The organism is Pseudomonas sp. NFACC56-3 (genome assembly GCF_900100025.1).
Lineage (GTDB): Bacteria > Pseudomonadota > Gammaproteobacteria > Pseudomonadales > Pseudomonadaceae > Aquipseudomonas > Aquipseudomonas fluorescens_AA.
On record NZ_FMTK01000022.1, the window covers coordinates 1 to 115,343 of the forward strand.

A 115,343-nucleotide genomic window follows, 5' to 3' on the forward strand; every position below is an offset into this window, starting at 1 on the left:
ACTTAACTCGTTGAATCTCAAGGAGTTTTCCGTTTCTACTGCGCCGGAAGTGGGGCGAATTATAGACGTCCAGAATCTGCCGTCAACCCTTAATTTCGCTTTATTCAGATTTCAGCGTAATACGTGCGAAAGCCTTCTTGCCGGCCTGACACACATGAGTAGAACCCAGCTCATATATATAGGTGCGATCCACAACCTCACCATCTATACGCACACCACCTGAACCCAGGAGATCTCGCGCCACCGCCGCATTCTTGACCAGGCCAGCCTTATTAAGGACCGCTGCAATTGGCATATTCTCGATAGCAGTCAACTCGATCTCTGGCAGATCATCCGGCAGCTCGCCATCCTTCATACGATTACCCGCCGCACGATGAGCATTGGCCGCAGCCTCCTCACCATGGAAACGCGCAACGATCTCTTCAGCCAGCTTGATCTTGATGTCCCGCGGATTGGCCCCGGCCTCTACATCGGCACGGAACGCATTGATCTCATCCATGGACCGGAAGCTCAGCAGCTCGAAGTAACGCCACATCAGCACATCAGGAATGGAGACCAGCTTGCTGTACATGACGCCTGGTGCTTCCTGGATCCCCACGTAGTTGCCCAACGACTTGGACATCTTCTTCACGCCATCCAAGCCTTCCAGCAATGGCATGGTCAGGATGCACTGCGCCTCTTGACCATAACCACGCTGCAACTCACGCCCCATCAACAGGTTGAACTTCTGGTCGGTACCGCCCAGCTCAACGTCCGCGCGCAACGCGACCGAGTCATAACCCTGAACAAGCGGGTAGAGAAACTCATGGATGGCGATTGGCTGATTGGTTGTGTAGCGCTTGTCGAAATCATCGCGCTCGAGCATGCGAGCCACGGTGTATTGGGACGTCAGGCGAATGAAATCCGCCGGCCCCATCTGATCCATCCAAGTGGAGTTGAATGCCACTTCGGTCTTGGCCGGATCAAGAATCTTGAAAACCTGAGTCTTGTAGGTCTCGGCGTTATCGAGAACCTGCTCGCGAGTCAATGGCGGGCGCGTAGCACTCTTCCCGCTTGGATCACCGATCATGCCGGTGAAGTCCCCGATAAGGAAGATGACCTGGTGCCCCAGATCCTGGAACTGGCGCAGCTTATTAATAAGCACGGTATGTCCCAGGTGCAGATCGGGCGCCGTCGGATCGAAACCAGCCTTGATGCGCAGCGGCTGCCCGCGCTTGAGCTTTTCGATCAGCTCGGACTCGACCAACAGTTCTTCCGCACCACGTTTGATCAGCGCTAGCTGCTCTTCAACCGACTTCATAACAGACCCGTAAGGCTCAGATTCAAAGGGCCCCAACCATACAAGATCGCGCACCAAATACAAGGTTTGCCCGGCGCACGGACGCCGATCCACAGAACAGAGCATTCGCGGGCTTGCTTCGCAGGGGTTTTGGTTATATTTTATACAGTTATTTCATCTTCATCATGTCATTCATCTTTTCCAATTCATCTTTTCAAAAGTCAAAATTACTTATGACCACAGAACCGTCTAAAGCGCCGCCGCTTTACCCAAAGACCCACCTGCTTGCCGCCAGCGGCATCGCAGCCCTTCTAAGCCTGGCGCTCCTGGTGTTCCCCTCCAGCGATGTTGAAGCCAAAAAGACGACTCTGAGTCTTGAACTGGAAAGCCCTGCTGAACAACTGACACAAGAACAAGACGCCGCCGAAGCCGTTCAAGCCACAAACGAACCGGCCGCCTCTCCTTTTGCGCAGATTGAAAACAGCCCGGAAGACACTGCCCAGGCCGCCGCTCCGGTAGAAGCGCCTGTCGTGGAAGAAAAGAAAGGACCGGAACATCGCGAAGTGATTGTTGCCAAGGGCGATACGCTTTCCACCCTCTTCGAAAAGGTTGGCCTGCCCTCCACATCGGTCCATGAAATCCTGGCCAGCGACAAGCAAGCCAAGCAATTCACTCAACTGCAACGCGGCCAGAAACTCGAATTCGAACTCAATCCAGACGGACAGCTGAACAATCTGCACACCAAGCTCAGCGACCTGGAAAGCATCACCCTGACCAAAAATGACAAGGGTTACGTATTCAACCGCATCACCGCCAAGCCTACCGTTCGCTCGGCCTACGTCCATGGCGTCATCAACAGTTCATTGTCCCAGTCCGCTGCCCGCGCAGGCCTTTCCCATAGCCTGACCATGGACATGGCCAGCGTCTTCGGCTACGACATCGACTTCGCCCAGGACATTCGCCAAGGTGACGAATTCGACGTCATCTATGAGCAGAAAGTGGTCAATGGCAAGAGCGTCGGCAACGGCCCGATCCTTTCCGCGCGTTTCACCAACCGCGGCAAGACATACACCGCGGTGCGCTACACCAACAAGCAAGGCAACAGCAGCTACTACACCGCCGACGGCAACAGCATGCGCAAGGCATTCATCCGCACACCGGTTGATTTCGCCCGCATCAGCTCGAAGTTCTCCGCCGGCCGCAAGCATCCGATCCTGAACAAGATCCGCGCCCATAAAGGTGTCGACTACGCCGCCCCCCGTGGTACGCCTATCAAGGCGGCCGGCGACGGCAAGGTATTACTGGCCGGACGTCGCGGCGGTTACGGCAATACCGTGATCATCCAGCACGGCAATACCTATCGCACGCTGTACGGCCACATGCAGGGCTTCGCCAAAGGCGTGAAGACTGGCGGCACCGTCAAGCAAGGCCAGGTGATCGGATACATCGGTACCACCGGGCTGTCCACCGGACCGCACTTGCACTATGAGTTCCAGGTCAACGGCGTCCATGTCGATCCGCTTGGCCAGAAGTTGCCGATGGCCGATCCGATCGCCAAGAGTGAGCGCGCGCGCTTCCTGGCACAAAGCCAACCCTTGATGGCTCGCATGGATCAAGAGAAAGCCACCCTGCTGGCCTCGAGCAAGCGCTAAGCCATGGCGCTCTATATCGGTGTGATGTCCGGGACCAGCCTGGATGGCTTGGATATCGCACTGATCGAACTGGCTCCGGCGATCAAATTGATTGCCACGCACTACATCCCCATGCCCGCCGCCCTGCGCGCCGAATTACTCGGACTGTGCAGCAGCGGGCCCGATGAAATCGCTCGCTCCGCCATTGCCCAGCAAAGCTGGGTAAAGCTGGCCGCCCAGGGTATCCATACCCTACTCGACGAACAGAAACTCAGGCCTCAAGACATCAGGGCGATTGGCAGCCACGGCCAGACCATCCGCCATGAACCAGCCCGTGGGTTTACCGTGCAAATCGGCAATCCGGCCCTGTTGAGCGAATTGACCGGCATCGCCGTCGTCAGCGATTTCCGCAGCCGTGATGTCGCTGCGGGCGGACAAGGCGCCCCACTGGTACCGGCGTTTCACGAAGCACTCTTCGAAGAACGCGCTGGTAATCGTGCCGTGTTGAATATCGGCGGCTTCAGCAATCTCAGTCTGATAGAGCCCGCAAAACCTGTAGCCGGTTTCGACTGTGGTCCAGGCAACGTATTGCTCGATGCCTGGATACATCAGCAACGAGGCGACCATTTCGACCGTGACGGCCAATGGGCTGCCAGCGGGAAAGTCGAGCCAGCCCTGCTCAAGGCACTGCTCAGAGATCCTTTCTTCGTCACCAAGGGGCCGAAAAGTACTGGCCGCGAGGTATTCAACCTGCCTTGGCTGAGCCAGCATTTGTCGCAGTTGCCAACCTTCGCCCCGCAAGACGTACAGGCAACGTTGCTCGAACTGACCGCTCTGACCATCGTCGAATCACTGCAGCATGCCCAAACGAATACCCAGGAGTTGCTGATTTGCGGCGGCGGCGCGCACAACCAGGCGCTCATGAAGCGCCTGGCCGAGTTGCTGCCGGATACCCGGGTCAGCAGTACGGCGGTGTATGGCGTGGACCCGGACTGGGTCGAAGCCATGGCTTTCGCCTGGCTCGCCCATTGCTGCCTTGAAGGCATTCCGGGCAATCGTCCGAGTGTCACTGGCGCCCGTGGCTTGCGCGTACTCGGCGCCATCTACCCGGCCTGAGATCAAGATCACGGACAAAAAAACGCCGCAGGGCCGTGAGGCACTGCGGCGTTTTTATTGGAGCTGTCTCAGATCGAGAACGAAGAACCGCACCCACAGGTCGTGGTGGCGTTAGGGTTCTTGATCACGAAGCGCGACCCTTCCAGACCTTCCTGATAATCCACCTCAGCACCTGCCAGGTACTGGAAGCTCATCGGATCGACCACCAGGCTGACCCCTTCGCGCTCGACGATGGTGTCGTCTTCGGCCACTTCCTCATCGAAAGTGAAGCCGTACTGGAAACCGGAACAACCGCCACCCGTAACAAATACGCGCAGCTTCAAACGATCATTGCCCTCTTCATCGACCAGGCTCTTCACCTTGTGCGCGGCACCGTGGGTGAATTGCAAAGCCGTGGGGGTGAAGGTTTCGACGCTCATGCTGAATATCTCCCGGCGCTTACGCCGCCATAATGCGTGATGGCGGGCATTATCCGCTTCTCCTACAAAATCGGTCAACTATTTGCGGAGCTGCGGCCAACTGCTTTCAAGGCAACATCCCCGCATGGGACAGCCCCAGGCGCTCATCCAGGCTGAACAGAATGTTCAGGTTCTGCACCGCCTGGCCCGACGCGCCCTTGACCAGGTTATCGATGACCGACAATACCACCACCAGGTCACCGTCCTGCGGGCGATGCACGGCGATCCGGCAAACGTTCGCACCGCGCACGCTGCGGGTCTCCGGATGGCTGCCAGCTGGCATTACGTCGACGAACGGTTCGTTGGCATAACGCTTTTCAAACAAGGCCTGCAGGTCCACCGAACGATCGACGACGGTCGCATAAAGGGTGGAATGGATGCCACGAATCATCGGCGTCAAGTGCGGCACGAAGGTCAGGCCGACGTCCTTGCCCGCTGCCCGGCGCAACCCCTGGCGAATTTCCGGCAGGTGGCGATGCCCCTTGACCGCGTACGCCTTCATGCTTTCCGACGTTTCGGAATACAGCGACCCGACACTGGCGCCACGCCCGGCGCCGCTGACCCCGGATTTGCAGTCGGCAATCAGACGCGAAGTATCGGCAAGACCGGCCTCAAGCAACGGCAAGAAGCCCAACTGTGTAGCGGTCGGATAGCAACCCGGTACGGCGATCAGTCGAGCCTGCTTGATTTTCTCGCGATTGACCTCCGGCAAGCCGTAGACCGCCTCCTCGAGCAACTCCGGCGCGCCGTGGGGCTGGCCGTACCATTTGGCCCACTCATCGGCGTCCTGCAGACGGAAGTCCGCCGACAGGTCGATCACCTTGGTTCCAGCGGCCAGCAGTTCACCGGCCAGGGCGTGGGCGACACCGTGGGGCGTGGCGAAGAACACCACATCGCAGGCACCAAGGGTCTTGACGTCCGGAACGCTGAACGCCAGGCCGTCGTAATGGCCTCGCAGGTTCGGATACATGTCGGCGACGGCCAGGCCGGCCTCGGATCGGGAAGTGATGACCACCACCTCAGCCTGCGGATGCTGTGCCAGAAGACGCAGCAGTTCGACACCGGTGTAACCCGTGCCGCCGACGATACCGACCTTGACCATAAACCTGCCCTCAACGAACCCACTGGAAAGCCGTCGATGATAGGGGCCGCGGGGCGTGGCGACAACCGTCAAGGTGACGTGTGACCGCTCCAACCTCTACTATCGGGCTACCGTGAATCGAGGAATAACTAAAAATGCTCTATCTGTGGCTCAAAGCACTTCACATTGTCAGCATGGTCTGCTGGTTCGCCGGCCTGTTCTACCTGCCCCGCCTGTTTGTCTATCACGCCCAAAGCGAAGACAGTGTCAGCAAAGAGCGCTTCAGCGTCATGGAGCGCAAGCTGTACCGCGGCATCATGGGCCCGGCGATGATTGCCACCTTGGTATTCGGCATCGGGTTGCTCAGCCTCAATGCCGGCGCCTACTTCACCCAGGGAGGCTGGATGCACGCCAAGTTGGCCCTGGTCGTGCTGCTGATCGGTTACCACCATATGTGCGGCGCCCAGGTAAAGCGCTTCGCCCGTGGCGAAAACACCCGCAGCCATGTCTTTTATCGCTGGTTCAATGAAGTGCCGGTTCTGATATTGCTGGCTATCGTAATTCTGGTCGTCGTTCGACCGTTCTAACCTCCAATCAGCATCCATTTCCGGGGTACTTCCAATGTCGTTGCCCGCTCTGCTTGAACAACGCTTGCGACTGCCCGTCGTGGCGGCGCCAATGTTCCTGATTTCCAATCCACAACTGGTGCTGGCCTGCTGCCGCAATGGCATTGTCGGCAGCTTTCCGGCGTTGAACCAGCGCGAAAGCAGCGGCTTCAAGGCCTGGCTGGAAGAAATCGAAGCCGGCTTGGCAACCCTGGAAAACCCGGCGCCCTACGCGGTAAACCTGATTGTTCATCACAGCAATCCGCGACTTCAGGCCGACCTGGCCATCTGCATCGAACACAAGGTGCCGATCGTCATCACCAGCCTGGGTGCGGTGAAAGAGCTGGTGGACGCGGTTCACGGCTACGGCGGCCTGGTGTTCCATGACGTGACGACCCGACGGCATGCCGAGAAAGCCGCCGAAGCCGGTGTCGATGGCTTGATCGCCGTAGCCGCTGGTGCAGGTGGGCACGCCGGGACCTGGAGCCCGTTTTCACTGATTGCCGAGATCCGGCAGTTTTTCGATAAGACCCTGCTGCTGGCAGGGTGCCTGAACCACGGCCATCAGATCTTGGCCGCACAATTGCTCGGTGCGGATCTGGCCTACTTCGGTACGCGCTTTATCGGTACGAGCGAAAGCCACGCACCTGACGCTTATAAAGAGATGTTGCTCACATCCAGAGCCGCAGACATCGTGCATACTCCCGCTGTATCCGGGGTGCCGGCCAGTTTCATGCGCCAGAGCCTGGAGAACGCCGGTTTCGATCTGGCCGCCCTGCAGAACAAAGGCGCGGTGGATTTTGGCTCGAAACTCAAACCGCTGAACGATGAAGCCAAGGCCTGGAAAACCGTATGGTCCGCTGGCCAGGGCGTGGGTGAAATCGATGATTTGCCCAGCGTCGATCAGTTGGTGGCACGCCTGGATGAAGAATACCGTCAGGCACAAGCCCGGGCGGCGCAGCTTGGCGGGCAATGGCCCCGCTGAATCAGCCTGAACACAACAACTCATCAACTTATTAGAGACAAGGATGCCGGGCATGAGCGAAACCCGTTTCAACATCGTATTCGACGGCGGCCTGATGCCGGGCGTCGATACCACCACCGCCAAACTCAACCTCGCCGAGCTGTTCAAAAGCGATGTCAGCGCCATTGAACGACTGTTCACCGGTCGCAAGGTAGCCCTCAAAAGCAACCTGTCCCAGAGCGAGGCGCAGCAGTACCTGGAAGCGCTCAACAAGAGCGGAATCGATGCCAGGATCGAAGCCGAACCCGTCGTCCAACTGAACCTTGACGAGGTACAGGAGGCACAGCAACCGAGCGGACGCCATCCCGATTCGATCGTCGAGCCCGTCTCGCCATACGCGCCTCCCCGCGCCCAAGTCGGTGAAGCGCTTGCCGAGTACGGCACACTCAAGCCCTTCAGCTTCGACGGGCGTATCGGCCGTCTACGCTACCTGGCCTGGACCATGGTATTGACCCTGGCCCTACTGCCCTTGGTCGGCATAGGCTTCTGGTTGGCCACGGCCTGGCTGCTGGCATCCGACTCGGTCGCGGGACTCATCGTCGGCGGCCTGCTCGCCGCAGTCGTCGTGCTAGCCTTTGCCTTCGTGAGTATCCAGTTCAACGTCCAGCGCCTGCATGATCTCGGCTGGTCGGGGTGGTTGTGGCTGATCAACCTGGTTCCGTTCGTGGGCAGCATCTTCCCCTTCATCCTCATCATCGCTCCGGGCAATACCGGCGCAAACCAGTATGGCCCCCCGCCGCCGCGCAATACCACAGCGGTCAAATTGCTGGCCTCGCTCTGGCTGGTGATGATCGTCTTGATTTTCATGGCCACCTTTGCCGGCATCTTCGGGGCCCTTCAGCAGGACTACGACAGCAGCCTGAGCAGCTATGAAAGCAGCGAGTCCAGCAACGAAACCTCTGAAGAGCCCGCCGTCGAGGCAGCCGAGCCCGCTGCGCCTTCTGTAGACTATGAAGAAGAAGAGGAACAATAAGCGCGCTTCATGCCGGTGACAGCCCAGTCAACTGGCGGCGGGCTATTGCGATGGAGAACTGCATGACCCGTTACGCACTGATCACTGGCGCTTCCAGCGGTATCGGCCTGGCCATGGCCGAAGCGCTGGCCCGGCGCGGCCGCAACCTGATACTGGTGGCTCGACAGCGTGATCGGCTGGAAAGTATTGCAATCGAACTGACTCAGCGGTTTGGCGTGGAAGTATTGTTCCGGGCCTGTGACCTGGGCGAACCGCTGAGGCTTTCAGGCTTTCTGCTGGAACTGGAGGAAGGCGAGCGGCAGATCGATCTGCTGGTCAATTGTGCTGGCATCGGCACCAGCGGACCGTTCCTGGGCCAGGACTGGATGACCGAGCAGGACCTGATCGAAGTCAACATTCTCGCCCTGACACGGCTTTGTCACGCCATCGGTAATAGCATGGCGCTGCTCGGCGGCGGCCAGATCCTCAACGTTGCCTCGATCGCCGCATTCCAACCCGGCCCCTGGATGAGTACTTACTACGCCAGCAAGGCCTATGTACTGCATTTCTCCGAAGCCCTGCGAGTTGAACTGAAGAAATGCGCGATCAAGGTCTCGGTGCTTTGCCCGGGACCGACCCGGACCGGCTTTTTCGCCAGGGCGCAAATGGACGAACAGAAACTCATCGACAGCAAGTGGCTGATGAGCCCGGAGGAAGTTGCCCTGTACGCCGTCCGCGCACTGGACAAGAACCGCGCCATCATCATTCCTGGACGCCGCAATCGCTGGCTGGCCGCATTGCCGCGACTGGGATCGCGATGGTTGGTGCGGAGCATCGCCGGCATGATCAACAAGGCTTATTGCCCGCGCTGATCCCTTCACGTTGAACAACCAGGCGCCTCAACCGGAGCCTTCATGACATCGGACCTTGACGAACCCAACGGAGAAAACAGCTGTGGATACCCTGTTTACCAAGATCATCAACCGGGAAATCCCGGCAAAGATCATCTACGAGGATGACCAGGTACTGGCCTTCCACGACATCGCCCCGCAGGCACCCGTGCATTTTTTGGTCATTCCGAAAAAACCGATCCGTACGCTCAATGAGCTCACCGAAGAAGACAAGGGCCTGGCCGGGCACATTCTGTTCACTGCCCAGCGCCTGGCGCTGGAGTTGGGCTGTGAAGAAGGTTTTCGCGTGGTGATGAATTGCAATGAACTGGGTGGGCAGACGGTCTATCACATTCATATGCATGTGCTGGGTCAGCGCCAGATGCACTGGCCGCCGGGCTGATACCCCTGACCCAGTGCAAATCTTCGGCGGCCGATTGGGTTAAACTGGCCGCTGTGATTTTTCCCGGAGGTAAGCATGACTACCCAACGTCACTACTCGCCGATTGACCGTCTGTTGCTGCAAGCCGATACCGCGATGCGCACCCTGCTGCCCTTCAGTGGCCAGCCGTACCGCCCATCACCGGCTATCGTGCAGCCGGACGCGCAACTGAGTGACGAGCAAACCCGCCACGTCGCCGGACTGATGCGTATCAACCACACCGGCGAAGTCTGTGCTCAGGCGCTGTATCAGGGCCAAGCGCTGACAGCGAAGCTGCCCCAGGTGCGTGAGGCAATGGAACACGCCGCCGAGGAAGAAATCGACCATCTGGTCTGGTGCGAGCAACGCATTCGCCAACTGGGCAGCCACACCAGCGTCCTGAACCCGCTGTTCTACGGGATGTCGTTCGGAATCGGCGCCGTCGCCGGCCTGATCAGCGATAAAGTCAGCCTCGGCTTCGTTGCCGCGACCGAGCATCAGGTGTGCAAGCACTTGAACGAACATCTGGAGCAACTGCCGGCCGAGGATGAAAAGTCCCGGGCGATCCTCGAGCAGATGCGCGTGGATGAAGAACACCATGCCGAAAGTGCGCTTGACGCCGGCGGTTTCCGTTTTCCGGCCCCGGTGAAGTTCGGCATGAGCCTGCTGGCCAAGGTCATGACCAAGAGCACCTATCGGATTTGACGGAAATGGGGGACTGGATAACCCATCCCCATTGCAACGCCAATGAAAAAGGCGACTTCCAGCGGGAGTCGCCTTTTTCTTCAGCTCAGGATTTCAATGCGGCGAGTTGCGGGCTTCGCCATCGAGATCGACTCAACCCAATTCGATGATTTCATAATCGTGGGTGATTTCGACTCCAGCGGCACCGAGCATGATCGAAGCCGAGCAGTATTTCTCGGCGGACAGCTCGATGGCCCGCTTGACCTGGGCTTCCTTCAAGGCTCGCCCCTTCACCACGAAGTGCATGTGGATCTTGGTAAATACCTTTGGATCTTCGGTGGCACGCTCCGCTTCCAGGAACGCTTCGCAGCTTTCGACGGCCTGGCGGGACTTTTTAAGAATGCTGACCACGTCGAAATTGCTGCAACCGCCGACGCCCAGCAGGAGCATTTCCATCGGCCGAACACCCAGGTTCCGACCACCGGCCTCTGGCGGGCCGTCCATGACGACCACATGACCACTGCCTGACTCACCGAGGAACATGGCTTCGCCAGCCCATTGGATGCGTGCCTTCATCGCCAAGACTCCACTGTTAAAAAAGGGTCGCCAGCTTAGCACAGCGCTTCGCCATGACCGCTCTTCGTCTTAGGAGCACCGTCCTGTCAGCCTGTAGGTAAATTCTCAAATCTATTAAGGACGCCTCTGTTAAGCTGGCGCCAACTCACTGGCGTATGGCCATCTTTTAGCGATAGCTATTCGCCTTCATACAAAAAACAAACCACCACACCGCGCAGTCTTTCGGGATACAACCATGGTTGCCATTACTCCCACGTTCAAGATCAAGAATCTCGACAAGCTCTTGATGCATTGTCAGCGCCGCCGCTACCCAGCCAAACACAACATCATTTGTGCGGGAGATCGTTCCGAGACGCTGTTTTTCATCATCAAGGGCTCGGTCACTATCCTGATAGAAGATGATGACGGTCGGGAAATGATCATCGCCTACCTCAATTCCGGAGATTTTTTCGGTGAGCTGGGGTTGTTCGAACAGGCGGGCAAGGAACAGGAACGCAGTGCCTGGGTGCGGACCAAGATCGAATGTGAAGTTGCGGAAATCAGCTACACCAAATTTCGAGAACTGTCCCTGCAAGACCCAGACATTCTTTACGTCCTCAGCGGACAAATCGCACAGCGCCTGCGCAATACCACCCGCAAGGTCGGCGATCTCGCATTTTTCGACGTCACCGGACGTGTCGCACGTTGCCTGTTGGAACTGTGCAAGCAGCCCGATGCCATGACCCACCCGGACGGCATGCAGATCAAGGTGACCCGCCAGGAGATTGGCCGGATTGTCGGTTGCTCGCGTGAAATGGTCGGTCGCGTACTCAAGGACCTGGAAGAGCGCAACCTGGTCAACGTCAAAGGCAAGACCATGGTGGTGTTCGGAACGCGTTAAGCACCCAGCAGCTGGGTCTGCAGTTCCCGGTACAGCACCTCGAGTCGCTCCAGTGCGTGAGGTGCCGGGAATTTTTCACGCAAGGCAATGTGACTCTCGGCACGCACTCGCTGCTCCAGGCCACAGGCCTCATTGAAGCGATTGACTGCCGCGACCATGGCTTCGCGCTCGTTCTCCAGCAAAAGCGCGCCATGCACCAGCCCCACCGGACGTTGACCGCCCTTGCTCTGGCGCCAGCGCTGAGCGGTGCCGACCATTTTCCGACCGTCGAGGTTGACGTTGAAGCGCCCGTCGCAAAAGGCCCCTTCCACTTCTCCCAGCGAAGCCACCCCGCCCAATTCATCCAACAACTGGCAGATGGGGTCGCACAACCGGCGATACCCGGTTTCGATGCGGCCGTGGTCGCCTTCGCTGCGCGGTGGCGCGTAGACCAAGGCGATATTGACGGTAGCGGCCGATTGCGGCACTGGCTCACCACCGGTTTCACGCAACAGGACTGGCCAACCTTGGGCGGCCGATACTTCACTGGCGTGTTCGAACCCCGGCAGCCGACTCAAGCGACGCGGCATGACCAGCGCGCGGTCATTGGGCTGCCAGAACAGCAGGCCGAACTCGGCGTCGCCCGCGCAGATGCTGGCCAACAGGTCCTGTTCGGCTTGCAGGCCAGCTTCGACGCCGAGGGCAATCACAGGCGACATGGCTCAGTCCAGCGTCGAGCCGCTCACCGGCAGGCCTCGTTCAGGAAAGAACAGTCGCTGCAATTCAGTACCCGGGTTCTCGGCTCGCATGAACGCCTCGCCCACCAGGAACGAGTACACATCGCTGACTTCCATCAACTCGACATCGGCCCGGTTGAGGATGCCGCTTTCAGTGATGACCAAACGATCACGCGGGATGCGTGGCAACAGGTCCAGGGTGGTTTCCAGGCTGACTTCAAACGTGTGCAGGTTGCGGTTGTTCACGCCGACCAGTTTGGTATCGAGGGTTTTCAGGGCTCGCTCCAACTCGTCGCCGTCATGGACTTCCACCAGGACATCCAGCCCGACGCTCTTGGCCACGGCCGCCAGCTCGGCCATTTTCACGTCATCCAGGGCAGAGACGATCAACAGCACGCAATCGGCGCCCAGCGCACGCGCCTCGACGATCTGGTACGGGTCGATCATGAAGTCCTTGCGGATCACCGGCAACTTGCACGCCGCCCGCGCCTGCTTCAGGTAGTCATCGGCCCCTTGGAAAAAGTCGACGTCGGTCAGCACCGAGAGGCAAGTCGCACCGCCTTTCTCGTAGCTTCGTGCGATGTCGGCCGGGACGAAGTGCTCACGAATCACGCCCTTGCTGGGAGAAGCCTTCTTGATTTCGGCAATCACCGCCGGCTGTTTTTTCTTGGCCTGATCCACCAGCGCCTTGGCAAAACCGCGCGGCGCATCCGCTGAACGCGCCAGGTTTTCCAGCTCGGCCAGACTGACGCGAGCACTGCGCTCAGCCACTTCCTGGGCCTTGCGAGCCAGAATTTTTTCCAGAACCGTTGGCACGCTCATCCTTCGTTCTCCACTTTGAATACGGCGGTAAATGCACCCAACTCTTCGAGTTTTTCCCTGGCCAGGCCAGTGTGCAGTGCGTCATGGGCCAGTTCCACGCCTTGCTTGAGGTTGCTGGCGTGGTCGGCGGCATACAGCGCAGCACCGGCATTGAGCACGATCATCTCGGCGGCTTTCTGTCCATTCTCGGTCTTGCGGCGCCCCAGGGCATCGCGGATCAGCTCCAGCGACTGGGCCGGGCCATCGACCGCCAGGCCATGCAAGCTCTGGCTTTTCATGCCGAGGTCTTCAGGTTCGACCCAATACTCGCTGATCTGATCATTTTTTAGTTCGGCCACGAATGTGGGGGCCGCCAGGCTGAATTCATCCAGGCCATCCTTCGAATGAACCACCAGCACGTGCTTGCTGCCAAGGCGTTGCAGGACTTCGGCCAATGGCCGGCACAACGCCTGGCTGAACACCCCAACCACTTGATGCTTCACGCCGGCCGGATTCGTAAGCGGGCCGAGCATGTTGAACAGCGTACGCAGGCCCAGGTCACGGCGCGGCGCGGCGGCGTGTTTCATGGCACGGTGATGGGTCTGGGCAAACATGAAACCAATGCCGACATTGTCGATGCAGCGTGCCACTTGAATCGGCGTCAGGTTCAGGTAGATGCCGGCGGCCTCCAGCAAATCGGCACTGCCGCTCTTGCCTGAGACCGCGCGGTTACCGTGCTTGGCAACGGTGCAACCGGCCGCCGCGACCACAAACGACGAGGCGGTGGAAACGTTGAAGATATTGGCGCCATCACCACCGGTGCCGACCACGTCGACCACGCCGTCCAGCGTCTTGAGTTCGACCTTGTCCGCCAGTTCACGCATCACCGACACGGCGCCGACGATTTCATCGATGCTCTCGCTCTTCATGCGCATGGCCATCATGAACGCGCCGATCTGCGCATCCGTGCATTGGCCGGTCATGATTTCGCGCATCACGTCGCGCATCTCGTCGGTGCTCAGGTCGAGATGGCCGACGATACGGCTCAGGGCTGTCTTGATATCCATGAAAAGTCCTTAGCGCGTGCCGCCGGTTTGTTTGAGGAAGTTGGCGAACAACTCGTGGCCCTGCTCGGTGAGAATAGACTCGGGATGAAATTGCACCCCTTCTATATTCAGTGTCTTGTGGCGCAGCCCCATGATTTCATCGACCGAGCCGTCTTCAAGCTGGGTCCAGGCCGTTAACTCCAGGCAGTCAGGCAGCGTTTCGCGCTTGACGATCAAGGAGTGGTAGCGGGTTACGGTGAGCGGACGATTCAGTCCCTCGAATACACCCTTGTCCTCGTGGAATACCGGGCTAGTCTTACCGTGCATGACTTGTCGGGCGCGCACGACATCGCCACCGAACGCTTGGCCGATCGACTGATGCCCCAGGCAGACGCCCAGGATCGGCAGCTTGCCGGCGAAATACTTGATGGCATCGATGGAAATGCCCGCCTCGGTCGGCGTGCAAGGGCCGGGAGAAACCACGATGCGCTCAGGCTTGAGGGCTTCGATTTCGGCGATGGTCAGTTCGTCGTTGCGCACGACCTTGACCTCGGAGCCCAGCTCGCCAAGGTATTGCACAACGTTGTAGGTAAAAGAGTCGTAGTTATCGATCATCAGCAACATGGCGTAAGCAACCTATTGAATTCACTGACTTTAAATACAGCCTTCAGAGAGTGACCCGCACACTGCTGCGCTTGGCGAAGCGATTGACGCCCCAGCGAAGCGGCTCTACAAGCGGGTAAAGAAGGCAAATCGGTACAGGTCCGGCAAGGCCGGCGGAGAATGTTCAGGCGCGCCAACGCCAACGGGCGTGTGCCTTGATCATTTGATCCAGAAGTTTGCTGGCAATCGACACAGGGGAAGTCTCGTTCATACGTTCCGGCACAGTAGCTTAGCTGGGCGGAGCACGCAATATGACCGTTCCCGAAGGGCTTTGAAACAATCGCGACGTTCCGGATAGATGGCAAAACGCCGGAAGTTTTTGGTACTGTCGTTTCGTTTTCTAACAACAAAAAGATAAAAACGGACTTTCCCATGATCAAAAAGACGTTGTTCGTACCGATTGCCGGTTGCCTGCTGGCGATGGCTTGCGCCCACGCGAGCGCCGCTCCCAACCCGTACTCCAAATTCATTGTGTTCGGCGACAGCCTCAATGATGCAGGCCAGTTCGCCGACCCGAATGGCCCGCCCGGCTCGACCGAGCGCTATACCAACCGAACCGGTCCGATCTATACGGACGGCAGCGGTGAAGCCTATTCGGCCAACTCCACCCAACTGCTCGGTGGGCGCCTGGGTTATTCCGCCGACGAGACCGCCGCCTCCACCTCGGCGGTCCGCGCCGACCAAGGGCTGGCAGACGGCAATAACTGGGCGGTGGGCGGTTATCGTACCGACCAGATCCTCGAATCGATTACCGGTGTATCCGACACCGGCGAACGCAGCCGTCCCGGCTATCTGCAATCCAATGGCCTGCGGGCCGATCCGAATGCGCTGTATTACCTTTCCGGTGGCGGTAACGACTTCCTTCAAGGCCGGGTACTGAACACCGCGCAAGCGAACGCCGCCGCGGACCGCCTGGCCGACAGCGTCCAGGTGCTGCAGACGGCCGGTGCCCGCTATGTGATGGTCTGGCTGTTGCCCGACCTGGGCCTGACGCCGGCCCTCAACGGCGGCCCCTTGCAGGACACCTTTTCGCAACTGGGCAATCAGTTCAACCAACAGTTGATCTCGCGCCTGCAAGGCATCGACGCCGAAATCATTCCCTTGAACATCCCGCTCTTGCTCAAGGAAAGCTTCGCCGACCCGGCGAGATTCGGCCTCGCCACCGGGGAGAACCTGACCGCCACCTGCTTCAGCGGCAACGGCTGCACGGAAAACGCCACCTATGGCATCAACAGTGCTACGCCAGATCCCAGCAAGCTGATCTACAACGACGCGGTCCATCCAACCGAAACCGGGCAAAAGCTGATCGCCGACTACGCCTATTCGCTGCTCGCGGCGCCCTGGGAACTGACGTTGCTGCCGGAAATGGCCCACTCGACCCTGCGTGCCCATCAGGATGAGTTGCGCAGCCAGTGGCAATCGGACTGGGAGGACTGGCAGGCGGTCGGCCAGTGGCGAGCCATCGTGGCGGGTGGCGGCCAACATTTGGACATGGACAGCCAGGGCAGTGGCGCCAGCGCCGACGGCAGCGGCTACAGCCTCAACGTCGGCGGCAGCTATCGCCTCAACGAGGCTTGGCGCGTAGGTGTCGCCGCCGGTCTCTACCGCCAGGACATGGAAGCAGGCCACAACGACTCGAAGTACAAGCTCAACAGCTACCTGGCCACCGCCTTCGCCCAGTTCCAGCAAAACCGCTGGTGGGCCGATGCGGCACTGACTGGCGGCAAGCTCGACTACGACAGCCTGGAGCGCAAGTTCGACCTGGGCGTCAACGAAGCGCAAGAGAAGGGCGACACCGACGGCCATCTCTGGGCATTCAGCACGCGGGTGGGCTACGACATTGCCCAGCCGGGCAGCGAATGGCACCTCTCGCCGTTTATCAGCGCTGACTATGCGAAGGTGGAAGTCGATGGCTACTCGGAAAAGAGCAACCGCTCCACGGCCCTGACCTTCGATGACCAGACCCGCGACTCGAAACGCCTGGGCATTGGCTTGCAGGGCAAATACAACATCACCCGGCAGACCCAGGTGTTTGGCGAATATGCCCATGAGCGCGAGTACGAAGACGACACGCAAAAGGTCAACATCGCCCTCAACAGCCTGCCCGCCAACGACTTCACGCTGGAAGGCTACACACCACAGAGCCACCTGAACCGCCTGAGCCTGGGGGTCAGCCACAAGTTGACCAACGACCTGGCGCTGCGGGGCGGTTATACGTTGCGCAAGGATGATGACCTGACCCAGCAGGGGGTGAGCCTGGGCGTCAGCCTGGACTTCTGATCGAAGAGAGCCTGTGGGAGCGAGCTTGCTCGCGATAGCGGAGTATCAGTCGACCTATGGGTTGAATGTGACGGCCTCATCGCGAGCAAGCTCGCTCCCACATTTTTGATCGAGTCGCTGAAGGGACTGTGGCGAGGGAGCGTGCTTCCTCGCCACAGTTATTGGAGGCTTCAATCGTTCGAGGTCTGCTCGGCCAGCGCCACGGCGCGGAACATCGCCCGGCGTTTGTTCAGGGTTTCTTCCCATTCCAATGCCGGCACCGAGTCGGCGACGATGCCGCCGCCGGCCTGCACGTGCAGTTCGCCGTTCTTGATGACCGCGGTGCGGATGGCAATCGCGGTGTCCATGTTGCCGTTCCAGGCGAAATAACCCACGGCCCCGCCGTACACCCCCCGCTTGACCGGCTCCAGTTCGTCGATGATTTCCATTGCGCGGATTTTCGGCGCGCCGGACAAGGTGCCCGCCGGCAGGATTGCCCGCAAGGCATCCATGGCCGTCAGCCCGGCCTTCAATTGGCCGGTGACGTTGGAGACGATGTGCATCACGTTGGAATAGCGCTCGATGACCATCTTCTCGGTGAGTTTCACCGAACCGATTTCCGAGACCCGCCCGGTATCGTTGCGCCCCAGGTCGATCAGCATCAGGTGCTCGGCGATTTCCTTGTCGTCCGACAGCAGGTCTTCTTCCAGCGCCCGGTCGGCCTCCTCCGTGGCACCACGGGGGCGAGTGCCGGCGATCGGGCGCACGGTGATCAGGTTGTCTTCGACCCGCACCAGCACTTCCGGTGAACTGCCCACGACATGGAAGTCGCCGAAGTTGAAGAAGTACATGTAGGGCGTCGGGTTGAAGCAGCGCAGCGCCCGGTAGAGATCGATGGGCGCGGCTTTGAAGTCGATGGACATCCGTTGCGACGGCACCACCTGCATGCAGTCGCCCGCCAGGATGTATTCCTTGATGGTGTCGACGGCTCGTTCGTAATCGTCCTGGGTGAAACTGGAACGGAACACCGGGTCGGCCGCCGACTGCTTGCTGAAATCCAGGCCCGGACGCGGCGTGATCGGCTGACGGAGTTTTTCCAACAGCGCCTGCAGGCTTTTCTGACCTTGTTCGTAGGCATCTTCCCGGGACGGGTCGGCCAGGACGATGGCGTGCATCTTGCCGGCGAGGTTATCGAAGACCACGACGGCGTCGGAGACCATCAGCAAGATATCCGGCACGCCCAGGGGATCGGGGTTCGGGCAGGTGCCCAGGCGTTTTTCCACGTAGCGCACGCAGTCGTAGCCGAAATACCCCACCAGGCCACCGTTGAAGCGCGGCAGGCCGGGAATGGTCGGCACGTTGTAGCGGGCCTTGAAGGTTTCGACGAATGCCAGCGGGTCTTCGACGTCGAGGCTTTCGATTTCGACGCCGTCGTGGGTCACGCTGATGCGATGGTCATGGACCCGCAGCACCGTACGGCACGGCAGGCCGATGATGGAATAACGGCCCCACTTTTCCCCGCCCTGTACCGATTCGAGCAGGTAGGAGTTGGGCTGGTCGGCCAGCTTGAGGTAGATCGACAGCGGCGTGTCGAAGTCGGCCAGGGTTTCGCAGGCAAGGGGGATGCGGTTGTAGCCGGCAGCGGCTAGACGCAGGAATTCTTCACGGATCATGGGGTGCCTCGTGGCAAGAGGAGCTGACAGTCAGGTATGCAAACGCGCCGGATAACCGGCCAGGATCACGTCAGGCGCGCCAACGCCAACGGGCCAGGGCCTTCATGACTTTCATCCAGAGTTTGCGAGTGACCACCACGATGGCGTTTCCAGAAGAGGATTGAACAGCGTCGGGCAACGTTATCTCAGCGGCCGGGTCCAGGCAACCGGGAATTAACAGGCGCAAATCGTCGATGACTAGAGCAGGACACTCTTCGGCGATGGGCCGTCCAGGGTTGTATCCATAGCTCAACCCTACGCATTTTACGCCCGCTGCTTTTGCCGCTTGCACATCGATGACCGAGTCACCGACAAACAACGATTGAGAAGCTGGGATATTCGCCATTTTCATGACAAAAAACAGCGCCGCCGGATCGGGTTTTCGCTGCGGCAAGGTATCGCCACCGATGATCCAGCGAAAATAGCGACCAATCTTCATCTGATCCAGCAAAGGCGCGACAAAGCGTTCCGGCTTATTGGTAATCAGCGCCATTTCCACGCCTTGCTTCTGTAACCACTTGAGGGTGGAACGCACGCCGGGATAGACCACGGTCAATTCGTGGCTGCCTTCGTAGGCCTCGTTGAACAATGCCAACGCCCGCTCGGCCTCGGCGTCATCGACACCTTGGGCATCGATGTGATTGGCCAGGGCTCGGCGCACCAGTGTGGGAGTGCCATTGCCAACCCACTGGCGCACCGCGTCAAGGCCAGCGGGTGGACGTCCGAGCGCGAGCAGCATGTGGTCCACGGCAGCCGCGAGATCTGGAAGCGAATCGATCAATGTGCCATCGAGGTCGAACATCACCAGGCGCGGCAAAGTGCCGGGGAACAGCTGCTCGAAGCCGCTCATGGGCGCGCCAGGGCCAGTTCGGCGCGCATTTTTGCAATCACCTCGTTGTAGTCGGGGGCGTTGAAGATCGCCGAGCCCGCGACGAACGTGTCGGCGCCGGCCGCGGCGATTTCACGGATATTGTTCACGTTCACGCCACCGTCGATTTCCAGGCGGATGTCACGTCCCGAGGCATCGATCAGCGCCCGGGCTTCGCGCAACTTGTCGAGGGTGCCCGGGATGAACTTCTGGCCGCCGAAGCCAGGGTTGACGCTCATCAGCAGGATCATGTCGACCTTGTCCATCACGTACTTGAGCACGTCCAGGGGCGTCGCCGGATTGAACACCAGGCCGGCCTTGCAACCGCCCTCGCGGATCAACTGCAGGGAACGGTCGATGTGCAGCGTGGCTTCTGGGTGGAAGGTGATGTAGGTGGCACCGGCTTCGATGAAGTCACCGACGATGCGGTCCACCGGGCTGACCATCAGGTGCGCGTCGATCGGCGCGGTGATGCCGTACTTGCGCAGCGCCGCGCAGACCATCGGGCCGATGGTCAGGTTGGGTACGTAGTGGTTGTCCATGACATCGAAGTGCACGATGTCGGCCCCGGCGGCCAGAACGTTGTCCACTTCCTCGCCCAGACGGGCGAAGTCGGCGGAGAGAATCGACGGAGCAATAGCGAAGGGCTGCATGATGCACCTTTTTTGAGCGAAATCACGATGGCGCGCATTGTATACCTCAAGATTTGGCGCGCCCACCGTGACCGTCGATCAATACGCCGCGCGGTAGATCTTCTCGATGTCGCTGGCGGTCAGCTTGCGTGGGTTGTTGCGCATCAGCCGCTCGATCCCCACGGCCTCCAGGGCCATGGACGGAATCACGTCCTCGGTCACGCCCAGGGTACTCAGGCCCCTGGGGATTTCCACGGCGGCGCACAAGGCGACCATGGCTTCCACGGCTTCGTCGGCGGCCTCTATATCGCTCAGATGGCCAGTCCTGATACCCATGGCTTCGGCGATGTCACGCATGCGCTCGACGCACGCCATTTTGTTCCACGCCATGACATACGGCAGCAACAATGCATTGGCGACGCCGTGAGAGACGTGAAAGCGCCCACCTAACGGATAGGCCAGCGCGTGCACCGCGCCAACCCCGGCATTGCCGAAGGCCATGCCGGCCATCAGGCTGGCGGTGGCCATGTCCTCACGGGCTTGCAGATGGGCGGGATTGGCGTAGGCCTTGGGCAAGGCCTTGCTGATCAGCTTGACCGCGCCGATAGCCAGGGCATCGGTGATCGGCGAAGCATTGAGCGACAGGTAGGCCTCGATGGCATGGACCAGCGCGTCAACACCACTGGAAGCCGTTACGCCACGGGGGCACGTGAGGGTCATCTGTGGGCTGACCAGCGCCACGTCCGGCAACAGAAAATCGCTGACGATGCCTTTTTTCAGCTGCGCGGCCTTGTCGGAAAGGATCGCCACGTTGGTGACTTCCGAACCGGTACCGGCGGTGGTGGGGATGGCAATCATGGGCGGGCCTTTGCGCGGCACCTGATCGACGCCGAACATATCTTGCAACTCGCCATGGTACCCGGCATAGACGCCCACGCACTTGGCAATGTCGATGGCACTGCCACCGCCCAGGCCGATCAGGCCATCATGACCACCGTCGCGGTAGGCTTGCATGCAATCCTCGACGATGGCGATTTCCGGGTCCGGCATAACCCGGTCGAAAATCTCGTAGTCGCGTCCGCCCAGATGTTGCAGGGCCAGCTCCACGGTGCCTGACTGGACCAACGCCGCATCGGTCACGATCAGCGGGTTGTCGACGTCCAGGCGCGTCAACTCGGCGGCCAGTTGCTCGATGGCAGCGGCACCGGTGATCAGTTTATGGGCGATCTTGAATGAGGAAAGACTCATGTGCGCGGCCTCTTGTTCGAGTGTGGGCTGGCACAAGAATAGCTCGGTATTGAGGGTTGTCTGCTATTCAGCTTATGAATGCAATGAGAAACCCTGTGGGAACGAGATTGCTCGCGAAAGCGGTGGAACATTCAACATTGACGCTGAATGTCAGTGCGCTATCGCGAGCAAGCTCGCTCCCACATTTGGACGACGCTGACCTTCAGACCTGGGCCGTGCGCAACTTCTCGCTACGCCCACGCAACCACTCCAGGGTCAGCAGCAGGATCACCGAGAAGGCAATCAGCAGCGTCGCCGCCGCCGCGATGGTGGGGCTGAGGTTTTCGCGGATGCCGCTGAACATCTGCCGGGGCAACGTTGCCTGCTCGGGACCGGCCAGGAACAGGGTCACCACCACTTCATCGAACGACGTGGCGAAGGCGAACAGGGCCCCGGAGATCACGCCCGGGGCGATCAACGGCAGGGTCACCCGACGAAACGCCGTCAGGGGCGAAGCCCCGAGGCTGGCGGCGGCGCGGACCAGGTTGTGATTGAACCCCTGCAAGGTCGCCGACACCGTGATGATGACGAACGGTACACCCAGCACGGCGTGGACCACGATCAGCGAGAGGAAACTGTTGCCCATCCCCAGCGGTGCGAAGAACAGGTAGCTGGCCACGCCGATGATCACCACCGGCACCACCATGGGCGAAATCACCAGGGCCATCACCAGCGCCTTGCCCGGGAAGTCACCCCGGGTCAGGCCGATGGCCGCCAGCGTACCAAAAATCATCGCCAGCAACGTCGCCGCCGGGGCCACGATGATGCTGTTTTTCAGCGCCCGCATCCATTCGGCCGAGGCGAAGAAATCGTGGTACCACTGCAGCGAGAAACCTTGCAGCGGGTATACCAGGAAACTGCCGGAGTTGAACGACAGCGGAATGATCACCAGCACCGGCAGGATCAGGAACAACAGGATCAGCCCGCAGAGTGTGCGCAAGGTGTAGTACCACACCCGTTCGATGGGAGACATGTAAGGACTCAGCATTTTCGATCTCCCCTTAGCTCAGGCGCAGGCGGCTGGCGCCCACCAACCGGTTGTAAATCAGGTAAAGCACGACGGTCGCCAGCAACAGCAGCCCGCCGAGCGCCGTGGCCATGCCCCAGTTGATACTGGTGTTGGTGTAGAACGCGACGAAATAGCTGACCATCTGGTCGTTCGGGCTGCCCAGCAGCGCCGGCGTGATGTAGTAGCCGATGGCGAGGATGAACACCAACAGGCAACCGGCGCCGACACCGGCATAGGTCTGCGGGAAATACACCCGCCAGAAACTGGCGAACGGATGGCAGCCCAGGGAAATCGCCGCCCGCATGTAGGTGGGCGAGATGCCCTTCATCACGCTGTAGATCGGCAGGATCATGAACGGCAGCAGGATATGGACCATGGAGATGTAGACACCGGTGCGGTTGAACACCAGCTCCAGGGGCTTATCGATGATGCCCATGGCCATCAGGCCACTGTTGATCAGGCCGCCCGACTGCAGCAACACGATCCACGCGGCGACGCGCACCAGGATCGAGGTCCAGAACGGTAGCAACACCAGGATCATCAACAGGTTGCTTTGGCGCGACGGCAGGTTCGCCAGCAGGTAGGCCAGCGGATAGGCCAGCACCAGGCAGATCGCGGTGATAACCAGGCCCATCCAGAACGTACGGGTGAAAATATCCAGGTAAATCGCCTGGTCGGGAGTCGCCGGGGCCAGTTCCCCCAGGTCATCGATGCGGTGGTCGACGGCCGCCAGCAGGTAGTACGGGGTGACGTTACTGGTGTTACGGCGGACCACCTGCCAGTACGCCGGATCGCCCCAACGCTCATCGAGGTTTTCCATGGCTTCTTTATAGGAAGCCGGCTCGGTGGCAAACGGCAACGCCCGAGCGGTCTTGGTCAGCAGGCTGCGATAGCCGGCCAGTTCCATGTTCAGGCGCTTGGACAAGTCGCCCAGGGTCTGATTCTTGCGGGCTTCGGCCAGGTCTTCACTGGCGGCCTTGTACACTGGCTCGCCCGGCAAACCGCGTCCGTCCCAGGCCGCGACGGCAGCGACCGTGCGTGGCATGGCGCCCACCACTTCCGGGTTGTTGACGCTTTTGAACAGCAGCGCCACGATCGGCACCAGGAACACCAGCAACAGAAACAGCACCAGCGGCGCAATCAAGGCCTGGGCCTTCCAGCGGTTGACCCGCTCGGCGCGCTTGAGCCGTTGCTTGAGGGTGGGGCTGGTGCCCGCGTTCAGTGGAACGGCGATGGCCATGGCGAACTCCGCAAATCTTTTTATCGTTACAGGGGCAGGGGGCCGCCTCTGTTCTTTTGAAACATCCGATTGAAGCAAGCACCTGTGGGAGCGAGCTTGCTCGCGATGGCTACGGCACATTCAACATTGATGTGTCTGACAAACCGCTATCGCGAGCAAGCTCGCTCCCACAGGGATCTCATCCAGCTTCAGACCGTCGGGTTATTTGGCCGCCCAGGAGTTGAAGCGCTGCTCCAGTTGCTCACCGTTGTCAGCCCAGAAGCTGACGTCGATCTGCACCTGGTTGGCGATGTTTTCCGGGGTGGTCGGCATGTCTTTCAGGACATCCTTGGCCAGCAACGGCACAGCCTGGGTATTGGCCGGGCCGTAGGCGATGTTTTCCGAGTAGGTCTTCTGTTGCTGCGGTGCAACCGAGAAGGCGATGAATTTCTTCGCCGCTTCGGCGCGGGTCTTGTCCAGGCCGCGCGGGATGGCCCAAGCGTCGAAGTCGTAGATACCGCCGTTCCACACCACTTTCAGGTTGCTTTCTTTCTGTACCGCGGCGATCCGGCCGTTGTAGGCCGAGCTCATGACCACGTCACCGGAAGCCAGGTATTGCGGCGGCTGGGCGCCGGCTTCCCACCACTGGATATTCGGCTTGAGCTCGTCGAGCTTTTTGAACGCACGGTCCTGGCCATCCTTGCCGGCCAGCACTTTGTAAACGTCTTTCGGCGCTACGCCGTCGGCCATCAAGGCGAATTCCAGGGTGTATTTGGCACCTTTGCGCAGGCCGCGCTTGCCCGGGAATTGCTTGGTGTCCCAGAAGTCTGCCCAACTGGTCGGCGCGGTCTTGAGTTTGTCGGCGTTGTAGGCCAGCACGGTCGACCACACGAAGAAACCTACGCCGCAAGGCTGGATGGCGCCCTTGACGTAGTCTTCGGTCTTGCCGAACAGGGCCGGGTCCAGTTGCTCGAACATGTCTTCGTCGCAACCACGGGACAATTCCGGAGATTCGACTTCCACCAGGTCCCAGGAAACGCTCTTGGTGTCGACCATGGCCTTGACCTTGGCCATTTCGCCGTTGTACTCGCCAGCCACGATCTTGCCGTTGCCGGCCGCTTCCCACGGTGCGTAGAAGGCTTTGACCTGAGCCGCCTTGTTCGCCCCGCCGAAAGACACCACGGTCAGGTCCGGGCCCGCCGCCATCGCGCTTGCCGCACCCATCATGCCCAGTGTCAGGGCTGTGAACTTCAGGGATCTCAACATTTATTGTTCTCTCCACGTGCAGGGTTGGTGTTGGTACAGCAGGGGGCGATCAATTCGCCTCTAGAAGGGGATCGAGCGCACGCACATGCTCGACTTGCCAGCCAAGCGGAACCACGTCGCCGACAGCGAGCGCGGGATCGAGCTCGGCAATCGGTTGCTTCACGAAGAAGTCGTTCTTGCCACAGACTTCCAGGCGAACCCGGACGTGGTCGCCCAGATAGATGAATTCCGCCACCCTCCCTGAGAAGCGGTTGACACATTGTTCGCTGACACCGTTGAGGCTCACCCGCTCCGGACGGATCGACAGGGTCACCGGCTCGCCGGGCTGACCGACGTTCACCGCCAGGGCCTCGACTTTCTCGCCGCGCGCCAACTCCACCAGGCAACGATCGCCGGTGTGGCTGTGCAGGCGACCGTTGAGACGGTTGTTTTCGCCGATGAAGTTGGCGACGAAAGTATTTTTCGGCTCTTCGTACAGGGTGCGCGGCGGGGCGATCTGTTGGATCTCACCCTGGTGGAACACCGCTACGCGGTCGGACATGGTCAAGGCTTCGCCCTGGTCGTGGGTCACGTAGACCACGGTCACGCCAAGGCGCTGGTGCAGGTGCTTGATTTCCATCTGCATGTGTTCGCGCAATTGCTTGTCCAGCGCACCCAGGGGTTCGTCCATCAGCACCAACTGCGGCTCGAACACCAGCGCCCGGGCCAGGGCCACCCGCTGTTGCTGGCCGCCGGACAATTGCGCCGGGTAGCGTTGTGCGAAGCTGTCCAGCTGGACCATGCTCAGGACACGCTTGACCCGATCGCTCACATCGCTCTTGTTCAGGCCTCGCACGGTCAGCGGGAACGCAAGGTTCTCGGCGACGGTCATGTGCGGGAACAAGGCGTAGTTCTGGAACACCATGCCGATGTCGCGCTTGTGCGGCGGCACATTGTTGATCGAGCGCCCGGCCAGCAGGATCTCGCCGGCGGTTGGGGTTTCAAACCCGGCGAGCATCATCAGGCTGGTGGTCTTGCCGGAGCCGGAAGGCCCGAGCAGGGTCAGGAATTCGCCTTTGCGAATGTCCAGGTTGAGGTCTTTGACGATCAGGTTCTCGCCGTCGTAGCTCTTCTGCACACCACGAAAGCTGACCAGCACATCGCTGGCCCCCGCGCTTGAATCGACCTGGCTCATACCCGCACCTTTTGTTTTGATGACTGCTTGTGAATCAAGCCTAGTGGACCCTGGGGTCCGCGCAAATCGGGGCGCAGGAGAGAATCGCCTCAGCCGGATGGAAGAGTCGGGGTAGGGATTGCCCTACAAGGATGGCGGGATTGGATAAATGCAGCGGTGCGTTTTAAGCGCCAAGCTGCAAGCAGGGGCAAAAGGCGCTGTCGGGGTGTGTCGCAAATGGATATGCCGAGACAAAACCCTGTGGGAGCGAGCTTGCTCGCGATAGCGGAGTGTCAGCCAACATCAATATTGAATGTGCCGCCGCCATCGCGAGCAAGCTCGCTCCCACAGAGGGCGTGCTGAAGCTCAGAGCAACTTGTGCTCCATCGCATACTTCACCAACTCGGCCAATGAGGTGATGTTGAGTTTCTGCATCAGCCGCGCCTTGTGGGTGCTGATGGTCTTGCTGCTCAGGGCCAGTTGCTGGGCGATGTCGTTGACGTTGGCGCCCTGGGCCAGGCGTTCGAAAACCGAGAATTCACGCTCGGACAGCAGCGAGTGCAGCGGGCGGGTGTCGGTCAGGCCGACTTCGAAGACCATGCGGTCGGCCAGGTCCGGGTCGATGTAGCGCCCGCCGGCCGCGACCTTGCGAATCGCCATGAGCAGCAGGGCCGGGTCGCTGTCCTTGGTTGCGTAGCCCGCGGCGCCGACCTTCAGGGCACGGGCGGCCATTTGCGCCTCGTCATGCATCGACAGCACCAGGATGGCTGGCGGATTGTTCAACGCACGGATCCGCGGGATCGCCTCCAGGCCGTTGACGCCCGGCATGGAGATATCCAGCAGCACCACTTCGCAGGGCACGTGGCGCAGGGTCTCGAGCAACTGTTCGCCATTGCTCGCCTCCCCCACCACCAGCAGATCCTTGGCCAGGCCGATCAACTGCTTGATGCCTTCGCGGACGATGGTGTGGTCTTCGGCTACCAGTACACGGATCACATGCTTCTCCAGATTCAGGATCTCATCGCGAGCAAGCTCGCTCCCACACGGTTTGTGTACACCTCGATCGATGTGGGAGCGAGCTTGCTCGCGATAGCGTCAGCCCAGGCAACCCAAACCATCAGGCCTCATTCAACGGCACCCGCACCGACAGGGTGGTGCCCTCCCCGGGCTCACTGTCCAGGGTCAACTGTCCCCCCATGATCAGCACCCGCTCACGCATGCCGACCAGGCCAAAGGACGTTGGCCGGCTCGTATCGGCAATAAATCCTACACCGTCGTCGCTGACGGTCAGACATAAATCAGCGCCTTGCTGAACCAGCGTCAACTCCACGGTATGCGCCTGGGCATGGCGCATCACGTTGGTCAGCGCCTCCTGGAGAATCCGGAACAGGCCGATGGCCTTGGCGTCGCTCAGGGGCGGCAGGTTGTCCGGCACCTGCACCAGGCAAGGGATCTGCGTTCGCGCCTCGAAGCGCCGGGCCTGCCATTCGATGGCCGAGGCGATGCCGGCATCCAGGATTGGCGGGCGCAACGCCGTCGCCACATCCCGCACCAGCTGGAACAACTGAGCAATCAGGCGCTTCATGCTGTTAAGCCGCTCATGCAGGCCCGGGTCGAGTTGCGCGTAGGCCAATTCACACATGGAAGTTTCAAGCTTCAACACCGTCAGCATCTGGCCCAGCTCATCGTGGACTTCCCGGGCAATGCGCGCTTTTTCCTCTTCCCGCACGCTTTCCAGGTGCGCCGACAACTCGCGCAACTGCTCCCGGGAACGAGCCAATTCCAGTTCGATGCGCTTGCTGTCGGTGATGTCCCAGACGATACCGTCCCAGACATAGGCGCCATCTTCGAGACGCCGAGTGATCGCCTTGATCTCGGCCCAACGCTCCTGGCCTTCGCGGGTCAGGATGCGGCCCTGCCATGACCAGTCACTGTCGGTATCCAGCGCCTGGTCCTGGGTGCGGTGATAATCGGCCTTGTCCTGCGGATGCACCAGGCTACGCAGCCCGGTGTCGCTGCGGGCCAGGGTCGCAGGGGAATAGCCCACCAGGCTTTCGCTGCCTTCGCTGATGTAGGCATAGTCGATCTGGCCGGTCACCGGCGCCCGCTCCAGGCGAAAGACCAGGCCCGGCACATTGGCGGCGATGCCTTGCAGCCGCGCCTCGCTTTCGCGCAACGCCGCCAGCGCACGTCGGCGCTCGGTCACATCATTGAGGTAGACCACCAGGTATTCGGCGTCGCGAAAACGCAGAAAGCTCAGGGAAACGTCGGTCGGCAGGATGCTGCCATCGGCTCGCACGCACTCGGTTTCGAAGCTCTGCGGCCCCTCTTCACTGGCCCGGGCGCGCTTCCACAGGTTCAACCAACGGTCCATGTGCAAGCCCGGCTCGAAGTCGATCAGGGGCCGGTCGATGATGGCGCCCGAGGCGTAGCCGAGCATGGTTTCGGCCGCTCGGTTGGCATACCGCACGTGGCTGTCCCAATTGACCCACAGGATGCCGACCGTGCTTTGATCGATGGAGAACTGGGTCAGGCGCAAGGCTTCTTCGCTGGCCGCACGCTGGGCGATGTCCTCCCTCGCGGCACGCAGGCGGCGCTCCAGTGCGCGTTGCTGGCGGCGCTGCCAGAACACGATGGCGACACTGCTGAGCAGCAGGGCCAGGATCAACAGGGTCAGGTTCTGCCAGAAACCCGGGGTCTCGGTCAGGCGCGGGTATTTTGGCTTGAGCCAACGACTGTGCAACTGCTCCAGCTCCTTGGCCGGGATTGCCTGCAAACCTCTGTCGATGATTTCTGCCAGCTCCGGCCAGTCCCGGCGTGTGGCAACCCGTAGCAACTGCGGCAAGCCAATGTCGCCCACCACCGCCAGCTCGGCGAATTCGGGTTCGACCATCAACCTACCCAGTTGCGCCTCGTCGACCACCGCGTACCGGGCCTGCTGGGTCAGCAGCAATTGCAGGGCCTCGCGCTCCATCGGCACGCCTTGCAGGTTCAGCGTCGGGTAGTTGCTGCGCAGGTAATCGGCCGTGGCACTGGGCATGCGCACCGCGACGCGGGCCTGGGCGTCGAGCTTTTCCAACTCCACCCCCTCGGCGCCTTTCTGCGCGCCGACGATCAATTGCGGCACGCGCATGTAGGGATCGGAAAACTGCCAGAGCTTGAGCCCGCCCGGGGATTGGGTCAGGCCCGGAGCGATGTCCACCTCGCCGGCACGCACCGCGGCTTCCAGTTGCGCCACGTCCTGGAAGTTGCGCCAGGTCAGCTCGACGTTCAACGCCTTGCCCAGCCACTGCATCAACTCGACATTGGTGCCGGACAAACGCTGCAAGCGCCGGTCGTATTGCGCATAGGGCGCCTGCAAGACCAGGCCGACCCGCCACTGCGGATGTTGCACCAGCCATTGGCGCTGTTCTGCATTCAATTGCACCCCTGGCGCCGACGGCGCGGGCGCGGCCCACGCCATCAAGGGAAGCCATAAACAGCCGATAACCCACAGGCAGCAAAAACGCATCATTGAAGTCTCATGCACTGACAAATACAGACCAACCCATTAGGCTGCCGGAAATACTTCTGGTCATGGAATATCCGATGCCCTCTGTTTATCGCCTGGCGTTGCCAGCATTGTGCCTATCGCTGATCCTGCCAAGTGCCTTTTCTGTCCAGGCCAGCGAAACGGCCCCCGCCACCGAGCAACCCGCCGGGGAAAAACCTGTCGAGCGCCAGCCTTTGCTCGAGCGTAGCCAGGAAGAAGCGGCCGCACTGGGGCGAAAACTCCCGCCCCAGGAACAGCAACAGTTGCAGACCGGCAGCGACACTTTCCTGGCACTGTGGAAACCGGCGAATACCAGTGACCCCAGAGGCGCGGTCATCATCATCCCCGGTGCCGGCGAAACCGCTGACTGGCCTCAAGTCGTCGGCCCATTACGCAAAAAGTTGCCCGATGTTGAATGGAGCAGCCTGAGTATCACCCTGCCGGACCTGCAAAGCGACGTCATTGCTCCTCGCGTGGAGGAAGCCGCGCCCGAGACCAAGCCGGCCGACACGGCTGCCGCGGCACCGGACGCGACCACTTCGGCGCCGATCGAACAGGTCGCCGGCGGCGAAGCCGATGCGGTGGATCCGGTCGTTGCGCAAACCGATGAAGAACATGCCAAGGCCGACGCCGAGCGCATCTTCGCCCGCATCGATGCGGCGCTGGCCTACGCCGAACAGCAAAGCGCACGCCGTATCGTGCTACTGGGCCATGGCACCGGCGCCTATTGGGCCGCGCGTTACTTGAGTGAAAAGCAACCCTCGCAAGTCGAACGCTTCGTGATGGTGGCTGCGCAGACGCCGGTCACTGCCAAGCCCGGCCTGGCCGAACTGACCCCGACCTTGAAACTGGCGACCGCCGATATTTTCTACATGGACAAACCGCTGGATCGCAACGCGGCGCTGGAGCGCCTGCAGGCGAGCAAACGCTTGAAAGGTTCGACCTTCAGCCAGGTATCCCTCAAGGCCCTGCCGAACCCGTCAGCGGAGCAGGAGCAGTTGTTTCGTCGGGTCCGGGGTTGGTTGAATCCGCAGAAGCCGGGGGAGTGAGGCTTACTGCTGGCCAAGCCGAAGACTGACTTTGTGGCGAGGGGATTTATCCCCGCTGGGTTGCGCAGCAACCCTAAAACCCGCGCAACAACACAATCTGATGGCGAGCGCTGCGCACTCGAGCGGGGATAAATCCCCTCGCCACAGTTGTTCCCCTCCTTATCTACTGTTATCCCTTCTAGCGAAAATCCCGCCGCTCGCGAATCAACCGGTAGGCGTTATGCAGCTCTCGGGTTTTGTCGGTGGCTTCACGCACCTGCAAGGGCGTCGCCCCGCTGCCGGCAATCTTGTCCGGGTGATGACGGCTGAGCAGTCGCCGGTAGGCACGCTTGATCTGCGACGGTTCGCTGGTGGCCGAAACCCCCAGCAAGCGCAAGGCCTCCTGATAGGTCACGCCGGCGTTGGGCCGCGACAGTTTCTGCGGTTCGTAATCAGCCGCCAGCGCCTGGACCTGTTGCGGCGTCCAGCCCAACCAGCGGCCCCATTGGGCCACCAGCTCCCGCTCGGCGACACCGGCACGCCCATCGGCCCAGACCATCCGCCAACAGGCGCGCAATACCCCTTCAGCCGCATGGGGCTGGACGGCCAGGCGACGCATGTAACCGCGCAACCGATCGTTTCCGGACTTGCCCCGGTTGAACGCCGCGATCGCCCGGCGCTGCGCCGATTCACTCAAGTCCAACGCCCGCATCTCCTGGCGAGCTTGCTGGATGTGGCCGTCGACCACGCGCCCATCGCATTTGGCCAGGCGCCCGAGCAATACGAACAACAATTCATCGTTGCGCAACGCCGGGCGGCCGCCCAGGCGCTCGCGTACTTGCGCCCAGCCCTGCAGGTTCAGGCGCCGGTCCAGCGCCTGTCCCAACAACGCGCCAAGCATGGCCCCCGGAATGCTGGCGATGGCAAAGCCCGCCCCGGCTCCAATCAGAGTCCCTGGCCACCACATATCAACCGCTCGCTTCTATCAAGGTTTCGACCTGCGCCAAACGCTCATGGGTGCCGACATCGACCCAATGCCCTTTCAGGTGCTCGCCACTGACGCCCCCCTCGGCCATGGCCGTGCGCAACAGCGGTGCGAGCTTGAAGGCACCGCCAGTGCAACCGTCGAACAACCGCGGGTGCAGGACGGCGATGCCGCTATAGGTCAGGTTGTCGGCAGGCGTTCGCCCATCGTGAACCTTTCCGTCGGCCAGGATGAAATCGCCGTCCGGGTGATGCTCCGGATTATCGACAAGCACCAGGTGCGCCAGCCCTTTGAGCGGCCTGCGCAACGCGCTGAAATCGTAGTCGGTCCAGATATCGCCATTGACCACCACAAACGCGTCATCGCCCAGCAACGGCAAGGCCCGGAAAATCCCTCCCCCGGTCTCCAGCGGCTCGCCTTCGGGTGAAAACCGAATGCTCACGCCAAAACCCGAACCGTCCCCCAGGTGATCTTCGATCTGCTGGCCGAGCCAGGCGTGATTGATCACGATCTCGCTGAACCCGGCCTTGGCGAGCGCTCGCAAGTGGTATTCGATCAAGGGAACGCCACCCACGCGAATCAACGGCTTTGGCGTGGTGAGGGTCAAGGGGCGCATGCGCTCGCCCCTGCCCGCCGCCAGGATCATCGCCTTCATGCCGTTGCTCCGGCCGACCGCCGCAGGCTGCCAAGCAGCTCATCGAGCGGTGCCAGTTCAGGACGCCGGGCAATGACCGCTTCTATATAGGCAAAGAAACGCGGCACATCGCCGAGGTAACGTGGTTTGCCATCACGGTGGCAAATGCGCGCGAAGATCCCGATGACCTTGAGGTGACGCTGCACGCCCATCAAGTCGCTGGCCCGCAGGAAATCCTCGAGATCCGGCTGTACGGGAATGCCAAGGGCGCCAGCCTGCTGCCAGTAACGCTCGAGCCAACCGCGCACACGCGCCTCGGGCCAACTGAGGAAGGCATCCTTGAACAGGCAGGTCACGTCGTAGGTCACCGGGCCATAGACCGCATCCTGAAAGTCCAGCACACCGGGGTTCGGTACGCTGAGCATCAGGTTGCGCGGCATGTAGTCGCGGTGCACCAGCACTTTGGGCTGGGCCAGGGCGCTGTCGATCAACAGCTCGCTGGCCTGTTGCCAGAGCTGCTGCTGGGCCGGATCGAATTCGATGCCCAGCTCGCGCTTGACGTACCACTCGGGAAACAATTCCAGCTCCCGACGCAGCAACGCGACATCGTAGCTCGGCAACGGCGCGACCATCGGCAGTTGCTGGAAAGCCAACAAGGCTTGCAAGGCATCGCCGAATAAATCGTCGGCATTTTCGCCGTCGATCACGTCCAGGTAGGTCTGATTGCCCAGGTCATTGAGCAAAAGAAAGCCGCGTTCAAGGTCTTCGGCATAAATTTTTGGCACGTTGATGCCGGATTTCGCCAGTAAAAAAGCAATATCCACGAAAGGTTTGCAGTTTTCCTGGGGCGGTGGCGCGTCCATTACGATCAAACTGCGGCCCTCGCCTTCCCAGCGGAAATACCGCCGGAAACTCGCGTCACTGCTGGCGGCGGTCAACGTGGCCGGGGGTACGGTGCCCCAACCCTGTTGAGTGAAAAGGATCGGCAGTTGTTCATCGAGCCAAACTTTCAGGTGTTGCAAGCGTACATCTTGGTCGGGCATTGCAAGGGTCTCCGACGGCGCTAGCCGTCAAGCGGGTCATGCTTTATTATCCAGCATCTTTTTCAGACCATCGAGAGGCGTGCGGCCCACACCGCGGGCAGATGGCACGCAGGAAGCCCGGACTAATAAGATGGCATTGAAATCCCCCGCGTTTCGTAAAAAATTTCCGTTGCTGGTCACCGGCAGTCTGCTGGCCCTGCAACCCCTGGCCTCTTCATTCGTCGTCGCGGCGCAGCAGTATGACTGCTCCGTCTCCGCTTCGGGTGCCTGGGACTGTGCACCCAAGACACCGGCCGCCGCGTTGCCGCCGCGCCCCGTGCATGACGGCAGTGCGGTTTCCGACAGCGGCGCGGCGCCAGCCGACAGCGGCTCGGTCGAGGAAGCCGGCGAAAAGCCGATGCTCGTTACCGAAGCCAAGGGCCGCGGCCTGAAGTCGCGCAGTGCAGACTACAGCCACCTGGATTGGGTTCCACGAGAGAACCTCACCCCGGCGCAACTGGCTGAAACCGGTCCTTACTGCGCGGGTGCCTATATCGAGCCCTCTCGCCCCGGCATGAATGACAAGACGGCCAAGAGCGACGCCCCGACCTTCCTCGGCGCCAAGGCTTCCCGCTATGAGCAGGAACAGCAAGTGGCAACCCTGGCCGGCGATGTGGTCATGCGTCAGGGCAGCATGCAGGTCGAGGCCGACGAGGCCAGCCTGTACCAGGCCGAGAACCGTGGCGAGCTGAACGGCAACGTGCGGGTTCGCGACAACGGCGCACTGATCGTCGGCGACCACGCCGAGGTACAGCTGGACACTGGCGAAGCCAAGGTCGACAACGCCGAATACGTGATGCACAAGTCGCGCATCCGCGGTAACGCGCTGTACGCCAAGCGTGCCGAGAACGCGATCATCCGCCTCAAGGACGGTACCTACACCACGTGCGAACCGGGCAGCAACGCCTGGACGCTCAAGGGCAACAACATCACCCTGAACCCGGCCACCGGCTTCGGCACCGCGACCAACGTGACGCTGCGGGTCAAGGACTTTCCGGTCCTGTACACGCCGTACATCTACTTCCCGATCGACGACCGTCGCCAGTCCGGCTTCCTGCCGCCGACCATCGGCAGCGGCAGCGATACCGGGTTCCTGTTGGTCACTCCGTACTACTTCAACCTGGCGCCGAACTACGACGCCACGTTGTACCCGCGCTACATGGCCAAGCGCGGCCTGTTGATGGAAGGCGAGTTCCGCTACCTGACCAAGTCCAGCGAAGGTCAGTTCGGTGCTGCGTACCTCAACGACGAAGAAGATGAACGCGCCCAGCAGACCGACTACAGCAAGACTCGCTACATGTACAACTGGCAGCACAAGGGCGGGCTCGATTCCCGCGTGCTGACGGAAGTCGACTACACCAAGATCAGCGACCCTTACTACTTCCAGGACCTGCAGACCGACCAGATCGGTGTCGAGTCCAGGGACTTCGTGAATCAGCAGGGCGCGGTCAGCTATCGCGGCGATACGTACGCGGCGCGGTTGAACGTCCAGGCCTATCAAATGGCCACGATCTCGAACATCACGCCGTACGATCGCTTGCCGCAGATCACCTTCAACGGTGCGCTGCCGCAGCATCCGGGTGGCTTGGATTTCGCCTATAACACTGAGTTCGTGCGGTTTGATCGTGATCTGCGGACCGGGGATTACACCAATGAGGACGGCACCACCGAGCCTTTCCTTGACAGAAACGTAACTGGCCTGGCCCGTGCCACCGGCGACCGGATGAATCTGGCCCCCGTGATGAGCTTGCCGATGAATGCGAGCTATGGATACATCAAACCCTCGCTCAAATACCAATACACCCAGTACGATCTGGACCTGGATAATCGTGGCAAGGCAGATATCGCCGCTCAAGATGCGGAAGGCGACCGTCTGAATGGTACCTACAGCCGCAACCAAAGCCGTGGAGTGCCGATCGCAAGCATCGACAGCGGTCTCTACTTCGACCGGGATACCCAGTGGTTTGGCAAGAATTACCGCCAGACCTTGGAACCGCGCTTGTACTATCTCTATGTGCCTGAGAAAGACCAGAGCGACATTCCGGTTTTCGACACCAGCGAAAGCACCTTCAACTACTCGTCGCTGTTCCGGGACAACCGCTTCACTGGTTCCGACCGTGTTGGCGACGAAAACAAGTTGTCCTTGGGCGTGACCAACCGCTGGATTCAGGAAGATGGCTTCGAACGCCAGCGCATCAGCGTCGGCCAGGCCTTCTACTTCAAGGATCGCGAAGTTCAACTGCCGGGTATCGACTACAAGACGCGTGAAGATGCGCATTCCAGCGTTTCTCCTTACGCACTGGAGTACGAATACCGCTGGAACCGCGACTGGCGCACCACGGCCGACTACAACTGGGACCCGGACAGCCACAGCCCCCGCTCGGGCAGTGCGATGTTCCATTATCAGCCGGAAGACAACCCGAACAAGGTTATCAACGCCGGATACCGGTATCGCAACGACCAGGTCCGTTACGACCAGACGACTGGACGATGGCAAGTGGGCGGTGGCGACTACGGCACGCCTGGCCAGCCTGGCTACGTGAAGGACTACTACAAGATCAAGCAGCACGATTTCTCGGTCATCTGGCCGATCGTGCCGCAGTGGAACGCCATCAGCCGTTGGCAGTATGACTACAACCGCAATCGTACCCTGGAAGCCTTCGGTGGTTTCGAATACGACAACTGCTGCTGGAAACTGCGCCTGATCAACCGCTACTGGGTCGACTATGAGGAATTCAGTCAAGCCGCCCCGGAAAACGAAAAAGGCGACCACGGCGTCTTCCTCCAAATTGTTCTGAAGGGACTCGGCGGCCTCACCGGCGCCAAGGTAGAGAGCTTCCTCGACAAAGGCATCCAAGGTTATCGTGAACGTGAAGAACAAGCTTTCTGATTGTCTGCGCCCGCTGATGCTGGGCGCGCTGTTCCTGGGTACCGCGGCCAACGCCGCGGTACAGTCCATCGACAAGGTCGTGGCCATCGTCGACAACGACGTGGTCATGCAGAGCCAGCTGGACCAGCGCGTCCATGAAGTGCAGCAAACCATCGCCAAGCGCGGCGGGGGCCTGCCGCCACCGGGGGTACTGGACCAGCAAGTGCTCGAGCGCCTGATCGTCGAAAACCTGCAACTGCAGATCGGCGAGCGTTCCGGCATTCGCATTACCGATGAAGAACTGAACCAGGCTGTCGGCACCATTGCCCAGCGCAATAACATGAGCATCGACCAGTTCCGCGCCGCCCTGGCTCGCGACGGCCTCTCCTATGAGGACGCCCGCGATCAGATCCGTCGCGAAATGGTCATCAGCCGTGTGCGCCAGCGCCGTGTCGCCGAACGCATCCAGGTGTCGGAGCAGGAAGTGAAGAATTTCCTCGCCTCCGACCTGGGCAAGATGCAGCTTTCCGAAGAGCTGCACTTGGCGAATATCCTGATTCCTACCCCGGAAAGCGCCAACTCCGAAGCCATCCAGAGCGCTTATCGCCAGGCAATGGATGTCTACCAGCAGCTCAAGCAAGGCGCTGATTTCAGCCAGATGGCTATTGCCAAGTCGGGCAGCGACAACGCCCTGGAAGGCGGTGACATGGGCTGGCGCAAGCCCGCTCAACTGCCGCCTCCGTTCGACCGTGAGCTGAGCGCCATGGCCGTGGGCGACATCACCCAGCCAGCACGCACCCCAGGCGGCTTCATTATCCTGAAAGTGCTGGAAAAGCGCGGTGGCGGAACCCAGGTTCGTGACGAAGTGCATGTTCGCCACATCCTGATCAAGCCAAGCGAGATTCGCAGCGAAGCCGAGACCAAGCGCCTGGCGGAAAAACTCTACGACCGCATCGAAGCGGGCGAGGACTTCGCCGAGCTGGCGAAGAGTTTCTCCGAGGACCCGGGGTCGGCCCTCAACGGCGGCGATCTGAACTGGGTTGACCCGAATGCACTGGTTCCCGAGTTCCGCCAGGTCATGGCCAGTACCCCGCAAGGGCAACTGTCCAAGCCATTCAAGAGCCCGTATGGCTGGCACGTACTGGAAGTCCTTGGCCGTCGCGCCACCGACAGCACCACCCAGGCACGCGAACAGCAAGCGATGACCGTATTGCGCAACCGCAAATATGACGAAGAGCTGCAAACCTGGCTGCGTCAGATTCGCGACGAAGCCTACGTTGAAATCAAACTTCCTGGTGCAGACCAGGCAGCGCAGTGAAACCCAAGCGTTTCGCGCTGACACCCGGCGAACCAGCCGGCATCGGTCCCGACCTGTGCCTGCTGCTCGCCTCGCACCCCCAGCCGCATCCTCTGATTGCCATCACCAGTCGCGACCTGCTCCTTGAACGGGCCGCGCAACTGGGGGTGGTCGTCGACCTGTTGCCAGTGACACCGCAGGCCTGGCCGGATACCCCGGCGCCCGCCAACAGCCTGTATGTCTGGGATACGCCCTTGGGCGCCCCGGTTGTCACCGGGCAGCTGGACAAGGCCAACGCCGCGTTCGTCCTGCAAACCCTGACCCGCGCCGGCCAAGGCTGCCTGGACGGGACATTCGCCGGCATGATCACCGCACCGGTACACAAGGGCGTGATCAACGAATCCGGGATTGCCTTTTCCGGACATACCGAATTCCTGGCGGACCTGACCCACACCGCGCAAGTGGTGATGATGCTCGCCACCCGCGGCCTGCGTGTGGCGCTGGTGACCACTCACTTGCCCTTGCGGGACATCGCCGACGCCATCACCCCGGAACGCCTGGAGCGGGTCACGCGCATCCTGCACGCCGACCTCCAGGAAAAATTCGGCATCGCCCGGCCACGCATCCTGGTCTGTGGGCTCAATCCCCATGCCGGCGAAGGCGGGCACCTGGGCCGTGAAGAAATCGACATCATCGAACCCACTTTGGAGCGCTTGCGCAGCGAGGGCATGGACCTGCGTGGCCCGCTGCCTGCCGACACTCTGTTTACCCCCAAATATCTGGAGCACTGCGATGCGGTGCTGGCGATGTACCACGACCAGGGCCTGCCCGTGCTGAAGTACAAAGGCTTCGGCGCGGCAGTCAACGTGACGTTGGGCCTGCCGATCATCCGTACCTCCGTGGACCATGGCACCGCCCTGGACCTGGCCGGCAGCGGCAAGATCGATACCGGCAGCCTGCAAGTCGCCCTGGAAACCGCCTACCAGATGGCCGAGACCCATTTATGACCGAGCAATACCAACACCGCGCGCGCAAGCGCTTCGGCCAGAACTTCCTGCACGACGCCGGCGTGATCGATCGCATCCTGCGCTCCATCCGGGCCAAGCCCGACGACCGCCTGCTGGAAATCGGGCCGGGCCAGGGCGCCCTGACCGAGGGCCTGCTCGACAGCGGCGCGCAACTGGACGTGGTGGAACTGGACAAGGACCTGGTCCCGATCCTCAACCAGCAGTTCGCCGGCAAGAGCAATTTCAACCTGCACCAGGGGGACGCGCTGAAGTTCGACTTCAATAGCCTGAACGCCGCGCCGAACAGCCTGCGGGTGGTGGGAAACCTGCCGTACAACATCTCCACGCCGCTGATCTTCCATCTGCTGAGCAACGCCAGCCTGATCCGCGACATGCACTTCATGCTGCAGAAAGAAGTGGTCGAGCGCCTCGCCGCCGGCCCTGGCGGTGGCGATTGGGGTCGCCTGTCGATCATGGTCCAGTACCATTGCCGGGTCGAACACCTGTTCAATGTCGGTCCGGGTGCATTCAACCCGCCGCCGAAAGTCGATTCGGCCATCGTCCGCCTGGTGCCTCATGCCGTCCTGCCGCACCCGGCCAAGGATCATCGCCTGCTGGAACGGGTGGTGCGCGAAGCGTTCAACCAACGCCGCAAAACCTTACGCAACACCTTGAAACTGTTGCTCAGCAGCGCCGAAATCGAAGCCGCCGGCGTCGACGGCAGCCTGCGCCCCGAGCAGCTGGACCTGGCGGCTTTCGTACGCCTGGCCGACAAGCTCAGCGAACAGGCCGCCCCGCAAGCCGACGCCAGCTGAACGGGCGACAAGCGCTATCGGGCAGTACGCCAGTCTGGTCTACTACCCGATACTTGGCCTAGACTGATCTCCTGAGTCGCGCCCGCGTCCCGCTTCGTTTTTAAGGCCTTATTTGCATGTCTGATCCTCGTTACCAGGTCGACGTCAGCGTCACCACCCGTTTTCTGGCAGAACAGTCGCAACCCGAGCATGACCGCTTCGCCTTCGCCTACAGCATTACCGTGCGCAACAACGGCTCCTTGCCGGCCAGGCTGCTGTCGCGGCACTGGGTCATCACCGATGGCGACGGCCATGTCGAAGAAGTGCGTGGTGAAGGCGTTGTCGGACAGCAGCCGCTGATCGACGCCGGTAAAAGCCACAGCTATAGCAGCGGGACCGTGATGACCACCAAGGTCGGCACCATGCAGGGTACCTACCAGATGCTGGCCGAGGACGGCACGCGCTTCGACGCTGTCATCAAGCCCTTTCGCCTGGCCGTGCCCGGAGCGCTGCACTAATGGCCACGTATGCGGTCGGCGACCTGCAAGGCTGCCTCGATCCGCTCAAGTGCCTATTGGAACGCGTCGCCTTCGATCCCCAGGAAGACACGCTGTGGCTGGTGGGTGACTTGGTCAACCGTGGCCCGCAATCCCTTGAAACGTTGCGTTTTCTCTACGGCATCCGCCAGTCGCTGGTGTGCGTGCTCGGCAACCACGACCTGCACCTGTTGGCCGCCTGGCAGAACATCGAGCGCCTGAAAAAATCCGACACCTTGAGGGAAATCCTCGAGGCCCCCGATTGCGTTGAACTGCTGGAGTGGCTGCGCCAGCAAAAGCTCATGCACTACGACGAGCCACGCAACCTGGCGCTGGTCCATGCCGGCATCCCGCCCCAGTGGTCCCTGCGCAAGGCGCTCAAGTGCGCCAGCGAGGTGGAACAGGCATTGCGCGACGACAATCTGTTCGCACCCTACCTGGATGGCATGTACGGCAACGAGCCGGTCAAGTGGGACAACGACCTCACCGGCAGCGCTCGCCTTCGCGTCATCACCAATTACTTCACGCGCATGCGTTTCTGCACCCGCGACGGCAAGCTCGACCTCAAGGGCAAGGAAGGCATCGAGACCGCACCACCCGGCTACGCCCCCTGGTTCAAGCACAGCGAGCGCAAGACCCGTCACCTGAAAATCATTTTCGGGCACTGGGCGGCACTGGGAGGTCAATGCGACGAACCCGGCGTCTTCGCCCTCGATACCGGCTGCGTGTGGGGCAGCGCCATGACGCTGATGAACGTCGACACGGGCGAGCAACTGCGTTGCGATTGCGACGAACAGGGCCACGCCAGAATCCATCACCCGACCGCCGCACCATTGCCGGCCGGCACCGCCGTTTGACCGGCGTTGCGCTCAAGCTACAGGAGTCCCCCATGACCGAATTCAAACGCATCCCCCCGGAACAGGCCCAGGCCCTGCGCGAGCAAGGCGCGGTCGTCGTCGACGTTCGCGACCCAGCCACGTTTGCGGCTCTGCACATCAGTGGCGCCAAGCACCTGGATAACCATTCCATCGCCGACTTCATCCGTGCCGCCGACCTCGATGCGCCGACCGTCGTGGTCTGCTATCACGGCAACTCCAGCCAGAGCGCAGCCGCCTATCTGGTCAGCCAGGGCTTCACCGACGTCTACAGCCTGGACGGTGGTTTTGAGTTGTGGCGCGCGACGTATCCTGCAGAAACAGCGCAAGGCGCCGCCGAATAATTTTTTATCCCGGCCAAGCCCGCGTGAACCGTGGGCTTGAGCGATGGCGGACGAACGGTCTGCCACAACTAATTACGTATTCCACCTTTACCTCCGTGATTCCGAACTATCCTTAGCCTCAGGCCATCCAAAACAGGGGAGAGCCGGTACACCGGCGCGCGGGTCATCGGGAGTCAGCTTTCAGGAGCCTGCATTCTTGAAAGCATTCTGGGGGGTAAACGGCAACTGGGTTCCCAGCGGCTGTCCAGCGTCGACTGATTGATCCGACACCGGCTCCACGTATCGAGCGAGGTGACGTCATGAGCATTTTTAGCCACTTCCAGCAACGTTTCGAGTCCACGCGGCAAGAGGAATACTCGCTGCAGGAATACCTCGAACTCTGCAAGCAGGACCGCAGTGCCTATGTGTCGGCTGCGGAGCGTCTGTTGCTGGCCATCGGAGAACCGGAGCTGCTGGATACCTCGACCAACTCGAGGCTCTCGCGCATCTTCTCCAACAAGGTGATTCGCCGCTATCCGGCCTTTGCGGACTTCCACGGGATGGAAGAATGCATCGAACAGATCGTGTCCTATTTCCGCCATGCCGCCCAAGGCCTGGAAGAGAAGAAACAAATCCTTTATCTGCTCGGCCCCGTGGGTGGCGGTAAATCGTCCCTGGCCGAAAAACTCAAGCAACTGATCGAAAAAGTACCCTTCTATGCCATCAAGGGCTCGCCGGTGTTCGAATCGCCCCTGGGGCTGTTCAATGCCACGGAGGACGGCGCGATCCTCGAGGAAGACTTCGGTATTCCACGCCGCTACCTCAACACCATCATGTCGCCATGGGCGACCAAGCGCCTGGCCGAGTTCGGCGGTGATATCAGCCAGTTCCGGGTGGTCAAGCTCTACCCCTCGATCCTCAACCAGATCGCGGTAGCCAAGACCGAGCCGGGGGACGAGAACAACCAGGACATCTCGGCCCTGGTAGGCAAGGTCGATATCCGCAAGCTGGAAGAATTCCCACAGAACGACGCCGACGCCTACAGTTATTCGGGTGCGCTGTGCCGGGCCAACCAGGGCCTGATGGAATTCGTCGAAATGTTCAAGGCACCTATCAAGGTGCTGCACCCACTGCTGACCGCCACCCAGGAAGGCAACTACAACAGCACCGAGGGCCTGGGGGCCATTCCGTTCACCGGCATCCTGCTGGCGCACTCCAACGAATCGGAATGGCATACCTTCCGCAACAACAAGAACAACGAAGCCTTCATCGACCGGATCTATATCGTCAAGGTGCCGTACTGCCTGCGAGTGACCGACGAGGTGAAGATCTACGACAAGCTGCTGTTCAACAGCTCGCTGTCCAAGGCTCATTGCGCCCCCGACACCCTCAAGATGCTGGCCCAGTTCACGGTGCTGTCGCGCCTCAAGGAGCCGGAAAACTCCAACATCTATTCGAAGATGCGTGTGTACGACGGTGAAAACCTCAAGGACACCGATCCGAAGGCCAAGTCGATCCAGGAATACCGCGACAACGCTGGCGTCGACGAAGGAATGAACGGGCTGTCCACACGCTTCGCGTTCAAGATCCTGTCCAAGGTCTTCAACTTCGACCCCCACGAAATTGCCGCCAACCCGGTTCACCTGCTGTATGTGCTGGAACAGCAGATCGAACAGGAACAGTTCCAGGCCGAAACCCGCGAGCGTTACCTGCGCTTCCTCAAGGAATACCTGGCCCCTCGCTACATCGAGTTCATCGGCAAGGAAATCCAGACGGCTTACCTGGAGTCCTACAGCGAATACGGCCAGAACATCTTCGACCGCTATGTGCTGTACGCAGACTTCTGGATCCAGGACCAGGAATACCGCGACCCGGAAACCGGCGAAATACTCAATCGCGTGGCCCTCAACGAGGAACTGGAAAAAATCGAGAAACCGGCGGGCATCAGCAATCCGAAGGATTTCCGCAACGAAATCGTCAACTTCGTGCTGCGCGCCCGGGCCAACAACAACGGCAAGAACCCAACCTGGCTCAGCTATGAAAAGCTGCGGGTGGTCATCGAGAAGAAAATGTTCTCCAACACCGAAGACCTGCTGCCCGTCATCAGCTTCAACGCCAAGGCCAGCAAGGAGGACCAGCAAAAACACAACGATTTTGTCACACGCATGGTCGAACGTGGCTACACCGACAAACAGGTACGACTGCTTTCCGAGTGGTACCTGCGGGTCCGGAAATCGCAGTAAGCAGCGGCAAGCTTCTAGCTACAAACTGCAAGGGAGCGGCGTCGAGCCCAAGGCTCGACGCCACGCCACTTACGGCTTGAGGCTTACGACTTGAAGCTCCCCTGGAGGGGCCTATGAGCTATGTGATCGACCGACGCCTTAATGGCAAGAACAAGAGCACGGTGAACCGCCAGCGGTTTCTGCGGCGTTACCGTGACCACATCAAGAAGGCCGTCGAAGAGGCGGTCAGCCGGCGTTCCATTACCGATATGGAACACGGCGAACAAATCAGCATCCCCGGCCGCGACATCGACGAGCCGGTGCTTCACCATGGTCGCGGTGGCAAACAGACCGTCGTGCACCCCGGTAACAAGGAATTCACCAGTGGCGAGCACATCCCCCGGCCCCAGGGCGGCGGTGGCGGCAAGGGCCCTGGCAAGGCCGGCAATTCCGGCGAAGGCATGGATGAGTTTGTCTTCCAGATCACCCAGGAGGAGTTCCTGGAATTCATGTTCGAGGACCTGGAGCTGCCGAACCTGGTCAAGCGCAACCTGACCGGTACCGACACCTTCAAGACCGTGCGTGCCGGTATCAGCAATGAAGGCAACCCATCACGCATCAACATCATCCGCACCCTTCGTTCGGCCCACGCCCGGCGCATCGCGCTGTCGGGCAGCAGCCGGGCCAAACTGCGCGAAGCCAAGGAAGAACTGGCTCGTCTTAAACGCGAAGAACCCGATAATTTCGGCGATATTCAGGACCTGGAAGCGGAAATCGAGAAACTCAGCGCACGCATCCACCGCGTTCCGTTCCTCGATACCTTCGACCTCAAGTACAACCTGCTGGTGAAACAGCCAAACCCCAGCTCCAAGGCGGTGATGTTTTGCCTGATGGACGTTTCCGGCTCCATGACCCAGGCCACCAAGGACATCGCCAAGCGCTTCTTCATCCTGCTGTACCTGTTCTTGAAGCGGAACTACGACAAGATCGACGTAGTGTTCATCCGCCACCACACCAGCGCCCGGGAAGTGGACGAGGAAGAGTTCTTCTATTCCAGGGAAACCGGCGGCACCATTGTCTCCAGCGCCCTGAAGCTGATGCAGGAAATCATGGCCGAACGCTACCCCGCCAACGAATGGAACATCTATGCGGCCCAGGCGTCGGACGGAGACAACTGGAACGACGATTCACCGATCTGCCGTGACATCCTGATCAACCAGATCATGCCGTTCGTCCAGTACTACACCTATGTGGAAATTACTCCACGGGAACACCAGGCGTTGTGGTACGAATACGAACGGATTGCCGAAGCATTTTCCGACACATTTGCCCAACAGCAACTGGTCTCGGCCGGGGATATCTACCCGGTCTTCCGTGAACTCTTCCAGCGCAGGTTAGTGACATGACCGCCAAAAAAGAGCAGAAACGCCAGCCCATTTCCACCGGCTCCGAATGGACATTCGAGCTGATCAAGGCCTACGACCGCGAAATCAGCCGTATCGCGGACCGTTATGCCCTCGACACCTACCCGAACCAGATCGAGGTGATCACCGCCGAGCAAATGATGGACGCCTACGCGTCGGTCGGCATGCCGCTGGGCTATCACCACTGGTCCTACGGCAAGCACTTCCTCAGCACCGAGAAATCCTACAGCCGCGGTCAGATGGGGCTGGCCTATGAGATCGTGATCAATTCCGACCCCTGCATCGCCTACCTGATGGAGGAAAACACCATCTGCATGCAGGCCTTGGTGGTGGCGCACGCCTGCTACGGGCACAACAGCTTCTTCAAGGGCAACTACCTGTTCCGCACCTGGACCGATGCCAGTTCGATCATCGATTACCTGGTGTTCGCCAAGCAGTACATCATGCAATGCGAGGAACGCCACGGTATCGACGCGGTGGAGGACCTGCTGGACTCCTGCCATGCCCTGATGAACTACGGCGTGGACCGCTACAAACGACCGTACCCGATTTCCGCCGAAGAAGAACGCCGGCGCCAGAAGGACCGCGAAGAACACCTGCAGAAACAGATCAACGATCTTTGGCGCACCATTCCCAAGGGTGCGGACAAGTACAACGAAAAAGACAATGCCCGCTTCCCTGCCGAGCCCCAGGAGAACATTCTCTATTTCATTGAAAAACATGCGCCGCTGCTGGAACCGTGGCAACGGGAAATCGTGCGCATCGTGCGCAAGATCGCCCAGTACTTCTATCCACAGCGCCAAACCCAGGTAATGAACGAAGGCTGGGCCACGTTCTGGCACTACACGCTGATGAACGACCTGTACGACGAAGGCCTGGTCACCGACGGCTTCATGATGGAGTTCCTGACGTCACACACCAGCGTGGTGTTCCAACCTGGCTTCGACAGCCCGTACTACAGCGGCATCAACCCTTACGCACTGGGTTTCGCCATGTACCGCGACATTCGGCGCATGTGCGAAAACCCTACCGAGGAAGATCGTCGCTGGTTCCCGGAAATCGCCGGTTCGGACTGGTTGTCCGCCATTAAATTCGCCATGAGCAGCTTCAAGGACGAAAGCTTCATCCTGCAGTACCTTTCCCCCAAGGTGATCCGCGACCTGAAACTGTTCAGCATCCTGGATGACGACCAGAAGGACGACCTGGTGGTACCTGCCATTCACGATGAGAGCGGCTATCGCATCATTCGCGAAACCCTGGCGGCGCAGTACAACCTGGGTAATCGCGAGCCCAATGTGCAGATCTACAGCATCGACCGCCGCGGAGACCGCTCGCTGACCCTGCGGCACCAGGCGCACAACCGCAAACCACTGGGTGACTCCACCGATGAAGTGCTCAAGCACCTGCATCGCCTCTGGGGCTTCGACATCCACTTGGAAACCCTGCAAGGCGACCAAGTGATGAAAACCCACCATGTCCCTCCCAAAGGCGAACAAGCCGAAGGCGATTATGGTCGCCTGGACCTGGCCGTCATTCATCTTTGATCCCGTTTTCGCCTCCGGACGTCTGACGCAAAGGTTATCCTGTCGGACCAACGGAGGTTTTTTATGCAGATCTATAAAGTTGGCGGCGCCGTACGCGATCGCCTGCTGGGCATTCCCGTCACCGACATCGATCGGGTCGTCGTGGGAGCCACCGCCGAGGAAATGCTCGCCAAGGGTTTTCGCCCCGTGGGGGCCGACTTTCCGGTATTCCTCGACCCGAAGACCGGCGAGGAGTACGCCCTCGCCCGCACCGAGCGCAAGAGCGGCCGCGGCTATGGCGGCTTCGTGTTCCATGCCAGCCCTGAAGTCACTCTGGAAGAAGACCTGGTCCGTCGGGACTTGACCATCAACGCCATGGCTGAAGATGAACATGGCAACCTGACCGATCCGTACCACGGCCAGCGCGATCTGGAAGCCCGGGTGCTGCGCCACGTTTCCCCCGCTTTCGCCGAAGATCCGCTCCGAGTCCTGCGGGTTGCCCGTTTTGCCGCCCGTTATGCGCCGCTGGGTTTCAAGGTGGCGGACGAAACCCTTGAGCTGATGCGCCAGCTCAGCGAGTCCGGCGAACTGGAGGCGTTGACGGCCGAGCGCAGCTGGAAAGAAATTTCCCGCGCGCTCATGGAAAAGCAACCCCAGGTATTTATTCAGGTCTTGCGCGACTGCACGGCCCTCAAGGTCTTGCTGCCCGAAGTCGACGCGCTGTTCGGCGTGCCACAACCTGAAGCCCATCACCCGGAAATCGATACCGGTGTCCATACCCTGAGCGTGCTGCAACAGGCAGCACTGCATCAACAGCCGCTAACGGTCCGCTGGGCCTGCCTGCTCCATGACCTGGGTAAAGGCCTGACGCCCCAGCACGAATGGCCGCGACACATCGCCCATGAGCACACGGGCTTGAAGCTGATCAAAGCCGTCAGCGAGCGCTTCAAGGCGCCGCGCGACTGTCAGGAACTGGCGTTGTTGGTGGGCCAATACCATACCCATGGTCATCGCGCGCTGGAACTGAAGGCATCTACTCTGCTTGAGCTGCTACAAAGCTTTGATGTGTACCGCCGGCCCCAGCGCTTCGAGGAATTCATCGCGGCCTGCGAGATGGACGCTCGGGGGCGCAAGGGGCTTGAGCAGCGAAGTTATCCACAGGCTGATTATCTGCGGGGCGCCGCAGCAGCGGCCCGCGCAGTGGCGGTGCAGCCTTTGCTGGAGAAAGGCTTCAAGGGGCCGGAGCTGGGTGAGGCGATCAAGCGTGAGCGGCTCAAGGCATTGAAAGCGTATAAGGAAGCGGCGAGCTGACGGGGGGTCGTGTCAGTTTGCATTTTTGCTGGATGTGCCGCCGTCATCGCGAGCAAGCTCGCTCCCACAGTGGATTTCGGTTGAACACAAGATAGGTGTCCACTGAAATTCTAATGTGGGAGCGAGCTTGCTCGCGATAGCGGCAGGCGCTTCAGCGCAGATTCGATGGCGTCAGCTGCTGGCCGCGCCACTCGAACGCCACCGGCGCCAGCACCTGGTCGATCTGCGACTCTTCCCACAACGTGGCGAAGCTTTTGCCCACGCCCGGATGAATCCGATCCGGCGCGATCAACGACAAAGGCCACAGGACGAAGGCGTTCTTGAGGATTTCCGCACGCGGCAGGATCAGCCCATCGAAGTTGCCGACCTGTTCGCCATACAACAACACGTCGATATCCAGTGGCAGTCCCTTGCGGTCTGGCGCATAACGACCGTTGTCCGCCTCGATGAACTTGAGACGACGATCCAACTCCATCAGCGGCAGGTCCGTGAAGGCCGAGACGACAAAATTGAAGAACGGCCCGCTCTTGATCCCCACTGGCTGGCTCTCGAACACAGCCGAACAGCGCATGTCCACGAGGAAACCGGCCAAGGCCTCAAGACCGGCGCACAAATGGGTTTCGCGCTCGATATTGCTGCCGAGCCCGAGAAAAACCTGAGTCAGCGACATCCGCGCTCGATCTCCACGCCAACGCCGCTGGCTGCCGGTACGGCGCCAGGCTTGGTCACTTTCAGACGCAGCCAGGTGATCTTGAACTCGTCCATCAGCTCTTGGGCCAGTCGTTCGGCGAAGGTCTCGACCAACTGGAACTGCGCCTGCTCGGCAAACGCCTGGATGCGCGACGACACGCTGGCATAATCGAGCGCCAGGGTCAGGTCGTCGCCCGCGGCCGCCGGGCGGTTGTCCCAGGCGAAACTCAGGTCAAGCCGCAGGCACTGTCGGATACCTCGCTCCCAGTCGTAGGCACCGATTACCGTGTCGACTTCCAGGCCCTCGATAAACACTCTGTCCAAGCACTCTTCTCCGCAGCACGACAAGGGCGCGATGCCCCGTTAGAATCAGGGCGTCCTCGCCCGGAATAGTTAGCATGTTTTGGTTACTGGCGATTCTCGCCTACCTGCTCGGCTCGCTGTCCTTCGCCATTTTGCTCAGCCGCCTGACCGGTCGCCCGGATCCGCGAATGAGTGGCTCAGGCAATGCCGGCGCCACCAACATGCTGCGCCTGGCCGGACGCAAGCTCGCCATCCTGACCCTGCTGGGCGACCTCTGCAAAGGCCTTGTCCCGGTATTGATCGCCAGCCTTGCAGGACTCTCGTTGCAGCAACAGGCCTGGATCGGCGTCTGTGCCGTCATCGGCCACTTGTTCCCGCTGTACTTCCGCTTCCGTGGCGGCAAGGGCGTCGCCACCGCCGCCGGCATGCTGCTGGGCCTGTACCCGCCCGCCGCCCTGCTGGCTGTCTGCGCCTGGCTGCTGACGTTCTACCTGACCCGCACCAGCTCCCTGGCCGCGCTGATCGCCACACCGCTGACCCTGCCATTGCTGGCCTGGCAGGAGCCGGCGGCCTTGCTGCCAATGACCGTGCTGGTCGCACTGATAGTCTGGCGCCACCGGGGCAATCTACGCGACCTGTTCGCCGGGCGCGAACGGCATTTTTAAAGGCCGTTTCACAGGGGTGCCAACTGCTCCATGGGCCAGCGCGCCTGCACGCTGATGGCCAGGCTTTCCTGCTGGCCCGCCTGCAAACGCTGGCAGCCGGCAAAGGCAATCATCGCGCCGTTATCTGTGCAGAACTCCGGCCGGGCGTAGTAAACGTCGCCCTTCAAGTCGCCGAGCATTTTCTCCAGCGATGTGCGCAAGGCCTTGTTCGCACTCACGCCTCCGGCGATCACCAGGCGCTTGAGCCCGGCCTGCTTCAGGGCACGCTTGCACTTGATGGTCAAAGTCTCCACCACGGCCTGCTGGAACGCCAGCGAGATGTCGCAACGGGCTTGCTCACTGTCGTCCCCGGCGCTGACACACTGCTGCCAGGTGTTCAGGGCGAAGGTCTTCAGCCCGCTGAAACTGAAATCCAGGCCGGGGCGGTCGCACATCGGCCGCGGGAACACGAAGCGCCCATCGACCCCCTGGCTTGCAAGCCGGGAAATTTCCGGCCCACCGGGATAATTGAGCCCCATCATTTTCGCCGTCTTGTCGAATGCTTCGCCGGCGGCATCGTCGAGGGTTTCGCCGAGCAGCTCGTATTGGCCGATGCCATCGACCCGGATGAGCTGGGTATGGCCGCCCGATACCAACAAAGCGACGAACGGGAATTGGGGCGGTTGCGACTCCAGCATCGGTGCCAGCAAGTGGCCTTCCATGTGATGCACGCCCAGGGCCGGAATACCCCAGGCAAAGGCCAGCGCCTGGGCACAGGAAGCGCCAACCAGCAACGCGCCCACCAGGCCCGGGCCGGCGGTGTAGGCGATGCCGTCGATCTCGGTCGGCATGCAGCCGGCTTCGGCCAGGACCTGGCGGATCAAGGGCAGCATGCGCTTGACGTGATCGCGGGAGGCAAGTTCCGGCACCACCCCGCCGTAGGCGCGGTGCAGGTCGATCTGGCTGAACAGCGCATCGGCCAGCAGGCCGCGCTCACTGTCGTAAAGTGCGACACCGGTTTCGTCGCAAGAGGTTTCTAATCCCAGTACTAGCATGGGTTTGCGCCTTGTAGAGGCTGAATTCGAAGGCGCGCATAATAGTCGCCGCGTTGTGCCCCGACCAGCGGTTTTCGATCAGAGGCTTTGCATTCCGAGCGTTGAGGGGTTAACATCCGCAACCCTTAAAAACCGACGTCTTCAAGTGCTCTTTTGCCGCGAGGATGTTGACCCCGGTAATGAATGAAGGTAGCTCTGGATGCCAGCCGTCAAAGTAAAAGAGAACGAACCCTTCGACGTAGCTCTGCGTCGTTTCAAGCGCTCCTGCGAAAAAGCCGGTGTTCTGGCTGAAGTTCGTAGCCGCGAATTCTACGAGAAGCCGACTTCTGAGCGTAAGCGCAAGGCAGCAGCCGCTGTTAAGCGTCACGCCAAGAAAGTTCAGCGCGAACAGCGCCGCGCCGTACGTCTGTACTAATACACAGACGTCCGTAGCAAGCTTCTGCCAAGCCCGGCCTTCAAGCCGGGCTTATGGCATTTGCGGAATAACGCTTGATGCTTCACCGTCAAAGCCGCAGACGCGACCAAGACAACCGCTTCACCGCGTCAGACCTGGCTCTTTTGCCAGCGGTGCACGTCTTTCCTGACGAGCCTTCCAAGGCTACCGACGAGCACACCCTGATTCCTCTAACGACGATCAGCCCAAGGCACCTGCCTGCGTGCCCGCTTCATGAGCTATCCGAGGCCTGACCGGCCGTTACCGGACTCAGCGCAACACATTCAAACAGTCGAATACTGATAGTTATTAACGTCAGTGGATTATCGGCAGATACACTTCCCGACAGCGATGATGCAGACGACCCGGTCGAGCCACCGATTCAGCGTGTCTCAAACCCAGACCCGGTTACGCCTGCCGATTTCGGGTCCATATTTCGCGCAGTGATGATTGAGAACGCCATGGCCGGGCTGATTCCCCAGAGCTTTATTGACGACCTCCTGAACCGCACCGACATCGTCGACGTGGTCAGCTCTCGCCTGCAAATGAAGAAAGCAGGCAAGAACTACACGGCCTGCTGCCCGTTTCACAAAGAGAAAACGCCCTCTTTCAGCGTCAGCCCCGACAAGCAGTTCTACTACTGCTTCGGTTGCGGCGCGGGCGGCAATGCCCTCGGCTTCCTCATGGACCACGACAACCTGGACTTCCCCCAGGCCGTCGAAGAACTGGCCAAAGCCGCTGGCATGGAAATTCCCCGCGAGGAAAGCGGTCGACCGCACAAGCCGCGCCAACCGACCGACTCACCGCTCTACCCACTGCTGACAGCGGCGGCCGATTTCTATCGCCAGGCCCTCAAGAGCCATCCAGCCCGCAAGGCCGCGGTGGATTATCTCAAGGGCCGCGGCCTGACTGGCGAAATCGCCCGGGATTTCGGCCTCGGCTTCGCCCCGCCCGGCTGGGACAACCTGTACAAGCATCTAAGCAGCGACACGCTGCAGCAGCGCGCCATGATCGACGCTGGCCTGCTGATCGAAAACGCCGAAACCGGCAAGCGCTACGACCGCTTTCGCGACAGGGTCATGTTTCCGATCCGCGACACGCGCGGGCGGATCATCGCCTTTGGCGGCCGGGTGCTGGGCGATGACAAGCCGAAGTACCTGAACTCTCCGGAAACCCCAGTGTTCCATAAGGGCCAGGAACTCTATGGCCTGTACGAAGCGCGCAAGAACAACCGCAACCTCGACGAAATCATCGTCGTCGAGGGCTACATGGACGTGATAGCCCTGGCCCAGCAAGGCCTGCGCAACGCCGTCGCGACCCTGGGCACAGCCACCAGCGAAGAGCACATGAAGCGCCTGTTTCGCGTCGTGCCCAACGTGCTGTTCTGCTTCGACGGCGACCAGGCCGGTCGCAACGCCGCCTGGCGCGCATTGGAGGCGACCTTGCCGTGCCTGCAGGACGGCCGTCGGGCACGTTTCCTGTTCCTGCCCGAGGGCGAGGACCCGGACACCCTGGTGCGTTCCGAAGGCACCGACGCGTTCCGTGCGCGGATCAACCAGCACGCACAACCGTTGGCCGACTATTTTTTCCAGCAGTTGACCGAAGAAGCCGATCCACGCTCCCTCGAAGGCAAGGCCCACATGGCCACCCTCGCGGCGCCGCTGATCGACAAGGTGCCCGGCGCCAATCTGCGCACGCTCATGCGCCAGCGCCTGACCGAAATCACCGGGCTCAACAGCGAGGCGGTCAATCAACTGGTGCACAGCGCTCCCCAGGAGGCGCCGCCGGCGTATGACCCGGGCATCGATTACGACGCGATGCCGGATTTCGCCGACTATCATCAACCCCAGCAGGATTACGCCCCCCAGCAGGAATGGACGCCGAAAAAACCCGGCAGCGGCGGCAAGAAATGGGACAAGAAACCCTGGGACAAGAACGGCAAGCGCGGCGATCGCGACCAGCCACGTGCCCCGCGCGTGCCGGCCGCCGTCGAACCCCCGACACTGGCCGCCTTGCGCACCTTGCTGCATCACCCGCAACTGGCGGAAAAAGTAGAGGACGCAGGGCACTTCGCCGCCGAGGACCATAGCAATACACAATTGCTGGTCGCTCTCCTTGAAGCCGTGCAGAAGAACCCCAAGCTAAACTCTTTCCAGTTGATCGCACGGTGGCACGGTACCGAGCAGGGACGCCTCTTGAAGGCTTTGGCCGAGAAGGAATGGCTGATTGATGGAGACAACCTTGAACAACAGTTTTTCGACACCATTACTAGCTTGTCCGCCCGCCAACGCGAGCGAAACCTGGAACAACTTCTGCGAAAAGCTCGCCAGAGCGAGTTGACCAGCGAAGAGAAAAACCAATTGCGCGACTTACTCAGCCGCAATGTTTGCGCATCAAACCCGACCTCAACTGGCGCGTGAGGTCACAGCTCAGGTATAATCCTCGGCTTGTTTTTTGCCCGCCAAGACCTTCAGTGGATAGGGTGTTATGTCCGGAAAAGCGCAACAGCAGTCTCGTATCAAAGAGTTGATCCTATTGGGTCGTGAGCAGGGCTACCTGACTTACGCGGAGGTCAACGACCACCTGCCGGAGGATATTTCAGATCCGGAACAGGTGGAAGACATCATCCGCATGATCAACGACATGGGGATCAACGTATTCGAGGTTGCTCCAGATAAGGATGCCCTTATGCTGGCCGACGCCGATACCGACGAGGCGGCCGCTGAAGAAGCGGCCGCAGCGTTGGCAGCGGTCGAGACCGACATTGGTCGCACCACGGACCCCGTGCGCATGTACATGCGTGAAATGGGTACGGTAGAGCTCCTCACACGTGAAGGCGAAATCGAAATCGCCAAGCGTATTGAAGAAGGCATCCGTGAAGTGATGGGCGCAATCGCGCACTTCCCTGGCACGGTTGACCATATTCTCTCCGAGTACACCCGCGTCACCACCGAAGGTGGCCGCCTGTCCGACGTCCTGAGCGGCTATATCGACCCGGACGACGGCATTGCGCCGCCTGCCGCCGAAGTGCCGCCGCCGATCGATGCGAAAGCCGTCAAGGCCGACGACGACACCGATGACGACGACGCCGAAGCGAGCGACGACGAGGAAGAAGCCGAAAGCGGTCCGGATCCGGTCATCGCCGCACAGCGTTTCGGCGCCGTGGCCGACCAGATGGAAATCACCCGCAAGGCGCTGAAGAAGCACGGCCGCAACAACAAGCAGGCGATTGCCGAGCTGTTGGCGCTGGCCGAGTTGTTCATGCCGATCAAACTGGTGCCGAAGCAATTCGAAGGCCTGGTCGAGCGTGTTCGCAGTGCCCTGGATCGCTTGCGTCAGCAAGAGCGCGCGATCATGCAGCTTTGCGTGCGTGATGCCCGCATGCCACGCGCTGATTTCCTGCGCCAGTTCCCGGGCAATGAAGTCGACGAAAGCTGGACCGATGCGCTGGCCAAGGGCAAGAGCAAATACGCTGAAGCCATTGCCCGCCTGCAGCCGGACATCATTCGTTGCCAGCAGAAGCTCAGTGCGCTGGAGGCCGAGACTGGCCTGAGCATCGCCGAGATCAAGGACATCAACCGTCGCATGTCGATCGGCGAGGCCAAGGCCCGTCGCGCGAAGAAAGAGATGGTCGAAGCGAACTTGCGTCTGGTGATCTCCATCGCCAAGAAGTACACCAACCGCGGTCTGCAATTCCTCGACCTGATCCAGGAAGGCAACATCGGCCTGATGAAGGCGGTGGACAAGTTCGAATACCGTCGCGGCTACAAGTTCTCGACTTATGCCACCTGGTGGATCCGTCAGGCGATCACTCGTTCGATCGCCGACCAGGCCCGCACCATCCGTATCCCGGTGCACATGATCGAGACGATCAACAAGCTCAACCGCATTTCCCGGCAGATGTTGCAGGAAATGGGTCGCGAACCGACGCCGGAAGAGCTGGGCGAACGCATGGAAATGCCTGAGGACAAGATCCGCAAGGTATTGAAGATCGCCAAAGAGCCGATCTCCATGGAAACCCCGATCGGCGATGACGAAGACTCCCATCTGGGGGACTTCATCGAAGACTCCACCATGCAGTCTCCGATCGATGTCGCCACTGTCGAGAGCCTCAAGGAAGCGACTCGCGAAGTACTCTCCGGCCTCACTGCCCGTGAAGCCAAGGTACTGCGCATGCGCTTCGGCATCGACATGAATACCGACCACACCCTTGAGGAAGTCGGCAAGCAGTTCGATGTAACCCGTGAGCGGATTCGCCAGATCGAAGCCAAGGCGTTGCGCAAACTGCGCCACCCGACGCGAAGCGAGCATCTGCGCTCCTTCCTCGACGAGTGACCTTCAAAACCCCCGGCCCTGCCGGGGGTTTTGTCATATGCAGATAAAATCCCCTTCGTTACGCTCCCCACCCCCCGTTGCCCGTCTACACTCGAAACATCCTCCCCAAGCCATGACGAGACAGTGATGCCCAGACTGACGGCCGCGCTTTTGCTGTCATTGATCACCTGGACCGCAACAGCTGGCGCGTTGACGCTCACCGATGAGGAGCTCCGCTGGCTCAAGGACCACCCCGACCTGCGCCTGGGTGTCGACGCCTCATGGCCGCCGTTTGAGTTTCGCGACGATCAAGGCCGCTATCAGGGCCTCGCCGCCGACTATATCGAGATCATCCGCGAACGGCTTGCCGTCAAGCTCACGCCCATCGAGCCGGCCAGCTGGACTGCGGTGCTGGAGCAGGTCGTACAGGGCAAGATCGACCTGTTGCCTGGCATCATGTCCACTCCGGAGCGCCAGAATTACCTGGCATTTACCCGTCCCTACCTGGATTTCCCCATTGTCATCCTGGCCCATCAGGGTGGCGCCCAGCCCCATAGCCTCAAGGAGCTGTATGGGCTGAAAATCGCCGTGGTGGAGAACTACGCGCCTCATGAATTGCTGCGCAACCATCATCCCGACTTGAACCTGGTGGCGCTGCCCAACGTCAGTTCAGCCCTGCAAGCGCTGGCAACCGATGAAGTGGACGCGGTGGTGGGCGATCTGGCTTCCAGTGTCTGGAGCCTGCGCCAACTCAAGCTCGAAGGCCTTTATGTCAGCGGGGAAACGCCTTACCGCTATCAACTGGCAATGGCCGCCCCTCGGGACAACAAGGTATTGGTGGGCATCCTGGACAAAGTCCTGGCGGATATGAACCCGGCCGAAGTCGCCGAGATCCAGCAGAAGTGGATCGGCAATGTGCACGACTATCGCCAGATCTGGTCAGACTTACTGTTTTACGGCCTGCCTACGCTGCTGCTCCTGGTCGGCATACTGGCGGTGGTGATTCGCATCAATCGCCGGCTCAGCTCGGAAATCGCCCGCCGCGTCGAGCTTGAGCAGGAGCTGCGCAGCAGCGAATACCATTACCGTGGGCTGGTGGAGAGCCTGTCGGCCATTGCCTGGGAGGCAAAGGTCAGCGATTTCACTTACAGCTACGTCTCGCCTCACGCCGAAGACCTGTTGGGTTATCCCCTCTCCCATTGGCTGGTCCCAGGCTTCTGGCGCACCATCATTCATCCGGCCGACCTGATCCGCGCCCAGACCTACTGCGAAAATGAACTGCTGGCGGGTCGCGATCACTGCATCGATTACCGGGTTATCACGGCCGATGGTCGCTGCCTGTGGGTACGTGACATTGTCAGCCTGATCGAACACGGGCATGAGCCGCTGATACGTGGATTGATGATCGATATCAGCGAAGCCAAGCGCACCGAGGAAGCACTGCGCCTTTCGGAGCAGAAATTTGCCTCGGTGTTCCGCCAGTGCCCGGACATCCTGGTGATTGCAAGACTGATGGACGGTTGCCTGCTGGAGGTCAACAAAGCCTTCGAAGAGCAGATCGGCCTGAGTGCCGCAGAGGTGGTGGGACACAACGCAACCGAACTGAATATCTGGGGCATCCAAGGCGTGGGGCCGAGCCTGTTGCAGCGTTTGCAGGCCGGCAGCATTCGCAACCTGGAAATGCCCTTTCGCCGCAACAACGGTCAGGTATTCACCGGGCTGATCTCCGCCGAACCCTTCGACCTCGACACGACGCCAGCCTTGGTGGTGGTGGTACGGGACATCAGCCAGCTCAAGGAAACCCAGCAGCAATTGCAGACATCCGAAGAGAAGTTCGCCAAGGCCTTCCACGCCTCGCCCGACGGCCTGCTGCTATCGCGACAAAGCGACGGCTTGCTGATTGAGGTCAACGAAGGGTTCAGCCGCATTACCGGTTTCAACAGCACCCTGTCGGTAGACCGCTCCACGCTGGACCTGGGTATCTGGGTCAATCTCAACGAGCGCAAGCAGATGCTCGACCTGCTGAAACGGGACGGCTTCGTCAGGGATTTCAGCTGCCATATCCGTCGCAACGACGGGCAGATACGGCTCTGCGAAGTGTCCAGCCGCCCACTGCCCATCGGCAACGAAGACTGCATGCTGACCATCGCCCGGGATATCACCGAACGCCACCTGATGCAGGAAAAACTGCAACAGGCCGCCACCGTTTTCGAAAGCACTGCCGAAGGCGTGCTGATCACCGATACGCAACAGCACATCAGCGCCGTGAACCGGGCCTTCACCGAGATCACCGGCTACAGCGAAACCGAAGCCTTGGGCCATACGCCTCGGTTGTTGGCTTCCGGCCTGCATGACAGCGCGTTTTACGCGGCGATGTGGCACCAATTGACGGCCGAGGGACACTGGCAGGGAGAGATCTCCAACCGGCGCAAGAACGGCGAACTGTATCCCAGTTGGCTGACCATCAGCGCGGTGCGCAACCGCGACCGACAGATCACCCATTTCGTCGCGGTCTTCGCCGATATCTCCAGCCTCAAGCACGCCCAGGCCCGGCTCGATTACCAGGCTCACCACGACCCGCTGACGGGCCTGCCCAATCGCACGCTGTTCGAAAGCCGCTTGCTGGCGGCTCTCAACGGCCAGCAGGAAAACGGCGGCCAGGGTGCCGTGCTGTTTCTGGACCTGGACCGCTTCAAGCACATCAATGACAGCCTCGGGCACCCGGTCGGCGACCTGCTGCTCAAGGGCATTGCCGTGCGCTTGCGCGAGCAGCTGCGCGACATCGACACCGTGGCGCGCCTGGGCGGCGACGAATTCATTATCCTGCTGCCGGGCCTGCAACAGCCCAGCGATGCCGAGCACATCGCCCAGAAGCTGTTGAACTGCTTTACCGCACCGTTCCAGGCCGGCGAGCACGAGTTCTTCATCAGCGCCAGCATTGGCACCAGCCTCTACCCCCAGGATGGCTGCGACGTCGCCACGCTGGTCAAGAATGCCGACGCGGCGATGTACCGCTCCAAGGCCAAGGGGCGTAACCGGGTGGAAAGCTACACCCGCGACCTCACCGCCCAGGCCAGCGAGCGCGTAGCCCTGGAACACGAGCTGCGGCGAGCGATTGAACGCAACGAGCTGTCACTGTCCTTCCAACCGAAAATCAGCCTCGCCGACAACCGACTGGTGGGGGCCGAGGCGCTGATTCGCTGGTATCACCCGACATTTGGCGACGTTCCCCCCGAACACTTCATCCCGTTGGCGGAAGAAAACGGCATGATCCTGCAAATTGGCGACTGGGTACTGGAACGCGCCTGCCGGCAACTGTGCGAATGGAACAGCACCTACGAAAGCCTCGGCCCCCTGTCGGTCAACCTGGCCGGCGCCCAACTGCGCCAGCCCAACCTGTTGGGGCGCATCGAACAATTGTTGCGCGAACACCAGCTCCAGCCCGACTTATTGCAACTGGAAATTACCGAGAACTTCATCATGAGCCAGGCCGAAGAGGCCCTGACGGTGCTGCACCAGTTGAAGAACCTCGGCGTGCAACTGGCCATCGACGACTTTGGCACGGGCTATTCCTCCCTGAGCTACCTCAAGCGCCTGCCACTGGACATCCTCAAGATCGATCAGTCCTTCGTCCGCGGCCTGCCCGACGACCCACACGACGCGGCCATCGTGCGGGCAATCATCGCCCTGGGCCGCAGCATGCAATTCAGCATCATCGCCGAGGGCGTCGAAACCCTGGCCCAGCAGCAATTCCTGGCTGAAGAAGGTTGCGAACAGATCCAGGGCTACATCGTCAGCCTGCCCCTGTGCGCCGACGAGTTCGCCGCAACGTTTCTTCGTGTGAGCGTATCGGATTTTTCGGATAGCACAGCCGAGAAACCGTCGCTATAATCCGCGACCTACTGAGGGCCTATAGCTCAGTTGGTTAGAGCAGAGGACTCATAATCCTTTGGTCCACGGTTCGAGTCCGTGTGGGCCCACCATATGAAAAGCCGCGCATTGCGCGGCTTTTGCGTTCTTGAGCCTGTTGACTCTTGCGCCCTAGGCGAAGGTCTTCATAAACGGCTCTGCACACTGCCTGATGGCTGCGACCACATTCGGCGCCTGTTCACAAAGTTCAGTCGAGCGGGCCAGCACTTGTTCCAGCGCTTGCAACTGTTTGCGGATTACTTCTTCTGGCCGGGCAATATCACATACCCGAGCGAAGTCCAACAGGCCCTGTCGCGAGGCAAATAGCGACTTGTTGCCGACCAGATCAAGGGCCAATACATCTCTTGGAATATAGGCCGTGGTGTTGACGATGTCGTAGGCAGGCGCCAACCGCGCGTCGCGCTGGGTAGGGTCGGAATAGAGCAGCCCGAAGTTCTTCAGATGGGCATCACCATTGCCGACGATGCAGCTTAAGGCCACGATGGCAAATAAATGGCCCAGGGAGTCCAGCACTTGCTCGGACGGGCAGAACAGACGGATGGCTTTGGCAATAGCTGAATAGCTCTTGCTGTACTTTTGCCCCGCAGCAAGCCCCATCAATGCGGCCATGTCCTCGAAGCCGATGGGGTTGAGCTGCTCGTCTCGATCGAAGCGACGCATAACGAACAGCTTGGAATTATCGGAAAGGTAGAACTCCGGCACCTTTATCCCGGCCTCCCTGGCTACAGACATGCAGAGGAACTCATTGATCGCCAGCCCCGGAAATTCGTCCCGGCCGCTCTTGATAATCAGGTCGGAGGTTTTCGAGGTAAACCGTTGCGCAGCACCATCCTGACGCTCTGGAACGAGCACCTTGGGCTGCACGCCCGATATCCCGGCACGCAGAATGTAACGATCCACTAAGTCGGCAAAAATGTCCTGCGCACCATCCCAGGCCAGGATTTCCTCCAGCCGTTCTCCAGGAAATTGTTGGCGTAGTAGAAGCGCATCGACCTCCGGTGAACTCACCTCCACCCGCCCGATAGGCGAGCTACTGCCAGACAGTGCAAGCAGCAGCATGGGGTCGACGTTCGTCACCTTGGCCAGACGGTTTCGTAGCTGCTCCAAGACGTAACCTTCGGGCAGATTCATCTGGAAGATCGGGTGCAGCTCTCGATGACGGTATTCATCCAAGCGCACAGGCATCAATAAACTGATTGCCGCCTGTGCATCAGCATCTTCGCGATAACGAAACAGGTAGTCTCCAGCGCTGGAGAGGATCCTCCCGCTATCACCTTCAGGCGTTGCTACCCGCAGCAAGGTCGTCATCAGTCGAACACTCCCTGGATTTCCTCAAGCGTAGGCATCGCAGCCGGTACCACGGCGAACTCACAATCCAGGGCCCCCAGGACTCGTGCATAGGCAAGCATCCCAACCGACGGGTCACCCTTTTCGATGGCAATGACCTTCTGCCGAGTAACGCCTGCCAAGGTAGCGAGATTGGCCTGGGTCAGGCCGCGATTGAGGCGGCGCTTGCGAACCTGCTCGCCCAGACGCACGATGATGAGGGAATAATCCATGTTATGTATACAAGACAAAAAAGATTATATGTAACGTATACCTAACCTTCAAAAGAATCAAAGCGGATATGCCCTCGAAGTCAACGTGCTTACCTTTCACCGGAACATCCGTCCCGAATCGACTTCAAAAGCTCGCCGTTGTTTGACCGCGATAGCAACTTTGGCCACTGGCCGCTCCCTTTCCTTGTTCCTCGACTCACCTGGAAGTAATACTCTGGGAAATTAATGACGGGCGATGCCCGTTCAACCCTCTCAAGCGAGATTCCATCATCGCCAGCCCCAGCCTCTCCCGACTGTTTCTTGAACTGTTCTGGCAACTCGGCATCCTGCTGGTGCCGGCTTTTTTCGTCACCATATTGCCGCCTCCATTGGCTTTGTTGGTGGTGTTGTTCTTCGGCCTGCTGATGGGGCTTGCCGCGCGATTCGGCTTTTTGTCGGCCGGGCGAGTCTGTGGCAGGTTGATCGTCGGCGCCGTGTTCGGCCTGGGTTTCAGTGTGGGTCGGGCCTTGCCTGAGTGGTGGGGCATCCTGGCGGCCATCGCCAGCATTGGCGGTGGGCTGGCGTGTGTCAGCACTTGGGAGCGGCGTCTGGGCTTGGCGCCCGTTTCCGGCAAAGGCGCCAGTGCCTGGGGTGGAAGCGAGCCGCAACTGACGCCTGAAGGCGAACCGATCAGGGTGTTCAACCACAGTGAAATCGCCATGGGCGGCCCCACTTATTGCGACTACCTGTTTCCCGATGGCGTACTCCTGCAAGGCCTTGGTTCTTCGTCACTGTTCTCCCGCGACGGACGCTATTTTGCGGCGACCGTACCGTCCCGGCAGAACTGGGGGCTGGTCGTCCTCGACCGTCAACAGCGCCAGGTGTACCGCTGTGCCGACAGCGAACTCTGGGAGTTGGACGCTTTTGATCTCGGCGTGTTGAGCGGTCGCCATAGCCCACTGGTGGACGACAGCGTTCGCGAAATCCGACTGGATGAGCTGTTCCAGACGGCCAGCGTTACCCACTTGGTCCCCTTCGCCGACCTATGGCTGGACTCCGAGTGGCATCCCGAGCAGGTTCAACCTACCTTCGAGCGGCATTCTGCGGACGGCCAGCACTGCCTGCGGGGCGAGATTGCCTTGCCCGCGACATTTCGCGACCTGGCCCAGCCGCTGGAACCGCTGGCTTCACCGCGCTACGCCATCAGCGTCAACGGGCAACCGGCCGGCCTGTTGATGGCGGCCGATGCGCCGTTGGTATGGAGCAACGATCAACGCGCCCTGGTGTGCCTGGCCCAGGAACAAACCCCTCATGCGGACGGCGACCAGTATTGGCTGTGGCAGCTCGACCTGGGCTGGCGCGCCCTGCCCTCGCCTTGGGTGAAGAGCGAAGCAGAACCGTCCTTCTATTGGCACGAGTTGCTGGGGCTCGACGCAAACCATGTGCAGATCGGCTCGTACCTTGACTATCCGCGACCGGGCTCCGGGCGTTATGGCTACCGCTTGGACAGCATCCACGGCGACACCGAGACCCAGGTCGGTCACGACGCCCAAGGTCGCGCGCAGGTGGGCGAATTCGCGCTGACCCGCATGACCATTGCGATGCCGCTGGACAGCCAAGGCCAGCGCGGCGATTCATTCATCGAAACGCAGCCGATGCAGGACGGGGTGCGCGCACGGCTGACCTGGCTTGGCGATAATCCCGACGGACTGGGCGGTTATCGCTGTCAGATCGGCGACTGGCAGTTGCCTGGCCGCTGGTTGTTGGATCATCGGGTCTCCGATTGCGGGCGTTACCTGGCCCTGCTGCCCTTCGACGGTGCCACGACGGTCGCGACCCACGGGATGGTTGCCGATCTGAAGGAGCGACAGCTGCTGCAGGGGCCCGCGATGTGGGTCGCTCGCCTGCTCGATTTCCGCGCGGGCCGGCTGAGCCTGGCGGTGGTGGCCGGCCGTCTTGATCAAGACCTGGAGAGCAGCGCGCTGCAACGCTTCAATGTCCCAGCGCCACAGGTCGGTAGCGCCCCTTCATTCTTTCAGCCCGACGAGCGATCCCGGCTGTTCTACGCCACCGTGGAACTGCAGGTGAGGGATTCGCAACTGCACAGAATGCCCCCCTGGCGCTTGGTGGATCGCCCGCAAGTCGCCAATGCCGAAGGAGACTTCATCCTGCCCGCCCCCAACCAGCAGGATGCGGCCTGGTTGTTCGGCAGCGAGACGGAATATGCCGACAGCTGGGTGCGGGCGCAGACGCCTCGGCTTGGCGGCTACCTGCTGACCGCATCAGGCTGCGCGTTGAGCGACCTGGCACCCTCGATGATCTGGTCGGCGGATGGTCGCTATCTGGCCCTTACCTGTATGGCTACCGACGTGACCGAGCTGTGTGGCAGCTATCGAGGCTGGCAATTGCTGCTGCTGGATGTCCAGGCGCACACGTTGCGAGTGCATCCGCAATGGCTGGGCAACCGCCCCCTGCTTGAAGGTTTCGACGACGATCAAGTGCGCGTGCGCTGTTTTGAACGCGATTGGGAAGCTGAGGACAATGACGACCCAGGTTCGGTGCAGTCACTGCCTCTGACCCTTTTGCTGCAAGCGCCCGCTGAACAGCTGGTATGCCAGGACGGTTTCTGGCTAAGGTCCTCGCAAGTACACCTGGCCCCCGCCTGGCGAGCGCTGGCCTTACCCGCCATTGGCTATTTCGAACGCGAGAGCCTGTAACATGCTCGTCACCGATGTCCACGCCGGAGCCCACCTTGCCTGACACCCGCCCTACCGTCCTCGACGAAATCGACCGCCAACTGATCGCGGCCCTGCAAATCAATGCCCGGGAAAGCGTCGCCATGCTGGCCCGGCAGTTGGGTATCGCCCGGACAACCGTCACGTCGCGCTTGGCGCGCCTGGAAAAGACCAAGGTGATTACCGGATATGGCGTGCGCCTGGGCCAACGGGTGATTGACGGCGGCTTGCAGGCTTACGTTGGCATCAAGGTCCAGCCGCGCTCCGGCAAGGACGTGCTGCGACGCTTGAGCGCCATGGCCCAAGTCCAGCAACTGTGCGCGGTCAGCGGTGAGTTCGACTACGTCGCCTGGCTGCGCACCGATTCACCGGAACAATTGGACCAGTTGCTGGACCAGATCGGCAGCGTGGACGGTGTGGAGAAGACCACCACCTCGATCATCCTCAGCAGCAAGATCGATCGAGGGCAGCCGGTCTAGCGCTTATACATGCGACTTACCTTGTGGGAGCGAGCTTGCTCGCGATAGCGGTCTGTCAGTCCATGAAAGTGCTGACTGAACCGGCGCTATCGCGAGCAAGCTCGCTCCCACAGGGAATATCGCCAGTTACGCTGTTGGATGGGAGAAATTTTCGATCCTGACCTGCCCCTCTGGAAAGGTCGCGATAATCTCCAATTCCCCCCCCATGGCCCGGATGTAATTTCGCAACGTGCTGATGTACATATCCGTCCGGCGCTCCATTTTCGAGACTGCCGCCTGGTTGATATGCAGTGCCTTGGCCAAGGCCTCCTGGCTCAACTCCTGCGCCTGGCGCAACTCGTGCAACGGCATTTCTGCACGCAAGGTCTGATACAAAGCCTGTGCACGAGCCTGGGAGTCAGGCGACCGACGCGCCATCAAGTCGGAAAATTTCTTAGCCATTGTCAAAGCCCTCTCTCTTCAATACTTCCAAATGCTCGTCATAGAGGCATTCGGCCAAAGGCACATATTCCTGATACCAACGGCCCTGGCCGGTTTTGTCTCCCCCGATCAGCAGGATGGCGCAGCGGCGGGGATCAAATGCATAGAGCACACGATAAGGCCTACCTGCGTGTTGCACTCGTAACTCACGAAGGTTGCCATGACGCGAACCTTTGATATCACTGGTGTGAGGAAAGCCCAGATACGGCCCGGTGTCGCCGAGCAGCATTACCGAGGCCTGTACAGAGTCTTGCTCTGACTCACAGAGACGGTCCCACCACATCTCAAATTCGTCGGTATATTCAACGTCCCATTTCATTCAAATATGCCACCCAGGCTATATAACCTCAAGGGAATAACCATAGGAGTTTGGGCGGGTATCTGCTCCTGTTGACCGCGCTAGCAATTGTTAAGGAGAGTTTCTGTGGGAGCTTGCTCGCGATAGCGGTCTGTCAGTCCATAAAAGTGCTGACTGAACCGACGCTATCGCGAGCAAGCTCGCTCCCATATGGAACAGTGTTCGTCATTATGACTGCATGAAATATCAAAATGACTGAATTACACTCAAAACGACGACATATTGTGTCTTATTAACGTGTTCTACCCTCCCTAGAATGGCTGGCATCTTTCCTATACTCAGACGCGAGCACCGCGTCGAGTCGTCCATCAAGGTCCGCCATGAACAAGAGCAATCGCCACCCAGCAGACGGTAAGAAGCCCATCACCATTTTCGGGCCGGACTTTCCTTTCGCCTTTGACGACTGGATCGAACATCCGGCGGGCCTGGGCAGTATTCCCGCCTACAACCACGGTACGGAAGTGGCGATTGTCGGTGCCGGGATCGCCGGCCTGGTGGCGGCATACGAGCTGATGAAGCTGGGGCTCAAGCCCGTGGTCTACGAGGCGTCGAAAATGGGCGGACGCCTGCGCTCACAGGCGTTCAACGGCGCCGAAGGGGTGATTGCCGAGCTGGGCGGCATGCGTTTTCCAGTGTCATCCACCGCGTTCTACCATTACGTCGACAAACTGGGCCTGGAAACCAAACCCTTTCCCAACCCGCTGACCCCGGCGTCCGGCAGCACGGTCATCGACCTGGAAGGCCAGACCTATTACGCACAGAAACTGGCGGACCTGCCCGCACTGTTCCAGGAAGTCGCCGACGCCTGGGCCGATGCGCTGGAGGATGGTTCGCGCTTCGGCGACATCCAGCAGGCGATCCGCGACCGCGACGTGCCACGCCTCAAGGAACTGTGGAACACCTTGGTGCCGCTGTGGGACGACCGCACCTTCTACGACTTCGTCGCCACTTCCAAGGCGTTCGCCAAGCTCTCGTTCCAGCACCGCGAAGTGTTCGGCCAGGTCGGTTTCGGCACGGGCGGCTGGGATTCGGACTTCCCCAATTCGATGCTGGAAATCTTCCGCGTCGTGATGACCAACTGCGACGACCATCAGCACCTGGTGGTCGGCGGCGTCGAGCAGGTGCCCCACGGCATCTGGAATCACGTGCCCGAACGCTGTGCGCACTGGCCGGAAGGTACCAGCCTGAATTCGCTGCACCTGGGCGCCCCACGCAGCGGCGTGAAGCGCATTGCCCGTGCGGCCGACGGCCGGTTCAGCGTGACGGACGTGTGGGAAAACACCCGCGAATACGCCGCCGTGCTGGTCACGTGCCAGAGCTGGTTGCTGACCACCCAGATCGAATGTGAAGAAGCACTGTTCTCGCAAAAAATGTGGATGGCCCTGGACCGCACCCGCTACATGCAATCGTCGAAGACCTTCGTGATGGTCGACCGACCGTTCTGGAAGGACAAGGACCCGGAAACCGGGCGCGACCTGATGAGCATGACCCTGACTGACCGCCTGACCCGTGGCACCTACCTGTTCGACAACGGCGATGACAAGCCAGGAGTGATTTGCCTGTCGTACTCCTGGATGAGCGATGCGCTGAAAATGCTCCCGCATCCGGTGGAAAAACGCGTGAAGCTGGCCCTCGATGCCCTGAAGAAGATCTACCCCAAGGTGGACATCGCCGCACGGATCATTGGCGATCCGATCACCGTGTCCTGGGAAGCCGACCCGCACTTCCTCGGTGCCTTCAAGGGCGCCCTGCCTGGCCACTATCGCTACAACCAGCGCATGTACGCGCATTTCATGCAAGACGACATGCCGGCCGAACAACGCGGGATCTTTATCGCCGGCGATGACGTCTCATGGACACCCGCCTGGGTCGAAGGCGCGGTACAGACCTCACTCAATGCCGTGTGGGGCATCATGAAGCACTTCGGCGGTGAAACTCACGCCGAGAACCCGGGTCCAGGTGATGTGTTCCATGAGATCGGTCCGATCGCCCTGCCTGAATAAAAGGAGTTTTCGATGCGCGTAGCCCTCTACCAATGTCCACCGCTGCCACTGGATCCGGCCGGCAACCTGCACCGCCTGCACCAGGTGGCGCTGGAAGCCAGGGGCGCCGATGTGCTGGTGCTGCCGGAGATGTTCATGACCGGCTACAACATCGGCGTCGATGCGGTGAATGTACTGGCCGAGGTCTACAACGGCGAATGGGCGCAGCAGATCGGGCGCATCGCCAAGGCAGCCAACCTGGCGATTGTCTATGGCTACCCGGAACGTGACGAAGACGGGCAGATCTACAACGCGGTGCAACTGATCGACGCCCAGGGCGAGCGCCTGGCCAACTACCGCAAAAGCCACCTGTTCGGCGACCTTGATCACGCCATGTTCAGCGCCGGCGACGCCGCGCTGCCCATCGTCGAGCTCAACGGCTGGAAGCTCGGCCTGCTGATCTGCTACGACCTGGAATTCCCGGAAAACGCCCGACGCCTGGCCCTGGCCGGCGCCGAGCTGATCCTGGTGCCAACCGCCAACATGCAACCCTACGAGTTCATCGCCGACGTCACCGTGCGCGCCCGGGCCATCGAGAACCAGTGTTTCGTGGCGTACGCCAACTACTGCGGCCATGAAGCTGAATTGCAGTATTGCGGCCAAAGCAGCATCGCCGCACCGAATGGCAGTCGCCCGGCGCTGGCGGGGCTGGACGAGGCCTTGATCGTCGGCGAACTGGACCGACAACTGCTGGACGACTCCCGCGCGGCCTACAACTACCTGCACGATCGCCGCCCCGAGCTTTACGACGCCCTGCACAAACACTGATTGAGGATTGAGAAAGGGCCCTGATCCGCTAGCATGGGCGCATCCTTGTTCTGGAAGCGCCCATGCCGGTCCCCGATTCCCTCCGCCCCCACACTGAAACCCTGGCCAACGGCTTGCGGGTCACATTGCGTCATGTCCCGGGCCTCAAGCGCAGCGCCGCGGTACTGCGCGTCGCCGCAGGCAGTCATGACGCCCCCCTGGCCTGGCCGGGCATGGCGCACTTGCTCGAACATCTGTTTTTCCTCGGTACCGAACGGTTTCCCGCCGGGGAGAATCTGATGGCCTACGTGCAGCGGCACGGCGGTCAGGTCAATGCGCGCACCAGTGAACGCACCACGGATTTTTTCTTCGAACTCCCTCCCGCAACCTTCGCCGACGGGCTGGAACGGCTGTGGGACATGCTCGCCCAGCCACGCCTGGACGAAGCTGATCAGTTGCGGGAGCGGGAAGTGTTGCACGCGGAGTTCATCGCCTGGTCCCAGGATGCGGCCGCCCAACGGCAGCTTGCCTTGTATGGCGGCGTGTCAGCGTCCCATCCACTGCGGGGTTTTCACGCCGGCAATCGCGACAGCCTCGCCGTGGAGCACGCCGAATTCCAAAGCGCATTGCACGACTTCTATCGCCGCTTTTACCAGAGCGGCCAGATGACGTTGAGCTTGGTCGGCCCACAAAGCATCGACGCCTTGAAAGCGCTGGCGGAACGGTTCGGCAGCCATGTATCGGCCGGTGAAGCGGTCGTTGGATCGTCGCCGCCAAGGCTGCTGGCATCGGCCCAGACGCATTATCGACAGGCCCGGAAGGGTAGTCTCGACCTGTTGTTCGCCTTCGAAGCGTTGCCCGCCGCCTCCCCTCAAGCCCTGGACTTTCTCTGTACGTGGCTGAACTCCAGCAAACCGGGCGGCCTGCTCGCCACGTTGCGTCAGCGCGGCCTGGCGGACAGCCTCAAGGCCACTGCGCTGTATGAGTTTGCCGGACAAGGGCTGCTGCACATCGAATTCAAGCACGGCAACGCTCAGGCAGCGGCGCAAATCCAGCCGTTGCTGCACGACTGGTTGGGATTCTTTGCCGCCCAGGATGACTGGGCGCCGTTGCGCCAGGAGTTCGCCGCATTGTTGCAGCGACGGCAGGAGACAGGATCGGCCTTGCAGTTGGCCCGCTGGGATTGTGAAGGACGTGGCACGCCGCTGCTGGCAAACGACCTCGTGAGGCTCCGGGAAATCCTCAGGCAACTGCACCCCGCCGATAACGTCGTGGAACCCTGGCAACTGCCCGCGCCCAATCCGTTCCTGCAAACAGCAAGCGAAGCGCCTCGCGCCGGGCTGATACGCGGCCAGACCAGCGCCCACCGCGGTTTGCGAACCTTCGCCCAGGATCGCTCCCGGGGCCGGCGGGAACGCTCGCCCATGCAATTCAGCCAGGCGCTGCCAGACAACGGTCGTGAAGGCGCGGTGTACCTGCGTTGGCAACTGACGACCCAGGCACCGCCCGACGTTCAATCCAGGCTCGACCGGCACCTGCAAGATGTGCGCGAAGAGGCTCGGCAGGCCGGCGTGGACGTCAGTTTCGAAGCCTGCGCCCATCAATGGCTGTTGAAACTGGTCGGCTTGCAGGCACCGCTGCCGTTGGTGCTCGAACACGTTCTGGCGAAGCTTGCCCAACCAATGCCAATGGCCCAGGCCGGTGACGAAACGCCGTCGATGCCGATTCGACAGCTGTTGAAGGCGCTGCCGGATCATTGCCGGCAAACATCAACGTTGCCAATGCCCGACAGCGATCGAAGCGTGTGGACAACGGCCCGCTGGGACGGGCTGTCCATCGGTCTGTCGGCCGCCACCCAAGGGGCGCTTGGCCCGGTGCTGGCCCGCGTGCAGGGCATTGCCGGCGAGGACGTCAGCCTGGCGACGGCGTCACGCGGGCAACGCGTCTGGCATAGCCTACAGACCCACGGTGAAGAATCGGCCGTGTTGCTGTTTTGCCCGACCGCCACCTCGGCGCTGGCCGACGAAGCCGCCTGGCGATGGCTGGCACAGCTGTGCCAGACGCCGTTCTACCAGCGCCTGCGCGTCGAGTTGCAGGTGGGTTATGCGGTGTTCAGCGGGTTGAAGCAGGTCGATGGGCAAACCGGGGTGTTGTTCGGCGTCCAATCGCCCAGCCTCTCGGTGGCGGAACTGATCGCCCACCTCGAGCAATTCCTGGCCGGGTTACCGGCGCTGATCCAGCAGCTTGATGATGCGTCCCTTGGCCGTCAGCAGCAGGCACTCGCCGCCCAACTCCAGAGCGGTGCCCTGCCCTTCGCCCACGCCGCCGAATTGCTCTGGCAGGGCAAGCTGGCCGGCCGTCCGTCGGATTATCTTGAGCAACTGTCCGCTGCCATCCTGTGCCTGGAACGCGCCCAGCTCGAGGTTGCCGCCCAGGGTTTGCTCGATGCGCAAGGGGGATGGCATTGCCTGAGCAACGGCGCTTGCCCGTCAGGACACTGGCAAGCGGCGCAGTGATCATTGCAGGTGCTGTAACGAGCTTTCTTCGAGAATCCCGGCGAACGAATTTGTCAGATTTAGTAACATAGGCGCCTAAGCATCTGAACATCTCCGAACGGAGGTGGACTATATGTATAAGTCTTCACCGTTCCATCGAACCAAAGCCCACCCACCAAAGGAGTATTCCCATGTCCTGGTCCAAACCCGCATATATCGACCTGCGTATCGGTTTCGAAGTCACCATGTACTTCGCCAGCCGCTGATTGCTGCAGGCGATTAAGCACGCAGCACTACGCCTCGGCCAGCCGAGGCGTTTTTATTTCGGTTTGCAGATGGAGCAGCCATGTTCGTCCAGATTCTAGGTTCCGCCGCCGGTGGCGGTTTCCCCCAGTGGAACTGCAACTGCGCCAACTGCGCAGGTTTTCGCAACGGCAGCCTGCGGGCCCAGGCGCGTACCCAGTCGTCCATCGCCCTGTCCGATGACGGCGTGAACTGGGTGCTGTGCAACGCCTCCCCGGACATTCGCGCCCAGCTCCAGGGCTTCGCCCCGATGCAGCCTGGCCGGGCCCTGCGCGACACCGGCATTGGCGCGATCATCCTGATGGACAGCCAGATCGACCACACCACCGGCCTGCTTAGCCTGCGCGAAGGTTGCCCGCATCAAATCTGGTGCACCGACATGGTTCATGAAGACCTGAGCACGGGCTTCCCACTGTTCAACATGTTGACCCACTGGAACGGCGGGCTGAGCTGGAATCGCATCGAGCTCGACCAGAGCTTCACCATCGCCGCCTGCCCGAACCTGCGCTTCACCCCGCTGCCCCTGCGCAGTGCCGCACCGCCCTATTCGCCCCATCGCTTCGACCCGCACCCGGGCGATAACATAGGGCTGATCGTCGAAGACCTGCGCTCAGGCGGCAAGCTGTTCTATGCCCCGGGCCTGGGCAAGGTCGACGAGTCGTTGTTGGCGATCATGGCCGGCAGCGACTGCTTGCTGGTGGACGGCACAATGTGGGACGACGATGAAATGCAGCGCCGTGGCGTTGGCACCCGCACCGGCCGGGAAATGGGCCACCTGGCCCAGAACGGCCCCGGCGGCATGCTGGAAGTGCTGGAGCGACTGCCCGAGCAGCGCAAGGTCCTTATCCATATCAACAACACCAACCCGATCCTGGACGAAGATTCGCCCGAACGGGCCGAGCTTGTACGTCGAAAGATTGAAGTGGCCTACGACGGAATGAGTATTGAGTTGTAGGAAGGTCGGTACCAATGTGGGACGACAGTCAACGCTTGTGCTGGCTGACAGGACGCCTTCGCGAGCAAGCCCGCTCCCACAGAGGCTGAGTAACTCGATATTTCATACACCGCAAAATCAATGTGGGAGCGGGCTTGCTCGCGAAGAGGCCAGACCAGGCACCCCAACCGCCAGCGGTTATTCCCCCGGAGACCGAAATGACTGACACCCCCCTGTCCCCCGCCGAGTTCGAAGCGGCCCTGCGTGCCAAAGGCGCGTATTACCACATCCATCACCCCTATCACGTGGCGATGTATGAAGGCCGTGCCACTCGCGAGCAGATCCAGGGCTGGGTCGCGAACCGTTTCTACTATCAAGTGAACATCCCGCTCAAGGACGCCGCGATCCTGGCCAACTGCCCGGACCGGGAAATCCGTCGCGAGTGGATCCAGCGCCTGCTCGACCATGACGGCGCGCCCGGCGAAGACGGCGGCATCGAAGCCTGGCTGCGGCTGGGCCAGGCGGTGGGCCTGGACCCCGACCAGCTGCGTTCCCAGGAACTGGTGTTGCCAGGGGTACGCTTCGCGGTGGACGCCTACGTCAATTTCGCCCGCCGGGCCAGTTGGCAAGAGGCCGCCAGCAGCTCGCTGACCGAACTGTTCGCCCCGCAGATCCACCAGTCGCGCCTGGACAGTTGGCCGCAGCATTACCCGTGGATCGACCCGGCCGGCTATGAATACTTCCGCACCCGCCTGGGCCAGGCCCGGCGCGATGTGGAGCATGGCTTGGCGATCACCTTGCAGCACTACACCACCCGCGCCGGGCAGGAACGCATGTTGGAGATTCTCCAGTTCAAGCTGGACATTCTCTGGAGCATGCTCGATGCCATGAGCATGGCCTACGAATTGAACCGCCCGCCCTATCACAGCGTGACCGACCAACGGGTTTGGCACAAAGGAATTACCTTATGAGTTTCGACCGCAGCCAAACCCCGCGCTGGCGCCCCGGCTATCGTTTCCAGTACGAACCGGCCCAGAAAGGCCACGTGCTGCTCTATCCTGAAGGCATGATCAAGTTGAACGACAGCGCTGCGCTGATCGGCGGCCTGATCGACGGCGAACGGGATGTCGCGGCCATCATCGACGAGTTGGCCAAGCAGTTTCCCGACGTGCCGGAACTTGGTGACGACATCGAGCAATTCATGGAGGTCGCCCGTGCACAGCACTGGATCGAACTTGCCTGACACCCGTGCCCTGCCGCCCAGGCCGGAAGTCGGCCTGCCGCTGTGGCTGCTGGCGGAGCTGACCTATCGGTGCCCATTGCAATGCCCGTACTGCTCCAACCCGTTGGACTTCGCCGAGCAGGGCAAGGAGCTGAGCACCGAGCAGTGGTTCAAGGTCTTTCGCGAAGCCCGGGAAATGGGCGCCGCGCAGTTGGGTTTTTCCGGTGGCGAGCCGCTGGTGCGCCAGGACCTGGCCGAACTGATCGGTGAAGCGCGCAGGCTGGGTTTCTATACCAACCTGATCACCTCCGGCATCGGCTTGACCGAACAGAAAATCAGCGACTTCAAGAAGGCCGGGCTGGACCATATCCAGATCAGTTTCCAGGCCAGCGACGAGCAGGTGAACAACCTCCTGGCCGGCTCGAAGAAAGCCTTCGCGCAAAAACTGGAAATGGCCCGGGCGGTGAAGGCCCACGGCTATCCGATGGTGCTGAACTTCGTGACCCACCGGCACAACATCGACAAGATCGACCGCATCATCGAGCTGTGCATCGCCCTGGAAGCCGACTTCGTCGAACTCGCCACCTGCCAGTTCTACGGCTGGGCGCAATTGAACCGCGTCGGCCTGCTGCCTACCCGGGAGCAACTGGTACGCGCCGAGCGCATCACCAATGAATATCGCGCCAAGCTGGAAGCGGAAGGCAATCCGTGCAAGTTGATCTTTGTCACGCCGGACTACTATGAAGAACGACCCAAGGGCTGCATGAACGGCTGGGGCAGCATTTTCCTCACCGTCACGCCGGACGGCACGGCATTGCCTTGTCACGGTGCCCGACAGCTGCCGGTGCAGTTTCCCAATGTGCGCGACCACAGCATGCAGCACATCTGGTACGACTCGTTCGGCTTCAACCGTTTCCGCGGTTATGACTGGATGCCCGAACCGTGCCGCTCCTGCGATGAAAAGGAAAAGGACTTCGGCGGCTGCCGCTGCCAGGCGTTCATGCTCACGGGGGACGCCAGCAACGCCGACCCGGTGTGCAGCAAATCCGAACATCACGGAATAATCCTGCAAGCTCGCGAAGACGCCGAGCACGCCACGCAAACCATTGAGCAACTGGCCTTTCGCAATGAACGAAACTCGCGCCTCATCGCCAAAGGCTGAGCCTTTCAGCGCCGCCCAGGCCGTTGCCGCCGGCACCGACTTCGCCGAACTGCAGGTCGGGCCCTTGGGCTTGTTCTGGAATGAATACCGCCCTGCGGACGGCGCCTGCCGGATCTGGCATTGGCAAGATACCGAGGCTCGCTGTTTGACGCCGGACGGCTTCAGCGCGCGCAGCCGGGTCTATGAATACGGCGGCGGGTCGTTCTGCCTGAGCCATGACGGCGTGCTGTTCGTCAATGAGACCGACCAGCAGTTGTACCACCAGTCGCTGAGCGACGGGCAGCCCGTGGCGCTGACCTCCGGTGAGTGCCGCTACGGGGACCTTGGCTTTGCCGACGGCCAGGTGTTGGCGGTGGAAGAACAAGCCAACCAGCATCGCCTGGTGTCGATCGGGTTGGCGGATCGTCAGCGGCATCTACTGGCTGAAGGCGCCGATTTCTACGCTTCGCCGACCCTGAGCCCGGACGGCCAGCGGCTCGCCTGGGTTGAGTGGAGCCGTCCGCATCAACCTTGGACCGCCACGCGGTTGATGTTGGCCGAACGCAATGCTTCGGGTTGGAGCGAGCCACGCTGCGTGGCCGGCGACGGTCAGCAAGCGTCCATTCAGCAACCGCGCTTCGACGCGGCCAGTCGCCTTTATTGCCTGAGTGATCGCGGTGGTTATTGGCAGCCCTGGAGGGAGTCGGCCCAAGGCCTGGAACCACTGCCCGCCGCCGAAGCCGATCACGCCCCGGCGCCATGGCAACTGGGTGGCTGTACCTGGCTGCCGCTGGATGAACACACGTACCTGGCGAGTTGGACCGAAGCGGGCTTCGGGCGCCTGGGCCTGTGTCGCGGTGACGACGCCAGCGAGGACTTTACCGGCACCTATACCCGCTTTCGCAGCCTGGCGCTGGATGAGCGGTTCATCTATGCCATTGCCGCCTCGCCGACCGGCCCGTCGGCGGTCATTGCCATCGAACGGCATAGTCATGAAGTCGCGGTGCTGGCCGGTGGCGTCGCGCCATTGCCCGCCGAACAGATCAGCCGTCCTCGAACCCTGTGTTATCCATCCGGGTCAGGCGAGGCCCACGGGTTCTTTTACCCGGCCATGAATGTACAGGCGAAGCCGCCCCTGGTGGTGTTCATTCACGGCGGCCCCACCTCGGCCAGTTATCCCCAGTTCGATCCGCGTATCCAGTATTGGACCCAGCGTGGCTTTGCCGTTGCCGATCTCAATTACCGCGGCAGCAGCGGCTATGGCCGGGCCTATCGGCAGGCATTGCATTTGAACTGGGGCGTGGTGGATGTCGAGGATGCCTGCGCGGTGGTTGCCTACCTGAATGAACAAGGCCTGATCGATGGCCGTCATGCATTCATCCGGGGTGGCAGTGCCGGTGGCTACACGACCCTCTGCGCCTTGGCGTTCCATGACGTCTTCCGTGCCGGCGCCAGCCTCTATGGCGTGAGCGACCCTGTCGCCCTCGGCCGGGCCACGCACAAGTTCGAAGGTGATTATCTGGACTGGCTGATCGGCGATCCGCAACAGGACGTCGAACGCTACCGCGCCCGCACCCCGTTGCTGCACGCCGGGAACATCCGTGTGCCAGTGATCTTTTTCCAGGGTGAACTGGACGCGGTGGTGGTCCCGCAGCAGACCCGCGACATGGTCAGTGCCTTACAGGCCAATGGCGTGGCCGTCGAGGCGCACTACTACCCGGATGAGCGCCATGGCTTTCGCAAGGCCGCGAACCAAGCGCATGCGCTGGAGCATGAGTGGTTGTTCTATCGCAGGGTGGTGGAGGGCGATCGGTAGGGAGCCAAACACACTGTGGGAGCGAGCTTGCTCGCGATGGCAGTAGTCCAGTCGACATTTCCGTGGACTGACACACCGCTATCGCGAGCAAGCTCGCTCCCACAGGGGATAGACCATGTAATCGAATTCGCGCCAGATCCTCAGCGCTTGGCGATGATGTACACCGCATGCACGATGCCTGGGATGTAACCCAGTAATGTCAGCAGGATGTTCAGCCAGAAAGCCCCGCCAAAACCGACCTGCAGAAAAACACCCAGTGGTGGCAGCAGGATGGCGATGATGATTCGAATGATATCCATGGATGACTCCCTGATTGGCGATGGCTACGTTGCCATACAGCTCATTGACCCCCGACCGCTCGTCAGGGTTCAGTGAAAAACTCTCAGGAAAGACGGCCCGAACGGCCAAACCTGCGCAACGATATAAAACGCAGGCAAAAGAAAACCCCGCCGAAGCGGGGCTTTGCAGACTGTTTCCCTGACATCCATTTCACTCCGCCGTCCTGGCAGAATCCTACGTGTCCATGTTGTTACTTTGCGCGTCCTGCGCGGCGTCCATGTGAAGTAGATTAGCCCTGGATCCAATCTGCCGATAGAGGGAAAACGCCAGTACATTGTGTAAGCTTTTGCTTACACAATGTCAGTTTTTAGAACTGCCCTGGCTCCAGCAGAAACAGCGACTCGCTGCCAGCTTTCACCGAAGCACTCAGGGAGTGAATGCGCGGCAACAGGCGAGCGAAATAGAACCGCGCCGTGCCCAGTTTGCTCGCGTAGAAATCATCCTGGTTCTCCTTGCCAAAGGCCGCCTTGGCCATCAACGCCCACATGTAAGCGTAAGCGGTGTAGCCGAACGCCTGGAGGTACTCCACCGAAGCGGCGCCGATTTCGTTCGGGTTGTTCTTCGCCCGCTCCAGCAACCAATCGGTCAACTCATCCAGCGTCCCGACCGCGTCGTTCAGTGGCTGGGTGAACTCCGCCAGGTCGCTGCTCGCGGTGGCGGTGAAATGACGGATTTCATCGGCGAACAACCGGTAGAACGCACCGCCACTGCCGACGATCTTGCGCCCGACCAGATCCAGCGCCTGGATACCATTGGTACCTTCGTAGATCTGGGTGATGCGCACGTCACGCACCAGTTGCTCCTGGCCCCATTCACGAATGTAACCATGGCCGCCGAACACCTGCTGGCCATGGACCGTGGTTTCCAGGCCCAGGTCGGTCAGGAAAGCCTTGGCCACTGGGGTCAGCAACGCCACCAGGTCTTCGGCGCGCTTGCGGGTGACCGGGTCTTCGCTGAACTTGGCGGTATCCAGTTGCATCGCCACGTAGGTGGAAAATGCCCGGCCACCCTCGTTCGAGGCCTTCATGGTCAGCAGCATCCGACGCACGTCGGGGTGGACGATGATCGGGTCTGCGACCTTGTCCTTGTTCTGTGCACCAGTGGGCGAACGGCTTTGCAGGCGGTCACGGGCATATTCGACGGCGTTCTGGTAGGAACGCTCGCCGGAGGCCAGGCCCTGGATGCCGACCCCCAGACGCTCGTAGTTCATCATGGTGAACATCGCCGCCAGGCCTTTGTTCGGCTCGCCGACCAGGTAGCCCACGGCTTCATCGAAGTTCATCACGCAGGTGGCGGACGCCTGGATGCCCATCTTGTGTTCGATCGACCCGCAGTTGGCCGCGTTGCGCGCGCCCAGGCTGCCGTCGGCATTGACCATGAACTTGGGCACCAGGAACAGCGAGATACCCTTGGGGCCCGCCGGTGCGTCTGGCAGCTTCGCCAGCACCAGGTGAATGATGTTCTCGGTGAGGTCGTGCTCGCCACCGGTGATGAAAATCTTCGTGCCACTGACCTTGTAGGAACCGTCGGCCTGAGGTTCGGCCTTGGTGCGGATGATCCCCAGGTCCGTACCGGCGTGAGGCTCGGTCAGGCACATGGAACCGGCCCAGACGCCGGCGTACATGTTCGGCAGGTACGCCGCCTTCAGTTCTTCGCTGGCATGGGCATTGATCGACAGGCAGGCGCCAGCGGTCAGCATCGGATACAGGCCGAAGGACAGGCTGGCGGAGTTGACCATTTCCTCGACCTGGGCCGAGACGGCCTTGGGCATGCCCATGCCGCCGTACACCGGATCACCACCGACACCGACCCAACCGCCTTCAGCGTAAGTCTTGTAGGCCTGTGGGAAACCTGCCGGCGTGGTGACGGCGCCGTCGGCCCAGTGGCAACCTTCTTCGTCTGCGGCGCGGCTGAGGGGGGCGATGCTTTTGCTGGTGACTTTGCCGGCTTCTTCGAGGATCGCTTCGACCGTTTCAGCGTCCACGGTGTCGGCCAGTACCGGCAATTGGGCCCAGAGTTTCGTGACCTCGAACACTTCATTGAGGACGAAGCGCATATCGCGCAGGGGCGCTTTGTAGTCAGCCATGGCAAACCTCGCAGGATCTAAACAGTTGGGTTCGTAAAAGACGGTTTCGCAATGACCTCAGTGTACCTCAACAACTTTTGCGACACATAGGGTCAACCCATGACCGTTTTATTATTTTTGGTCACGGACGGGATTTGAAGATTAATCGTGGCGAGGGAGGCTTGCTCCCGCTTGAGTGCGCAGCACTCACAAAAAGAGCGCTAGCTACGCAGCCCAACGGGAGCAAACTCCCCGCGACGGTTCAGTCAGAGGGCAAACAACGCTGCCGGCAACTTCATCAAACACTCGCTCCCAGCCTCGACCGCAGTCCGATGGGCGGTCGTACGTGGCAACAGTCGCTTGAAGTAGAACTCGCAGGTCGCCAGTTTGGCCTGGCAGAAATCGCCGTCACCGTTGCCGCTGTCGAGCTGCGACTGGGCCACCAAGGCCATGCGCAACCACAGGTAGGCCAGAATGATGTAGCCGCTGTACATCAGGTAATCCACCGAGGCGGCACCCACTTCATCCGGATTTTTCATGGCGGCCATGCCGACCCGGGTGGTCAGTTCGCCCCATTGCTGATTGAGCCCATCGAGTTGCGCGACGTACGCCTCGAGCTGCGGATGTTGCGCATTGGCAGTGCAGAACTTATGGACAATCTTGGTGAAACCACGCAACAACTTGCCCTGGCTACCCAGCACCTTGCGCCCCAGCAGATCCAGGGCCTGGATGCCGTTGGTGCCCTCGTAGATCGGCGCGATGCGGCAGTCGCGTACCAACTGCTCCATGCCCCACTCGCGAATGAAGCCGTGGCCGCCGAACACTTGCATGCCGTGGTTGGTGACTTCCAGCCCAGTGTCGGTCATGAAGGCCTTGCAGATCGGGGTAAGAAACGCCAGCAGGTCCTCGGCCTCCTGGCGCGCGGTTTCGTCCGGGCTCAGGTGGGCGGTATCGAGCAGTTGCGCGGTGAAATAGGTCAGTGCCCGGTTGCCTTCGTTGAAGGCCTTCATAGTCAGCAACATCCTGCGCACATCGGGATGGACGATGATCGGGTCGGCGACTTTTTCCGGCGCCTTGGGACCGGTCAGCGCGCGCATCTGCAGACGCTCGTTGGCGTATTTGATCGCGCCCTGGAAGCTCGCCTCACCCAGGCACAGGCCCTGCATACCGGTGCCAAGCCGGGCGTGGTTCATCATGGTGAACATGCAGTTGAGGCCCTTGTTCGGCTCGCCGATCAGGAAGCCCTTGGCGTCATCAAAGTTCAGCACGCAAGTGGCCGACGCCTTGATGCCCATCTTGTGTTCGATCGAGCCGCAGAAAACGCCATTGCGCGCCCCGGCCTCACCCCTGGCGTCGGGCAGGAATTTGGGCACGATGAACAACGAGATGCCTTTGGTCCCGGCGGGGGCGTCGGGCAGCTTGGCCAGCACCAGATGGATGATGTTATCGCTCATGTCGTGTTCACCGGCGGAGATGAAAATCTTGCTGCCGGAGATCGCATAGCTGCCGTCGGCCTGGGGCACGGCACGGGTCTTGATGATGCCCAGGTCGGTGCCGCAGTGGGCTTCGGTCAGGCACATGGTGCCGGTCCACTGGCCGGCGGTGAGTTTGCTCAGGTAGGTCTGTTTCTGTTCTCCGGTGCCGTGGGCATGAATGGCCGACATGGCACCGTGGGTCAGGCCCGGGTACATGCCCCAGGACGTGTTGCTGGAACCGATCATCTCGCTGATGACCAAGCCCAGGGAGCTGGGCAAGCCTTGGCCACCATAAGCCGGATCTGCCGCCAAGCCGTGCCAGCCGCCTTCCACGTACTGTGCGAAAGCCTGCTTGAAGCCTGTAGGCGTGGTGACTACGCCGTCGTCGAAATGGCAGCCTTCTTCATCACCGGAGCGATTGAGCGGCGCCAGCACATTTTCACAGAATTTGGCGCCTTCCTCGAGGATCGCGCTGACCATGTCCGGGCTGGCATCGCTGGCGCCCAGTTCGGCATAACGGCCATGGAAATCGAAGACGTGATCGATCAGAAAGCGCATGTCGCGCAAGGGGGCTTTGTACTCGGGCATGGTGGTTTTCTCCGGTAGCAGATGGTTTCAACCTACTGCCGGCCACCCTGGCCCACAATCACAGTCCAGACGCTGAATGCGCCGTCATCACTCAACCCGCGGCTTCCATGCGCACCGCACCACGGCGGTTCTGGCCGAAGGCAACCACACAGTTACGCCCCGCGCCCTTGGCGTTATACAGCGCCTGGTCGGCGGACTTGAGCACTTCTTCGGGCGTGCGTTGCTCGAGGCGCTCCGCGACGCCGATGCTGACCGTCACCGATACGCTGGAAGCCCCCGCGCCGGAACGACGCTGGCGGCCTTGCTGGTCGTCCTGGGGACGGCTATCGGGGTTGCGCAGCTGGATGGCATACGTCTCGATGGACTGGCGGATGACCTCCAGATGGGGCATGCACTCGTCGATGGTCTTGCCTGCGAACACCAGGGCAAATTCCTCACCGCCATAGCGATACGCCCTACCGCCACCGCCGATCTTCGACAACTTGCTGGCGACCAGGCGCAGCACCTGGTCGCCCACGTCGTGGCCGTGGGTGTCGTTGAATTTCTTGAAATGGTCCACGTCACTCATCGCCAACACATAGTTGCGCCCCAGGCGCTGCATGCGTTCGTTCAGTGCCCGCCGCCCCGGCAGGCCGGTGAGTTCGTCACGGAAGGCCATTTGATAGGCCTCGTGGGCAACCGCCGCGGCGATCATCAACATCACCTGGCTGCACATGATGTTCAGGGTGAACGGCAGGATAAAGGTCTTGGGCAGCATCCAGAACAGCCCGAGCAACCCCACCAGTTGTGCGGCGTGCAGTGGCCGGGGATTGCGCCAGTATTGCCAGGCCAACAGCAGGAACGCGGCGGCGAACATCGGGTAGGACAATTGGATCAGGCTCATCCAGGCACCGTGCAACGCCGGCCAGCGGATCTCCGAAAGCCACAACAACAAGGCCTGGGGGAAACTCTGCTCCAAGGCCAGCGCCACACTGCCAAAGACCAGCAACACCGCGAACCGCGCCACCATGTCCTGGAACAGGTGGGTGCGCTCCTGCCACGCCGCGAACAGCCCGAACAACAGCGGCAACAACAGGCAGACGAGATGGAACACCACCGCCGCGTCTTCGCGCACCTTCCCGTTATCGCGATAAAAGTCGGTCTGGGTGTCCAGGAGAAAGTAGGCGATGTACACCGTGACCATCAGAAACAGTTCACGTTGACGTCGATAAACCGCGCAATACGCCCCGCCTAGCAACAGCACCAGCGTCGGGAGGACGTTGAACAGCGAGGTGAAGAAAACGTTGAGATCCTTGACGTAGGCAGCCGCAAGCCCCGCCACCAATAACAGCAATGACGGTAGGAAATGGCTCAAACGTACAGCGGAAGAACGCGGCAAGGGGTAAAACTCCGACCCGGCTGATCAAAGATGGCATTGTGCCTGCTATTGCAGCGTAAGGCACTGGAGATGTGACAGATGTCACACTGCCATCTCTGTAACGGCAGGAGGGACTGTTTTCTTAGGGTTCTGTTTGATGAATGTTTTTCAAAATATTCGGAGTTCCCTTGTGGGGAGCAGCGCGCTCCCACGAGGGATTTACAGCGGATAAGAAAAAGCCGCTGCTCCCGAAGGAAAGCAGCGGCTTGTGAGACCCGCTTAAGGCTTAGTAACCCAGCGCGAAATCTTCTTCTTTCATGTCCATCAGGTTGTTCGCGCCCGACAGCATGGCTGCCACGTGGGTACGGGTACGCGGCAGGATGCGCTGGAAGTAGAAGCGCGCGGTCTGCAGCTTGGCGGTGTAGAAGGCTTCTTCCGTGGTGCCGGCTGCGAGTTTTTCCGCCGCCAGGCGCGCCATGTCGGCCCAGAAATAGGCCAGGCAGGCGTAACCGGAGTACATCAGGTAGTCCACCGATGCCGCGCCCACTTCTTCACGATCCTTCATCGCCGCCATGCCGACCTTCATGGTCAGCTCGCCCCATTCCTTGTTCAGCGCAGCCAGGGGTTCGACGAACTCCTTGACCGCTTCGTTGCCTTCGTTGCTCTGGCAGAACTTGTGGACGATCTTGGTGAAGCCCTTGAGTGCCTCGCCCTGGGTCATCAGCACTTTACGGCCCAGCAGGTCGAGGGCCTGGATGCCGGTGGTGCCTTCGTACAGCATCGAAATACGACTGTCGCGAACGTTCTGCTCCATGCCCCACTCGGCGATAAAGCCGTGGCCGCCGTAGATCTGCACGCCATGGTTGGCCGATTCGAAACCGACTTCGGTCATGAAGGCCTTGGCGATCGGCGTCATGAACGCCAGCAGCGCATCGGCTTTTTTCTTCTCTTCTTCGTCCACACCGTACTTGACGATGTCGACCTGCTTGGCGGTGAAGTACACCATCGCCCGGTTACCTTCGGCAAAGGCCTTCATGGTCAGCAGCATGCGACGCACGTCTGGGTGCACGATGATCGGGTCGGCGGCCTTGTCTGGCGCTTTCGGGCCCGTCAGGGAACGCATTTGCAGGCGATCACGGGCATATTTCAGGCCGCCCTGGAAGCCGATCTCGGCGTGGGCCAGGCCTTGCAGCGCAGTGCCCAGGCGTGCGGTGTTCATGAAGGTGAACATGCAGTTCAGGCCTTTGTTCGCCGGGCCGATCAGGTAACCGGTGGCCGCGTCGAAGTTCATCACGCAAGTGGCGTTGCCGTGAATGCCCATCTTGTGTTCCAGGGAACCACAGCTCACCGCGTTGCGCTGACCGATGGAGCCATCGGCCTTAGGCAGGAATTTTGGAACGATGAACAGCGAAATGCCCTTGGTACCAGCCGGTGCATCCGGCAGGCGTGCCAGCACGATGTGGACGATGTTGTCGGCCATGTCATGTTCACCGGCCGAAATGAAGATCTTCGTACCGGAAACCTTGTAGGAACCGTCGGCCTGAGGCTCGGCCTTGGTGCGCAGCATGCCCAGGTCGGTGCCACAGTGCGGTTCGGTCAGGCACATGGTGCCGGTCCATTCGCCGGAAACCAGCTTGGTCAGGTAGGCCTCTTGCTGCTCGGGCGTACCGTGCTCGGAAATCGTGTTCATCGCGCCATGGGAAAGGCCCGGGTACATGCCCCACGACCAGTTGGCTTCACCGACCATCTCGCTGACCGCCAGGCCCAGGGATTCCGGCAGGCCTTGACCGCCATGCTCGACGTCGTGGGCCAGGCTCGGCCAGCCGCCTTCGACGAATTGCTTGTAGGCTTCCTTGAAACCGGTCGGGGTTTTCACGCCGGACTCGCTCCAGGTGCAGCCTTCGATGTCGCCCACACGGTTCAGCGGAGCCAGCACCTGCTCACAAAACTTGGCGCCTTCTTCGAGAATGGCGTCAACCATGTCCGGAGTTGCGTCCTGGCAAGCCGGAAGGCTCTGATAATGCGCTTCGTAGCCGAGCAGTTCGTCACGAACGAAGCGAATATCACGCAAGGGGGCCTTGTAGTCAGGCATAGCGATAAACCTCTGCTGATGTAACCGGGAATGGACGACCGCGTGGATTTGTTGTGACGGTCAAACAGTTGTTTGAAACATACGTTTACGCCCAAATCTTGTCAAGCGCCGATCTTTTGCCGTTCGTCATCAGCCTGAGAAAAATGTCGGACACAGGAAACCCATCGCCCTAAAGAATCCGCGATGCGCGTAGGGAAAGATTAGTTGAGCAATAAGACGTTAGAGACAAAAACGCCGCGAATAATCGCGGCGTCTTGGCAAACCTGAAGAGCAGGATCAGGCAAAGGTATCGATCAATGTCCCGAGCATTTCGTCGGATGCCTTGGCGACGTTGGCACCCAGTTGCACCTGGAACTTGCCCTGGGCCATTTCGACCATGTTAGCGGCCTGGTCCGACTGCTGGCTACGATCCACCGAACGCAAGCGATCGACCTGGACTTCCGAGGACTGGCTGGTGACCGAACGCTCGATCGTGTTGTTGGCGATCTGGCTGGACGCCTGATCGACACGGTTCTGCCCTGTCTGAATCGTGCTCAGACCGGCATAGAACGCGGTACTTCCTGAGATTTCCATGGCAGAACTCGTCTTCTTGAAGGGTCGACAGTGGCCATTGAATCAGAAGCCCAGGGAAAAGGCCCGACAAAAACACTAATGGCACAGTGCCGTGTCATAGGCAAAACCTTGGCGGGGTCTCAGTCCAGCAGATCCAGTTGCAGGTGTTCGGCCACGGCTTCGGCCGTCACGCTCTGGATCCGCGCCACCCTGCCCAGGCAGGGCGCCGGAAGTCGCTCGGCCAAGGTTGCCAGGTTTTCTTCCAGGCGCGAGGTGGCCGGGTCGATGATATTCGCGACCCAACCGGCAAGCTGCAAGCCATCACGGGCGATAGCCTCGGCGGTCAACAATGCGTGACTGATGCAACCCAGGCGCACGCCCACCACCAGAATCACCGGCAAGCCCAGCGCGATCGCCAGATCGGAAAGATTGTCCTGGCCGGCCAGCGGCACGCGCCAACCACCCGCGCCTTCGATCAAGGTGAAGTCGGCGCCCAGCGCCAGCACTTCGCGCATCGGGCCGAGTAGCGACTGCACCGTCAACGCAACGCCCGCTTCCCGGGCGGCCAAGTGCGGCGCTATTGCCGGTTCGAACGCCACCGGATTGACCTGTGCATAAGTCAACGGTACGGAGCATTCGGCCAGCAAGGCCAAGGCGTCGGCGTTGCGCAGGCCCTTGGGCGTCACGTCGCAGCCAGAGGCCACGGGCTTTCCGGCAGCCGTGCTCATGCCAGCCTGTCGCGCAGCATGTAGCAGGCCCGCCGCGACCGTGGTCTTGCCTACATCGGTGTCGGTGCCGGTAATGAAATAGGCCTTGCTCATAGCGGTTTCTCCAAAACGGCGTAGACCACCTGGTAAGTTGCCGGCAGCCCCTGGGCCTGACGAAACTGCTCATAGGCTTCAACCAGCGCGAGAATCCGCGCCCTGCCCGTCAAGCCACCGGGGCGACCAGGGTTCAGATTGTGGGCACCCAAAGCTTTCAATTCATGCGTCAGGCTGCGCACGTCAGGGTAATGCAACACATGAGGACGGTTTTCAAGACTGACGACATTCAGCCCGCTGGCCGCGCAAAGGTGTTGATACGTCTCGAACGCACGGAAACGGTTGACGTGTACCAAGCCATCCACCTGACGCCAGCTGTCGCGCAATTCGTACAAAGTGCCCACGCAGAGGCTGGTGAAGGCCAACACGCCACCCGGCTTCAACACACGATGGGCCTCGCTCAGCACCGTGGCGAAATCCGCGCACCACTGCACCGCCAGGCTGGAAAACACTAGGTCGCAGCTCGCCGCCTGCAAAGGCAGCCGCTCGGCATCACCGGCGACAAAGTACGCGGCGCCACCCTGGGGACGCGCATGGTTGAGCATGCCCTCGGCGATATCCAACGCCAGGCCGGTGCTCGCAGCAAAACGCGCACCCAAGGCCCGAGTGAAGTAGCCGGTGCCGCAGCCCAGGTCCAGCCAACGTTGCGGCGAGAAAGAAGGCGGCAAGCGACCGAGCAATTGCTCGCCCACATCGCGCTGCAGTTCGGCCACGCTGTCATAGCTGGTCGCCGCCCGGGAAAACGAAGCCGCTACCTGGCGCTTGTCGGGCAAGGCACCGGGCAATGGAGGGAGAGACAAATCAGTCATCGCCGGACTCATGCAAAAAAACCTGGATCGCCGCCGCTACACCGTGAGGGTCCTCCAGAAGGAATCCGTGGCCGGCTTGTTCAATCAGACCGATTTCGACATCCGGCAGCAAGACCAGCAAATCACCCGCGGCCTCGGCCGGCACCAGGGCGTCGAGCCCGGCAAACAGATGCAGTTGCGGGCCTCGGAAACTCTGCAACGCAGCGCGGGTGTCCAATCGCGCCAGCAGTTCGAGCCCGGCCATCAATACGTCGGGCGAAGTGCTTGGCGCTCCGGCCGACAACAACCGCGACAACCCGCGTGGATCGCCGCAGCCCTGGGCACACAGCAGACTGAAACGCTTGAGGGTCTGGCGTGGGTCGACTGCACAGCCGGCGAGAAAGCCATCGAACGTCTGGCCGTCCATCGCGCTCGGCCATTGCTCGTGGGCGACAAACGACGGATTACTGGCCATGGTCAGCAGGCCACAGCAGCGCTCACCCCGGCGCGCCGCCAGCGCCGAAGCCAGCATGCCGCCCAGGGACCAGCCGCCCAGCCAGGTGTCCTGAGGCACGGTGGCGTCCAATTCTTCGAGCCATTCATCGGGGTCGCTCGATAGCAATGCCGGCAACGGCTCGATTTCCACCCGCAGGTGTTCGTCGAGCCCTTGCAAGGCCGCCGCCAGCGGTTCCAGCGGAGAAACACCCAAGCCCCAACCGGGCAGCAAAATCAATCGATCACGCATGGCTTGGCTCCGGCCCCAACAGGGCAAAACACTCGGCCAGTGCATTCAACAATAGCTGCACCTGGGCCTCGCTGTGGGCGGCGGTCAGGGTCACGCGCAAACGAGCGCTGCCGGCCGGCACGGTGGGTGGGCGGATCGCCGTGACCATCAGTCCCCGCTCACGCAGCATCTGCGACAAGCGCATGGCCCGCCCCGCATCGCCCACCAGGATCGGCTGGATCGGCGTGAAGCTGTCCATCAATTGCAGGCCGATCTGCTCGGCACCCTGGCGGAACTGGCGGATCAGCACCTGCAGGTGTTCGCGCCGCCAATGCTCGTCGCGCAGCAGTTCAAGGCTCTTGAGCGTGGCACAGGCCAGGGCCGGCGGTTGGCTGGTGGTGTAGATGTAGGGACGCGCGAACTGGATCAGGCTTTCGATCAGTTCCTCGCTACCGGCGACGAAGGCACCGGCGGTGCCAAAGGCCTTGCCCAGGGTACCGACCAGCACCGGCACGTCGTCCTGGCTCAAGCCGAAATGTTCGACAATACCGCCGCCATGGGCCCCCAGCGGACCGAAGCCGTGGGCATCGTCGACCATCAGCCAGGCGCCCCGGGCCTTTGCCTCACGGGCCAGGGCCGGCAGGTCGGCAATGTCGCCGTCCATGCTGAACACGCCGTCGGTGACCACCAGGGTATTGCCCGTGGCTTTCTCCAGGCGACTGGCCAGGCTCTGGGCATCGTTGTGCAGGTATCGGTTGAAACGCGCACCGGACAACAGCCCGGCGTCGAGCAGCGAAGCATGATTGAGGCGGTCTTCCAGCACCGTATCGCCCTGCCCCACCAGCGCGGTGACGGCGCCGAGGTTGGCCATGTAACCGGTGGTGAACAGCAACGCCCGCGGACGCCCCGTCAGGTCGGCCAATGCTTCTTCCAGGGCGTGATGAGGACTGCTGTGGCCGATCACCAAATGGGAGGCGCCACCCCCGACTCCCCAACGCGCCGCGCCGGCGCGCCAGGCCTCGATCACTTGCGGGTGATTGGCCAGGCCCAGGTAATCGTTGTTGCAGAACGCCAGCAACGGCTGGCCGTCCACCACCACTTCCGGGCCCTGGGGGCTTTCGAGCAGCGGGCGCTGGCGGTAGAGGTTGTCGGCACGACGGGCAGCCAGGCGTGCGGCGAGATCGAAGGGCATGCAGGCCTCGGGGTGAACCGTTTATGGACGGAGTGAGATCCCTGTAGGAGCGAGCTTGCTCGCGATGAGGCCATGACATTCAACATCTCTGTCGGCTGTTATACCGCCATCGCGAGCAAGCTCGCTCCCACAGGGTCTTGCATTCCAATCAGGGCATCGGTGAGCGATCAGACAGCGGCGTTGTAAAACTGCTCGCTGCTCTTCTGCTCCACCAGCGCCTGTTCTATCGCCGCCTGGTGCACTTCGTCGGCATGTTCTTCGCGGGCTTCGGGCTGGATGCCCAGGCGTGCGAACAATTGCATGTCCTTGTCGGCTTGCGGGTTGGCGGTGGTCAACAGCTTGTCGCCGTAGAAAATCGAGTTGGCGCCGGCAAAAAATGCCAGCGCCTGCATCTGCTCGTTCATCGCTTCACGACCCGCGGACAGGCGCACATGGGACTGGGGCATCATGATCCGCGCCACGGCAAGCATACGGATGAAATCGAACGGATCGATGTCTTCGGCATTTTCCAGCGGCGTGCCGGCGACTTTGACCAGCATGTTGATCGGCACCGATTCCGGGTGCTCCGGCAGGTTCGCCAGCTGGATCAGCAGGTTGGCGCGGTCGTCCAGGGACTCGCCCATGCCCAGGATGCCGCCGGAGCAGATCTTCATCCCCGAATCACGCACATAGGCCAGGGTTTGCAGGCGCTCGCTGTAGGTACGGGTGGTGATGATGCTGCCGTAGAACTCCGGCGAGGTATCGAGGTTGTGGTTGTAGTAGTCCAGGCCAGCCTGGGCCAGCGCTTCGGTCTGTTCCTGATCGAGACGACCCAGGGTCATGCAGGTTTCCAGGCCCATGGCCTTCACGCCTTTGACCATTTCCAGCACATATGGCATGTCCTTGGCCGACGGATGTTTCCAGGCCGCGCCCATGCAGAAACGGGTCGAACCGATGGCCTTGGCCCGCGCAGCCTCTTCGAGGACCTTCTGCACTTCGAGCAATTTCTCTTTATCCAGACCGGTGTTGTAGTGACCGGACTGCGGACAATATTTGCAATCTTCCGGGCAAGCGCCGGTCTTGATCGACAGCAGCGTGGAAACCTGGACGCGGTTGGCGTCGAAGTGCGCGCGGTGCACGGTCTGCGCCTGGAACAACAGGTCATTGAATGGCTGGACAAAGAGTGCTTTGACTTCGGCCAAAGACCAGTCATGACGCAGGTTGGCAGTGGTGCTGGCGCTCATGGGCATTTCCTTGATTATGCTTGGCTGGCGCCTGGGGCATGCAATACCCACAGGCGCGACACGGATGTTCGGCATATTTAAGGAAGAGTCATGCGCTGTCAACCACGATACAAGGGACCGGTTTACATCTGGTTAAAAAACAAACAATCCTGCCTGCTGTGTGGCGAAAGTACGGATACCCCGCAGCCTATCTGCACCCCTTGCGAAAGCGAGCTGCCCTGGCTCGGCGATCAATGCAGCATTTGCGCCCTGCCACTGCCCATGGCGGGACTGCGTTGCGGCCAATGTGCCTCGCGGCCGCCGGCCTTCGAGCGGGTCCTGGCGCCCTGGGCCTACGACTTCCCGGTGGACAGCCTGATCACCCGCTTCAAGCATCAGGCGAAATGGCCCCTTGGCCGGCTGCTGGGCGAACTGCTGACGCAATCGCTGCAACATCATTTCGACGAAGGGCTGGAGCGGCCCGACGCACTGGTACCGGTGCCACTGGCCACTCGGCGTTTGCGCCAGCGCGGTTTCAACCAGGCGGCACTGCTGGCCCGCTGGCTCAGTGGGCCGCTGGCGATCCCTTGCGAAGAAAACCTGTTGCGACGCACTCAGGACACGCCCGCCCAACAGGCCCTCGACGCCAGGGCCCGACGACAAAACCTGCGCCAGGCCTTTGCCCTCGCGCCCCAGGCAACGTTACGCAATCGTCACCTGGCGCTGGTCGACGATGTACTCACTACCGGCGCCACCGCCCAGGCCCTGGCCGCCCTGTTACTCGATGCCGGCGCCGCGCGGGTCGACGTGTATTGCCTGGCCCGCACGCCGAAACCCGGTGAACCGGCTTGACGTGCCGCACCCAAGGCGCCAACGTCCGTTCATCGACTTTTGCACGCGGTTTGCCTTCATGTCATTGCCCACGCTCCTGACCCAGCACATCGTTCGGCGACCACAACGCATCGCCCTGCTGCAGCACATCGCCGAACAGGGCTCGATCACCCGCGCCGCCAAGAGCGCGGGCCTGAGCTACAAGGCGGCCTGGGATGCCATCGATGAGTTGAACAACCTCGCAGACCATCCGTTGGTGGAGCGCAGCGTCGGCGGCAAGGGTGGTGGCGGCGCCAGGCTGTCGGGGGAAGGTCAACGGGTGCTGCGCCTGTATCAGCGCCTGCAAGCGCTGCAGGCGCAACTGCTGGAAGCCAGCGAAGACGCCGGGGACCTGGGCCTGCTCAGTCGCCTGATGCTGCGCACCAGTGCCCGCAATCAATTGCATGGCAAGGTCTTGGGCATCGAGGCCCAGGGGCACAACGACCGGGTACGCCTGGAACTGGCCCGGGGCCTGGTCATCGAAGCGCAGATCACCCATGACAGCACGTTGCGCCTGGAGCTGGGTGTCGGCACCGACGTGGTGGCGCTGATCAAGGCCGGTTGGCTGGAATTACACCCCGTCGAACAAGCGGAAAAACCGGGGATCAATACGCTGCGCGGCGTGATCGAGCAGGTCGACGCCGCCGAAGACGGCCCCAGCGAAGTGCGCATCGGCCTGCCCAACGGCCAGACGCTGTGCGCCCTGGCCGAGCCGCTTGAGTTGCAAGCGCAGAACCTGGCAGTCGGCTCACCGGTGCAAGTGACGTTTTCAGCGACAAATGTGCTGCTCGGCACACCGCTGTAGCGCGCTGCAACAATAGTTTCATCGACCCGCTTTAAGGTGACTGCCAAAACCAGCAGGGAGCCTGATGATGAGCCTATTAGAAGAAAACCAATCCACCGACCTGGAAAAGATCGTCGGCCTGAGCCGGCGCCGTTTCATCAGCGCTGGCGCCCTGTGCGGCGCGGCGATGTTCCTGGGCGGCAACCTGCTGAGCCGCAGCGTGCTGGCCGCCGCCGTGAGCGAAGGCAACAGCCGGCTGCTGGGTTTCAACAGTATCGCCGCCGCCACGGCCGACACCATTACGCTGCCGCCGGGCTACAAAGCCTCGGTGCTGATCAGCTGGGGCCAGCCGCTGCAGAAAAATGCACCGGCGTTCGACCCCAGTGGCAATGGAACTGCCCGCGCACAGGAAGTGCAGTTTGGCGACAACAACGACGGCATGAGCCTGTTCGAATTCCCCGGTGACAAGAACCGGGCGCTGATGGCGATCAACAACGAATACACCAACTACCGCTACCTCTTTCCCCACGGTGGCCAGCCGCAGTCGGCCGAAGACGTGCACAAGGCCCAGGCCAGCGAAGGGGTGTCGGTCATCGAGGTCCAGCGTCGTCGCGGGCAGTGGCAGTTCGTCCAGGAGTCGCGCTACAACCGCAGGATCCACGGCAACACGCCGATTCGCCTGCGTGGCCCGGCCGCCGGCCACGACCTGCTGAAAACCAGTGCCGACAAGAGCGGCAAGAAAGTGCTGGGCACCTTCCAGAACTGCGCCAACGGCATGACGCCGTGGGGCACCTACCTGACCTGCGAAGAAAACTTCACCGACTGCTTCGGCAGCAGCAAGAGCGACCTGCAGTTCGATGAGGCGCAAAAGCGCTATGGCGCCACCGTCACCAGCCGCGAGATCAACTGGCACCTGTACGATCCGCGTTTCGACCTGGCGAAGAACCCCAACGAACTCAATCGCCATGGCTGGGTAGTGGAAATCGATCCGTTCGATCCAGAATCCACGCCGGTGAAACGCACCGCCCTGGGCCGCTTCAAACACGAAAACGCCGCCCTGGCACAAACCAACGACGGTCGCGCCGTGGTGTACATGGGCGACGATGAACGCGGTGAGTTCATCTACAAGTTCGTCAGCCGCGAGCGCATCAATCATCGCAATGCCAAGGCCAACCGCAACCTGCTGGACCACGGCACCTTGTACGTGGCGCGCTTCGACGCCGGCGACGGCAACCCGGACCATCCCAAAGGCAAGGGCCAATGGATCGAGTTGACCCACGGCAAGAACGGCCTCGACGCCAGCAGTGGCTTCGCCGACCAGGCCGAGGTGCTGATCCATGCGCGCCTGGCCGCCAGCGCCGTGGGTGCCACCCGCATGGACCGGCCTGAATGGATCGTGGTCAGCCCGAAAGACGGCCAGGTCTATTGCACCCTGACCAACAACTCCAAGCGCGGCGAAGACGGCCAACCGGTGGGCGGGCCGAACCCTCGGGCCAAGAACGTCTACGGGCAGATCCTGCGCTGGCGCACCGACCGCGACGATCACGCCTCCAAGACCTTTTCTTGGGATCTGTTCGTGGTCGCCGGCAACCCGGCGGTACACGCCGGCACGCCGAAAGCCGGGTCGTCCAATATCAACCCGCAGAACATGTTCAACAGCCCCGATGGCCTGGGTTTCGACAAGGCTGGCCGGCTGTGGATTCTCACCGACGGCGACGTCAGCAACACCGGGGACTTCGCCGGCATGGGCAACAACCAGATGCTCTGCGCCGACCCCAACAGTGGCGAAATCCGCCGCTTCATGGTCGGACCGGTGGGCTGCGAAGTGACCGGGATCAGTTTTGCCCCGGACCAGAAAGCCTTGTTCGTCGGGATCCAGCATCCAGGGGAAAACGGTGGCTCGACCTTCCCTGAGCACCTGCCCAACGGCAAGCCGCGGTCTTCGGTGATGGTGATTACCCGGGAAGATGGCGGAGTCATCGGCGCCTGACAGGGCCTCATCGCGAGCAAGCTCGCTCCCACAATGTGGACTGCCCCCAAAAAATTGGACTTTTGGGGTCAGTCCAATGGATCCGCTATCCCTGTGGGAGCGAGCTTGCTCGCGATAACGTCAGCACAGCCGCCACCTATCTGCCTCTGTCTGCGCTACCATGCTGTGCCGGACGCGGCCACCCTGCCGCTGCGCAGGAGTCAGCATGTCCCATCCGTTCGAAACCCTCACGCCCGACCTGGTGCTCGATGCCGTTGAAAGTATCGGCTTTCTCAGCGACGCCCGCGTGTTGGCCCTCAACAGCTACGAGAACCGCGTCTATCAGGTCGGCATCGAAGATTCCGAGCCGCTGATCGCCAAGTTCTATCGCCCCCAGCGCTGGACCAACGAAGCGATCCTGGAAGAGCACAGCTTTACCTTCGAACTGGCCGAATACGAAGTGCCCGTGGTGGCACCGCTGATCCACAACGGCGTCAGCCTGCACGAACACGCCGGGTTTCGTTTCACCCTGTTTCCTCGTCGCGGTGGCCGGGCGCCGGAGCCGGGCAATCTCGACCAACTCTATCGCCTGGGACAATTGCTCGGACGCCTGCACGCGCTCGGGGCGACCCGGCCGTTCGAGCATCGCGAAGCCCTGGGCGTGAAAAATTTCGGCCACGATTCATTGACCACCGTGCTGGCCAGCGGCTTCGTTCCCCGCAGCCTGCTGCCGGCTTATGAGTCGGTCGCCCGGGACTTGCTCAAGCGCGTCGAAGAGGTCTACGCCGCCACGCCCCACCAGAACATCCGCATGCACGGCGATTGCCATCCCGGCAACATGATGTGCCGCGACGAGGTGTTCCACATCGTCGACCTGGACGACTGCCGCATGGGCCCGGCGGTGCAGGACCTGTGGATGATGCTCGCCGGCGATCGCCAGGAGTGTCTGGGGCAACTGTCGGAACTGATGGACGGCTACCGTGAGTTCCACGACTTCGACCCGCGTGAACTGGCGCTGATCGAGCCGCTGCGGGCCCTGCGCCTGATGCACTACAGCGCCTGGCTGGCGCGGCGCTGGGACGACCCGGCGTTTCCCCGCAGCTTCCCGTGGTTCGGCAGCGAACGCTACTGGGGCGACCAGGTGCTGGCATTGCGCGAGCAATTGGCGGCGCTCAACGAAGAGCCGTTGAAGCTGTTCTGATTGGCTTCAGCAGTCACCGCGCCGCCCTTGTGGGAGCGGGCTTGCTCGCGAAGACGGAGGAACATTCAATATTCATGTCGACTGAAGCACCGCTTTCGCGAGCAAGCCCGCTCCCACAGAGGGATCTGTGCCGGGGCCAGAACGCTCCCAAAGGTTCACAGCACAACCTGACAAATCTCCTTACAATCACGCCTTTGTTAGCTGCCTAAGCAAGGATTCTGCATGCAAGCCGCCAACCCGCGTCGCGGGTATATCCTGGGCCTGAGTGCCTACATCATCTGGGGTCTGTTCCCGATCTACTTCAAGGCCATCGCCAGCGTGCCGTCAGTGGAAATCATCATCCACCGGGTGCTGTGGTCGGCACTGTTTGGCGCGGCATTGCTGCTGGTCTGGAAACACCCGGGCTGGTGGCGCGAACTGCGGGACAATCCACAGCGCCTGGCGATTCTCGCCCTGAGTGGGACACTGATCGCGGCCAACTGGCTGACCTACGTCTGGGCGGTGAACAACGAACGCATGCTCGAGGCCAGCCTGGGTTACTACATCAACCCGTTGGTGAACGTGTTGCTGGGCATGTTGATCCTGGGTGAGCGGCTGCGGCGCATGCAATGGTTGGCGGTGGGGCTGGCGGCCGTCGGCGTGGCGCAGCAGGTCTGGCAAGTAGGTAGCCTGCCATGGGTGTCGCTGGTGCTCGCGCTGACCTTCGGTTTCTATGGGCTGATCCGCAAACAAGCGCCAGTCAAGGCCTTGCCGGGGCTGGTGGTGGAAACCTGGATGCTGGTGCCGATCGCCATCGCCTGGTTGCTGTTCAATCCCGCGGCCACCAGTGCCCAGGCCGCGTTCTGGACCACCTCCGAAGCCTGGTGGCTGGTAGCAGCCGGCCCTGTGACCCTCGTTCCGCTGGTGTGCTTCAACGCCGCGGCCCGGCACTTGCCCTACACCACCCTGGGGTTTCTTCAGTACATCGCACCGACGCTGGTGCTGCTGCTCGCCGTGTTGCTGTTCGGCGAGCACCTGTCGTCCAGCACGTTGGTGGCGTTCCTGTTCATCTGGGCCGGGCTGGCGGTGTACAGCGTCGATGCGGTGATCAGCATGCGCCGGCGCAGCTGATCAAAAAACGCACAACCCCCTACAGGCCACGTCTGCCGTGGCCTGCGCTTATCCTTCCCAAGGTTATCCACAGCGTGATCCCCGCCGTTTGTGCACAAGCCCTTGAAAACTGGTGATTTTTTGATCATTGACCGCTAAGCCCCGACGGGTCTGGGCTGGGGCCGGGTCTCTACAGGTTATCCACAGGCAGGCGCAGTTTTTCCTTGGATAACCTTCATTGCACTTCGTCGCTGAGCTTGAGTTCCACCATCAACTCATCGGCCAAGGTCTCCAGGCGTTGCTGCAAGGTCTCCAGCGACAGGGTCAAAGGCACGCCCAGGATCGCTTCGGCATGAAACAGCGCCTCACTGCTCATCGGTGCCGGCCGGACATGGGTCACCAGCCGCTCGACATTGACGCCCTGCTCGCTCAACAACCGGGTGATGTCCCGCACGATACCGGGACGATCATTGCCCACCAGTTCCATGGTGATGGGTTTCCAGGTGCAAGACTGCTCAACAGCGCTTTCAGCGATCAATACGCGGATGCCATGGGCCGCCAGCCCCTGCAAGGCTTCGATCAATTCTTCATGGGCCTCCGCCGGGGCGCTGAAGCGCACGATCCCGGCAAATTGCCCGGCCAGGTGCGCCATGCGGCTTTCCAGCCAGTTGCCGCCATGTTCGGCAATGCAATCGGCGATGCGCTCGACCTGCCCGGGCTTGTCCGGGGCGAAGACAGTGATGACGAGGTGGTCCATGGCGCAGTCCTCTTGTTGATGGAAGGGACAGTATAGGCAGGACGCGCAAGTCAAGGAGACCGAGAGAATCGTGTACAAGTTTTAATATTTATCTGGAACAATCCACAGTTTTTTTGAGAACATCCGATATCGCGCCGTGACCGTACTGCTTTAGTCGGTCGCGGAACGACGCAATTAGTCTAATTTCACAACTGCAATTGATCATGTAGTATGCCGCAGCACGCACTACATAATCGCGACACCCCTGTTGTACCGATGTCTGCTTAAGGCCAGTCGCATCCCTGAAAAGCCCCGTCAGCAAGGCTTTAATACCCAGCCGCCAGCGATGGCATGTACTGGTTCGGGGTTTGTGGTTTAAATGTCCCGAGGCTTCATTGTCAAAATCGAAGAGCTGAAAAGCGAAATAGCTGAGCAGAGTGAGGCAAGCAATGACTGAACACGTTCAAGTCGGTGGCCTGCAGGTCGCCAAAGTCCTGTTCGACTTCGTGAACAACGAAGCCATTCCCGGAACCGGCCTCACCGCCGATGCGTTCTGGGCCGGTGCCGACAAGGTCATCCACGACCTGGCCCCGAAGAACCAAGCCCTACTCGCCAAACGCGATGATTTCCAGGCGCGGATCGATGCCTGGCACCAGGCCCGTGCCGGCCAGCTCCACGACGCCGTGGCTTACAAAGCCTTCCTGCAAGACATTGGCTACCTGCTGCCAGAAGCGGCGGATTTCCAAGCCACGACCCAGAACGTCGATGACGAAATCGCCCGCATGGCCGGCCCGCAGCTGGTGGTGCCGGTGATGAACGCCCGCTTCGCCCTCAATGCCTCGAACGCCCGCTGGGGTTCGCTGTACGACGCGCTGTACGGCACCGATGCCATCAGCGAAGCCGATGGCGCGGAAAAAGGCAAAGGCTACAACAAGGTGCGCGGCGACAAGGTCATCGCCTTCGCCCGCGCCTTCCTCGACGAAGCGGCCCCCCTGGCGGCCGGCTCCCATGTCGACTCCACCGCGTATAAGATCGTCGAGGGCAAACTGGTGGTCGCCCTCAAGGGCGGCAGCAACAGCGGCCTGCGTGACGATGCCCAACTGATCGGCTTCCAGGGCGAAGCCTCGGCACCGACTGCGGTGCTGCTGAAACACAACGGCCTGCACTTCGAAATCCAGATCGATGCCAGCACTCCCGTCGGCCAGACCGATGCCGCTGGCGTCAAAGACATCCTGATGGAAGCCGCGCTGACCACCATCATGGACTGCGAAGACTCGGTCGCCGCCGTCGACGCCGATGACAAGGTGGTGATCTACCGCAACTGGCTCGGTTTGATGAAGGGCGACCTGTCGGAAGAAGTCACCAAGGGCGGCCAGACGTTTACCCGGACCATGAACCCTGATCGTGTCTATACCGCTGTCGACGGCTCGGGCGTGACCCTGCACGGCCGCTCGCTGCTGTTCGTGCGTAACGTCGGCCATCTGATGACCATCGACGCGATCCTGGACAAGCACGGCAACGAAGTGCCGGAAGGCATCCTCGACGGCCTGGTCACCAGCCTGGCGGCGATCCACAGCCTCAACGGCAACACCTCGCGCCGCAACAGCCGCACCGGCTCGGTGTACATCGTCAAGCCGAAGATGCATGGCCCGGAAGAAGCCGCGTTCACCAACGAGCTATTCGGTCGCGTCGAAGACGTGCTGAACCTGCCGCGCAACACCCTCAAGGTCGGGATCATGGACGAGGAGCGCCGCACCACGGTCAACCTCAAGGCCTGCATCAAGGCCGCCAGCGAACGCGTAGTGTTCATCAACACCGGCTTCCTCGACCGTACCGGCGATGAAATCCACACCTCCATGGAAGCCGGCCCGATGGTGCGCAAGGCCGACATGAAAGCCGAGAAGTGGATCGGCGCCTATGAAAACTGGAACGTCGATATCGGCTTGAGCACCGGCCTGCAAGGGCGCGCGCAAATCGGCAAGGGCATGTGGGCGATGCCGGACCTGATGGCCGCGATGCTCGAACAGAAAATCGCTCATCCGCTGGCCGGCGCCAACACCGCGTGGGTTCCCTCGCCGACCGCCGCCGCCCTGCACGCGCTGCATTACCACAAGGTCGACGTGTTCGCTCGCCAGGCCGAACTGGCCAAGCGCGCTCGCGCTTCGGTGGACGACATCCTGACCATCCCGCTGGCCGTCAACCCGAACTGGACGCCGGAGCAGATCAAGAACGAACTGGACAACAATGCCCAGGGCATCCTCGGCTACGTGGTGCGCTGGATCGACCAGGGCGTCGGCTGCTCCAAGGTACCGGACATCAACGACATCGGCCTGATGGAAGACCGTGCGACGCTGCGTATCTCCAGCCAGCACATCGCCAACTGGCTGCGCCACGGCATCGTCACGCAAGACCAGGTGATGGAAAGCCTCAAGCGCATGGCGTCGGTGGTCGACCGCCAGAACGCCAACGACCCGCTGTACCGGCCGCTGGCGCCAGACTTCGACCGCAACATCGCCTTCCAGGCGGCGATCGAACTGGTGATCGAAGGCACGAAGCAACCTAACGGCTACACCGAGCCGGTGCTGCACCGTCGCCGTCGCGAGTTCAAGGCAGCCAACGGGTTGTGATTGAGCGGTAGAAGCGGCACAAAAAGCCCTGATCGAAAGATCAGGGCTTTTTCATGCCCCTGTGGGAGCGAGCTTGCTCGCGATAGCGGTGTGGCAGTCAATGGCGATGTTGAATGTCAGGCCGCCATCGCGAGCAAGCTCGCTCCCACATTCGAATGACACCGGTCCTCGGCGCACGGTCTTAAAGATCCATCCCCAACTCATGCTTGACCAACCCCAGCAGCTTGTCGGTATCGATCGGCTTGAGCAGAAAGTCCACCACGCTCAAGTGCATCGCTTCGATGGCGTCCTTCACGTCGGCATCGCCCGACACGATGATGATCGGCAGCGCTGCCCGCTCGGACTCGCGCACCAGGCGGACCAGTTCCAGGCCATCGACATTGCCCATGCGCAGGTCGGTGATCAACAGGCCGATCGACGGCTTGGTTTCCAGCATCTTGAGCGCCGTTTCGCCGCTGGCGGCGGTCATGCAGTGAATCCCGTCCAATGCCAGGATCTCCGACAACAGCTCACGGGCGTCCTTATCGTCATCAACGATCAAGACACGTTGCGGCGGCAGGTCAGGTTCCAACATGACGGCACTCAGCGCCTCGCGCTCGGCGTCACTCAAAATATCGTGGTCAGGCATGGTGCTCTCTACGTTCTTTAAATCGATCCCCTGGCACAGTGGTCAGACATCGTTCTGCGGCGCTTCAATGTGCACTTCGTCGGATTTTTTTCCAAGAACATTCAATGAAGATTTTTCTGACGCCTGGCGTAAGACTTTTCCGTGAATCCGGCCCTTAGGCCGCGACCTAGACTTACGTCCAATGGGCACCCCGCGCTGAGGGGCCGACCATGGAGAACAGATCCGACCACAACAATTCGAATAAGACTGCGTAATGGCTATGAAAAAAGCGGACGCCTTCATCCAGGCAGGGAAAACCGCGGTGTTGCAAAACATCCAGGGGACGCTGCAATTTCTCCAGCGCTTTCCGCCGTTCAACCAGATGGAAAATGCCCACCTGGCCTATCTGGTGGAGCAATGCCTGCTGCGTTTCTACGCCCCGGGCGACACCATCATCAAGCCGGCTGACGGCCCGGTGGAGCACTTTTACATCGTCAAGCAGGGTCGGGTGGTGGGCGAACGCCCGCATTCGGCCAAGGGTGGCACCGAGACCACCTTCGAGATCACCACCGGCGAATGTTTCCCCCTTGCCGCGCTGCTGGGCGAGCGGGCCACGCGCACTGAGCACCGGGCCGGCGAAGACACGTTCTGCCTGCAACTGAACAAACTGGCCTTCATCAAGCTCTTCGCCCTGTCCGCCCCGTTTCGCGATTTCGCCCTGCGCGGCGTCAGCAGCCTGCTCGACCAGGTCAACCAACAGGTCCAGCAGAAATCCGCGCAAACCCTGGGCACCCAGTACTCCCTCAATACGCGGCTGGGTGAACTGGCGATGCGCCATCCAGTCAGTTGCAGCCCGCACACGCCGCTGCGCGAAGCCGTGAAACTGATGCACGAGCAGCAGGTCGGCAGCATCGTGGTGGTCAATGAGCAAAAAGCGCCGGTGGGGATTTTCACTTTGCGCGACCTGCGCCAGGTGGTGGCCGATGGTTCCGGGGACTTTTCCCAAGCCATCGCAGGACACATGACCCAGGCACCCTTCTTCCTTTCGCCGGACCACAGCGCCTTCGACGCGGCCATCGCCATGACCGAGCGTCACATCGCCCACGTCTGCCTGGTCAAGGACCAGCGTCTGTGTGGCGTGGTCTCGGAGCGCGATCTGTTTTCCTTGCAGCGCGTCGACCTGGTGCACCTGGCCCGGACCATCCGCAACGCCCCCAGGGTGGAAAACCTCGTGGCCCTGCGCGGCGAGATCGGCCAACTGGTGGAGCGCATGCTGGCCCACGGCGCGTCGTCGACCCAGATCACCCACATCATCACCCTGCTCAACGACCACACGGTGTGCCGCGTCATCGAACTGACCCTGGCCGACAAAGGCGACCCGGGTGTGCCGTTCAGTTGGCTGTGTTTTGGCAGTGAAGGCCGGCGCGAGCAAACCCTGCACACCGACCAGGACAACGGCATGTTGTTCGAAGCCCGGGATGCCGCCCATGCCGCGCAGATCCGCGGCCTGCTGTTGCCCATCGCCCAACAAATCAACCAAAGCCTGGCCCTGTGCGGCTTCACCTTGTGCAAGGGCAACATCATGGCCGGCAACCCCGAGCTGTGCCTGTCCCGCGCCGAATGGGCCCGGCGCTTCGCATCATTCATTCGCGAAGCGACGCCGGAAAACCTGCTGGGCTCGAGCATCTATTTCGACCTGCGGGTGGTCTGGGGCGATGAGCAAGGTTGCGCGCAGTTGCGCCAGCAGATCCTCGGCCAAGTGGCCGACAATCGCCTGTTCCAGCGCATGCTGGCCGAGAACGCGCTGCGTCATCGCCCGCCGGTGGGACGCTTCAGGGACTTCGTGCTGAGCCGCAAGAATGGCGAAAAGGCGACCCTGGACCTGAAAGTGCAGGGCCTGACGCCCTTCGTCGACGGCGCCCGCCTGCTGGCCCTGGCCAACGGCATCGAAGCCAACAATACCTTGGAACGCCTGCGACAACTGGTCGTCAAGGAAGTCATCGAACCGCTCGATGGCGCGGCCTATGAAGAGGCCTATCACTTCATCCAGCAAACCCGCATGCAGCAACACCAACGGCAAACCCGCGAGAACCTGCCCTATTCCAACCGAGTAGACCCCGACAGCCTCAACCATCTGGACCGACGCATCCTGCGCGAATCCCTGCGCCAGGCCCAACGCCTGCAAAGCAGCCTGACGTTGAGGTACCAGTTGTGAACCTGTTTTCCTGGCTGCGCCCGGCCCAGCCGACATTGCCCGACGCGCTGCAGCAGCGCCTGGAGCGCCTGCCCGCGCCCTCGCCACTGGGCGAAGGCGACCTGCGGGAGCAGCGCTGGGTCGTCCTGGACCTGGAAACCACCGGATTGAACTTGAACAAGGACCAGGTGCTGTCCATCGGCGCGGTGGTCATCGAAGACGGTGCCATCGACTTCAGCCAGCAATTCGAACGTACCTTGCAGTGCAATCAGCAAAAGCTCGGCCCCAGTGTGTTGATCCATGGCCTGGCGCCCAGTGCCATCGCCGCCGGCAGCGACCCGGCCGAGGCGCTGCTGGCGTTCATGGCGTTCGTGGGCGACAGCCCGCTGCTGGCCTTTCACGCGCCGTTCGATTCCCACATGCTCGGGCGCGCCTTGAAAGACCATCTGGGCTATCGCCTGCAGCATCCGTTCCTCGACGTGGCGGACTTGGCCCCGATGCTTTGCCCGCAAGCCCATTTGCGCAAATCCGGCCTGGACGAATGGATCGACTGGTTCAAGCTGCAAGTCTTCGATCGCCACAACGCCAGCGCCGACGCCCTGGCCACGGCGGAACTGGCGCTGATCCTGTTCAGCCGCGCCCGTCAGCAACAGATCCACAGCCCGCTTGACCTGCAACAGCGCCTGGGCCAGTGGAAACGGCGACAGCAGGCGCCTTCGCTTTGAAAGATGAACACACTCACTGTGGGAGCGAGCTTGCTCGCGATGGCGTACTGTCAGTCGGCATTGATGTTGACTGACCTGTCGCTATCGCGAGCAAGCTCGCTCCCACACAGACCCGGCCTCAATTTCCGTGCCTGCACTGCCCGACCAGCGCCAATTGCTTTCCCGCCCCCGCCTCTGCCACAATCGCGAACAATTCTCGTTACTTAAAACATCGGTGATGCTCCGTGTCGTCAGTCCCTAGCCCCCACAGTGATCTGGTTGGTGCGTTATACCGTGACCATCGCGCTTGGCTATTGGCATGGCTGCGACGCAACGTGGCGTGTGCGCACCGGGCAGAAGACCTGAGCCAGGACACTTTCGTGCGCTTGCTGGGACGCGAGGACCTGAAGGCGCCCCGCGAACCCCGGGCGTTTCTGGTGGCCATCGCCAAGGGCCTGTTGTTCGATTATTTCCGTCGAGCGGCATTGGAGCAGGCTTACCTCACCGAACTGATGCTGATCCCCGAGGCCGAGCAGCCTTCGGTGGAAGAACAGCAAATCATCCTGGAAGACCTCAAGGCCATCGATCGCCTGCTCGGCAAACTGTCGAGCAAGGCCCGCGCAGCCTTCCTCTATAACCGCCTCGACGGCCTCGGCCATGCCGAAATCGCCGAGCGCCTGGGGGTTTCGGTGCCGCGGGTACGGCAGTACCTGGCCCAGGGCATCCGGCAATGCTACATCGCCTTGTACGGTGAACCGACATGAGCCAGGCCCATGCCAAGCCGGTCTCGGCCAGCGTGCTGGATGCCGCCATTGCCTGGCAGTTGTCGTTGGACGCGAGCAGCCCCCAGGAGCATGAAGCGTTCGCCCGCTGGCACGCCGCCGATGAAGAACACGCCCGGGCCTGGCGGCAATTGGGCATGCTCGACCAGCGCTTCAGCGTGGCCAACGGGCCGGCACGGGCGGCGTTGCTGCAATCGCGGGTGAGCATTCGCCGGCGGATACGCAAGCTCGGCAGCGGCCTGGCCAGCGTTGTCGCGGTCATCGGCCTGGCGTTGTTTGCCAGTGAACGTTACCTGCCGCTGGATTACTGGCTGGCCGATCAGCGCACCGCAACAGGCGAGCAACGCACCCTGCGCCTGGCCGACGGCACGGTGATCAACCTCAACACTCACAGTGCGCTGGACGTGCGTTTCGATGACAAGCAGCGCCGTATCGTTCTGCAGGAAGGTGAAATCCTGGTGGAAACCGGCCACGACGACCCGCGCCCGTTCATTGTCGAGACCCGCGAAGGCCGCCTGCGCGCGTTGGGCACACGATTCCTGGTCAAGCGTGAAGACGAAGGCACGCGCCTGAGCGTATTGAAATCCGCCGTGGCGGCGCATCCCCAGGCCACGGACAGCGAACAGATCCTGCGCGAAGGCCAACAGGTGCTGATGCGCCGCGACGGCCTCGGACCGACCGTTGCCCTGAACCCCGGTGCCGATGCCTGGACCCGCGGCATGCTGGTGGTGGACAACGCCCGCCTTGAAGACCTGGTCCATGAGTTGGGGCGTTACCGGCGCGGCTACCTCGGTGTCGAGCCACGAGTGGCCGACCTGCGCATCACCGGCAGTTTCCCGCTGCACGACACTGACTTGGCCCTGACCGCCCTGTTGCCGACCTTGCCGGTGCAGGTCGGATATCACACGAAGTGGTGGGTGTTCGTCGAACCGAAGAGCGGGGCCAAGCCCTGAGGGATGTTGTGTGAGGCAGGCCGCCTTCGCGGGCAAGCCCGCTCCCACAGGGGAATGGCGGCACACACAATATCGTGGGCGGCTCGGTCAGTGTGGGAGCGAGCTTGCTCGCGATGAGGCCATCACTGACACAAAGCCACCAACCTGCAAAACGAATCTAAATTATTTTCATCCAGCCCTATCACTTTTCGATTTTCATCCGGCACCCAGGCAATTGAGAAATATTTCCATTCAGGAGCCGCCGTATGTCCCGCCCGCTAGACACCCTGTTGCGCCCCAGCCTGTTGGCCGTTGCCATTGCCTTCGCCGTCCCGTTGACCAGCGCCCCGCTGCTGGCCGCCGAACAAGCCACGAGCGTGCGCACCTACAACTTGCCCGCCGCGCCCCTGTCCAGCACCCTGAACCAGATCGCCAGCCAGGCCGGCCTCGCGCTGAGCCTGAATCCGTCCCTGGCCTCGGGCAAGACCTCGGCCCCGGTCCAAGGCCAGTTCGATGCCACCGGCGCATTGCGCGAGGCCTTGCGCGGCACCGGCCTGCAACTGGAACAAAGCAGCGCTGGCACCTACAGCCTGGTGGCCGTACCTGAAGGCGTCATGGCCTTGCCGGAAACCAGTGTGATCGGTGCCGGTCTCAGCGAAACCGCGTGGGGCCCGACCGAGGGCTACGTCGCCACCCGCACCGCCGCCGGCACCAAGACCGACACGCCGATCGTCGAACTGCCGCGCTCCGTCTCCGTGGTCACCCGCCAACAGATGGAGGACCGTTCTGTCCTCAACCTCAATGACGCCCTGCGCTACACCGCCGGCGTGCAGAGCAGCGGCTACGGCTCGGATTCACGCAACGACTGGCTGCTGGTTCGCGGCTTCGTGCCGACCCAGTTCCTCGATGGCCTGCCACTGCCCAAGGGCAACTACATCACGCCGAAAATCGAGCCCTGGAACCTTGAGCGCATCGCCGTGCTGCGTGGCCCGGCGTCGTCGGTCTACGGCCAGACGCCACCCGGCGGCATGCTGGACATGGTCAGCCGTCGCCCGCAAGTCGAAAGCAGCCATGAAGTCGAACTGCAGGCCGGCAGCTACGAACATAAGCAGATCAACTTCGACAGCACCGGTAAGGTCGATGACGAAGGCCAGCTTCTCTACCGGGTCAGCGGCACTGTGCGCGACAGCAATTCCCAGGTCGACCACATCCCGGACAAGCGCTACAACCTCGCGCCGAGCCTGACCTGGAACATCAACGACGACACGCGCCTGACCTTCCTGTCCCAGTACACCCGCGACGACACCGGCATCACCGGGCAATTCCTGCCGCTGCAAGGCACCAAGCTGTCTTCGCCGGCGGGCAAGATTTCCCACCACAAGAACCTCGGCGATCCGGATTGGGAATTCTACGACCGTACCTACTACGCCCTCGGTTATGCGTTCGAACACCGTCTGAACGACACTTGGCAGTTCCGCCAGAACCTGCGCTACACCAAGAGCGACCTGCAAACCCAAGGCATCTCCGCTGGCGGGCAATTCTGGCCGGCGGGGCCCGATGAAGCAGTCAGCGCCGATGGCACCATCAAGCGCAGCGCCAGTGTCATTGACGAAGACATCAGCCAGTTCGCCGTGGACAACAATTTCCAGGCCGACTTCCAGACCGGCGCCCTCAGTCACACCCTGCTGCTGGGCCTGGATCACCAGCGCTCCAACAGCAATTCCCGTTGGCTGTGGGGCTCGACCGGCGTGCCGACCAGCAACATCCACAACCCGATCTACGGACAGGACTTCTCCAACGTCCAATACTTCACCATGTACGACTACAACCAGAAGACCAACCAGACCGGCCTGTATGTCCAGGACCAGATCGCCCTGGACAACTGGCGCCTGACCCTCGGCGGCCGTGAAGACTGGATTCACACCGGCACCGAATTCCACAACCAGAACAACGTCACCAACACCCAGCGCGACAAGAAATTCAGCGGCAACGCGGCGTTGAGCTACGTCTTCGATAACGGTGTGACGCCCTACATTTCCTTCGCCCAGTCGTTCCAGGCGGCGGCCGGTTCAACCGTCAACAGCACCGAAGCGTTCAAGCCGACAGAAGGCGAACAGTACGAAGCCGGCATCAAATATCAACCGCCGGGCACCAAGACCTTGCTGACCGCCGCGGTGTTCGACCTGACCCAGAAAAACAACTCCGTGACCGAAAACAACGTCACCCGCCAAGTGGGTGAAGTCCAGGTGCGTGGTCTGGAACTGGAAGCCTCGGGCGATGTGACCGACAACCTGAAGCTCATCGGTTCCTACACCTACAACGACAGTGAAATCACCAAGGGCACCGCAGCGGAAAAAGGCAAGCGCATGGCCCAGGTGCCGCGCAACCAGGCCACCGCCTGGGCGGACTACACCTGGCATAACGGTCCGCTGGATGGCTTCGGGGTCGGTGCCGGCGTGCGTTATGTCGGCGACACCTACGGCAACACCACCAACACCGACTGGGGTCACGTCGGCTCCTACACCGTGTACGACGCCTCGGCCCACTACGATCTCGGGCGTTTGAACAAGACCCTCAAAGGCGTCACGGTGGCGGTGGACGCGAAGAACATTTTCAACAAGGACTACCTGTCCACTTGCGATGGCTTCTACTGCTACTACGGCGACCAACGCAACGTCGTCGCCAGCGTGAATTACAAATGGTAAACGGTTAGCATTTGCAAAACCTTTTTGAGGGCACCTGTACCCGAGACCTGTCAGTCAAATGAAATCCCTGTGGGAGCGAGCTTGCTCGCGAAGACGGCGTAACAGTCAACATTGATGTTGTCTGCCACACGGTTTTCGCGAGCTAGCTCGCTCCCACAGGTTTCGCGGCTTGACTGACGGGGCTCAGGCATCGAGGCCCTCTTGTATTCGGATCGCTCATGAAAAGCAAAACCATCCGCCGCTGGTCCTTCGTCCACACCTGGACCAGCCTGATCTGCACGGTGTTCCTGCTGATGCTGGCGATCACCGGACTGCCGTTGATCTTCCACCACGAAATCGAACACCTGCTGGGCGACGCTCCCGAGTTCCGGGAGATGCCTGCCGACACGCCACACCTGGACCTCCAGCAGTTAGTGGAAAAGGCCAAGGCCCATCGTCCGGGTGAAGTGGTCCAGTATTTTGGCTGGGACGAAGACGAGCCCAACGGCATCTTCACCATCATGGCGCCGACAGCGGACACCGAGCCCAACTCCTCCCATACCTTCATGCTCGATGCACGCACCGGCGAGGCCCTGGAAAGGCCCTCGGCCAATGGTGGTTTCATGATGGTCATGCTGCGCCTGCACGTGGATATGTTCGCGGGTTTGCCGGGCAAGTTGCTGCTGGCGTTCATGGGGTTGCTGTTCGTGATTGCCATCGTCTCCGGGGTGGTCCTGTACCTGCCGTTCATGCGCCGGTTGAAGTTCGCCACGGTGCGCCAGGACAAATCCACGCGCCTGCGCTGGCTCGACCTGCATAACCTGATCGGCGTGGTGACGCTGGTCTGGGCGCTCACCGTGGGCGTCACCGGCGTGATTGCCGCGTGCGCCGACCTGATCATCGCCGCCTGGCGCAACGACAGCCTCAGCGCCATGGTCGAACCCTATCGCAACGCCCCGCAACTGACACAATTGGCCCCGGCTACCCGCTTGCTCGACATCGCCAAGGAAGTCGCGCCGGGCATGGAGCCTAGCTTCATCGCCTTCCCCGGCACGTTGTTTTCCAGCCAACACCACTACGGCGTGTTCATGAAAGGCAGCACCCACCTGACCTCGCATTTGCTGACGCCGGTATTGATCGATGCCAGCACCCTGGAGGTCACCGCCGTCGCCGAACGACCGTGGTACATGGACGTCATGAGCCTGTCTCTACCGTTGCACTTCGGCGACTACGGTGGTCGGCCGATGCAGATCTTCTGGGCCACCCTCGACGTGCTCACCATCATCGTCCTCGGCAGTGGCGTTTACCTGTGGCTGGTGCGGCGTAAAGCGGCCAAGCGTGCAACGGTCGGCACGGAGGTCGCCTCGTGAGGCCACGGCAATCGAGTTTCTGGAAAGTGTTTGGTATTCCCGTGGTGATTGGCGCACTGAGCGCGGCGGGGTTGTTTTCGGCGTTGCTGGGCGATGGAGCGTGGGATGCAGTGGCCTGGGTCGGCCTGGGGATTCCAACGGTACTGGGAGTCTGGGGATTGCTCAAGCGCGGATAACCCGGCCAGGCATGAAACCTGCGGGAGCGGGCTTGCTCGTGAAGACGGAGTGTCAATCTCAGTGACTTGTCTGACGTACCGCTTTCGCGAGCGAGCTCGCTCCCACATGGGAATCGAGTCAGGCTATCCGCCCCTCGCCAGCCGTCCCGGAACTGTCTAGGCTAAGCCCCTGGCCGTTTATCGAGGATACCCGCATGTCCCCCCCCAGCATGACGCTGTTTCACAACCCCGCTTCGCCCTTCGTTCGCAAGGTCCTGGTGCTGCTGCACGAAACCGGCCAGCAAGACCGCGTGGCGTTGCAGCTCAGCCAACTCACACCGGTCAAGCCGGACCGCGCGCTGATCGAAGACAACCCGTTGAGCAAGATCCCGGCCCTGCGCCTGGCCAACGGGAGCGTGATCCATGACAGCCGGGTCATTCTCGATTACCTCGACCACCAGCATGTCGGCAACCCGCTGATTCCCCGGGACGGCGCAGCCCGCTGGCGGCGCCTGACCCTGGCCTCCCTGGCCGATGGAGTCATGGATGCGGCGGTGATGATCCGCTACGAAACCGCGCTACGTCCTGTGGAAAAACACTGGGACGAGTGGCTCGATGCGCAACGGGACAAGATTCGCCGGGCCCTGGGCTTGCTCGAAGCCGAGGCGATCGCCGAACTGGCCAGCCATTTCGACGTGGCCTCCATCAGCGTGGCCTGCGCCCTGGGCTACCTGGACCTGCGCCATCCCGACCTGGAATGGCGCAAGGCCAACCCGCAATTGGCGGCGTGGTTTGCCGAGGTGAGCTTGCGACCTTCAATGGCAGCGACGGTGCCCAAGATTTAGTGCTGCACAGGCTGCACCGGCCCCATCGCGAGCAAGCTCGCTCCCACATTGGGTTGCTTTGCCTGGACGACCGGGATCTCCTGTGGGAGCGAGCTTGCTCGCGATAGGGCCACTGCGGTCCAGCGGAAACAATCCGACAATCAGCGCCACCAACATCGCTCCCTCCCGCTGATCCTCACGCAACCCCAACGACCGACTCATTTCACTTCTCCCAGATCGAAGGCCATGGCAGCGGCCGGCTTCGCCCCGACCCCATACCAGTCCAGCTTGCGGGTCAGCACCATGAACACGCCCAGCAGGCCGAACAGCAGCAGCGACCCCATCAGCAGTGCATAGTCCTCCGCGCTCAGCAGGCCGTAGAGCAAACCGTACAACCCCGCCAGCCCTGCCGAAAACCCCAGGCCGTGGCTCACACTGCGCAACACATGGCAGACATAAAACCCGATCAGCACGACACAGGCACTGGCCGACACCAGGTATGCCAGGGTGAAGCCGATGTGTTCCGACAGCGACAACAACAGCAGGTAGAAGAACGCCAGCGCCACGCCCACCAAGGCGTACTGGACCGGGTGGACGGCCAGGCTCTTGAGCACTTCGAAGAGAAAGAAGCCGGCGAAGGTCAGGGCAATGAACAGCAGCGCATATTTGATCGCCCGGTCGCTCTTGAGGTACTGGTCCACCGGGTCGATGAAGCTCACACCGAAGGCCCGGCTGCGGAACGCTTCACAGCTATCGCCCGGCTCGCAGGCTTGCAATGTTTCCAGCAGGTTGGTGGAGAAAAACGACGTCTGCCAGTCGGCACTGAAGCCCTGCTCATTGATCTCGCGATTGCTGGGCAGATAGTTGCCAATGAAGCTTGGGTGCGGCCAGTCCGCCGACAAGTGCACTTTGGTGGATTTGCCCACCGGCAGAATCTGGAACTCGCCAGTGCCTTGCAGGCGCAGGTCAAAACCGAAGGTCAGCTCGGGACCGCCCTGGGCGGTGATCATCGGCAGCGGCACATGCACACCCTGCCCCAGCCAGCCAAGCCGCGAACCGGGCAGGAAGTCGACGGTCTGCTGGTTCAGCGTCAGGGTCAGCGCGTTTTCGATGCCACGAATATCGCTGATGCCAACGCTCAAGTACGGTTCGTCGAAGCGGTAGTCGGCAAAGTCCTTGGCGGCGACGCCATAGCGCTCAGGCACCTTGAAGCGGCCATCGATCCGGTTATCGGCGTGGAACATCCGCGCTTCGTAGATACCCCGGGCACGGGTTTCGGTACGCACCTGGCCGTCGAGCTCGAATTGCTCCGGCAAAAAATACAACTCGCCCGTTCGCTCGACGGTTTCCAGGAAACGCACGCCGGTCTTCTCGTTGGTGTTCCAGACCTTCACGCTCTTGCGAAATGGCACCACGATCATCGGCCCGATCAATTGCTGGCTGTAGCTGGAGCTGCGGGCGATGTCCTGCAGCACACCGTCGCGCAACTCCTGGCGCTCATCGATGAGGCCATTGATCATCAACAGCGGAATCATCAGCAAGAGAATCAAGAGGGCGATCATGCCCAGTTTAATGGCGAGGCTGCGGTTCATGTGGGGCTCTCCCTGTTTGAATGAGGGCGAGTCTGGGGTGGTTGTGTGAGGGGTTTATGGGGGGAATGTGGAGATTGTGTGGAGAACCAGGAACCTCTGTGGGAACGAGCTTGCTCGCGATGGCGGTGGGTCAGCGCCAGTTATGCCGACTGGTACTCCGCTATCGCGAGCAAGCTCGCTCCCACAGGAAGGGGTGTTTAGTCAGATAGCAACTGCGGGTTCAGGGCAGCCGCAAAACCACCTCCACCCCGCCCTCGACATTGCCAATGCTGAACTGCCCCCCATGCAACTGCACCACCTCCTCCACGAAGTTGAGCCCCAGGCCGGTGCTCTTGCGACCGCTTTCCGGGCGCGGCAGGGAGTAGAAGCGTTCGCTCAGGCGGGGCAGCGCGTAGTCGGGGATCGGCGCGGCCTGATTGAACAGGCGGATCTCGACGCGGTCCCCACGGCGCTCGGCGCTGACCCGCAGCAGGCCGTTGACGGGGGTGAAGTCCAGGGCGTTTTCCAGCAAATTGCCCAAGGCCTGGCGCAACAGGAACGGCTCTCCCGTCAACGTCAGGTCGGCAGCGATGTGCCGTTCGACCTTCAACTGGCGACTTTCGATCCAGCCGCCGCGCGCTTCCAGCAACTCGTCCATCAACGCCGCCAGCGGTACCGAGACTTCTTCTTCCAACCCCTGGCGCTGCTCGATCTGGGCCAGGTTGAGCAAGCGTTCGATCAACTGCTGCATGCGCGCACTTTCATTGTCGATGTTACTGACGAAGCGCTGGTGCTGGGCGGCGGGCATGTCGCTTTGCAGCAGTTCAGCGGCGCCACGAATCGCCGCCAGCGGGCTCTTGAGTTCGTGGGTGAGTGTGTGCACGTAACGCTCGACGTACGCCTTGCCTTCGAGTTGGGTGCGCATGTGCTCCACGGCACCCGCCAATTGCTCGAACTCGCCGCCACGATAATGCGGCACTTCCACCCGACGCCCCTGGCTGACCGCCTGTGCGTAGCTCGTCAAACGCCGCAATGCCGCGCTGAGCCACCACGACAGCAAGCCGCCCAGTAACAAGCCCAGGGCGACCAGGCCGGCGCCATAGGCCAACAGGCGCCGCTCGGTGCGGTCGACATAAGGCTGCAAGGAACTGTTGGGCTTGGCGACGGTGACAACGCCGATGATCCGGCCGTTGTCGCGGATCGGCGCGCCGACATGCATCACCGAAGACGCCGGATCGTCCGGATCGCTACGGCTCGAGCGGGCACCGTAGTGGCCGCGCAGGGTCAGGTAGACGTCGTTCCAGCGCGAGTAATCCTGCCCTACCGCCACGCCACTGGAGTCGAGCACCACGATGCCGTTGGCATCCGTGACGTAGATGCGATGGCTGACCTGATTCTTCGGCAGGCCCCAGATCGTCGCCGCCGGCTGGCGCTCGCCGTAGGCCTTGAGCAATTGCGGCCAGCGATTCTGGTTGAGGGTGCCGGCCTTGAAATCGTCCCGCAGGATCTCGGCCATCAGGTTGGCGGTGTCCACCAGGGTTTCTTCGGTGGACTGGCGCACGCCGGGGCGGATTTCCTCCATGACCGTGTTGAGCACGAAATAGCCGGTCAGGGCGATAAACAGCACATACACCAGGAAAATCCGGATCCCCAGCGACATCAGCTGTGCCCCGGGCTGTAGCTGTAGCCCAGGCCTCGATGCGTCTGGATCGGTTCGGCCTCGGCCCGGACCAGGCGCAACTTGGCGCGCACACTCTTGATGTGGCTGTCGATGCTGCGCTCGTAGCCGGCATCGCTGGCAACGCCCAAGGCATCGAGCAATTGTTCGCGACTGAAGACCCGCTCGGGTTGCTCCAGCAGACAATTGAGCAGGCGGAATTCGTGGCGGGTGAGGTTCAGCGGTTTGCCGCGATAGTGAATCTGCACACGGTCGGCATCGACCTGAAACAGTCCCATGCCCGGCTCCACCGCTGGACGCGGCACCACGCGCTTGAGGATCGCCCGGACCCTGGCCGCCACCTCGCGGGGGCTGAAGGGTTTGACCACGTAATCGTCGGCACCGATCTCCAGGCCGACAACGCGGTCGATTTCAGCATTGCGCGCGGTGAGAAAAATGACCGGGACGTCGCTGAAGCGCCTGAGTTGCTTGCACGTTTCGAAGCCGCTGATATCCGGCAGGCCGACATCGAGGATGATCAGGTCCACCGGGGTACTTTTCTGATGCTCGAGGGCCGCCGCGCCCAGGCTCAGCCACGTGGTGTCGAAACCTTCGCTCTGTAGGGCAAACACCAGCGTATCGGCGATGGCGGCTTCGTCTTCGACAATCAGGATATGAGGCATGGCTTACGAGCCCGGCTGTAAAGTTGCCGGAACGGTGCCCCAAGCCTCGCAGCACGTCAATCGGGGAAATCAGCAGTCGGGTTTATCCGCCGTATAACGCCGGGCGGGGTTCACCGCCGCGCCGAACTCACGCAACGCCTTGGCGCCGATCAGCAACGGGTAGTTGAAACTGCTGCGGTCGGTCAGGTTGACTTCCACGGTGCGCTTGACGTTGCCCAGGCACATTTCCAGCTCCACCACCGGGCGCTTGCTGGGGGCGATCTTTTCGTCGTCGTCTTCATCTTCTTCGGAGCGGGTCTTGATCTTGCTGATGCGCGCGACCTTGTGTTCATAGATCTTGTTGCTCGCATCCTTGGTCGCCAGGCGAAAGCGCACCCAGTCATCGCCGTCACGGGTGAAGGTCTCGATGTCCTTGGCCGACAACGAGGCAGTCAACGCACCGGTGTCCATCTTGGCCTTGAGTACTTCACCGCCGATTTCCGGCAGCGCAATGTATTCGTAGCGCCCGTACAGGGTCGGCTCAGCGGCCAGCACTGGGAGGGCCACCAGGGTAAGCAGGGCGAGAAGGGATTTCATGCAATGGGGCTTCCTGTGTGGGTGGGGTTTTAGACCGTGACGGGTGGATTCGTTCGGTTGGACACATCCCTCGCCACAAAAGCAAATCCAGCATACTCGTCAAAAGGTGAAACATTCGTCCACACCGATTTGGCCTGCCGCCCGAAGCTTGCTTATCATGGCCCGCCCACCCGTTTGCAAGAGTCATCTATGCGCCGCCTGCTCACCGGCTGTTTCGTCACCCTGCTGCTGTTGCTCAACACCCTGGTGCTGTTCGGGCCGCTGATGGTGTTCGCACTGCTCAAACTGGTCCTGCCCGGGCGCTTGCGCGACCACGCCTCGTGGGCGGTGATGTGGATCGCCGAGACCTGGGCCGAGATCGACAAGCTGATCTTTGCCTTGTGCATCCCCACCCGCTGGGACATCCGCGGCGGCGCGGACCTGCGCGGCGATACGTCTTACCTGGTGATCAGCAATCACCAGTCCTGGGTGGACATCCCCGCCCTCGTCCAGACCCTCAACCGGCGCACGCCGTTCTTCAAGTTCTTTCTCAAGAAGGAACTGATCTGGGTACCGTTCCTGGGGCTGGCCTGGTGGGCCTTGGATTACCCTTTCATGAAACGCTACACCAAGGCGTTCCTGGCCAAGAACCCGGAGCTGGCCGGCAAGGACCTGGAAATCACCAAGGCCGCCTGCGAGCTGTTCAAGCGTCAACCGGTCACCGTGGTCAACTACCTCGAAGGCACCCGCTTCACCACCACCAAAAGCCAACAACAGCAATCGCCCTTCACCCACCTGCTCAAGCCCAAGGCCGGTGGCGTGGCGTTCGTGCTGGCGGCCATGGGTGAACAACTGGATGCGGTACTGGACGTGACGGTGGTGTACCCGCAAGAGAAGATTCCCGGGTTCTGGGACTTGATCAGCGGCGCGGTGCCCAGGGTCATCATCGACATCCAGACCCGCGAGCTGGACCCGGCGTTGTGGCAGGGCGACTACGAAAACGATCCGGTGTTTCGCCAGCACGTGCAGAACTGGGTCAATCGGCTCTGGACTGAAAAGGACCAGCGTATTGCGGCTTTGCGCAACGAGGGTAGCTGATCAGACACCTGTGCCCCAAATACCACCCAGGTTCTGCAGCAGCGAACCGGCCACACCCTGCTGGCCGAGGTACTGCAGAATGATCGGGGCAAACTGGCCGATCATGCCACTGTCCATGCCCAGCGCACTGAAGGCATTGTTCAGGTCGCCGGTGTCCTTGACGTTACCCAGCAGACCATCGAGCAAAGCATTTTTGTCCGCCCCGCCACCGAGCAGACCGCCCAGGCCATTGAGCCCCCCGATGGCGCTGTTGCCAGCGATCTGATCCAGGCCCGGCACACTTCTGCTCAACTCGGAGAACTGCGGCTCGCTGAGCCGATTCTTCGCCAGCCCCAGCATCGCACCGGCGCCACCGATGGCCTGCTCCGGGGTGATCTTGAGTTCCGACCCCAGGGTATTGAGCAGACCGGCAGCTTTCGGCGCGGCGGCCACGACGCCCTCCTTCTCACCTGAGTGGCCTTGTATCGCCGACACCACATTGGCCGCATCGCTGAGGCTGAACTGCGCGAAGGCCGGGCTGGCGGCCAGTGTCAGCAGCCAAGACAGTGCAAAACCTCGTGAAACCTTCATCCGGGACATCCTCTTGAGCATGAAAAAGCCGCCCATGAAGAGCGGCGTAAAGCGTGCGTTGGACTGATGCGGACGGGGATTGTTCCTAAACGTACGACGAGAGTGGCCGATAGCCATTACAGAAAATTCCTCACAGACCGTCAGAACCGTCTGATTTAGTGAAAACGGCGTACTTTTATATAGCAAAAAGTTACCAAACATCTTTATACAGTTCTAAATTGACATAAATAACCGTCAACATTGACAGTAGCCCGCCCCCGACCAAAGCCGTGAAATCGTCGAACTGAGCCCTGGAGCCTGGCATATGAAAAAAATACTGGCTGGAGGCGCGATCATGCTTTTGATGATCATCGGCCATGTCCATGCCGGTGAAATAACGTGCCCCGCCGTCACTGACATTCACAGGAACATTGAATCCCTGGAAGACGTTTACTTCGTCGATATCCGGGAAGACCAAGAATGGAAGAGCGAAAGCCTGGTGGACGTGGTCGACCCGGCCTCCTTGCGATTCGAAGGTGCCGAATACGTTATCCATGAGGACGATGGAGACGAGCAGACAGCCATCCATACGACCATCACATGCAGGTACGGGGCGATCAATCTGAAGTTGGACTACCAACATATCCTGGAACCGGCCTTTTCAAAGTGGATGAGCAATCGCTGCGAAAGCGCGGATACCCGAACGTGCAGGTTGATAGACGGCGACTACTTCAACTTGATTTATTGATCGCTCGTGGTAACCGCGTCACTGTTCCAGCACCGCCGCTCAACCGCCCCCTGCCTTCGCCTGCGCCGTTACCGTACAGTGCGGCTTCCTCCAGCAGAGTTTGCCCATGAACGTAAAAATCGGCGGCGCCACCCTCGCGATCATCCTGACCGGCATGCTCATCGCCCTGGGCGTCAGCGAATGCCAGCGCGGCCCGCAGAACCCGGAACTTGCCGATGGCACCAGCGAAGAACAAAAGACCTGGCTGACCATCGAACACCGCATCAAGCGCTCCGATCCGACCCTGACCGAGGTGACTCGCGATCGACAAACCCTGACCCTGCACTACCGCCCGAACGCTACCACGCAGAGCGACGACGTCTGGGTTGCAGACCTGCTGCGGGTGGTCGGCCACGGCCTGGCGGCGCTCAATGGCGCGCCGGGGGGCAAG

101 protein-coding genes and 1 tRNA gene (1 of these 102 running past the window's edge) are annotated in these 115,343 nt (G+C 61.2%); 56 read left to right on the forward strand and 46 right to left on the reverse strand.

Annotation, left to right across the window (positions count from 1 at the left end; translation table 11 throughout):
• Nucleotides 1-100: 100 nt before the first annotated feature.
• Nucleotides 101-1,300 carry a tyrosine--tRNA ligase gene (gene tyrS / locus BLO80_RS23530; RefSeq protein WP_092331183.1) on the reverse strand — a complete coding sequence of 400 codons (1,200 nt, stop codon included), beginning with the start codon at nt 1,298-1,300 and terminating at the stop codon, nt 101-103.
• Nucleotides 1,301-1,512: 212 nt separating this feature from the next.
• On the opposite strand from tyrS, the gene BLO80_RS23535 reads away from it, so the two are divergent.
• Together BLO80_RS23535 and BLO80_RS23540 are read left to right on the forward strand one after the other, a co-directional pair.
• The gene (locus BLO80_RS23535) at nt 1,513-2,931 is read left to right on the forward strand and encodes a peptidoglycan DD-metalloendopeptidase family protein (RefSeq protein WP_092331185.1); all 1,419 of its coding nucleotides are present in this window, start codon (nt 1,513-1,515) and stop codon (nt 2,929-2,931) included.
• 3 nt (nt 2,932-2,934) lie between these two features.
• Nucleotides 2,935-4,026: an anhydro-N-acetylmuramic acid kinase gene (locus BLO80_RS23540; RefSeq protein ID WP_092331188.1), complete on the forward strand. Its 1,092-nt coding sequence runs from the start codon at nt 2,935-2,937 to the stop codon at nt 4,024-4,026.
• A gap of 68 nt (nt 4,027-4,094) precedes the next feature.
• On the opposite strand, the gene erpA is transcribed toward BLO80_RS23540, so the two are convergent.
• Together erpA and argC are read right to left on the reverse strand one after the other, a co-directional pair.
• Nucleotides 4,095-4,445, reverse strand: a complete 351-nt coding sequence (gene erpA / locus BLO80_RS23545) for an iron-sulfur cluster insertion protein ErpA (protein ID WP_003177727.1) — start codon at nt 4,443-4,445, stop codon at nt 4,095-4,097.
• A gap of 106 nt (nt 4,446-4,551) precedes the next feature.
• Nucleotides 4,552-5,586 carry an N-acetyl-gamma-glutamyl-phosphate reductase gene (gene argC / locus BLO80_RS23550; RefSeq protein ID WP_092331191.1) on the reverse strand — a complete coding sequence of 345 codons (1,035 nt, stop codon included), beginning with the start codon at nt 5,584-5,586 and terminating at the stop codon, nt 4,552-4,554.
• A gap of 134 nt (nt 5,587-5,720) precedes the next feature.
• Between argC and hemJ the strand changes: the two genes are divergently transcribed.
• The 6 genes from hemJ (at nt 5,721) to coq7 (ending at nt 10,162) form a co-directional block, all read left to right on the forward strand.
• Entirely contained in the window at nt 5,721-6,152 is a 432-nt protein-coding gene (gene hemJ / locus BLO80_RS23555) for a protoporphyrinogen oxidase HemJ (RefSeq protein ID WP_092331193.1), read from the forward strand.
• A gap of 34 nt (nt 6,153-6,186) precedes the next feature.
• A complete protein-coding gene (locus tag BLO80_RS23560; protein WP_092205519.1) occupies nt 6,187-7,155 on the forward strand; it encodes an NAD(P)H-dependent flavin oxidoreductase in 969 nt (322 codons plus the stop codon).
• A gap of 52 nt (nt 7,156-7,207) precedes the next feature.
• Complete coding sequence (locus BLO80_RS23565) at nt 7,208-8,167, forward strand: DUF805 domain-containing protein (RefSeq protein ID WP_092331196.1); 960 nt, start codon at nt 7,208-7,210, stop codon at nt 8,165-8,167.
• A 62-nt stretch (nt 8,168-8,229) separates the two neighbouring features.
• Nucleotides 8,230-9,018: an SDR family NAD(P)-dependent oxidoreductase gene (locus BLO80_RS23570; protein WP_092169758.1), complete on the forward strand. Its 789-nt coding sequence runs from the start codon at nt 8,230-8,232 to the stop codon at nt 9,016-9,018.
• Between the two features lie 82 nt (nt 9,019-9,100).
• Nucleotides 9,101-9,439, forward strand: coding sequence for a histidine triad nucleotide-binding protein (locus BLO80_RS23575; RefSeq protein WP_092331198.1), 339 nt, complete (start codon nt 9,101-9,103; stop codon nt 9,437-9,439).
• 75 nt (nt 9,440-9,514) lie between these two features.
• Nucleotides 9,515-10,162 carry a 2-polyprenyl-3-methyl-6-methoxy-1,4-benzoquinone monooxygenase gene (gene coq7 / locus BLO80_RS23580; protein WP_060740380.1) on the forward strand — a complete coding sequence of 216 codons (648 nt, stop codon included), beginning with the start codon at nt 9,515-9,517 and terminating at the stop codon, nt 10,160-10,162.
• 132 nt (nt 10,163-10,294) lie between these two features.
• On the opposite strand, the gene BLO80_RS23585 is transcribed toward coq7, so the two are convergent.
• Nucleotides 10,295-10,717 (reverse strand): OsmC family protein, encoded by a 423-nt coding sequence (locus tag BLO80_RS23585; protein ID WP_003206127.1) that lies wholly within the window; start codon nt 10,715-10,717, stop codon nt 10,295-10,297.
• Between the two features lie 235 nt (nt 10,718-10,952).
• Between BLO80_RS23585 and crp the strand changes: the two genes are divergently transcribed.
• Nucleotides 10,953-11,597 (forward strand): cAMP-activated global transcriptional regulator CRP, encoded by a 645-nt coding sequence (crp, locus tag BLO80_RS23590; protein ID WP_092331201.1) that lies wholly within the window; start codon nt 10,953-10,955, stop codon nt 11,595-11,597.
• Here the strand turns inward: crp and BLO80_RS23595 are convergent.
• The 4 genes from BLO80_RS23595 to BLO80_RS23610 are packed head-to-tail and all read right to left on the reverse strand — an operon-like array spanning nt 11,594 to nt 14,784.
• Nucleotides 11,594-12,295 carry a lipoate--protein ligase family protein gene (locus BLO80_RS23595; RefSeq protein WP_092331203.1) on the reverse strand — a complete coding sequence of 234 codons (702 nt, stop codon included), beginning with the start codon at nt 12,293-12,295 and terminating at the stop codon, nt 11,594-11,596. The genes crp and BLO80_RS23595 overlap by 4 nt on opposite strands.
• Nucleotides 12,296-12,298: 3 nt before the next feature.
• On the reverse strand, nt 12,299-13,135 hold the full coding sequence (gene trpC / locus BLO80_RS23600; RefSeq protein WP_092331206.1) for an indole-3-glycerol phosphate synthase TrpC: 837 nt from the start codon (nt 13,133-13,135) through the stop codon (nt 12,299-12,301).
• Nucleotides 13,132-14,181, reverse strand: a complete 1,050-nt coding sequence (trpD, locus tag BLO80_RS23605) for an anthranilate phosphoribosyltransferase (RefSeq protein WP_092331209.1) — start codon at nt 14,179-14,181, stop codon at nt 13,132-13,134. The genes trpC and trpD overlap by 4 nt, the downstream gene beginning before the upstream one ends.
• A 9-nt stretch (nt 14,182-14,190) precedes the next feature.
• A complete protein-coding gene (locus BLO80_RS23610) occupies nt 14,191-14,784 on the reverse strand; it encodes an aminodeoxychorismate/anthranilate synthase component II (RefSeq protein WP_060740375.1) in 594 nt (197 codons plus the stop codon).
• 411 nt (nt 14,785-15,195) lie between these two features.
• Between BLO80_RS23610 and estP the strand changes: the two genes are divergently transcribed.
• Nucleotides 15,196-17,103 (forward strand): esterase EstP, encoded by a 1,908-nt coding sequence (estP, locus tag BLO80_RS23615; RefSeq protein WP_092331211.1) that lies wholly within the window; start codon nt 15,196-15,198, stop codon nt 17,101-17,103.
• 170 nt (nt 17,104-17,273) lie between these two features.
• On the opposite strand, the gene trpE is transcribed toward estP, so the two are convergent.
• The 10 genes from trpE to BLO80_RS23665 form a co-directional block, all read right to left on the reverse strand.
• The gene (gene trpE, locus BLO80_RS23620) at nt 17,274-18,755 is read right to left on the reverse strand and encodes an anthranilate synthase component I (protein ID WP_060740373.1); all 1,482 of its coding nucleotides are present in this window, start codon (nt 18,753-18,755) and stop codon (nt 17,274-17,276) included.
• A gap of 70 nt (nt 18,756-18,825) precedes the next feature.
• Nucleotides 18,826-19,644: a phosphoglycolate phosphatase gene (locus BLO80_RS23625; protein WP_092331214.1), complete on the reverse strand. Its 819-nt coding sequence runs from the start codon at nt 19,642-19,644 to the stop codon at nt 18,826-18,828.
• Nucleotides 19,641-20,315 carry a ribulose-phosphate 3-epimerase gene (gene rpe / locus BLO80_RS23630; protein WP_092169726.1) on the reverse strand — a complete coding sequence of 225 codons (675 nt, stop codon included), beginning with the start codon at nt 20,313-20,315 and terminating at the stop codon, nt 19,641-19,643. Before rpe ends, BLO80_RS23625 begins: the two co-directional genes overlap by 4 nt.
• 78 nt (nt 20,316-20,393) lie before the next feature.
• A complete protein-coding gene (locus tag BLO80_RS23635) occupies nt 20,394-21,542 on the reverse strand; it encodes an iron-containing alcohol dehydrogenase (RefSeq protein WP_092331218.1) in 1,149 nt (382 codons plus the stop codon).
• Nucleotides 21,543-21,744: 202 nt separating this feature from the next.
• The gene (locus BLO80_RS23640; protein WP_072405758.1) at nt 21,745-22,569 is read right to left on the reverse strand and encodes an ABC transporter permease; all 825 of its coding nucleotides are present in this window, start codon (nt 22,567-22,569) and stop codon (nt 21,745-21,747) included.
• A 13-nt stretch (nt 22,570-22,582) separates the two neighbouring features.
• Nucleotides 22,583-23,830 (reverse strand): ABC transporter permease, encoded by a 1,248-nt coding sequence (locus BLO80_RS23645; RefSeq protein WP_092331220.1) that lies wholly within the window; start codon nt 23,828-23,830, stop codon nt 22,583-22,585.
• Nucleotides 23,831-24,031: 201 nt separating this feature from the next.
• Entirely contained in the window at nt 24,032-25,075 is a 1,044-nt protein-coding gene (locus BLO80_RS23650) for an ABC transporter substrate-binding protein (protein ID WP_042730717.1), read from the reverse strand.
• Nucleotides 25,076-25,124: 49 nt separating this feature from the next.
• Complete coding sequence (locus BLO80_RS23655; protein WP_072342484.1) at nt 25,125-26,249, reverse strand: ABC transporter ATP-binding protein; 1,125 nt, start codon at nt 26,247-26,249, stop codon at nt 25,125-25,127.
• Nucleotides 26,250-26,594: 345 nt separating this feature from the next.
• Entirely contained in the window at nt 26,595-27,224 is a 630-nt protein-coding gene (locus tag BLO80_RS23660) for a response regulator (protein WP_003177702.1), read from the reverse strand.
• Between the two features lie 121 nt (nt 27,225-27,345).
• Nucleotides 27,346-29,742, reverse strand: a complete 2,397-nt coding sequence (locus BLO80_RS23665; protein WP_092331223.1) for a PAS domain-containing sensor histidine kinase — start codon at nt 29,740-29,742, stop codon at nt 27,346-27,348.
• Nucleotides 29,743-29,816: 74 nt separating this feature from the next.
• On the opposite strand from BLO80_RS23665, the gene BLO80_RS23670 reads away from it, so the two are divergent.
• Entirely contained in the window at nt 29,817-30,809 is a 993-nt protein-coding gene (locus BLO80_RS23670; RefSeq protein WP_092331225.1) for an alpha/beta hydrolase family protein, read from the forward strand.
• A 178-nt stretch (nt 30,810-30,987) separates the two neighbouring features.
• Here BLO80_RS23670 and BLO80_RS23675 read toward each other — a convergent pair whose 3' ends face one another.
• The 3 genes from BLO80_RS23675 to BLO80_RS23685 are packed head-to-tail and all read right to left on the reverse strand — an operon-like array spanning nt 30,988 to nt 33,450.
• Nucleotides 30,988-31,755 carry a TerB family tellurite resistance protein gene (locus tag BLO80_RS23675; RefSeq protein WP_092331228.1) on the reverse strand — a complete coding sequence of 256 codons (768 nt, stop codon included), beginning with the start codon at nt 31,753-31,755 and terminating at the stop codon, nt 30,988-30,990.
• Nucleotide 31,756: 1 nt separating this feature from the next.
• Entirely contained in the window at nt 31,757-32,428 is a 672-nt protein-coding gene (murU, locus tag BLO80_RS23680; protein WP_092331231.1) for an N-acetylmuramate alpha-1-phosphate uridylyltransferase MurU, read from the reverse strand.
• Nucleotides 32,425-33,450 (reverse strand): aminoglycoside phosphotransferase family protein, encoded by a 1,026-nt coding sequence (locus tag BLO80_RS23685; protein ID WP_092331233.1) that lies wholly within the window; start codon nt 33,448-33,450, stop codon nt 32,425-32,427. The genes murU and BLO80_RS23685 overlap by 4 nt, the downstream gene beginning before the upstream one ends.
• Before the next feature lie 130 nt (nt 33,451-33,580).
• Between BLO80_RS23685 and BLO80_RS23690 the strand changes: the two genes are divergently transcribed.
• The 11 genes from BLO80_RS23690 (at nt 33,581) to BLO80_RS23740 (ending at nt 47,670) form a co-directional block, all read left to right on the forward strand.
• Complete coding sequence (locus BLO80_RS23690) at nt 33,581-36,379, forward strand: LPS-assembly protein LptD (protein ID WP_092331236.1); 2,799 nt, start codon at nt 33,581-33,583, stop codon at nt 36,377-36,379.
• Nucleotides 36,360-37,676, forward strand: a complete 1,317-nt coding sequence (gene surA, locus BLO80_RS23695; protein WP_139197104.1) for a peptidylprolyl isomerase SurA — start codon at nt 36,360-36,362, stop codon at nt 37,674-37,676. The genes BLO80_RS23690 and surA overlap by 20 nt, the downstream gene beginning before the upstream one ends.
• Nucleotides 37,673-38,662 carry a 4-hydroxythreonine-4-phosphate dehydrogenase PdxA gene (gene pdxA / locus BLO80_RS23700; protein ID WP_092331238.1) on the forward strand — a complete coding sequence of 330 codons (990 nt, stop codon included), beginning with the start codon at nt 37,673-37,675 and terminating at the stop codon, nt 38,660-38,662. The genes surA and pdxA overlap by 4 nt, the downstream gene beginning before the upstream one ends.
• On the forward strand, nt 38,659-39,477 hold the full coding sequence (gene rsmA, locus BLO80_RS23705) for a 16S rRNA (adenine(1518)-N(6)/adenine(1519)-N(6))-dimethyltransferase RsmA (RefSeq protein WP_092331241.1): 819 nt from the start codon (nt 38,659-38,661) through the stop codon (nt 39,475-39,477). The genes pdxA and rsmA overlap by 4 nt, the downstream gene beginning before the upstream one ends.
• 116 nt (nt 39,478-39,593) lie before the next feature.
• Nucleotides 39,594-39,974, forward strand: a complete 381-nt coding sequence (apaG, locus tag BLO80_RS23710; RefSeq protein ID WP_053125932.1) for a Co2+/Mg2+ efflux protein ApaG — start codon at nt 39,594-39,596, stop codon at nt 39,972-39,974.
• Entirely contained in the window at nt 39,974-40,849 is an 876-nt protein-coding gene (locus BLO80_RS23715; RefSeq protein ID WP_092331243.1) for a symmetrical bis(5'-nucleosyl)-tetraphosphatase, read from the forward strand. Before apaG ends, BLO80_RS23715 begins: the two co-directional genes overlap by 1 nt.
• Before the next feature lie 32 nt (nt 40,850-40,881).
• Nucleotides 40,882-41,211, forward strand: a complete 330-nt coding sequence (gene glpE / locus BLO80_RS23720) for a thiosulfate sulfurtransferase GlpE (protein WP_092331246.1) — start codon at nt 40,882-40,884, stop codon at nt 41,209-41,211.
• A gap of 299 nt (nt 41,212-41,510) precedes the next feature.
• Entirely contained in the window at nt 41,511-43,433 is a 1,923-nt protein-coding gene (locus BLO80_RS23725) for a PrkA family serine protein kinase (protein WP_053125937.1), read from the forward strand.
• Between the two features lie 113 nt (nt 43,434-43,546).
• Nucleotides 43,547-44,818 carry a YeaH/YhbH family protein gene (locus tag BLO80_RS23730; RefSeq protein ID WP_003206179.1) on the forward strand — a complete coding sequence of 424 codons (1,272 nt, stop codon included), beginning with the start codon at nt 43,547-43,549 and terminating at the stop codon, nt 44,816-44,818.
• The gene (locus BLO80_RS23735) at nt 44,815-46,380 is read left to right on the forward strand and encodes a SpoVR family protein (protein ID WP_092255206.1); all 1,566 of its coding nucleotides are present in this window, start codon (nt 44,815-44,817) and stop codon (nt 46,378-46,380) included. The genes BLO80_RS23730 and BLO80_RS23735 overlap by 4 nt, the downstream gene beginning before the upstream one ends.
• A 63-nt stretch (nt 46,381-46,443) precedes the next feature.
• The gene (locus BLO80_RS23740) at nt 46,444-47,670 is read left to right on the forward strand and encodes a multifunctional CCA addition/repair protein (protein WP_092331248.1); all 1,227 of its coding nucleotides are present in this window, start codon (nt 46,444-46,446) and stop codon (nt 47,668-47,670) included.
• Between the two features lie 151 nt (nt 47,671-47,821).
• Here the strand turns inward: BLO80_RS23740 and folK are convergent, their stop codons facing one another.
• Nucleotides 47,822-48,340, reverse strand: coding sequence for a 2-amino-4-hydroxy-6-hydroxymethyldihydropteridine diphosphokinase (folK, locus tag BLO80_RS23745; protein ID WP_092331251.1), 519 nt, complete (start codon nt 48,338-48,340; stop codon nt 47,822-47,824).
• Nucleotides 48,331-48,684 carry a dihydroneopterin aldolase gene (folB, locus tag BLO80_RS23750; protein ID WP_039590767.1) on the reverse strand — a complete coding sequence of 118 codons (354 nt, stop codon included), beginning with the start codon at nt 48,682-48,684 and terminating at the stop codon, nt 48,331-48,333. The genes folK and folB overlap by 10 nt, the downstream gene beginning before the upstream one ends.
• A gap of 74 nt (nt 48,685-48,758) precedes the next feature.
• Between folB and plsY the strand changes: the two genes are divergently transcribed.
• Nucleotides 48,759-49,328 (forward strand): glycerol-3-phosphate 1-O-acyltransferase PlsY, encoded by a 570-nt coding sequence (gene plsY / locus BLO80_RS23755; protein WP_060740351.1) that lies wholly within the window; start codon nt 48,759-48,761, stop codon nt 49,326-49,328.
• Between the two features lie 8 nt (nt 49,329-49,336).
• Here the strand turns inward: plsY and tsaD are convergent, their stop codons facing one another.
• Nucleotides 49,337-50,362, reverse strand: coding sequence for a tRNA (adenosine(37)-N6)-threonylcarbamoyltransferase complex transferase subunit TsaD (tsaD, locus tag BLO80_RS23760; protein ID WP_092331253.1), 1,026 nt, complete (start codon nt 50,360-50,362; stop codon nt 49,337-49,339).
• A 199-nt stretch (nt 50,363-50,561) separates the two neighbouring features.
• On the opposite strand from tsaD, the gene rpsU reads away from it, so the two are divergent.
• From rpsU to BLO80_RS23785, 5 genes are all read left to right on the forward strand, one after another.
• The gene (rpsU, locus tag BLO80_RS23765) at nt 50,562-50,777 is read left to right on the forward strand and encodes a 30S ribosomal protein S21 (RefSeq protein ID WP_002551877.1); all 216 of its coding nucleotides are present in this window, start codon (nt 50,562-50,564) and stop codon (nt 50,775-50,777) included.
• 479 nt (nt 50,778-51,256) lie between these two features.
• Nucleotides 51,257-53,215 carry a DNA primase gene (gene dnaG, locus BLO80_RS23770; RefSeq protein ID WP_092202684.1) on the forward strand — a complete coding sequence of 653 codons (1,959 nt, stop codon included), beginning with the start codon at nt 51,257-51,259 and terminating at the stop codon, nt 53,213-53,215.
• 67 nt (nt 53,216-53,282) lie between these two features.
• Nucleotides 53,283-55,130 (forward strand): RNA polymerase sigma factor RpoD, encoded by a 1,848-nt coding sequence (gene rpoD / locus BLO80_RS23775; RefSeq protein ID WP_060740348.1) that lies wholly within the window; start codon nt 53,283-53,285, stop codon nt 55,128-55,130.
• Between the two features lie 126 nt (nt 55,131-55,256).
• Nucleotides 55,257-59,000, forward strand: a complete 3,744-nt coding sequence (locus BLO80_RS23780) for an EAL domain-containing protein (protein ID WP_092331256.1) — start codon at nt 55,257-55,259, stop codon at nt 58,998-59,000.
• Nucleotides 59,001-59,015: 15 nt separating this feature from the next.
• A tRNA-Ile gene (locus BLO80_RS23785) sits at nt 59,016-59,092 on the forward strand.
• A 58-nt stretch (nt 59,093-59,150) separates the two neighbouring features.
• Here BLO80_RS23785 and BLO80_RS23790 read toward each other — a convergent pair.
• Together BLO80_RS23790 and BLO80_RS23795 are read right to left on the reverse strand one after the other, a co-directional pair.
• Nucleotides 59,151-60,347: a type II toxin-antitoxin system HipA family toxin gene (locus BLO80_RS23790; protein WP_092331258.1), complete on the reverse strand. Its 1,197-nt coding sequence runs from the start codon at nt 60,345-60,347 to the stop codon at nt 59,151-59,153.
• Nucleotides 60,347-60,598, reverse strand: coding sequence for a helix-turn-helix transcriptional regulator (locus BLO80_RS23795; protein WP_170847605.1), 252 nt, complete (start codon nt 60,596-60,598; stop codon nt 60,347-60,349). The genes BLO80_RS23790 and BLO80_RS23795 overlap by 1 nt, the downstream gene beginning before the upstream one ends.
• 332 nt (nt 60,599-60,930) lie before the next feature.
• Between BLO80_RS23795 and BLO80_RS23800 the strand changes: the two genes are divergently transcribed.
• Both BLO80_RS23800 and BLO80_RS23805 read left to right on the forward strand, forming a co-directional pair.
• On the forward strand, nt 60,931-63,294 hold the full coding sequence (locus BLO80_RS23800; RefSeq protein WP_256574240.1) for a hypothetical protein: 2,364 nt from the start codon (nt 60,931-60,933) through the stop codon (nt 63,292-63,294).
• 35 nt (nt 63,295-63,329) lie between these two features.
• On the forward strand, nt 63,330-63,791 hold the full coding sequence (locus BLO80_RS23805) for an Lrp/AsnC family transcriptional regulator (RefSeq protein ID WP_092331357.1): 462 nt from the start codon (nt 63,330-63,332) through the stop codon (nt 63,789-63,791).
• A 126-nt stretch (nt 63,792-63,917) separates the two neighbouring features.
• Here BLO80_RS23805 and BLO80_RS23810 read toward each other — a convergent pair whose 3' ends face one another.
• A complete protein-coding gene (locus BLO80_RS23810) occupies nt 63,918-64,232 on the reverse strand; it encodes an XRE family transcriptional regulator (RefSeq protein WP_092331261.1) in 315 nt (104 codons plus the stop codon).
• Nucleotides 64,225-64,590 (reverse strand): type II toxin-antitoxin system RelE/ParE family toxin, encoded by a 366-nt coding sequence (locus tag BLO80_RS23815; RefSeq protein ID WP_092331264.1) that lies wholly within the window; start codon nt 64,588-64,590, stop codon nt 64,225-64,227. Before BLO80_RS23815 ends, BLO80_RS23810 begins: the two co-directional genes overlap by 8 nt.
• Before the next feature lie 359 nt (nt 64,591-64,949).
• Here BLO80_RS23815 and BLO80_RS23820 point away from each other — a divergent pair, with 359 nt between their 5' ends.
• The 9 genes from BLO80_RS23820 to BLO80_RS23860 all read left to right on the forward strand — a co-directional run bounded on the left by BLO80_RS23820 (nt 64,950) and on the right by BLO80_RS23860 (nt 75,329).
• Nucleotides 64,950-66,632, forward strand: coding sequence for a flavin monoamine oxidase family protein (locus tag BLO80_RS23820; RefSeq protein ID WP_092331266.1), 1,683 nt, complete (start codon nt 64,950-64,952; stop codon nt 66,630-66,632).
• A gap of 12 nt (nt 66,633-66,644) precedes the next feature.
• A complete protein-coding gene (locus BLO80_RS23825; protein ID WP_092331269.1) occupies nt 66,645-67,439 on the forward strand; it encodes a carbon-nitrogen hydrolase family protein in 795 nt (264 codons plus the stop codon).
• Nucleotides 67,440-67,501: 62 nt separating this feature from the next.
• Nucleotides 67,502-69,934, forward strand: coding sequence for a pyrroloquinoline quinone biosynthesis protein PqqF (pqqF, locus tag BLO80_RS23830; protein ID WP_092331271.1), 2,433 nt, complete (start codon nt 67,502-67,504; stop codon nt 69,932-69,934).
• 170 nt (nt 69,935-70,104) lie between these two features.
• The gene (pqqA, locus tag BLO80_RS23835; protein WP_003177660.1) at nt 70,105-70,179 is read left to right on the forward strand and encodes a pyrroloquinoline quinone precursor peptide PqqA; all 75 of its coding nucleotides are present in this window, start codon (nt 70,105-70,107) and stop codon (nt 70,177-70,179) included.
• An 80-nt stretch (nt 70,180-70,259) separates the two neighbouring features.
• Entirely contained in the window at nt 70,260-71,171 is a 912-nt protein-coding gene (gene pqqB, locus BLO80_RS23840) for a pyrroloquinoline quinone biosynthesis protein PqqB (protein ID WP_092331274.1), read from the forward strand.
• 197 nt (nt 71,172-71,368) lie between these two features.
• Nucleotides 71,369-72,121: a pyrroloquinoline-quinone synthase PqqC gene (gene pqqC, locus BLO80_RS23845; protein ID WP_060740340.1), complete on the forward strand. Its 753-nt coding sequence runs from the start codon at nt 71,369-71,371 to the stop codon at nt 72,119-72,121.
• Entirely contained in the window at nt 72,118-72,393 is a 276-nt protein-coding gene (pqqD, locus tag BLO80_RS23850; protein WP_060740339.1) for a pyrroloquinoline quinone biosynthesis peptide chaperone PqqD, read from the forward strand. Before pqqC ends, pqqD begins: the two co-directional genes overlap by 4 nt.
• Entirely contained in the window at nt 72,365-73,534 is a 1,170-nt protein-coding gene (gene pqqE, locus BLO80_RS23855; RefSeq protein WP_092331276.1) for a pyrroloquinoline quinone biosynthesis protein PqqE, read from the forward strand. Before pqqD ends, pqqE begins: the two co-directional genes overlap by 29 nt.
• On the forward strand, nt 73,500-75,329 hold the full coding sequence (locus BLO80_RS23860) for a S9 family peptidase (protein WP_092331279.1): 1,830 nt from the start codon (nt 73,500-73,502) through the stop codon (nt 75,327-75,329). The genes pqqE and BLO80_RS23860 overlap by 35 nt, the downstream gene beginning before the upstream one ends.
• A gap of 140 nt (nt 75,330-75,469) precedes the next feature.
• On the opposite strand, the gene BLO80_RS23865 is transcribed toward BLO80_RS23860, so the two are convergent.
• The 11 genes from BLO80_RS23865 to bioB form a co-directional block, all read right to left on the reverse strand.
• A complete protein-coding gene (locus tag BLO80_RS23865; RefSeq protein WP_038436734.1) occupies nt 75,470-75,628 on the reverse strand; it encodes a YqaE/Pmp3 family membrane protein in 159 nt (52 codons plus the stop codon).
• A gap of 347 nt (nt 75,629-75,975) precedes the next feature.
• Nucleotides 75,976-77,754, reverse strand: coding sequence for an acyl-CoA dehydrogenase C-terminal domain-containing protein (locus tag BLO80_RS23870; RefSeq protein ID WP_092331281.1), 1,779 nt, complete (start codon nt 77,752-77,754; stop codon nt 75,976-75,978).
• A gap of 245 nt (nt 77,755-77,999) precedes the next feature.
• Entirely contained in the window at nt 78,000-79,796 is a 1,797-nt protein-coding gene (locus BLO80_RS23875; RefSeq protein ID WP_092331284.1) for an acyl-CoA dehydrogenase C-terminal domain-containing protein, read from the reverse strand.
• A 91-nt stretch (nt 79,797-79,887) separates the two neighbouring features.
• A complete protein-coding gene (locus BLO80_RS23880; RefSeq protein WP_092255180.1) occupies nt 79,888-81,174 on the reverse strand; it encodes a GGDEF domain-containing protein in 1,287 nt (428 codons plus the stop codon).
• A 265-nt stretch (nt 81,175-81,439) separates the two neighbouring features.
• On the reverse strand, nt 81,440-83,245 hold the full coding sequence (locus BLO80_RS23885; protein ID WP_092331286.1) for a phenylacyl-CoA dehydrogenase: 1,806 nt from the start codon (nt 83,243-83,245) through the stop codon (nt 81,440-81,442).
• A 276-nt stretch (nt 83,246-83,521) separates the two neighbouring features.
• Nucleotides 83,522-83,818, reverse strand: a complete 297-nt coding sequence (locus tag BLO80_RS23890) for a pyrroloquinoline quinone biosynthesis protein PqqE (protein ID WP_092331289.1) — start codon at nt 83,816-83,818, stop codon at nt 83,522-83,524.
• A 119-nt stretch (nt 83,819-83,937) separates the two neighbouring features.
• Complete coding sequence (gene bioD, locus BLO80_RS23895) at nt 83,938-84,618, reverse strand: dethiobiotin synthase (RefSeq protein ID WP_092331291.1); 681 nt, start codon at nt 84,616-84,618, stop codon at nt 83,938-83,940.
• Nucleotides 84,615-85,427 (reverse strand): malonyl-ACP O-methyltransferase BioC, encoded by an 813-nt coding sequence (bioC, locus tag BLO80_RS23900; protein ID WP_092331294.1) that lies wholly within the window; start codon nt 85,425-85,427, stop codon nt 84,615-84,617. Before bioC ends, bioD begins: the two co-directional genes overlap by 4 nt.
• Nucleotides 85,420-86,151, reverse strand: coding sequence for an alpha/beta fold hydrolase (locus tag BLO80_RS23905; protein ID WP_092331296.1), 732 nt, complete (start codon nt 86,149-86,151; stop codon nt 85,420-85,422). Before BLO80_RS23905 ends, bioC begins: the two co-directional genes overlap by 8 nt.
• On the reverse strand, nt 86,144-87,322 hold the full coding sequence (gene bioF / locus BLO80_RS23910; RefSeq protein WP_092331299.1) for an 8-amino-7-oxononanoate synthase: 1,179 nt from the start codon (nt 87,320-87,322) through the stop codon (nt 86,144-86,146). Before bioF ends, BLO80_RS23905 begins: the two co-directional genes overlap by 8 nt.
• A 167-nt stretch (nt 87,323-87,489) precedes the next feature.
• A complete protein-coding gene (gene bioB / locus BLO80_RS23915) occupies nt 87,490-88,545 on the reverse strand; it encodes a biotin synthase BioB (RefSeq protein ID WP_014340550.1) in 1,056 nt (351 codons plus the stop codon).
• Nucleotides 88,546-88,635: 90 nt separating this feature from the next.
• Here bioB and BLO80_RS23920 point away from each other — a divergent pair, with 90 nt between their 5' ends.
• The 5 genes from BLO80_RS23920 to rarD all read left to right on the forward strand — a co-directional run bounded on the left by BLO80_RS23920 (nt 88,636) and on the right by rarD (nt 94,458).
• Entirely contained in the window at nt 88,636-89,376 is a 741-nt protein-coding gene (locus BLO80_RS23920) for a ComF family protein (RefSeq protein ID WP_092331301.1), read from the forward strand.
• A 58-nt stretch (nt 89,377-89,434) separates the two neighbouring features.
• Nucleotides 89,435-90,199 (forward strand): TOBE domain-containing protein, encoded by a 765-nt coding sequence (locus BLO80_RS23925; protein ID WP_092331304.1) that lies wholly within the window; start codon nt 89,435-89,437, stop codon nt 90,197-90,199.
• Nucleotides 90,200-90,266: 67 nt separating this feature from the next.
• Entirely contained in the window at nt 90,267-92,168 is a 1,902-nt protein-coding gene (locus tag BLO80_RS23930) for a PhoX family protein (RefSeq protein ID WP_092331306.1), read from the forward strand.
• 205 nt (nt 92,169-92,373) lie between these two features.
• Nucleotides 92,374-93,348: a serine/threonine protein kinase gene (locus BLO80_RS23935; RefSeq protein WP_092331309.1), complete on the forward strand. Its 975-nt coding sequence runs from the start codon at nt 92,374-92,376 to the stop codon at nt 93,346-93,348.
• Between the two features lie 222 nt (nt 93,349-93,570).
• Nucleotides 93,571-94,458 (forward strand): EamA family transporter RarD, encoded by an 888-nt coding sequence (gene rarD / locus BLO80_RS23940; RefSeq protein WP_092331311.1) that lies wholly within the window; start codon nt 93,571-93,573, stop codon nt 94,456-94,458.
• A 214-nt stretch (nt 94,459-94,672) separates the two neighbouring features.
• On the opposite strand, the gene BLO80_RS23945 is transcribed toward rarD, so the two are convergent.
• Nucleotides 94,673-95,194, reverse strand: coding sequence for a glycine cleavage system transcriptional repressor (locus BLO80_RS23945; RefSeq protein WP_092331314.1), 522 nt, complete (start codon nt 95,192-95,194; stop codon nt 94,673-94,675).
• A 428-nt stretch (nt 95,195-95,622) separates the two neighbouring features.
• Here BLO80_RS23945 and BLO80_RS23950 point away from each other — a divergent pair, with 428 nt between their 5' ends.
• Nucleotides 95,623-97,800 carry a malate synthase G gene (locus BLO80_RS23950; RefSeq protein WP_092331316.1) on the forward strand — a complete coding sequence of 726 codons (2,178 nt, stop codon included), beginning with the start codon at nt 95,623-95,625 and terminating at the stop codon, nt 97,798-97,800.
• 181 nt (nt 97,801-97,981) lie between these two features.
• Here the strand turns inward: BLO80_RS23950 and BLO80_RS23955 are convergent, their stop codons facing one another.
• Nucleotides 97,982-98,428, reverse strand: coding sequence for a response regulator (locus BLO80_RS23955; RefSeq protein ID WP_092331319.1), 447 nt, complete (start codon nt 98,426-98,428; stop codon nt 97,982-97,984).
• Between the two features lie 259 nt (nt 98,429-98,687).
• On the opposite strand from BLO80_RS23955, the gene BLO80_RS23960 reads away from it, so the two are divergent.
• The 8 genes from BLO80_RS23960 to BLO80_RS23995 all read left to right on the forward strand — a co-directional run bounded on the left by BLO80_RS23960 (nt 98,688) and on the right by BLO80_RS23995 (nt 108,073).
• The gene (locus BLO80_RS23960; RefSeq protein WP_305882517.1) at nt 98,688-100,622 is read left to right on the forward strand and encodes a putative nucleotidyltransferase substrate binding domain-containing protein; all 1,935 of its coding nucleotides are present in this window, start codon (nt 98,688-98,690) and stop codon (nt 100,620-100,622) included.
• Complete coding sequence (locus BLO80_RS23965) at nt 100,619-101,326, forward strand: 3'-5' exonuclease (RefSeq protein ID WP_072405803.1); 708 nt, start codon at nt 100,619-100,621, stop codon at nt 101,324-101,326. The genes BLO80_RS23960 and BLO80_RS23965 overlap by 4 nt, the downstream gene beginning before the upstream one ends.
• 224 nt (nt 101,327-101,550) lie before the next feature.
• Nucleotides 101,551-102,069 (forward strand): RNA polymerase sigma factor, encoded by a 519-nt coding sequence (locus BLO80_RS23970; RefSeq protein ID WP_072405804.1) that lies wholly within the window; start codon nt 101,551-101,553, stop codon nt 102,067-102,069.
• Nucleotides 102,066-103,040 (forward strand): FecR domain-containing protein, encoded by a 975-nt coding sequence (locus tag BLO80_RS23975; protein ID WP_092331324.1) that lies wholly within the window; start codon nt 102,066-102,068, stop codon nt 103,038-103,040. The genes BLO80_RS23970 and BLO80_RS23975 overlap by 4 nt, the downstream gene beginning before the upstream one ends.
• Nucleotides 103,041-103,285: 245 nt before the next feature.
• A complete protein-coding gene (locus BLO80_RS23980; protein ID WP_092331327.1) occupies nt 103,286-105,724 on the forward strand; it encodes a TonB-dependent siderophore receptor in 2,439 nt (812 codons plus the stop codon).
• 218 nt (nt 105,725-105,942) lie between these two features.
• On the forward strand, nt 105,943-107,073 hold the full coding sequence (locus tag BLO80_RS23985) for a PepSY-associated TM helix domain-containing protein (RefSeq protein WP_092331329.1): 1,131 nt from the start codon (nt 105,943-105,945) through the stop codon (nt 107,071-107,073).
• Nucleotides 107,070-107,249, forward strand: a complete 180-nt coding sequence (locus BLO80_RS23990) for a hypothetical protein (protein WP_072405808.1) — start codon at nt 107,070-107,072, stop codon at nt 107,247-107,249. Before BLO80_RS23985 ends, BLO80_RS23990 begins: the two co-directional genes overlap by 4 nt.
• A gap of 194 nt (nt 107,250-107,443) precedes the next feature.
• On the forward strand, nt 107,444-108,073 hold the full coding sequence (locus BLO80_RS23995; RefSeq protein ID WP_092331332.1) for a glutathione S-transferase: 630 nt from the start codon (nt 107,444-107,446) through the stop codon (nt 108,071-108,073).
• Nucleotides 108,074-108,270: 197 nt separating this feature from the next.
• Here the strand turns inward: BLO80_RS23995 and creD are convergent, their stop codons facing one another.
• The 4 genes from creD to BLO80_RS24015 form a co-directional block, all read right to left on the reverse strand.
• A complete protein-coding gene (creD, locus tag BLO80_RS24000) occupies nt 108,271-109,644 on the reverse strand; it encodes a cell envelope integrity protein CreD (RefSeq protein ID WP_092331334.1) in 1,374 nt (457 codons plus the stop codon).
• 220 nt (nt 109,645-109,864) lie between these two features.
• Nucleotides 109,865-111,283 (reverse strand): two-component system sensor histidine kinase CreC, encoded by a 1,419-nt coding sequence (gene creC / locus BLO80_RS24005; protein WP_092331337.1) that lies wholly within the window; start codon nt 111,281-111,283, stop codon nt 109,865-109,867.
• Nucleotides 111,283-111,963 (reverse strand): two-component system response regulator CreB, encoded by a 681-nt coding sequence (gene creB, locus BLO80_RS24010; RefSeq protein WP_092331339.1) that lies wholly within the window; start codon nt 111,961-111,963, stop codon nt 111,283-111,285. The genes creC and creB overlap by 1 nt, the downstream gene beginning before the upstream one ends.
• Before the next feature lie 69 nt (nt 111,964-112,032).
• The gene (locus tag BLO80_RS24015) at nt 112,033-112,539 is read right to left on the reverse strand and encodes a retropepsin-like aspartic peptidase RloA2 (RefSeq protein WP_072405814.1); all 507 of its coding nucleotides are present in this window, start codon (nt 112,537-112,539) and stop codon (nt 112,033-112,035) included.
• A gap of 189 nt (nt 112,540-112,728) precedes the next feature.
• Between BLO80_RS24015 and BLO80_RS24020 the strand changes: the two genes are divergently transcribed.
• Nucleotides 112,729-113,616: an acyltransferase gene (locus BLO80_RS24020; protein ID WP_092331342.1), complete on the forward strand. Its 888-nt coding sequence runs from the start codon at nt 112,729-112,731 to the stop codon at nt 113,614-113,616.
• Here the strand turns inward: BLO80_RS24020 and BLO80_RS24025 are convergent, their stop codons facing one another.
• A complete protein-coding gene (locus BLO80_RS24025; RefSeq protein WP_092331345.1) occupies nt 113,617-114,186 on the reverse strand; it encodes a DUF2780 domain-containing protein in 570 nt (189 codons plus the stop codon).
• A 304-nt stretch (nt 114,187-114,490) separates the two neighbouring features.
• Between BLO80_RS24025 and BLO80_RS24030 the strand changes: the two genes are divergently transcribed.
• Nucleotides 114,491-114,913: a DUF3757 domain-containing protein gene (locus BLO80_RS24030; protein ID WP_092331347.1), complete on the forward strand. Its 423-nt coding sequence runs from the start codon at nt 114,491-114,493 to the stop codon at nt 114,911-114,913.
• Nucleotides 114,914-115,019: 106 nt separating this feature from the next.
• Nucleotides 115,020-115,343 carry the 5' portion of a hypothetical protein gene (locus BLO80_RS24035; protein WP_092331350.1) on the forward strand. Its footprint extends 252 nt past the window's final position, so the window shows 324 of its 576 coding nt (coding positions 1-324); the start codon lies at nt 115,020-115,022; the stop codon falls past the right edge of the window.

Excerpts from the sequence above, each read along its gene's own strand:
- tyrS (WP_092331183.1), bottom strand. The coding sequence starts at position 1,300 with ATGAAGTCGGTTGAAGAGCAGCTAGCGCTGATCAAACGTGGTGCGGAA.
- BLO80_RS23535 (WP_092331185.1), top strand. The coding sequence starts at position 1,513 with ATGACCACAGAACCGTCTAAAGCGCCGCCGCTTTACCCAAAGACCCAC.
- BLO80_RS23540 (WP_092331188.1), top strand. The coding sequence starts at position 2,935 with ATGGCGCTCTATATCGGTGTGATGTCCGGGACCAGCCTGGATGGCTTG.
- erpA (WP_003177727.1), bottom strand. The coding sequence starts at position 4,445 with ATGAGCGTCGAAACCTTCACCCCCACGGCTTTGCAATTCACCCACGGT.
- argC (WP_092331191.1), bottom strand. The coding sequence starts at position 5,586 with ATGGTCAAGGTCGGTATCGTCGGCGGCACGGGTTACACCGGTGTCGAA.
- hemJ (WP_092331193.1), top strand. The coding sequence starts at position 5,721 with ATGCTCTATCTGTGGCTCAAAGCACTTCACATTGTCAGCATGGTCTGC.
- BLO80_RS23560 (WP_092205519.1), top strand. The coding sequence starts at position 6,187 with ATGTCGTTGCCCGCTCTGCTTGAACAACGCTTGCGACTGCCCGTCGTG.
- BLO80_RS23565 (WP_092331196.1), top strand. The coding sequence starts at position 7,208 with ATGAGCGAAACCCGTTTCAACATCGTATTCGACGGCGGCCTGATGCCG.
- BLO80_RS23570 (WP_092169758.1), top strand. The coding sequence starts at position 8,230 with ATGACCCGTTACGCACTGATCACTGGCGCTTCCAGCGGTATCGGCCTG.
- coq7 (WP_060740380.1), top strand. The coding sequence starts at position 9,515 with ATGACTACCCAACGTCACTACTCGCCGATTGACCGTCTGTTGCTGCAA.
- BLO80_RS23585 (WP_003206127.1), bottom strand. The coding sequence starts at position 10,717 with ATGAAGGCACGCATCCAATGGGCTGGCGAAGCCATGTTCCTCGGTGAG.
- crp (WP_092331201.1), top strand. The coding sequence starts at position 10,953 with ATGGTTGCCATTACTCCCACGTTCAAGATCAAGAATCTCGACAAGCTC.
- BLO80_RS23595 (WP_092331203.1), bottom strand. The coding sequence starts at position 12,295 with ATGTCGCCTGTGATTGCCCTCGGCGTCGAAGCTGGCCTGCAAGCCGAA.
- trpC (WP_092331206.1), bottom strand. The coding sequence starts at position 13,135 with ATGAGCGTGCCAACGGTTCTGGAAAAAATTCTGGCTCGCAAGGCCCAG.
- trpD (WP_092331209.1), bottom strand. The coding sequence starts at position 14,181 with ATGGATATCAAGACAGCCCTGAGCCGTATCGTCGGCCATCTCGACCTG.
- BLO80_RS23610 (WP_060740375.1), bottom strand. The coding sequence starts at position 14,784 with ATGTTGCTGATGATCGATAACTACGACTCTTTTACCTACAACGTTGTG.
- estP (WP_092331211.1), top strand. The coding sequence starts at position 15,196 with ATGATCAAAAAGACGTTGTTCGTACCGATTGCCGGTTGCCTGCTGGCG.
- trpE (WP_060740373.1), bottom strand. The coding sequence starts at position 18,755 with ATGATCCGTGAAGAATTCCTGCGTCTAGCCGCTGCCGGCTACAACCGC.
- BLO80_RS23625 (WP_092331214.1), bottom strand. The coding sequence starts at position 19,644 with ATGAGCGGCTTCGAGCAGCTGTTCCCCGGCACTTTGCCGCGCCTGGTG.
- rpe (WP_092169726.1), bottom strand. The coding sequence starts at position 20,315 with ATGCAGCCCTTCGCTATTGCTCCGTCGATTCTCTCCGCCGACTTCGCC.
- BLO80_RS23635 (WP_092331218.1), bottom strand. The coding sequence starts at position 21,542 with ATGAGTCTTTCCTCATTCAAGATCGCCCATAAACTGATCACCGGTGCC.
- BLO80_RS23640 (WP_072405758.1), bottom strand. The coding sequence starts at position 22,569 with ATGCTGAGTCCTTACATGTCTCCCATCGAACGGGTGTGGTACTACACC.
- BLO80_RS23645 (WP_092331220.1), bottom strand. The coding sequence starts at position 23,830 with ATGGCCATCGCCGTTCCACTGAACGCGGGCACCAGCCCCACCCTCAAG.
- BLO80_RS23650 (WP_042730717.1), bottom strand. The coding sequence starts at position 25,075 with ATGTTGAGATCCCTGAAGTTCACAGCCCTGACACTGGGCATGATGGGT.
- BLO80_RS23655 (WP_072342484.1), bottom strand. The coding sequence starts at position 26,249 with ATGAGCCAGGTCGATTCAAGCGCGGGGGCCAGCGATGTGCTGGTCAGC.
- BLO80_RS23665 (WP_092331223.1), bottom strand. The coding sequence starts at position 29,742 with ATGATGCGTTTTTGCTGCCTGTGGGTTATCGGCTGTTTATGGCTTCCC.
- BLO80_RS23670 (WP_092331225.1), top strand. The coding sequence starts at position 29,817 with ATGCCCTCTGTTTATCGCCTGGCGTTGCCAGCATTGTGCCTATCGCTG.
- BLO80_RS23675 (WP_092331228.1), bottom strand. The coding sequence starts at position 31,755 with ATGTGGTGGCCAGGGACTCTGATTGGAGCCGGGGCGGGCTTTGCCATC.
- murU (WP_092331231.1), bottom strand. The coding sequence starts at position 32,428 with ATGAAGGCGATGATCCTGGCGGCGGGCAGGGGCGAGCGCATGCGCCCC.
- BLO80_RS23685 (WP_092331233.1), bottom strand. The coding sequence starts at position 33,450 with ATGCCCGACCAAGATGTACGCTTGCAACACCTGAAAGTTTGGCTCGAT.
- BLO80_RS23690 (WP_092331236.1), top strand. The coding sequence starts at position 33,581 with ATGGCATTGAAATCCCCCGCGTTTCGTAAAAAATTTCCGTTGCTGGTC.
- rsmA (WP_092331241.1), top strand. The coding sequence starts at position 38,659 with ATGACCGAGCAATACCAACACCGCGCGCGCAAGCGCTTCGGCCAGAAC.
- apaG (WP_053125932.1), top strand. The coding sequence starts at position 39,594 with ATGTCTGATCCTCGTTACCAGGTCGACGTCAGCGTCACCACCCGTTTT.
- BLO80_RS23715 (WP_092331243.1), top strand. The coding sequence starts at position 39,974 with ATGGCCACGTATGCGGTCGGCGACCTGCAAGGCTGCCTCGATCCGCTC.
- glpE (WP_092331246.1), top strand. The coding sequence starts at position 40,882 with ATGACCGAATTCAAACGCATCCCCCCGGAACAGGCCCAGGCCCTGCGC.
- BLO80_RS23725 (WP_053125937.1), top strand. The coding sequence starts at position 41,511 with ATGAGCATTTTTAGCCACTTCCAGCAACGTTTCGAGTCCACGCGGCAA.
- BLO80_RS23730 (WP_003206179.1), top strand. The coding sequence starts at position 43,547 with ATGAGCTATGTGATCGACCGACGCCTTAATGGCAAGAACAAGAGCACG.
- BLO80_RS23735 (WP_092255206.1), top strand. The coding sequence starts at position 44,815 with ATGACCGCCAAAAAAGAGCAGAAACGCCAGCCCATTTCCACCGGCTCC.
- BLO80_RS23740 (WP_092331248.1), top strand. The coding sequence starts at position 46,444 with ATGCAGATCTATAAAGTTGGCGGCGCCGTACGCGATCGCCTGCTGGGC.
- folK (WP_092331251.1), bottom strand. The coding sequence starts at position 48,340 with ATGTCGCTGACTCAGGTTTTTCTCGGGCTCGGCAGCAATATCGAGCGC.
- plsY (WP_060740351.1), top strand. The coding sequence starts at position 48,759 with ATGTTTTGGTTACTGGCGATTCTCGCCTACCTGCTCGGCTCGCTGTCC.
- tsaD (WP_092331253.1), bottom strand. The coding sequence starts at position 50,362 with ATGCTAGTACTGGGATTAGAAACCTCTTGCGACGAAACCGGTGTCGCA.
- rpsU (WP_002551877.1), top strand. The coding sequence starts at position 50,562 with ATGCCAGCCGTCAAAGTAAAAGAGAACGAACCCTTCGACGTAGCTCTG.
- dnaG (WP_092202684.1), top strand. The coding sequence starts at position 51,257 with ATGGCCGGGCTGATTCCCCAGAGCTTTATTGACGACCTCCTGAACCGC.
- rpoD (WP_060740348.1), top strand. The coding sequence starts at position 53,283 with ATGTCCGGAAAAGCGCAACAGCAGTCTCGTATCAAAGAGTTGATCCTA.
- BLO80_RS23780 (WP_092331256.1), top strand. The coding sequence starts at position 55,257 with ATGCCCAGACTGACGGCCGCGCTTTTGCTGTCATTGATCACCTGGACC.
- BLO80_RS23790 (WP_092331258.1), bottom strand. The coding sequence starts at position 60,347 with ATGACGACCTTGCTGCGGGTAGCAACGCCTGAAGGTGATAGCGGGAGG.
- BLO80_RS23795 (WP_170847605.1), bottom strand. The coding sequence starts at position 60,598 with ATGGATTATTCCCTCATCATCGTGCGTCTGGGCGAGCAGGTTCGCAAG.
- BLO80_RS23810 (WP_092331261.1), bottom strand. The coding sequence starts at position 64,232 with ATGGCTAAGAAATTTTCCGACTTGATGGCGCGTCGGTCGCCTGACTCC.
- BLO80_RS23815 (WP_092331264.1), bottom strand. The coding sequence starts at position 64,590 with ATGAAATGGGACGTTGAATATACCGACGAATTTGAGATGTGGTGGGAC.
- BLO80_RS23820 (WP_092331266.1), top strand. The coding sequence starts at position 64,950 with ATGAACAAGAGCAATCGCCACCCAGCAGACGGTAAGAAGCCCATCACC.
- BLO80_RS23825 (WP_092331269.1), top strand. The coding sequence starts at position 66,645 with ATGCGCGTAGCCCTCTACCAATGTCCACCGCTGCCACTGGATCCGGCC.
- pqqF (WP_092331271.1), top strand. The coding sequence starts at position 67,502 with ATGCCGGTCCCCGATTCCCTCCGCCCCCACACTGAAACCCTGGCCAAC.
- pqqB (WP_092331274.1), top strand. The coding sequence starts at position 70,260 with ATGTTCGTCCAGATTCTAGGTTCCGCCGCCGGTGGCGGTTTCCCCCAG.
- pqqC (WP_060740340.1), top strand. The coding sequence starts at position 71,369 with ATGACTGACACCCCCCTGTCCCCCGCCGAGTTCGAAGCGGCCCTGCGT.
- pqqD (WP_060740339.1), top strand. The coding sequence starts at position 72,118 with ATGAGTTTCGACCGCAGCCAAACCCCGCGCTGGCGCCCCGGCTATCGT.
- BLO80_RS23860 (WP_092331279.1), top strand. The coding sequence starts at position 73,500 with ATGAACGAAACTCGCGCCTCATCGCCAAAGGCTGAGCCTTTCAGCGCC.
- BLO80_RS23865 (WP_038436734.1), bottom strand. The coding sequence starts at position 75,628 with ATGGATATCATTCGAATCATCATCGCCATCCTGCTGCCACCACTGGGT.
- BLO80_RS23870 (WP_092331281.1), bottom strand. The coding sequence starts at position 77,754 with ATGGCTGACTACAAAGCGCCCCTGCGCGATATGCGCTTCGTCCTCAAT.
- BLO80_RS23875 (WP_092331284.1), bottom strand. The coding sequence starts at position 79,796 with ATGCCCGAGTACAAAGCCCCCTTGCGCGACATGCGCTTTCTGATCGAT.
- BLO80_RS23885 (WP_092331286.1), bottom strand. The coding sequence starts at position 83,245 with ATGCCTGACTACAAGGCCCCCTTGCGTGATATTCGCTTCGTTCGTGAC.
- BLO80_RS23890 (WP_092331289.1), bottom strand. The coding sequence starts at position 83,818 with ATGGAAATCTCAGGAAGTACCGCGTTCTATGCCGGTCTGAGCACGATT.
- bioD (WP_092331291.1), bottom strand. The coding sequence starts at position 84,618 with ATGAGCAAGGCCTATTTCATTACCGGCACCGACACCGATGTAGGCAAG.
- bioC (WP_092331294.1), bottom strand. The coding sequence starts at position 85,427 with ATGACTGATTTGTCTCTCCCTCCATTGCCCGGTGCCTTGCCCGACAAG.
- BLO80_RS23905 (WP_092331296.1), bottom strand. The coding sequence starts at position 86,151 with ATGCGTGATCGATTGATTTTGCTGCCCGGTTGGGGCTTGGGTGTTTCT.
- bioF (WP_092331299.1), bottom strand. The coding sequence starts at position 87,322 with ATGCCCTTCGATCTCGCCGCACGCCTGGCTGCCCGTCGTGCCGACAAC.
- bioB (WP_014340550.1), bottom strand. The coding sequence starts at position 88,545 with ATGAGCGCCAGCACCACTGCCAACCTGCGTCATGACTGGTCTTTGGCC.
- BLO80_RS23920 (WP_092331301.1), top strand. The coding sequence starts at position 88,636 with ATGCGCTGTCAACCACGATACAAGGGACCGGTTTACATCTGGTTAAAA.
- BLO80_RS23925 (WP_092331304.1), top strand. The coding sequence starts at position 89,435 with ATGTCATTGCCCACGCTCCTGACCCAGCACATCGTTCGGCGACCACAA.
- BLO80_RS23930 (WP_092331306.1), top strand. The coding sequence starts at position 90,267 with ATGAGCCTATTAGAAGAAAACCAATCCACCGACCTGGAAAAGATCGTC.
- BLO80_RS23935 (WP_092331309.1), top strand. The coding sequence starts at position 92,374 with ATGTCCCATCCGTTCGAAACCCTCACGCCCGACCTGGTGCTCGATGCC.
- rarD (WP_092331311.1), top strand. The coding sequence starts at position 93,571 with ATGCAAGCCGCCAACCCGCGTCGCGGGTATATCCTGGGCCTGAGTGCC.
- BLO80_RS23945 (WP_092331314.1), bottom strand. The coding sequence starts at position 95,194 with ATGGACCACCTCGTCATCACTGTCTTCGCCCCGGACAAGCCCGGGCAG.
- BLO80_RS23950 (WP_092331316.1), top strand. The coding sequence starts at position 95,623 with ATGACTGAACACGTTCAAGTCGGTGGCCTGCAGGTCGCCAAAGTCCTG.
- BLO80_RS23955 (WP_092331319.1), bottom strand. The coding sequence starts at position 98,428 with ATGCCTGACCACGATATTTTGAGTGACGCCGAGCGCGAGGCGCTGAGT.
- BLO80_RS23960 (WP_305882517.1), top strand. The coding sequence starts at position 98,688 with ATGAAAAAAGCGGACGCCTTCATCCAGGCAGGGAAAACCGCGGTGTTG.
- BLO80_RS23975 (WP_092331324.1), top strand. The coding sequence starts at position 102,066 with ATGAGCCAGGCCCATGCCAAGCCGGTCTCGGCCAGCGTGCTGGATGCC.
- BLO80_RS23980 (WP_092331327.1), top strand. The coding sequence starts at position 103,286 with ATGTCCCGCCCGCTAGACACCCTGTTGCGCCCCAGCCTGTTGGCCGTT.
- BLO80_RS23985 (WP_092331329.1), top strand. The coding sequence starts at position 105,943 with ATGAAAAGCAAAACCATCCGCCGCTGGTCCTTCGTCCACACCTGGACC.
- BLO80_RS23995 (WP_092331332.1), top strand. The coding sequence starts at position 107,444 with ATGTCCCCCCCCAGCATGACGCTGTTTCACAACCCCGCTTCGCCCTTC.
- creD (WP_092331334.1), bottom strand. The coding sequence starts at position 109,644 with ATGAACCGCAGCCTCGCCATTAAACTGGGCATGATCGCCCTCTTGATT.
- creC (WP_092331337.1), bottom strand. The coding sequence starts at position 111,283 with ATGTCGCTGGGGATCCGGATTTTCCTGGTGTATGTGCTGTTTATCGCC.
- creB (WP_092331339.1), bottom strand. The coding sequence starts at position 111,963 with ATGCCTCATATCCTGATTGTCGAAGACGAAGCCGCCATCGCCGATACG.
- BLO80_RS24015 (WP_072405814.1), bottom strand. The coding sequence starts at position 112,539 with ATGAAATCCCTTCTCGCCCTGCTTACCCTGGTGGCCCTCCCAGTGCTG.
- BLO80_RS24020 (WP_092331342.1), top strand. The coding sequence starts at position 112,729 with ATGCGCCGCCTGCTCACCGGCTGTTTCGTCACCCTGCTGCTGTTGCTC.
- BLO80_RS24025 (WP_092331345.1), bottom strand. The coding sequence starts at position 114,186 with ATGAAGGTTTCACGAGGTTTTGCACTGTCTTGGCTGCTGACACTGGCC.
- BLO80_RS24030 (WP_092331347.1), top strand. The coding sequence starts at position 114,491 with ATGAAAAAAATACTGGCTGGAGGCGCGATCATGCTTTTGATGATCATC.